Genomic DNA, 91,568 nt, shown 5'->3' on the forward strand with positions numbered 1-91,568 from the left:
TCCTTTTAGAATATTGAAATAAGTATTTGTATACACTATAATGTATGCTATACAGTATTTGTACTGTAAAAAATGCTTAGGTGTATAAATTAATACTATATATCGTAATAATTGGTTTATATATCGAACAACTTTTTTCATGTTTTTTTAATATTTATTAACAGTTTGTAATTATTTAAGTTTGTGTTTTTAGTGAGGTATTTTTATGTTTATAATTTTTATGTTTATGTTTATGTGTCTTTTATCCGTAGTACTTGCTTTTATATTGGAGGTAAAATCCAAAGAAATTAAAAGACTGCACCGTGAAAATCTTCTACTTTCAAAAAAAGTAAAGGATTTAATGCACAAAATTGAAAGTCTGCACCAACCGGTTGAAGAAGAAGGAGAACAGTCTTCAAAACCTATATATTTAGAATCTTCACCCGCTCTTGAAACCGGTTCAAAAGACTTTCAGGCCGAAAGTCCGCTTATTAATACTTTTTCATATACGCCTCAAAACTCCGGACAAAAAACATTACCCGTAAAGAATAAGGGCAGTTTGGTACTCTGGCAGTCCCGGACTTCGCTTGTACTTGGTGTGCTGTTTGTATTTTTTGCAGGTCTTATATTTGCAACCACTACATGGTCCGTGCTTCCTTCCATAATTAAGATATCCATGCTTATAGCCTCTTCTGCGATATTCTTTTTTTCATCTTCATTTGCTGAAAAAAAGCTTCACATCCACGGAACAGGCAGAGCATTTTATGTGCTTGGCAGCATATTTTTATTTGTATCCGTCATATGTATAGGTTTTTTCAAGCTTTTAGGACCTGAACTTACTCCTGACGGTTCCGATAAGTTTTTCCTTTTTTTCGCAGGTGCGTTTCTGACTGAGATTTCATTATTATGCGGATTAAGGAAAATTAAAGGGATTTTCTTTGCTTCTATTGTATTATATGGTATAGATCTATGTACAGTGCTTTTCCTTTTGGCACTTAAAGTTGATAAGGATATATTTTTTATATGCACTACCGCATATGCTCTAGTTATACTGCTTATCGAACGCCTTATAGGCGAAACCATGAAGCATGGCATTTTACATAAAAATGAAAATGCTGCCGATGATATCAGCATAAAAGATCTTAATAAACAGCATAACCGCAAAGGTATATTTTCAGGTCTACATATTTTTATGTGCGGAGACAGTGTTATACCTGCTTTTTATAATTTTGCCTTAAATACCCTTATACTCGCAAGCATATTTCCGATGTTTTTGCTGGGAACAGGCTTTATATCTGGTATAGTTACCACAACTCTCGCATGTGCACACCTTATATACGGAAATAAAAATGACAGGAGTGAATTAAATATATCCGCATTTATACTCCTTCTATTTCTAAGTATATACAGGTTTATGGTTCCTGAAAGCATACAGGAGCTGCTCTTTATGCTTATGTCGGCACTTGCAATATTTTTTATGCTTGATTTTACACAGAGTCTTACATCAAAAAGCAGAAAATATATATCCAATGCAGCCATTATCACAGCTGCAATCGCATTTATATTTTGCTTTAGTTTTATAAATTCAGAGATAAGCATACACCATGTTCTGTCCATGGGACTGCTTTTTATATATACTTCAGTACAGAGCCTGCGTGATAAACGCTTCTATATAGGAAACGCTTTTACTTCAATCGCATTTTATATACTTTTAGTAATATATTTTAATATACCCGATGACATAATACCTTTTACTACTATAACTGCATTTTTGGCAGTACTTATACTAAGGGAGAAAAAGCTGATTCCGTTTAGAGATACCTACTCGGAAATAGTCTACACTATATGCGGACTACTTTATTCATTATTTTATGCAGTTATATACCATCTTTTTAAAGATTATTTTTCACTCAGGCTTATAGATATGTTTACCGAGCTTTATTCTCTGATATTTATAATATATCTTATACTGCGTTACGGAAAAAAGATCCTCCTTATAAAAGCCTTATTTCCTATATTTGGACTTTTATGTGTATATAATCTTGTCGATATTTCATGTCAGATATTAAATATCGACAGTTATATGATAAATTATGATATATTTGTACTTATATACCTGACCGTTCTTATAGTCCTTGATGCTATAAAACCGGATCAATATATATATGCAGCCTTTATGCTGGCTTCAATATATGGTTTTAAGCTATTATTTATTTATAATTCAGATTCTGCAAATATATTAATATGCTCAGCCTTCTTTATGGTACAGGCTGCATATCTATATTACAGCAGATATATTTTTAAAGGATATAAGGACTTTGCAGGCAAATGCTCATGTATTTATTTTTTACTCTGCGCAGTCTCCTTTTTAAGGATATTTGACAGATTAAGTATTGTAGATTATATGATATTAATAACAGCCATTGCATGGTGTATGTATATTGTTTCACTGATTACAGATAAAACTCTCACAGTATTTATAATGCTTATGATAAGCCTGTTCCACCTTATTCTTATCTGGGAATTAATCATATTCTATGAATCGGCATTCAATGATATACTGATATTTGTCTCATTTGCGGTATTATATATGATTTCATACAGGAAAAATATAAAATTGGTATCCGTTTTAAACGCCCTTTTATTTATACCATTTTTTCCCTCTCTATTTTATAATTATACCAACCCTTATAACGCATATTATGGCTGTTCAACCGATTTGGTCATGACAGGTATATCAGTACTTCTTGTTATAACCGTACTGCTTTTAAGAACGAAGTTTAATATTATAGAATTCCCAAATATAACAGCAAAAGCGGATACAGATAAAAACAACACTTCAGATATGCCAAATTATAATTCTCCTGATATAAGATATGATTTTTACAGCATGTTCTCATGTATAATTATATTTATACTGATATTAATGGGGAATGTTACATGGAATTTTATACATATGCTCTTAACATCATTATATTTTATACAATATATAAATATAAAAGGACTGAAACAGACAGCAATTGCTCTTTCAGAAGCCTGCATTGTAGCCGCATGTTGGATACAGCCCTGGTTTATCCCCCCGGAACTGTTTAAACTTGAGCTTTTCCTGCTGCCGGCAGCACTTTGGACATACTCTCTCGGCTTTATATCCCGTCATAATAAAAATACAGGTACAGTACAATTACTGCTTTATACCTTATTTATGTTCGCACTTATGCTTGATGTATTTATAAACGCCAATGTAGCGGATGCCTTAATATTTGAATCACTTTGTATATCCGCTTATGTCTATAATTCAACAATGAAAAAACGCATACATTCCGCATTAAGTGCGGCAGGTGCCTTAATTGTAGTACTTTATATGACAAGAGGATTCTGGAGCAGGATAGCCTGGTGGCTGTATCTGCTTATAGCCGGAATAGGACTTATAATATATGCAGCCTTAAATGAGATGAAAAAGAAATAATAAATAACAAAAGCTACATAACTGTACAAGTTAAATAAAATTCAGTACACAGTCAACTAAAAAACCGCACCGGTTAACCGGTGCGATTTTTTAGTTCCAACCTTTACATACATTTACCCATCTGTCATACGGAGCATATTTTTCAAGTTCCTCAATAGTCAGCTCTATGGCACTGTTTGCACTCCCACATGCAGGAAATACTGTATCAAAACGCCTTAAAGACTCATCAAGATATATTTTTACACCATCATTTACAGCAAACGGGCATACACCTCCAACCTCATGTCCTGTCAGATTTATAACCTCATCGGGTGAAAGCATCTTTGCCTTAGCTGCAAATTCGGCTTTATATTTTGAATTATCAATCTTGGCATCCCCCGCAGTTACTATTAAAATAGCATTTCCACCTACCATAAAAGAAAGAGTTTTTGCTATTCTGCTGCCTTCACAATTAAGTGCCCTGGCAGCAAGTTCAACAGTCGCACTTGATACTTCAAATTCCATAACCTTATTTTCAATGCCCATCTTTTTAAAATACTCTCTTACTTTTTCCACAGACATATATGCTCACAACTCCTTATACTATATTTAAACAAATTTCCTTATAGCTGATTATTTTTAAATGATTTGTTCTGTTTGTATATCAGTACCGTATAAGCTGCGATTATACAAACTGCTATAAAAGTTACCGGCAGCCCCGCTTCAAACCCATATGAACCGCCGTTCAACAATGTTAATTCACTGCTTAATGAGGTTTTTAAAATCGTTGAAGGCAGCATAAATCCGCTGACCGGAATGCCAAGCACAGGACCCAGTATAAAATTCCAGCCTGAATGAAAGCCTGACACAACCCATATATTATCATGGTAGTAATACATCATACTAAATGCAAGTCCGATTAAAAATGTATTTACCGTACTTATAAGCGAAGCACCCGCATTTCCCAAATGCATCAATGCAAAAATAAGCGAATTCAATATTAGCCCTATAACTACACCGGTCTTTAATGCAAGCTGTACAAATAAAAGACCTCTAAGCAAAAATTCCTCCATAAATCCCTGAAATATAAATCCTACCATTAAAAATAGCAGCACATATACATTAAGCTCACTATTAAAAGAAGTTTTTACTGCACCTGAAAGAATATTTAAAAGCCATATTATAAACAGAGCCAGTGCTGAAAATATACAACCAGTAATATAGCTTCCAATCTTATTTATATCCATTCCAAGTGATACAAAAGTTCTTTTTCCGACAATTACTATGTAAACTACACATATAAATGCCCCTATTATATTTGCGAGCAATATAAACGACATATTATCATCAGAACCTAATAGAAGGAAAGACATTAATCCTACTACTAAAGAATAAAGGATATAGCAAATCACTATATTTATAAAACCTAATTTTGTTACTTTTTTTGCCTCATTTAAGGTTTCATTAAATTTTAAAACATACAAAATTATTACCTCCCTGCTGCAGTAGATTCATAACTAAAATAGTATCAGTCATTTTTAAGATTTTTTCAGAACAATAATTTTATAATACCATCATTTAAATATTGATGATTTTAAAACACCGTCATTTAAATTCTGTAATATTTAATTTGACTTCACTTCTTTCCAGAGGTTATTATAAAGCTCGTCAGCTTCCTCTCCCAGATACTGGAATACTTCGCAGTTTTTAAGCATTTCCTGATCCGGAAATACAGCCTTGTTTTCCCTCATATCCTTATCAAGCAATTCAAAAGCGGCAGTATTTGGAGTAGGATAAGTAATATATTCAAAATTTTTCTTTGCTATATCCGCACGGCACATAAAATCAATCCATTTTTCGGCATTTGCCTTATTTGGAGCATCTTTAGGTATTACCCATGAATCAATCCAGAGATTGCTTCCTTCTTTCGGAATGACATACTTAAGCTGGTCTTCTCTTCCTGATGCTTTAATCTCATTTTGTATATACAGCATCTCTCCTGAATAAATAACTGCAAGTGCCGCTTCACCGCCTATCATCTTATCCCTTACCTGGTCTATAACATACGCCTGTACAAGGGGCTTTTGTGCTATAAGCTGGTCTCTGACAGCCTCAAGTTCAGCCCGATCTGTTGAATTTAATGAATAACCCAGCTTTTTTTCGCCTACCATAAAAGCATCTCTAACCGAATCCTGCATAAGTATATTGCCTTTATACCTTTCATCCCAAAGTACATTCCAGCTGTCAGGATCTCCCTCAACCTTTGATGTATTGTATATTATCCCTACTGTACCCCAGTTATAAGGCACTGAAAATTTATTTTCAGGATCAAATGCCTTTGACATATCCATATACTGCTGTCCTATATTTTTAATATTCGGCACATTATTAAAATCAATTTCAGCAAGAAGACCATTATCAACCATCTTCTTTATCATATAATCGGAAGGACATACCACATCATATTTTGCAGCACCTGAGCTTATTATAGGGTACATCTCTTCATTTGTTTCAAACATATCATATATAACCTCTATGCCGGTTTCTTTCTGAAACTGTTCAACGATACTGTCATCTATATATTCTCCCCAGTTATAGACATAGAGTTTTCCGCCGCTTCCTGCTTCCTTTTCCTGCCCATTCTTCTGAAGAAGTGAACATCCTGAAAGTAAAAAAGTCGTGCTGCAAAATGCCAATACACAGGCAACAGCTTTTTTTGCATATGCTACATATCTTTTATTCATATTATCTCATTCCTTTTATCTTAGTATTTTTATGCACTTTATTTATATTCGGTGCAAAATTTGTTATTAAAAGCAGTATAAGCACAACAAGAAATATAATGCTTGAAAGTGCATACATGCTTGGCTTTATACCTTTTCTAACCTCTGAATATATAAGAGTCGAGAGTGTGTTTATACCGGCTCCCTTTGTAAAATGCGTTATTATAAAATCATCAAGCGACATTGTAAATGCCAGCAGAAAACCTGACAGTATACCCGGAAATATATCGGGAAATACCACTGCAAAAAAAGCCTTTAAAGGTCCTGCACCAAGGTCAAGTGCCGCCTCATAGGTATATCTGCTTGTTTTTTTAAGCTTTGGAAGCACTGAAAGTATTACATAGGGTATATTAAAGGTTATATGGCTTACGAGCACTGTCTTAAAACCGAGTGATATACCAAATGATATAAATGCCAGCATAAGCGATATACCTGTAACTATATCCGCATTGAGCATAGGTATACTGGTTGCACCCATAAGCATGCTTTTAGGCAGCTTTTTCATATCATTTAATGCTATGGCTGCCGCTGTTCCTATAATCGAGGCTATAATTGAAGAAAGCAGAGCTATAATTACAGTATTTTTAAATGCATCCATTATCATACTGCTTGAAAAAAGCTGTGTATACCACTGCCATGTAAATCCCCCCCATCTCGTGCGGGATTTGCTTGAATTAAAGCTAAGCACCACCATCACAAGTATAGGGGCATATAAAAAAATCAGTATAAGTGCAAGATAGAAATCTCCAAAGATTTTCTCAAGCCTTTTTAAAATCCCGATTTTCAAAATGTCCTGCCCTCCTGACTGTCATATTTTGCTATAAGAGCCATACTTATAAATATAAATACCATCATCACAAGTGAAAGCCCGGCTCCAAGGTGCCAGCCGCTTCCTCTGGTAAATTCCTGCTCTATCACATTCCCTATAAGCAGTATCTTTGCACCTCCAAGTATATTGCTTATAACAAAGGTTGTAAGTGCCGGCACAAATACCATAGTTATGCCGCTTACTATACCCGGTATGCTCAGCGGCAGAAGTATATGGAAAAAGGTCTGCCTGCGACTTGCTCCAAGATCCCTTGCCGCATTTACTACATTGTCGTCTATCTTTACAAGAACATTATATATCGGCAGAACCATAAATGGAAGAAAATTATAAACCATTCCCAATATTATAGCATAATTTGTATTTATAACAGCTATACCCGGAAGAGTAAATAATGAAAGTATACCGTTTATAATCCCGTTTTTTTCAAGCAGAGTCTGCCATGCAAGTGTTCTAAGCAGAAAGTTCATCCACATAGGCAGTACAAATATAAATACTATAAATCTTCCGGCTCCTGCACCTCGTTTTTTTAAAATAAGTGCAAGCGGATAGGCAAGCAAAAGACATATAAGTGTACTTATTAATGAAAGCAGCAATGAAAGTATAAGTGCCTTCATGTGCTCATATGTTCCCATTGAAGTTATATTTTCAAATGTGAGTACACCGTTTTTGTCGGTAAGTCCATATATAACTATAAGTATAAGAGGCACCACCGTAAATCCGAGTATCCAAAAGACATACGGAAAAACCAATATTTTCCTGCTTTTTATCTTGCTGAGGAAATTATTCATTTACTCCTATCGCCTCCTCGTCCTCAGACACCGGCTTATTCATTATCTGTATATCAAACGGATCCACCGTTATACCCACCTCTTTTCCTACCGGCGAAAGATCCGTGGAGTGTACAAGCCACTCATAACCATCAGGTGTAGTAACCTCCATTTCATAATGTACGCCTTTAAATATGACATGAGTTACTCTACCTACCAAAGTCCCTTTTTCAGGCTCTACCAAATCTATATCTTCAGGTCGTATCACCGCATCAACCGGCTTGTTATTACCGAATCCTCTGTCAACACAGGCAAATCTTGCTCCGAATATTTCTACCAATTCGTCCTTTACCATTACTGCCGGAATTATATTTGATTCCCCTATAAAATCTGCGACAAATGCACAGTTCGGTTCATTATATATCTGCTCAGGTGTTCCCATCTGCTGTATATATCCCTGATTCATAACTACTATTGTATCAGACATTGTAAGTGCTTCTTCCTGATCATGAGTTACATATATAAATGTTATACCAAGTTCATTTTTAAGTCTTATAAGCTCATACTGCATATCCTGCCTGAGCTTTAAATCAAGTGCACCGAGCGGCTCATCAAGCAGAAGAACCTTAGGTTCATTAACTATCGCCCTGGCTATGGCTATACGCTGCTGCTGACCGCCTGAAAGCGAGTCCACATCTCTGTTTTCATAACCGTCAAGATTTACCAGCTTTAATGCATATTTTACCTTATCATCTATATATGCCTTTGATTTATTTTTAATTTTTAATCCGAATGCTATATTTTCAGCTATATTCATATGCGGAAATAATGCATATTTTTGAAATACCGTATTCAGATTTCTTTTATTTGGAGGTACATCGGATATATCCTCCCCGTCAAATACCACCTTGCCTTTGTCGGCTCTTTCAAAACCGCCTATTATACGCAAAGTGGTTGTTTTACCGCATCCTGAAGGACCTAAAAGAGTCAAAAATGCATTTTCAGGTATACTTAAATTCAGATCGTCTATCACCATCTCTCCATCAAAGCTTTTCTCAATGTGTATTAGGTCAATAAGCGTTCTTCCCATTAAAACAATCTCCTCCTATGTATTTTTATATTAAGGCGGTATCTTGCCCTGAGTAAAATTTTATTTTTTGTTGTTTTGTTTAATGCACATAATACCATAAATTTATAATTAATGTAACTGTTTTAAATGCAGCTGTATCACGGACTCTTTCAAAACTTCAAAATCCGCTGAACAGTCAAATATAACATGCCTGTATAAGAATTTAAATCACAGCCTATATAATTATGCAATTTTAGACGTTGCTGTCAATAGCTTTTTTAATTTATTTATGCTATACTTTACAAAATAGCTGCAGTCCTGATGTTTAACGGATTTAACCGGTTTCAGACATTAATTTAAAAAGCATGCCGCAATAATGCACTATTAATCTTCGGCATTATAATTACACAGTTTTATAGACAGAACGGAGTTTAAGATGACAAAAAAATATATGGCATATACAGGTTCTTATTCTTACACAGGTGAAGCAAAGGGTATAACCGTATATGATGTTGATATTGAAAAAGGGGCTTTTAAAAAAAGAGGCGAGATTGATATTAATAATTCATCCTATGTCATAGTATCACATAACAATAAAATCCTGTACTCAATAGCCGATGAAGGTGTTGTGGCATTTACAATACTCGAAAACGGCGATATAACAAGACTCAATTCAGCAAGTATAAAAGGAATGAGAGGATGCCATCTCTCAATAGACCATGATAATAAATTTCTGTTTGTTTCAGGCTATCATGACGGAAAGATAACTGTTATGACATTAAATCCTGACGGTTCCATAGGTCATATAGCAGACGGCATATACCATCACGGTCTTGGTTCTGTCGCAGAAAGAAATTTCAGACCGCATGTGAGCTGTACAAAGGTAACACCTGACGGCAATTTTGTTCTTGCATCAGATCTGGGGCTTGACAATGTAAAAATTTATAAGTTTTCACGACATGACGGCAAACTTATACTTTCAGACATACTTCCATGTGATATAAACTCCGCTCCGAAAACTTTCAGATTTTCAAAAGACGGTCGTTTTCTTTATCTTATGTATGAACAAAAAAATGTCATAGATATCTTTACATACAATTATGAGGAAGGAAAACGTGTACCCGATATAGAAAAAATACAGACGGTACCCTCATCAAACTGCACGCATTTAAAGGAATTAACTGCTGCCACCTGTATCAAATTTACATCAGATAATAATTTCCTTTTCTGTGCAAACGCCGGAGAAAATTCCGTAAGTCTTTACAAAAGAGACTCTCAAACAGGACTTCTTGAACCGAGATGCTGTCTGCCTATAAGCGGTGAATATCCCAAAGATATGGTAGTATTCCCTGATAACAGACATATCGCATGCCTTAACCATGAAAGCGGAACCATAACATTTTTTACAGTAGATTATGAAAAATCTCTTTTAGTAATGAGTTCAAACAGTGTAAAAGTAAACCAGCCAAACAGCTGTGTTATAGTGGAGGTATAATTATGTCATCCACTTTCGGAAAAGTTTTTTGTGTCCATACCTGGGGAGAATCACATGGTAAAAGCATAGGCGCCATAATTGACGGATGTCCTTCAGGGCTTCCTCTGTCGGAAGCAGATATACAACCCTATCTAAACAGGCGTAAACCCGGTCAGAATATCTATACAAGTTCACGCAGCGAAGCCGATATATGTAAAATACATTCAGGTATATTCAACGGTTTTACAACAGGCACCCCTATAATGGTAATTATAGAAAATCTTGATCAAAATCCTGATGAATATGATGAGCTTGCAGATGTTTACCGTCCGGGGCATGCAGACTACACCTATGATATGAAATACGGCTTTAGGGATCATAGAGGAGGCGGGAGAAGTTCAGGCAGGGAAACGGCGGCAAGAGTTATAGGAGGCGCCGTTGCATTAAAGCTTCTAAGAAGTCTGGGTATTGAAATTAACGCATTTACTCAAAGTATAGGTCCTGTGCATGTCAATAATTTTAACCTTGAGGTCTGCCCTTTAAATCCTTTATATATGCCTGATATGCAGGCTGCATATATAGCCGGTAATTTTATAGATGAGCTTATAGCCAATAAAGATTCGGCAGGCGGCATAGTAAGCTGTCTTATACGAGGGCTCCCTCCCGGCATAGGTGAGCCTACCGCCGACAAGCTTGATGCCGAGCTCGCAAAGGCACTTATAAGCATAGGTGCAGTAAAGGGTGTTGAATTCGGGGCAGGTTTTGCATCTGCAAGGATGAGCGGAATTAAAAACAATGATGAATTTTATATAAAGCATGAGTCTTTGGCTGCATCAGCAGCTTCTAAAAATGAGGCATATTCAGGTAAAAAAACTGCAGATAGTACAGATAGTTTTAAAAATGAAGAAAACAAAGCCTCTACTGATGCAGAAAACCAAAATACCGATAATACTCATAAATCTGCAACAGCAGATGTAGAGAAAACTTTGAATATTGCCAAAAAGACTAATAATTCAGGCGGTGTACTTGGAGGTATATCTGACGGATCGGCTGTGATCATAAATGTGGCAATAAAACCCACTCCCTCAATAGCAGCTACACAAAAAACCGTTGATAGAAACGGAAGTGAAGTTCTTATAGAGATAGGCGGCAGACATGACCCCGTTATAGTCCCCCGTGCAGTAGTGGTGATTGAATGCATGTGTGCAATTACAGTGCTTGACCTTATGCTTAGAGGAATGTCATCAAGACTTGATAATATAATAAAAATATATTCAAAAAATAGATATTAAAAAAATCGCCAAATCTTAAATTTTTCGGATTTGGCGATTTCTAAATTAACTGCTTATTTTACAGTTTCCTGAATTATCCTTTTGATGTCTTTATTAAACCCTGTGCAAAATCCGTTTACACAGATATTTACTTACATGCTCTTCTATTATTTTAGAGCCTCAGCCTCCTGTAAATCCGCCATATACTTAATTCTCACAGTTACTTTCGTACCCTTTCCCGGTTCGGATTTTATATCAAGCCCATACTCATCTCCGCATAATAGTTTTATGCGCTGACTGACATTTTTAAGACCTATTCCTCCAAGCTTAGGTTTTATAGTACTGCTGTGCTTAGTTTTATCTTCGTATATATTCTCCTGATTTTTAATGACAAATCCTGCACCATTATCAGATACATTAATCACAAGTATACCATTTTCATTTTTATAATCTATATTTATCATACCTGTTCCGACTTTTCTTATACCGTGATAGATTGCATTTTCAACTATCGGCTGAATTATAAGCTTAGGTACATACAGATCAAGAATTCCGGTCTGTGCAGAATCTTCTATATTATAATTAAGCATATCCTCATATCTTGCCTTTTGTATTTCAAGATAGCTCCTGGTATGTTCAAGTTCAGTACCCAGACGTACAAAGGTCTGTTCCGTATTAAGAGATACCCTTAGCATTTTTCCCAGGTTTGAACTTACCTGTGCCACTCTTTCATTTTCTCCAAGTTCGGCAAGCCAAAGTATAGTATCAAGCGTATTATATAAAAAATGAGGATTTATCTGACTCTGCAGCACCTTAATCTCAAAAATTCTTCTGGCTTCTTCTTTTTGCGATATGTTTTTTGTTAAAATCTTTATCCTGTCTATCAGATTGTTATACTCGTCTGAAAGTGTATTTACCTCATACGAAGCCCCTTTAGGAACTTTTATATGTTCCCATGTTTTATCAGCCCTTGTCATTGCCAGAGTCAACTTTCTTAAAGGTACCGTTAAATAATATGACAAAAATATTCCGATTATAATACTTACAAACAATGTAAATAACGCATATACGGATATTGATCTGAAAAGATTGTGTTTTAAAAGTTTTATATTATCCTGAGAACTGAAACCGTATAGTATCCACTGAGAGTTTGTAATTTCAGTTTTATACAGTTTTTTATTTTTAAATTCTATATATTTTTTTACAGTTTTTTCTGTATGCGGCTGTATACTTTCCTCTTTTACAAAGTTTACAAGCTCACCACTTCTTTCATTATCCTCAAATATACTTATATCGGGATAATAAATTATATCGCCCTGTTTAGAAATTATAGCGGAATATCCGCCGCTGCCAAGATTAAGTTTTGATAAATAATCCTCTATAAATTTATATGAAACATCTATAAGCACAACTCCAAGATGCTCGTTATTATCTCCTTTTATTTCCCTTGCTATACTTATAATCCAGTCCTCTTTATCCATGGTAAATACACCATGCCCCGTAGATGCCAGCACAGGCATCCTATCTGAATATAATGCATTTTTATACCATTCCTCTTCCATCATATTTTCCGAAAGCGGCATAGTCATAGAGGCACCGCCAGTTATGGCAAAGCCCTCCTTGGATACGACAGTGATTGAACGTATTCTGATATCACTGTCTTTTGCAAGTCCTACAAGTGATGAAATTGATTCAAGCGCCTTTTTATCCGATTTTTCAAGTGCTTTTTTTATATCGGGATGCATGGCTATAATATTGCTGAAAGATTTCATTTTTTCAAGGTAGGCGGATATATTCGCCGAGCTTTGTTCAAGCGAATCTTCTATATGATTTATATCTTCATTTTCAATTATAGACAGGCTCGCATTGTAAATACTATATGAAAAAATAATTATACTTATAAATGATAATACAAGAAAAGCAAGTGCCGTTTTTACATTAAAATTTTTTTGAAATACATTCCTAGATTTCATTATCCATAACTCCATGCCTATATTGTCTGGGAGTAATATTATAAGTCTTTTTAAATTTGGTTATAAAATAATTTACATCCTCATAGCCTACCGCCTGTGCTATTTCATAATTTTTCATGGCGGTACTTAAAAGCAGCAGCTTTGCCTGTTCCATTCTTTTTATACCTATATAATCCTGAAACGGAATACCGTACATATTCTTTATAACACTGCTTAAATAATTGCCGTTAAAACCGAGCTGTGAAGCCATTTTATTAAGAGAAAGCTTTGAATCATATATATGTTTCTTTATATATTCTGCAACTTCAGGGAATAAAAGCGTATCATCCTTATGATTTTCCGTGCCCGTTTCAGTATCAATATTAGCTGCTTTAGTATTTCCATTAATTTTATCAATCCGGTCTTTGGTATTTTGCCTTGATGCCTTGTCAATCATCCTTTTAAGAACCATTTCTATATCAGATCTGCTTACAGGCTTTAATAAATAATCATCTACTCCGGTTCTTATAGCAGTCTGTGTATACTCAAAATAATCATAACCCGTAACCATTATAACTATCTTGTATTGCCAGCGTTCCTTTATAATCCCTGCAAGTGTAAGCCCGTCCATATCAGGCATATTTATATCAAGCATTATTATATCTATAGATAATTTTTCAATTTTATCAAGTGCCTCTTTTGCATTTTGCGCTTCATAAATCTCACCTATGCCAAGCCTCGGCAAAAAGGCAAGGGACTTAATCCCCCGCCTTATCACAGGTTCATCATCAACTATTATAAGATTATACATCTTTATATATTCCTAAATATACAGTGCATTTTAGTTTGTTTTAACTATATGTTTTAAATATCCGTATCCTTCGGCTTCCATACTGTCATACGGAATAAATCTGATTGCAGCGGAGTTTATACAATATCTTAAACCTCCGAGATCCTTAGGGCCGTCTTTAAATACATGCCCTAAGTGTACATCTCCAATGCGGCTCCTAACCTCAGTCCTTAGCATATTATAGCTTGTATCCTCATGATATGTTACTACATCCTCCACTATGGGTTTTGAAAAACTTGGCCATCCGCAGCCTGACTGAAATTTGTCATTTGAAGAAAATAAAGGTTCTCCCGTAGTTACATCAACATAAATTCCGGCTTCAAAATTATCCCAGTACTCATTTGAAAATGCATGTTCGGTATCATTTTCAACCGTTACTTTATATTGTATGTCGGTAAGTGTCTTTTTAAGTTCCTCATTACTCGGTCTTTTATATCTTCTTTCTTCTATAATCGGAGCGGCAGCTTTGTTTAAGTCTATATGGCAATATCCCCCCGGATTTTTTTCAAGATAGTCCTGATGATAATCCTCAGCCTCATAAAATTGTTTAAGAGGAAGCACTTCAACCACTATCTTATCTTTATATTTTTCCTGTTCTTTATCAAGTATACCCTGAATTATATCCCTGTCTTGTTCATCAGTATAGTACACCCCGCTTCTATACTGTACGCCTGTATCATTGCCCTGTTTATGAAAACTTGTAGGATCAACTACCCTGAGATAGTATTTCATTATACTTTCAAGACTTATCTGTTCAGGATCGTAAGTTACTTTTACAGTTTCGGCATGTCCGCTGTTTCTATATACAAGATCTTCATATGAAGGATTTTCAGTTTTACCGTTTGCATATCCGCTTACGGCATCGTCAATACCATATATTTTCTGCATATAAGCTTCTAAGCCCCAAAAGCATCCACCTGCCAGATATATAGTTTTTAACTGTTTGTTTGAATCTTTCTTTTGGTCGGCACTGTTCATGTCATTCATGTTATCAACATTCTCCTTATTATCCGTTTTATATTTCTCCATATTATGCATATTATTTCCTGTGCCTGCAGTAGACTTAATTCTACCGTTTATATATATAGACAGCATAACCAGTACAGCCGCAGCCAGCACCGGGATTATATATATTCCTTTTTTCATTTTCTATTTTCCTTTCTTTGATGTATCATACAGCTGTCTGCATACAGTATAATAATATATCATAGACTTTAATATAATAGAAAATGATTTGTAAAAACTTGAATATAATCAGGTTGTATGCAATTATATAATCAAATTATGTGATTGGCAACATATTTCAACTTCAGCACTATTATAATTTTACTGTATAGATGTATAAAATTCCATATTACTGAGGCAATATCCAAGACAGAATGATTAAATCATAGTTTCCCTTATACACGTAGTTAAAATCATAAAAACAACTGCAATTTCAGTTATAGCACAGAAAAACAGTAAACAGTTAGCAATTATCCAAAGAAAGCAGCAGACCGCAGGGGTAAATACCCCTGCGGTCCATAAATTATTATATGCCGTTTTGCAAAATACTCTATTAATTGAAATCTCTGAAATCAGGTTCCTGCGGATGTGTATATTCTCCGCCTACTCCCTCATTTGAACCGTTTATATGTGTAAGTATACCATTTGCATCAGTACGGTATTCCACTTTGTCTCCATCTTTTACCTTACCGTTTTTAGTTATCTTGCCTGATGAATTCACAACATAATTTGTAAATCCGTTTCCTGAATCATGCGGTATGGATACTATAAGGTACTTACTGTCCTTATCGGACTTTTGGAGTTTTCCCATATAATAAAGATGCCCGTCCTTTACACCCGTATATCCTCTTCCTGTTGATTCCTGAAAATAATACATTGAGCTGTTTCCGTCAACACCTTCAAGTTTTATCTTACCTTTTTGCATATTGCTCTGTTTTTCCGTACCGAAATAATATGCAGTGTATTTTCCGCTGGTTCCTGTATATACTTTCTGGAGACCGTAAACAGGGTTTCCTCTGTGATTGAAAAGATATGATTTACCGTTTATTTTCTTTATATCCTTAGCATAAATACTGTTGTCCTTTGAAGCATAAGGCACTCCTGCAGTATCAAAATAAAACCATTCAACCTCATGTTCATAATTTTCAAGTATATCATCAGGCGGCTCAATAGAATACCAACCTGTCCTCACAGTACCGTCCTTATTATAATATTTATAATCAGTAATTGAAGCCGAACCCTTGCCTGTACCCTTTACATTTGCCCAGCCTACATGCAGTGCTCCGCTTTCGGTAAAACAGTACCTTACTCCGTCAACCTTTCTCTCTCCATATGCACCGTCAAGGTCTTTAGGGACAAATTTCTTTCCGTTTGAACCGAAATAATACCAGTTTTTATCATCATCATTAAATGTAGTAGAGGGAGTAGGAGTTCTCTCACTTTTTTCATAGCTGTACTGCTTAGGGGGCAAAAGTCTCTGCCAGCCTGTAAGCATATGCCCGTCTTCAGCGCAAAAATACATATCATCAAGTATCCAGCCTGTGAGCATATGTCCTTCCTCATTAAAATAATACCACTTTTTATCTATATTCTGCCATACTTCCTTGGCAGCCTTGCCATTATCTCCAAAATGGTACCACGCATCCTTTATCTTTTTCCAGGAAGAATAAACATATATGCCGTTTTCATCAACATAGTATGTATTAGAATCCACCCAGGCATTTTTTTGCCATCTCACCTGAACTGTCAAGCCATCTGTACTTGCCGTCAGCTCCTTTTCTCCATGCCTCTTTCAGCCTATTATTTGAAGAATCAAGATATATCCATGAGGAACCTGACTGCTGCCACCCCTCAGCTCTTGCAGTAAATGAAGGAACACAAAAAACAATTCCTGCCGCTAAAGCCGGTATTATCCATCTCGTTTTCATAATCAATCTACACCTTCCTAAAATCTTAAATATAAATACCACTGAAATACTTGCATACTGCATTTGCGGCATACAAAAAATTATATATATTATATAATCCTTGCCTGTAAAGACAACCGATTCTATTTTACCATATAAACCGGAATATTCAATACTATGATTCTTGCAAAATAATTACGTTTTTTATAACATTTTTTTCGGAATGTTTTTTAAGTAACTTTTTATAAACAAATCGGCTGCAACTTTAACTGCCCGGCTGTATATTTATCTATACAGGCAATAAAAATAAAATTTAAAATTACCCGAACTTCCCTTAGAAAGCCGCTGTATTTTTTAATGCAAATATGCTATTATGGTCTTGCAGTGCTCTGCTATACCCAGAATATCAAAAAATCCTTGCTGTAAGTATTGAATTTCGCTTCAAAACACAAGGAGTTTTTTTATGTTATTAAAGACACTCAAAAACCATAAGGACCTTATACACGGTCTTTAAAAGCTGCTACTATAATATTAAGGAGTTTAAGTATGTGGATAGGAAAAAACTGGAAAGATTATAAAATAATATCAACAGGCGGTGGTGAAAAACTTGAAAAATGGGGAAAATATATACTTATAAGACCTGATCCTCAAATTATATGGCAAAAAGAAAGCAGGCATATTCTCTGGAATAAAGCAAATGCACACTATCACCGTGATTCAAAAGGCGGTGGTGAATGGGAATTTTTTTCATTACCGCAGCAGTGGAGCATAAATTATGATTTAAATGACTCAGATGTACATAAGAGGCTTACTTTCAATCTGAAGCCTTTTAGCTTTAAACATACAGGTCTTTTTCCGGAACAGGCTTCAAACTGGGATTTCAGCTTTAAGCACATAAAAAAACGTATAAATTCAGGTGCCGAGGTAAAACTTTTAAACCTATTCGCCTATACAGGAGGTGCAACCCTTGCCGCTGCGGCAGCAGGAGCAAAAGTAACACATGTTGATGCAAGCAAAGGCATGGTAGCCTGGGCAAAGGAAAATGCGGTATCATCCGGTCTTAATGATGCCGGCATAAGATGGCTGGTTGATGACTGTATTAAATTTACACAGCGTGAGATAAGACGAAAAAACCGCTATGATGCCATAATTATGGATCCCCCTTCCTATGGCAGAGGACCTAAGGGGGAAATCTGGAAAATAGAGTCCTCTATTTACAGTCTTATAAAAGCTTCTCTAAGCCTTTTAAGCAATACACCGCTTTTTTTCATTATAAATTCATATACTACCGGACTTCAGGCAGGAGTTTTAAATTATATGTTACTTACCGCTGCAAAAGCACTTAATCTGGAAAAGAACGGCAAAGCTGAAGCTGACGAACTTGGTCTTTTTGTGGAAGAGGACGGATTTATAATGCCTTGCGGTGCCTGTGCAAGAATGTTATGGTAATATATAGCTGCCGGCAGGATTAAGGATTCACAGTATTGTTCCGAAATAATAAGTTATTATAAATACATTTTCCTATATAGGTTCTTAATAATAAGACATACATTAATAATAAAAATAATAAGACATACATTATAATAAAATATGCGTTACGGTAAAATACTCATTACAATTAAGATATGTATTTATTATAGTAAGCTATAAGTTGCGGTAGGATATACCTTACAAAGTAGGAATATACATTACAATAAAACATATTATAGTATAATATGCTTTAAAATATAAAAAGCAAAAAGGCCACAAATATTAATGAGCCTTTTGCTTTTTAAATTTTATAGTCTATACTTATAAATTACGGTAAAACTCAATTTAAAATCAATTTATTTTCCATGCACCTTTGTTTTGTTTACTGCATGTTTATTTTTTCCCGCTCAAATATCTTTTTTACCGCATCAAGTATATTTTCCGCATATATATCGGGCTTAACCTCAAATTTACAGTCAAGTCCTCCTTCTCCGGTTTTTAAAAGGACCGATCTCATACCGAGCCGTCTTGCAAATTCCATGTCAATTGTGGTATCGCCTATCATCCATGACGATTTGAGATCTATATGATATCTTTGTGCGGCTTCATATGCCATACCCGTATCAGGCTTTCGGCATTTACATTCTACTTTATATCTGGGATTTTCCTCAGGATAACCTCTATCAGGATGATGCGGACAGAAAAATATATCATCAAGAAATACCCCTTCTCTGCCAAGCAGAGTTGAAAGCTTTTTATGTATGTTTTCAACATCTTTAATATCACAGAGCCCCCTGGCAACCACAGGCTGATTTGTTGCAACTATTGCAAGCATACCGGATTTGTTTATAAGCCCTATCGCCTCTATGGCACCGGCTTCAAGTTCAAATTCATCCTCATCATATATAAGCCCTTTAAATTTATTTATAGTTCCATCTCTGTCAAGAAATATCGCCTTCTGTTTATATGAAAGATTTTTTGAGTTTATAAAACCGCTTTCAATATCCCTTACAGTACTTGTAATTCTCTCAACAGTGCCTATATCTTTAACAAATTCAGGTGATTTATATGCATAAATTTCCTCACCGTTTTTAGCCATAACCGCCAGTATATCCTTTTCAAAATCTGTTTTAACAGGCAGCGGCACCCTAGTACATATTGACTTGTCAAGTATATAAAGACCTGCATTTACAAGATTATCATACCAGTAATCTCTTACATTATTTTTTGAGTCGAACTCCACTACACGGCTATACTCGTCAACTTTAACAAGATCGGAATCAAACGGATGTGAATTGGGATGTACAAATAAGGTTGCTTTTGATTTTTTTTCAATGTGAAAATTCTCCATCTTCTTTATATCTATATCAAAAAATACATCACCGAAAACAAGCATAAAATAACCGTCAGAAGCCTTTTCATTTATAAATTTTTCTGTTAAAAAACAAAAAGCTCCGGCAGTTCCAAGTGCCTGTTCCTCAATTATATAATCTATCTCACAGCCAAAATCCTCTCCGTTTCCAAAATACTGAATAATCTTTTCACTAAGATATCCCACAACCATTGTAACAGTGGTAATACCGTATTTTTTAAGTTCCTCAAGCTGCCACTCAAGCAAAGGTTTTGACTTTATATCCACCATAGGTTTAGGTATTTCATTTTTTGTAATTGAGGCAAGTCTGCTCCCTTTGCCTCCTGCCATAATAACTGCATGCATGAATATATTCCTCAAATTATTTATAAATATTATAATAAGATACAAGTGTAAAAAGTATAAAAATTCGATGCAAGCTTGCTTGCAATAGAATTTATTATCTTTTGACACCTATGTCATAATAATAAAAACTGCCACAAAACGGCAGGCTGCGACAAAGCTGATTGTCCCAGCATTAAAATGCCGTACTGCGGCAGTTCCCAAAGTAGTTTAAGAACTAGACAACTGATACATTAACAGCCTGTATTCCTCTGCTGCCCTCAGCGGTATCATAGGTTACCTTCTGACCATCCTCAAGAGATTTGTAACCCTCAGAGTTGATTCCTGAAAAATGTACGAAAATCTCGCTCTGGTCATCATCATTTGTGATAAATCCATAGCCCTTCGTAGCATTAAACCACTTAACTGTACCGTTCATTACTGGTACCCCCCATATAATTTTTCGCATTCCGTTGCAACTTAAAAATCACATATTTTTGTAAAGCATGAACTAAGAGTACCCCATGACTTACAAAAATATGTGAATCTATAGCTCAACTGAAAATACATCTTTATGATAACAGTTAATCTAAATTATGTCAATAACATTTGATAAAATCAAGCCGTTTTTTTTCTTAAAGTATATTAATAAATTATAAAGAATATAAATTTTTTATCTGATTTATTTTATATTTTTATATTTTTTACCTTATATAATCGGTATTTACTATTATAATCAACTTTATCTTTAAGATATATTCTTGATATTTTTTAGATTTTAGTGTATTCTGTTACTGTCAAATTTCTGCCATGTATGTATTAATGTTCGCCGCAGAAAACATTTCAAATGATTATATACAAAAAGCCGTACAGACGGCAACTTTTTACTATTAATACAATGGAGGATATTATGAGATTACTTATATGCGAAGATGAAGATGATATACTTAATGCTCTTACCAAAGGGCTGAGAAAACTTAATTACTATGTTGATACAGCACATGACGGTGAGGAAGCACTTGAACTCTATTATGAATCTGATTATGACCTTATAATACTGGACCTTAATATGCCTAAACTTGACGGCATTGAGGTACTTAAAGAGATCCGTCAGGACAATCCAGATAAAAAAGTCCTTATTCTATCAGCAAGAAGCACCCTTGACGATAAGGTTAAAGGACTTGATCTGGGCGCAAACGACTACCTTGTAAAGCCCTTCCACTTTAAGGAGCTTGAAGCACGCATACGTGCACTTTTAAGAACTTCATATACTGACAGTACCGATGATATAAAACTTGAACAGTTTGATATAACTCTGCTTGTAACTAAAAAGCAGGTTTTTAAATCCGGTGAATATATACCCCTTACACCGAAAGAATACAGTATATTTGAATATCTTTGCTGCCGTAAGGATACTGTGGTTTCATCATCAGAGCTTCTTGAACATAATATAGATATGAATGCAAACGATATCTCACAGGTTATAAAAGTGCATATAGCGGCACTGCGAAAAAAGCTTGGAGCAGATGTTATAAAAACAAGCAGAGGGATCGGCTACTATGTCGAATCATAAATTATAAAACAATACAATATAAAGCAATATATTCAGTTTAATTTTATTTTTTATTTAATAAAAGAACTGCATCCTTCCGGTTTATAACCGTAAAGAAGCAGTTCTTTTAATGTAGTTTTTTTATTATGGTCGTAATATCTTTTATTTCATATCCGCAAGGGCTTTTTCAATCATCTCTGTAAAATGTGCTTCATCGCTTCCGCCCTTTAAAGGTTCTCCAACAACATTACCCTCTGAATCAACTAAAAGTGTAAGTGGAAATGCCTGATTATTCATAACCGCATCAAGCAGTTTTCCTTCAGGGAATATATTTGTATATGTAAGTCCGCCCTTTTTAATAATATCCTTTACGGCATCAGGGCTAGACGACGAATCCTGTGCTATTCCGACTACATTAACCCCCTTATCTTTCATTTTCTCATATACCTTCTGAAGCTCCGGAAGCTCCTCAACGCATGGATGACACCAGCTGCCCCAAACATTTACAAGTGTAAGCTTGCTGTCTTTGAATATATCATTACTTACATCCTTGCCATCACTTGTCTTTGCTTTAAACTCAGGGATTTTTTTCATATCACTTAGTCCCTGTCCGGTTCCCATACTTTCCATGCCTTTACCGTCCATACCCTTGTCGTCCATACCTTTGCTGTCCATATTGGTATCAATTGAACCACCTGCCTTTTTCACATCATCGGCATTTGCCACAAGGCTTTCCTGTGAGCCTCCTGCGCTCTGGGCACTTCCGCCTGCATTACATCCCGCAAGCAAAAACATCATACCTGCAATTCCTGTTACTAATAATTTTTTCATTTTCATAATCTCCTTTTTTCATTTAATAATTTTCTAAATATTATTTTATTATGTTCATAATTTCCAAGTTAGATATATCCCGGAAATAAATTAATCTTATGATTTGTTTTCAGATTAATTTAACATACGCCTATTTTACACTCAACACAGTAAAGATATAGTTAAGAAATTGTTTCTTGGCTATATAAATTTTTATATTTTTTACAACGGCTCATATACACCGTTTTTTTGTTCGGAAGCAACACCGAAACTTTGATATGCAGTTTTAAATACAATATATAATGCAGGAATAATCAGTATTACCGAAATCTTCTCCCATATACCCAGATAATTCTGCACCTGAGCAAATGAAGATATTGCAGCCACAGTGTTTATAGTAATATGTATTATTATGGGCCAAAGTATATTTCTTGTCTTTAGATATATTGCACCTGCTATAAGTCCCATTAAAAATGTATATACCACCTGTACAAATGCTATATGTGCTATACCGAAAAGCAGTGCGGAAAAAATTACTGCAAACCAACCCTTTTTAACTTTTTCAAGCAGCCCTAAAATTATGCCTCTAAAAAGCAGCTCTTCCATAATCGGTCCCATTATTCCTCCTGTTAATATCAACAATACGGTGGAACCCTGACTATAATTTTCACTTACATGTTCAAGTGTATCAAGGCTCTGCTTTATAAAGCCTACTCCTGAAAGTGCATTTTCTACAAGTTTTATCCATAAAAATGATATGCCTCCAAATCCTAAACCTATGAGAATACTGAACATAATGCCTTTTTTAATATCCCATACAACTTTAGACTCTGCATCCGGCAAATTACCGCTTACGATTTTCCTGTATAAAAACCAGAATAAAACTATCATCAGCGGATATTTAAGCATATCAAATCTGTTTATATCATCCGGCGAAAGCAGCCATGCTAAAAAAGGTGAATTTGTAGCGGTAAATATCATTACCAGAATATTGGCAAGAATCACATGTACTATCATTACACTGGCTGCAAAAACCAATGCTAAAAATATATATCCCAACGGTTTTATTTTTTTTATCATATTCATATTTTTTATTCCTTTCTTTCAGGTTTATTATTTTTATTGTTCTTTATTTCCTAATATTAATTTCCTAATATTGAATACTTAGTCCGGAAATTTATCCGGCTGCCAATATCAGACTTTAATTTGTTATATTTAATTTATTATATTTTTTAGTAGTATTAACCAATACCTATACATTCCAGTCATATCCTTGTAGCCTTCTGCAATACATCAATATTCTCATGTCTCAATATGCCTAAAACTATAAAAAGTATTGACAGTATAAAAAATACAAAAGGAATTATACGATTATTTTCTATCTTCTTAATAAGCATAACTTCTCCTTTCCGGGCTATATAATCAAATTTAAAAGTCTTTTTATATAGCCTGATAATTTTAAAAATACTTTATAATAATGTTTTATAATTCGGTTTTAAACTTATATTTTTTTAATTTTAAGAGGATTGTTTAAAGTATATTTCAAATTCAGTGAAATGTCCTTCCTCACTTTTAACTTTTATATTAAAACCGTGTTCTGCAAGTATCTCTTTTGTAATTGCAAGCCCCAGTCCGCTTCCTCCCAGCTTCTTTGACCTAGAGCTGTCAACACAGTAAAACGGCTCAAATATCTTTTCAAGGTTCTCTTTTGATATTCCGCTGCCATAATCCTTTACAATAACAGAATCTGTATTTATAGATATATCTATATCTCCGTTTTCGTCAGAATATCTGATCGCATTATGGATTATATTAAATATCGCCTGCTTCATAAGTACATTATCCGCATTTATATGTAAATTTTTGTCAGCACATTTTATATGTATCTTTATATTTTTATTTTTAATCTCATTATCAAGATTAAGTATTATCATTTGTATATTTTCATATAAGTTAAATTTTGTAATATTAAGGTTTTCACCGCTGCTTAACAGCCTGAGCCCCTGTACTATTGAAGCCATAGCCTCAGTCTGCCTGCCTACTATATCAGTAAAACTTCTATAATCTTCATATGAAGGATTTTCATCCATATTTAAAACCTCAAGATTCGCTCTTATAGCAGCTACCGGTGTCTTTAATTCATGTGCCGCATTTCTTGAAAATCTCCGCTGTTTTTCATAGGATTCTTTTATGTTTACAAGCATGTAATTAAATGCCGTCTGGAGATCCCCGACTTCATCAAGGCTCTCAACCACCTGTATCTGCTGATCAAGCTGATTTATATCAAGGTGTTTTATTATCCTGCTTAATTTTTGAAGCGGCTTAAGTGCCTTTCCGCTTACCCACCATATAAGCAGAGTACCTGCAATTACCAGAAATGCCATCATAAGCGTGCTTGTGAGCCTGAACATATCCTGCCCTTTCTTAAGAGCTCTCTGCAAATCAAGGTCTACAGGTATATGCTCAGAATCACCTTCGCCTTGTGTGATTTCAGAATATGCCGATTCATCAATTATAAATATAGTCTCTACATTCTGTATCGTAAATACAAGTGATATAACAGATATAAAAATAAATACCGAAGCGGTAAGGAAGGTTATTTTAGTCCTTATAGAGAATCTGTTCCACAATTTATCTAAAATTCCGGAGCATAATTTTCTCCTGCCGTTATTTTTATTTAATTTGTCAGTATCCATAAAATCAGCCTTTTTAATTTCTTATTTTAAATTTTTATTACCGCCGCATCCGGGACAGCCCGCACATGCCGCCGGACTGCAACCGCCTTTTGCAGCCGCCTTTTTATCCTGTAAGTCCTTATTTTTTTCTTCATTTATTTCAAAACCTGCAAATGAAACCGTGATCGCACCGTGTCCACAGGCGGCTTTACATGCACCACATCTTATGCACTCAAGCGAATTTATATCCTTTCTGACTTTTATATCCATCTTGCATGCCTTTTCACATAAACCGCAACCTACACATTTATCCTGATTAAGGTGCATTCTGTAAAAACCTACTTTATTAAAAAATGAATATAATGCTCCTAGAGGACATATATACTTGCAAAAAGGTCTGTAAGTAAATATAGATAAAAGTATTACTGTAATAAGTATTCCCATCTTCCAGAAAAATAAAAATCCTATTGTATTCCTTAATCCCGGATTTGTTGATACAAGCGGTATCGCACCTTCAAGTGCACCTGCCGGGCATATATACTTACAAAAATAAGGAGGTGCCATACCGAACTGATTTGTTAAAACCAGAGGAAATATAATTACAAATAGTGCAAGTATAACATACTTTAAATACCTGAGTATCTTATCCAAAAATTGAGGTATTTTAAATTTCTTTACGGGAATTTTATAAAGCAGATCCTGAAAAAATCCAAAGGGGCACATAAAGCCGCATATAAGTCTTCCAAATACTGCTCCGAAAAATATTATAATTCCCGCAACATAGTATGACATGCTGAATTTTCTTCCTCCTATAACCGCCTGAAGAGAACCTATAGGACATGAACCGACTGCCCCGGGACATGAATAACAGTTTAATCCCGGTACACATGCCGCCTTTGTAGGTCCTGTATATATCTTTCCCTTAAAAAAACCCGGCAGATTTGCATTGGTGGCAAGTGAGCATAATGCCTGTATAATATTTCTTTTCCTTTCCTGTTTAAAACCTCTTGAGTTTTTTATGTTTTTCATATTACAAATATTGTTTCCGTATAATATAAATATTTTTAAACATATATCATACGGCATTTTCCCCTTTCTATAATATCTATTATATAAATTTATATATACACATTTTGCAGCATATATTTTGTATTGTTCCGTGTTTATATTATATCTTAAGCCTAAGTAAACGATGATTTAATCATCATTTTGCTAAATATTAACACATTTATGGTAAAGACAGTGTTAAGAAAAAATCTCCCCGGTTAAAGGGAGATTTTCTTAACATGTCTGATATTTATAGGTATATATCTGAATTTATAATTTTTATAATACCTATATTAAATTTAAATTCTTTATTTTTTTCTGAAACCTTTTAAGTACTCTTTATGTTCAGAACTTATTCTATAACTTTCAACAGCCTTCTGTATAGTTTTTTTCTTAACATCTTCATCAATCATATCCTGCTCAATCAGTTTTACGGTTTCATCATACTGCTTATAAAGTGCTGTGGCAAAATACCATGCCTGCATCATCTTTATATAATATTCATCGGACTTTATATCTGCAACCGTTACAAGCTGTTCTTTTTTAAAATCCGTATCCAGAAAAAACGACATAAGCATACCTATGGCAAAGCGTACTGTGTAAGTATGCTTTGAAGCCAGCCACACGGATATATGCTTCATAAGCTCCTTTTTATCCTTTGACAGAATCTTAGGAGAGATAATATCACATACCGCCCAGTTATCAACATAAGGCAGAAATTTATAAAGCTCATTTATACATTCGTCAAAATCCGCAGAAGCCGAGATTATAATGGCGTCCAGGCTGTTTTCTTCAAAATATTCATGAGGCAGAACATTTAAAAAATCCCTGCAGCAGGCAGATTTCATGATCTTTACAGAAAGCTTCCTAAGTTCAGGTGTCCTGACACCTATCATTTTCATGCCTTTAATGCCGGGTATAAGCTTTAAGTTAAAGTCTCTGTACTTTATATTCTGTAACTCTTTAAGCCGTATTTTAATATCAAATATATCCATATTTTCCTTATAATATATAAATTTTAAATTCTGACTTATAATAAATTATTTACGAGATTTATTCATCCCATAAGACTATCTGTTTAGCACTCCGGCTTTTAGGCACATCTATAAGCCTCTGGTTTGAGCTTCCACGAAATCTTAAGCTTACATCATAAAGCTCCATCTCAAATTTGCCGTCAACCATAACATCTATAAGACTAAGTATCTCATCACTTATATCCGTATATGCCTTTCCGCCTTCTAAAAAATCAATATCATATGTAAAACCGCTGTAACACCATATATCCTTTTTAGGAAATCTTTTTTTAAATTTTCTCAAAAGTTCAAGCACCGCAGGCTGGTTTGCAGGCTCCATAGGCTCACCTCCTAAAAGTGAAAGCCCTTTTATATAATCAGGTGTTATTGATTCAAGTATAGCTTCAATTACACTGTCGGTAAATTCCGAGCCAAAATTAAAATCCCATGCAGCTTCATTAAAACAGCCCTTGCATCTATGAGTACAGCCTGAAACAAAAAGGCTTGTTCTTATGCCTGCACCGTTTGCTATATCATAGTATTTTATATTTGCATATTTCATCGCTTTAAATACTTCACGGTTTATAAATGCATAACCCTGTCTTTTATCTCCTGTGTTCTGCCCTGATTCCAAAATTGTGTGCCTATATATCCGCATGTACGCCTTGCAACATTAAGCTTCGTCTGATCCTTGTTTTTGCACCTCGGGCATATCCAGATCAGCTTTCCGTCAAGGTCATCTATATGCATCTCTCCGTCATATCCACATTCCTGACAATAATCGGACTTGGTGTTAAGCTCGGCATACATTATATTATCATATATGAATTCAAGCATACTCATAACCGCATCTATATTACCCTGCATATTCGGTACTTCAACATAGCTTATAGCTCCGCCCGGTGAAAGTTTCTGAAACTCACTTTCAAATTTTAATTTTGTAAATGCATCTATCTTCTCAGTTACATGAACATGATAACTGTTTGTTATATAGCTCTTATCAGTGATGCCCTCTATCACTCCGAATCTTTTTTGCAGACATTTGGCAAACTTATATGTAGTTGACTCAAGCGGAGTGCCATAGGGCGAATAATCTATATTTTCAGCTTTTTTCCATTCATTGCATTTATCATTCATCTTCTGCATCACACTGAGTGCAAAGGGCTTTGCCATATCATCGGTATGGCTCCTGCCTGTCATATACTTTACACATTCATATAGCCCGGCATATCCCAGACTTATAGTGGAATATCCTCCGAACAAAAGCTTATCTATATTTTCACCCTTTTTAAGTCTTGCAAGTGCACCATACTGCCAAAGTATAGGAGCTACATCGGAAGGAGTGCCTAAAAGTCTCTCATGTCTGGCTCTAAGTGCTTTATGACACAATTCAAGTCTTTCTTCAAATATCTGCCAAAATCTTTTTATATCGCCATCACTTGAGAGAGCGACATCTACAAGATTTATAGTTACAACCCCCTGGTTAAAACGACCGTAATATTTAGGCTTTCCGTTTTCATCAACATATGGTGTAAGGAATGAACGGCAGCCCATACAGGTATAACAGTTTCCGTTACCGTTTTTATCAATTTTATACTCAAGCATCTTTTTTTCGGATATATAATCAGGAACCAGACGCTTTGCAGTACACTGTGCTGCAAGCCTTGTAAGGTGATAGTATTTTGTACCTGGCTTTACATTATCTTCTTCAAGGACATATATAAGCTTCGGAAATGCGGGAGTTATCCATATACCCTGCTCATTCTTTACTCCTTTATGTCTTTGACGTATCATTTCCTCAATTATCAATGCAAGATCCTCTTTTTCCCGTTCATTTTTAGCCTCATTTAAATACATAAATACAGTTATAAACGGTGCCTGACCGTTTGTGGTCATAAGTGTAACCACCTGGTATTGTATAGTCTGTACACCTTTGTTTATCTCACTTCTAAGCCTTCTCTCGACTATGTTTTCCTTCTGTTCATCTGAAACATTAAGTCCATACAGCTCCGCTTCAAGCTCCGACTCTATTTTTTTGCGGCTTACATCAACAAACGGGGCAAGATGTGAAAGAGATATGCTCTGACCTCCATACTGGCTTGAAGCTACCTGTGCTATTATCTGTGTTGCTATATTGCAGGCAGTTGAAAAACTGTGAGGTTTTTCAATAAATGTACCTGAAATCACAGTTCCGTTTTGAAGCATATCCTCAAGATCTACAAGATCACAATTGTGCATATGCTGAGCAAAATAGTCGGCATCATGAAAATGCAGTATGCCGTTTTTATGTGCTTCAACTATATCCGGAGACAGCAAAATCCTTTCTGTAAGGTCTTTTGAGACCTCTCCTGCCATATAATCCCTCTGAACACTGCTTACAGTGGGATTTTTATTGGAATTTTCCTGTTTTACCTCCTCGTTATCACACTCTATAAGTGAAAGTATTTTTTCATCAGTTGTATTTGTTCTTCTTTTAAGATTCTGTACATATCTGTAGGTTATGTATTTTCTTGCAACTTCAAATGCTTTCTGCTCCATGATCTGATTTTCAACCATATCCTGGATTTCTTCAACTCCTACTGCCCGTCTCATGCTCATGCAGTTTTTTTCAACATTTGATGCTATAAGTTCAATCTGGTCTGATGTAAGCCTTTGATCAACTTCAACAACGGCATTTGCCTTTCCTACCGCAGCAGTGATCTTGACTATATCAAACTCAACCTCAGAACCGTTTCTCTTAATGATTTTCATTATAAACAACCCTCCTGTTAAACAGCATACTGTAAACAGAGCTGTTATATATTCTATAAAAATAATATATTAAACATCATATAATAGCATATCAAACAGCATATTATTTATGATGATAACAAAACAGGATTATTATAACCTCTATATAATGTATGGTCAAGGGTGTTAATAATACAACATATAGGGATTTTTATTGTTTTTCTAATTATATTCATTATTATATTCATTACAAACAGCTTAAAAAAGCCTTCAGTAAAACCTATGTACAAACTCCTATTACACCAAATACGATTAACCTCTTGTATAATCATACTTAAAAGGAATATATTCAAAATACGGCAGATATAATACTTAGATATACACATAATAAAAGACACATTAATTACTTTTATCCATGTACTCTTGAGCATATACTGCATCCGGTAGGCGTTACTGCAAGACCGCCCTCCGCAGTCTCTTTAAGTGTGGTACTCATATTATCACCTACCCTTTTAAGTGCCTGTACAGTTTCATCTGTCGGTATTATCGACTTTATGCCTGCAAGTGCAAGCTGTGCTGCCATATAGGCAGTTGCAACTCCTGAGGCATTTCTTTTTATACATGGAGCTTCAACAAGTCCTGCAACCGGATCACATACAAGTCCAAGTACATTTTTAATTACAAAAGCCACTGCATTAACACACATTTCAGGTGTTCCGCCAAGCAGTTCACATACAGCCGCAGCTGCCATTGCGCTTGCAGTACCGCATTCCGCCTGACAACCGCCCTCAGCTCCTGATACACTTGCCTTTTTGGCAACAACCATACCTACAAATGATGCCGTAAACATACTTTTAACCACTTCATCTTCATCTATATCATGACTAAGACTCAAACCTATAAGTGCTCCCGGAAGTATACCACAGCTTCCGGCAGTAGGACATGCCACTATCTTACCCATTGAGGCATTATGCTCGTTTACAGCCATGGCTATGGCAATCGCTCTGGTAAATGAATCGCCGCAAACCGAAGCTCCTCCTATCGAGTTATAAAGCTTTCTGGCATCACCTCCGCTTATACCGCTTACCGATTTTACTCCCTCCTTAAGTCCCTCATTCATAGAATCAAGCATTATATGATATCTTTCACGCATCTTTTCAATTATTTCGCTTCTTGAAAGTTTCATCTCTATACATTGATCCTCTATAACAATCTCACAGATCATCTTATTTTCCTTTTTCGCAATTTCTAAAAGCTCACTAAAGGATTCGTATGTTAAACTCATGGTAATATCTCCTCTTAAAACTAAATCGGCAATCTCTTCCGGTTTAGTTTAAAGCCGGTCAAGTACCTCTACACCTGTTACATGGTCCAGCTTTTTAATATGTTCTATATTCTCTTTTTCAGGCATTGAGTCCATACCTATGGTCATAAGTGCATCACCGCCCTTTTTTTTCCTTGAAAGCATAAAATTACATATATTTACACTGCTTTTATACAGTTCATCAGTAACCCTGGCTATTACTCCGGGATAATCTATATGCCTTACCACTATGGTAGGTATTTCAAATGAAAGCTCAACATCATAATCATCAAGTTTTGTAACTTTTATACTGCCTCCCCCTATTGAAGCACCCTCAAGTGTAAAACTGTTGCCCTCATCATCGCTTAAGCTTATCCTTGCGGTATTCGGATGACCTCCGGGTACATCTATATCTTCAAAAAAAAATTTAAGCCCTGCCGCCTTTGCATATTCAAAGCTTTCTCTAATTCTTACATCATCAGGCGGCATGCCGAGTATACCTGCTATAAGAGCTTTATCGGTACCATGCCCCCTGCCTGTTTTTGCAAAACTGCCGTAAAGTCCTATTTTTGCAGTTTTAGGTTCTTTTGCAAAAACCGTCCTTGCAACATTTCCAAGCCTTGCCGCTCCGGCAGTATGGCTGCTTGAAGGTCCTATCATTACAGGTCCGATTACATCAAAAACATTCATACAATTACACCATATTTAAATACAGTCAGCAAAGGTTTATAACCTCTTTTGCTCTGCTTTTAAATCACTTCTCCGTTATAATAAATATATGCTGCAAATAAGCAGCAGTTTTTAATTACACAATTTATATTTTAACACCTTTAAGAACAACTATACTTCTGGCTTTCACCCGATAGCCCCTCTGATTGCCAATATCTTTTTCACTGCCTTCCTGATAAAATCCGTTTATATCATGCCTGTCGGTATCTATACACAGATGCCACCTATAACCTTTTTCAGGCTTAGGCAGAGCAAAATCATGTGCTTCCCAGTGCATATTGTACATCACATAAAAAGTATCGTCAAAACTTCCGTCCGCATTTTTTGCATACTGCCCGAAATACAGTATTCCCAGCTGACGACTGTAATTATCAAAATCAGGCTGCCATGCTTTTACTCCATGATATGATACATCAGGCATTCCAAGTGCCGCATTGTCCAGATTTGCAGGTTCCTTGCAGGCATGAAATACCCTGTGTTTTTTTCTGAAATTTATAATAAATTGAAACCATTCAAGTATATGTGAGTTTGAATTTATAAGTTTCCAGTTAAGCCATGATATCCTGTTATCCTGACAGTAGGTATTGTTATTACCGCCTTTGCTCTGACCAAGCTCATCACCTTGAGCAATCACAGGAGTCCCCTGACTTAAAAATACAAGCAGAGAAGCATTTCTAAGCTGCTTAGCCCTTAGCCTGTTTACCGTTTTTTTTGAGGTACTGCCTTCACAACCGCAATTCCATGAATAATTATAGTCTGTTCCGTCTTTATTATTCTCAAGATTGGCTTCATTATGTTTTATATCATAGCTTAACATATCAACTAATGAAAAGCCCTTTATATCCGCTATATAATTAAGCTGTGCAGCATACTGCGGATTATTTTTAGTATGATACACAAGGCTGTTTATCATTCCCTCATCACCTTTAAGAAAACGTCTCATATCATTTTGAAATGAATCATTAAAAGAAGCAAGCCTCTTAAGCCTGCCGTCATCTGAACCGTCTTTAAAGTTATAATAACCCCTGTATGTATTATCCCAATTTTCATATATTAATTTTATACCCGAAAGTGCAGCTTCTTTTGCAAGCTCTGCGGCATATACATTTCCAAGTATATGGAAGCCGTCAAGTCTGTATTCATAAGCCCAGTATATAAGTACATCCCTCACATATGAATAACCGGTTCCCTCTTTAAAATAAAATTCTGCAATGACCTCAATACCTGCATTATGCAGGCTCTTTACCATATGCTTAAATTCATTCGGCGGATTTCTGCGTTTTTTCATACTGAAGCTTGCCTTAGGTGCAAAATGCAGTGTATCGGCATAACCCCAATAGTTTATCATATGATTTTTTACAGTTTTTTCATCATTTACCACTTTTTTGGTTGTGTTTAATATATCGGCATTATATCCCATACCTGAAAATATATCATGTCTTATATTTAACGGCATAAGTTCTTCAAATTCCTGACAGGGCATTATATCAAGTGTAGTAATCCCAAGCGATTTGATATAAGGAATTTTTTCAACTACACCACTGAAAGTACCTGAATATATGGTTTTTGATGAAGCTGATTTTGTAAATCCTCTTATATGCAGCCTGTATACTATACTTTCACTCCACGGGATATAAAGACGACCCCCGCCCTCGCCCCAGTCAAAGCATGTGGTTATAAAAGGACTTCGCCTTATATTTTTATAATGTGCGGCTTTTCCCCATGTATCCCTTCCTGAAAAACTTTTCCCGTACGGGTCTGCAAACCTGCCGTTCTCATCCTCAAATGCGTACTCCATATTTTCAAGTTCTTTTACATCATCTATATAAAGACTTAAAAACCATATATCTCCAAGACATTTATTTTTATCAAAGTTAAATGTATATACTTCTTTTTCCACATTTCTTTCAAATACAAGCAATTTCAGCATATTACATTTATGTGCCACACTTATCTCAATATATTCACTCCCTACATTTAATCCCATGTTGTAAGGCAAATATACAACATTTCTGATCTTAAAATTCATTTAAATTACCTGACAGTTTTATTTATTATGAATGCACTTTATAGTTGTACTGCAATAAATCACAAAGAGCAGGACACCTCATTATGCCACAGCCTATAATCCGGCTTTTAAATATTTCTAAAAAATATAAGCTTAAATATCAATTTCAAGCTCCACCGGACAGTGGTCCGAGCCCATTATATCTGTATGTATCCGTGCCTGTTTTATACAGTTTTTCAGTGAATCAGATACCATGAAATAATCAATACGCCAACCTATATTCTTTGACCTGGCACCTCCCATATATGACCACCATGAATAAACCCCCTCAAGGTCAGGATAAAGATATCTGAATGAATCCGTAAAGCCCGATGCCTGTACTACAGCCATCTTCTGTCTTTCTTCATCAGTAAAACCTGCATTCTTACGGTTTGTCTTAGGATTTTTAAGATCTATATCTGCAAAAGCTACATTGAGATCCCCACAGTATATAAGAGGCTTTTTTTGTGAAAGATTTTTTATATAGTCTAAAAATGCATCCTCCCAATCCATTCTGTATTCAAGTCTTGTAAGCTGCCTCTGTGAATTTGGAGTATAGCATGTAAGCATATAATAGTTTTCAAATTCGGCAGTTATTATCCTGCCCTCATTATCATGTTCTTCAATACCCATACCGTAAGTTACTTTGACAGGTTTATCCTTTGTAAACATGGCAACTCCGGAATATCCCTTCTTTTGTGCATAATTCCAATAATCATAGTAACCCGGCAGATCAAGTTCAAGCTGACCTTCTGAAACCTTTGACTCCTGTATACAGAATATATCTGCATCCATATTCTTAAAAACGTCAAGGAAACCTTTTTCAATACATGCCCTTATCCCGTTTACATTCCATGATATCATTTTTTTCATAAATACAAGTTCCTTTCACGAATTTAAACCCAATAAAGATTTTAACTTCAGATTCAAATTTAAAAATCCGAATTCAGCACTATATTATCTATAAAGCTTCATATTGTATTTTTTAAAACTTCAGACTATATTTTTTCAAAAATCAGTATGAATCATACGGATTATATTTAATCAAAAACTAAACCTCTATATAAAAATATCAATCATCATCAGCTTCACTTTCAGATACCGTGAAAGTAAATCTCTTTCTTGCCATCTCATCAGAATCAAGATATTCATCATAGGTACTAATCTTGTCAACCAGCTTTCCGCCTATTATCTCCATAATACGATTTGCGGTGGTTTGTACCACCTGATGATCCCTTGATGAAAATATAAGTACACCCGGAAATTTAATAAGCCCGTTATTAAGTGCAGTTATAGCTTCCATATCAAGATGGTCGGTAGGCTCATCAAGCATAAGAACATTGGAACCGCTTATCATCATTCTTGAAAGCAGACATCTTACCTTTTCACCTCCTGAAAGCACCTTTACTTTCTTTAATCCGTCATCTCCTGCAAAAAGCATTCTGCCTAAAAATCCCCTTACATAGGTTACATCCTTATTTTCAGAAAACTGTGTAAGCCATTCAACTATAGTCTCATCTCCTGAAAAAATCTTTGAATTATCCTTGGGGAAATAAGCCTGTGTTGTTGTCAGACCCCATTTATATGAGCCCTCATCAGGTTCAATCTCACCTGAGAGTATTTTAAATAAAAGCGTTTTTGCCTTTTCATTCGGACCTACAAGTGCAACTTTATCTTCTCTGTTAAGCACGAAACTTATATTATCAAGTACCTTTTCACCGTCAACGGTTTTTGAAATTCCTTCAACGGTAAGCACCTCATTTCCTATCTCCCTTGACGGACGAAAATCTATATACGGATATTTTCTTGATGAGGGTTTTATATCATCAAGCTCTATTTTTTCAAGCGCTCTTTTTCTTGAAGTCGCCTGCTTTGATTTTGAAGCATTGGCAGAAAATCTTTGTATAAATTCCTGAAGTTCTTTGATCTTCTCTTCCTTTTTGCGGTTAGCCTCTTTCATCTGCTTAACCATAAGCTGGCTTGATTCATACCAAAAATCATAGTTTCCGGTATAAAGTTGTATCTTCCCGTAATCTATGTCTGCAATCATAGTACATACTTTATTTAAGAAATATCTGTCATGTGATACTACAATAACTGTATTTTCAAAATTTATCAAAAATTCCTCAAGCCATGCTATAGCATCAAGATCAAGATGGTTTGTAGGCTCATCCAGAAGCAGTATGTCGGGATTTCCGAAAAGTGCTCTTGCAAGAAGTACCTTGACCTTTAATGCTCCGTTTAAATCTTTCATAAGACCGGAATGATACTCTGTATCAACCCCAAGGCCGTTTAAAAGATTTGCCGCATCGGATTCCGCTTCCCAGCCGTTCATAGCCGCAAATTCCCCTTCAAGCTCAGCCGCCTTTATACCGTCCTCATCACTAAAATCAGGCTTTGCATAGATCGCATCCTTTTCCTTCATTATCTCATAGAGGCGTTTATTACCCATCATTACTGTATCAAGTACAGGATATTCATCATATTTGAAATGATCCTGTTCCAAAAATGACAATCTCTGTCCCGGAGTTATAGCTATATCACCGTTTGTTGACTCAAGCCTGCCTGCAAGTATCTTTAAAAATGTGGACTTGCCCGCACCGTTGGCTCCTATAAGACCGTAGCAGTTACCTTCGGTAAATTTTATATTTACATCTTCAAATAAAGCTTTTTTCCCAAGCCTTAATGTAATGCCGTTTGCACTTATCATGTGTTTCTCCTGTTATTTTGTATTTGTTTTAGCTTTTCATTTTGCTTTTTTCCCGGTTTTTTATTTTATTTCAACTTTATTTTATTATTAAAGCTCAATATTATGATACAAGTGTCAAAAGTATAAAATTCGATGCAAGCTTGCTTGCAGGAGAATTTATTATATTCCGGCACTTACATCATATTATATTATTGTACAGTAAAAAGGGGACATTTCTGCCCCCGTTGTACATGGTCTATGCTATTGTATCCTAAAATTTGTAATTTGCAAAGTACTTTTTAAATTTGTATTTTTTATTTTTATCCGGTTTATATTTATCAGTCTCTATCTTTTTTAAGACCTTTATTAAGCTTTTGAACTCTTGACTTCCATACAAAGTACTGTACTATCCAGATTATTAAAAATGCAACAACAAACGGACCTGTATACATTAAAAATCCCTTTAAGCTACGCTGCATCCAACCCATAATATATGCTGCAGGCAGCATTATTACTGCCGCTCCGACAAAGTAAACAAAGCTTTGCTTTGCTATACTCCATGAATCCGTCTCCCATGCAAGAGAAAGTGCCGCAAACGCCGCCCCCATAAATCCGCATACAATTGTTTGTACAATTACAGCTGACAACTCACTGCCCATAGCTTCCGCCAGCCTCTGAGTAACACTGTAATAAGACCCTTTTCCTATAATCACTGAAATAATAATTGTAATCACATATCCTATACTTATGCCTATAGGAAAACCTATTAATGCTCTTTGTATAATATTTTTTTTCATTTTCCTCACCTCATATTCCTAAAACTTGCTTGATTTTGGCTACATATCGCCTTGAAACATAGGTAGTTGCACCATTTGTCAGCATAACGCATATTATGCCTGAAAAGCTGAGATCAAAGCCCTTAACTTTTTTTAAATTGATAATTTCTGAATTTGAAATCCGTACAAAGCTGCTTTTATCAAGTCTTTCTTCAAGCTCATACAGACGCAGGCGAATTACATATTTTCCTTGCTTTGTTGCGGCAATTACTTTTCCCGAATCTGTAAATATATGAACTATGTCATCTTCATCCAGTATTTCCACAAAATCATCTTTAAATCCCACAAGCATCCGCGGCGTTTCCTGTGAAATTTTTCTAATCAGAGCCTTTATATCCTGTGTTATCTTACTGCATATCAAAATAACCTCAGGCTCTTTGCATGAACTGTCAAGTTTAAGTTCAATCTTCATCTTTTACCTCCTCCCTATGGTTTATAGTATATGGATTTTAAATTTGTTTTCAACCGTTTTCCTCTACATGGTCGTATTTCACTCTTAACCGGTATTTAATTTTTTATAATAAAAAATAAGGGAGCAAAATCCCAGCCCCCATTTGTATTTATAACAATTCAATAAGTTTACTTTATAGCACTAACTCCCGCTGCAGTAACATAATCTCCGTAAGCTTATTCATTATTTTATACTTTATACTCCTGCGAATCAGTCAAAAGTCTTTCGATAGTCATCAAATAAACAATAAAACTTTTCAAGTGCTTCTTCCTTATTTTCAGATTTAAACTCTAAAATTTTAAGCCAGCTGACATTTTCTTTAATATTATAAACCTGCCTTACAAAATTTGTAAAATTATGAGTCAAACCCTCAAACGGATGTTCTTTAGCTATGCCATGTATTATTAACTCCGCTTTTATAAAACCTTTTATAAAAAAATACATACGTTCGACATCCTTGGTTCCAAGCCACATTCCGGGCCTTTCCCGCATATTTTCTATATGTGAACAAAGCAGATCGGGCTTTATCCCTTTTTCCTGCTTAGCATAGGATACGGCACCATTATCCTCCATAGAAAATATCTCTTTATTATTCTCGTTTATAAAAGAATCAAGTTCATAGTAAAATCTTTTAAAAGCTGATTTATCATCTGCCGTTATCCATCTTAAGGCGGTTATCCATTGTATAGTTTCTAAAGCAATATTATGTCTTTTTTTAACAAAATCGCTGAACTCTTTACCGACAATATCGTCATTTATCTTATATACCGCTTCAGCCGCTGAAAATCCGATAATATAAGAAACCAATCTTTCAAGATCCGCTTCACCCTCCATATATTCTAAAGGATTTGCTTTTATTTCGTATAATTCTTTTACTAACATACTGTTCATAACTGTATTCTCCTAAAATTATATTTCACTTTATAACACTTTCTGGTCTATTATCATCTGCTACTTTTTCCGAAATGTCATATCTCAAACTTTTATTTGATATGCTAAGTTTATTCTTTATTGATAGCATAGTATCAATATTGTCGCTTTTTATCAATGCTAATCTTTTAAAAATTTATACAATTTCATTTATATTCACTAAATTTATGCTGACTTATTGCAAATTAATCCTTAAAATATACTCAAAATAAAGAAAGATTTTACTACTTTAATATCAAAATTTAAATATTAAAAAATCACTATATAAAAAGAACTCCTGTTTTTAACTGCAATAAATTTAAACAAGAGTTCTTTTATATAATACAAAATTATTAAAATTTATTTTAATACAATTTTAAATCTGAAATTATTTCCTAAATGCGCCATAGCTTTTACCTGTATGCAGACCGCCTCTATAGCTGGCAAGCTCAGTTACCGTAACAAGCTGATATCCTCTTTTTACAAGCTCCGGAATTATAGTTTCAGAAGCATCCGCTGTAGGACCGTATATATCATGCATAAGAATTACATCTCCGTCCTTTACATGATTAAGCACCGCATTTATTGTGCTGCTTGCATTCTTAGTCTTCCAATCAAGAGTATCTATAGACCAAAGTATCGCCGGTTTACCTATTGTATTAAGCACGGAAGCATTTTTTGCCCCGTAAGGAGGTCTTACAAGTGAAGGCGAGGTGCCTGTAACCTCTATGACCTTTTGGTCGGTACTTGATATTGTACTTTTTATAGCCTCAGCTGAAAGCTTTGTAAGATTTTCATGCTTATATGTATGGTTTCCTATCTCACAGCCCATATCAAATGCCCGCTTCATAATTGTAGCATTTCTTCCATGTACATTGCTGCCTACAACAAAAAATGTCGCTCTGCCTCCGACTGCTTCAAGAGCATTTAATATTCTGTTGGTTACAGGAGCATTTGGACCGTCATCATATGTAAGTGCCACCATAGGTCTGTTTGGATCTATATTTCTTCCCGACTGATTTTGAGGAGCGGCATTATTTTGAATCTCTTCAGGAACTCCGCCGTCTTTCGGCATAATCGCCACCCTTACGGCATCTATATGTGTTCCCACTCCGTCAGTGCCTGCAGTCTCACCGTTTTTTACCCAATCCGTCCAGGTTCCTGATTGATAAACCCTTGTATATATATCATATTTTGCTTCAAGTTCACCGTTCAGCCTTACCTTTAATGCCTCAATAGGGGCTCCGCTTCCGGGAAAGCCTGTTTCCGCACCTGCCTCAGCCCATTCAAGCCATCCGCTTCCGCTTGAATTTATCTGATACTGCACAGTTCCCGACATTCCTTCAGGCTGCTTTTCAAGACTTATCTTTATTGCAGTAGGAAATACATTTTTATATGAAAGCACATGATTATCACTAATCCAGTTGCTCCAACCTATTGTATTATCAAAATGCCCGCTGTAAACGGCACCGAAGCCGTCCACCTGTGCCTGTACGTCTGTACCGTAAGTACAGGAACATGTAGCAAGTCCCAGTAAAAATATAATTGAAAGTCCAACTATCCTCAATAAGTTTTCCTTTAAAACTCCTAACAAATTTCTTTTTATGATATAGTACATATCATTTCACCTTTCTAAAATATAATAACTTTTATGTCGGATATTACCGAAACATATATCGTGAGTATATAATAGCATAAACAAATAATAAAGAATAGACTCTATATCATTACTATATCTTACATTACTCTTACAAAACCGAGGCCCGTTAATTTAGACAAATATTTTATATAAGCACTCTCACATAGTTTGAAGCTTCAAAAGAAAAGCATATAATAACTCTTTCATCACACATTCTTATCCAAATAAATTTATCAATCCTATTGACAATATCATAATATTGATATATCATAATTATATACTATATTTATTTTATAATATACTACTTTTATAGATTATAAATATAGAACCTTAATCCAAAAATAAGAAAGGCGGTTATACAATGTCATTATCACACGGTATTTTAGGCTTTTTATCCTATGGAAATATGACCGGCTATGATCTTGCAAAAGTATTCAATTCATCAGTCAATTTTTTCTGGTGTGCACAAAACAGCCATATATATCTTGAATTAAATAAACTTGAAAAGCAAGGTTATGTAAGTTGTGAACATATAATACAAAGCGATAAGCCGAATAAAAAACTTTATCATATAACTGAAAGCGGAAAAGAAGAATTTTTAAATTGGCTTTCAAAGGATTCATCAGAGACTGTTGAAAAAAATAAAAATGCATTTTTACTTAAGTTGTTTTTCTCAGGGGAAATGAAGCCTGAGGAAAGTATAAAAATCCTTAAAAAGTTTATAGATGACTGTCAAAAGTATTCTGACAGAATGTCATCAATACCTGAAAATATATCTAAAAACAGAGATGGTATTGAAGATTATAAGATATTATATTGGGAAATGACGGCAGACTTCGGATACAGCTATATAAACTTATGTATAGAATGGGCAAAAAGATGTATACAGAAATTAGAGGTATATAAATGAAAGATGTTTTAACTGCAAATAATTTACATGCTAATACAAAAGCTGCTGATAATACCGGATTAAATCCTGCTTTAAAAGTCCTTTTACTAAACGGAAGCCCCAAGGTTGAAAAAAGCAATTCACTGCATCTTGCAAAGGCATTTTGTAATGGCATAAAAGAAACCTGTAAAGCCGACATCACTCAGCTTGATGTATACAGGTTGAATATAAAAGACTGTCTGGGCTGTTTCCACTGCTGGAGCAAAACTCCCGGTATATGCTGCATACATGACGATATGGAATATGTACTGGCAAAAATACTTGAGTCCGATATTATAATATGGAGCTTTCCGCTTTATTATTTCGGTATACCTTCAAAACTCAAGGCACTTATGGACAGACAACTGCCGCTCAATCTTCCGTTTATGGAAAAGGATTCTCCAAGCGGAGCCCATCCTCACCGCTATGATATGTCGTCAAAAAAATATGTTTTTACATCAACCTGCGGTTTCTTCACTGCACAGGGCAATTACCTTGCTGTAGATGAACAGATAAATCATATGTGCGGGCAAAATACCTTTACCTCAATATACTGCGGTCAGGGCGAACTTTTTAATGTGCCTCAGCTAAAAAAAAGAACTGATGAATACCTGTCCTATGTACAAAAAGCAGGTATGGAATTTATTACATATACAGCCATAAGTACATCTACAAGAAAAAAGCTTGATGAGCTTCTTCTTCCCAGACAAATGTATGAAAGCATGGCTGATGCCAGCTGGGGGATAGATAAAGGCAATATTAATGCAAAATCATTTACCGGTGCCTCGCCGATTTCAGCTCTAAAAGGCACAAGCCCGGAGCATGTAACTTCGACATCAGGCTCAGACACAAATACAGATAAAAAAAGCTTAAATCAAAATATTAAACCTGCTAAAAGCCGGTCCGAACACTCCGGTAAAGGACTTATATTTACTAAACAAATGTCAGCATTATACAATCCCTCATCATGGACTAAGGATATGGTACTTGAATTTAACTATACGGATATAAATGAAAAATATCAGATACTTTTAAAAAATAACGGATATAAGGTGATTGACAGTGATTTTGTAAAAGCAGATACTATAATCGAAACTCCGCTTGATGTATGGCAAAAAATAGGACTCGGCGAACTTGACGGACAAGAGGCGCTTATGCAGCATCTTTTTAGCGTAAAAGGTGATTTTTCAGTTATGATGAACTGGGATAAATATTTCGGCATAGGAACTGATGAAGGTAAAAAACCTGATAAATACAGCGAATCAAAAGCTTCAAATATGAATCTGCTGCTCATTCCATGGATTTTTATATGGATATTCTTATCAATAAATCCTTATGCAGGCGGTATTTCAGGTATCCTTTTATGTTCCGTTATCCCCTTTGCATATATAAAATACAGGGGAACTCTATTTGAATATATAAGTATATTCTCAGTTTCCGCACTCTGTATTATGGCAATTACAGGAAAACCTCTGATTTATATAATCCCCCTTTCTTATATGATTTTTGGAATTATATGGACTGCCAGCACATTTAATAAAATCCCGCTCACCGCATATTATTCAAATAATGATTTTGGAGGTATAAAAGCCTTTAAAAATCCCCTCTTTATAAAAACAAACAGGATACTTACAGCCGCATGGGGAATTTTATATCTTATAACACCCATATGGACCTATTTCCTTATTTTATCGGGTATAGGAGCATGGATAGGAGCGTTAAATTCAATACTCCCGGTATTTATGGGATTTTTTACAAACTGGTTCAAAAACTGGTATCCGGCTTACTACGCTTCAAAGGGATAGACATGGCTGTTTTATAATATTATACTGTATAGCTGCTATTTCTTAAATAAGATGTGTATGGACGGCACTGCAATTTTTACATAGGATTTCACAAAACTGCTTTTTCAAAATAGACTGAAATTTCTAAAAATTCTAATTGGCTTAATAGATTAAAGCCTAAGACTAAATCCTATAAAAAAACTCCTAAATTCGGATATTTCCGGTTTAGGAGTTTTTTAAATTCAAAAATTGTTAAAGTTGCTGAATATAAATATAAAATCAGTATAAAGCTTAATCATTTTCCCTAAGTAAAAGCGCCGGTTCTGCAGAAGACATCTTAATAAGTGAAAATAAAGAAGCAATAGGACCTAAAAGCGTACCGGCAAGTATTGCAGCAGCGGCAAGTATGAGCATCGGAGCAATACCGGGTTGTAAAAAAGGCATTTTAAGACTGTCGCCTACCGCCGGTGAAAACAGCAGTGCACATACAAGTCCGAATACAGTTCCAATCAAAGCCCCTGTAATATTAATAATAAATACCTCAGACAAAACTATATTTCTAAGCTTTAATTTTGTAGAACCAAGTATTCTAAGCATAGCAAACTCCCTCTTTCTCTCCTTAAGAGACACAGAATATACCAGAATAAGCACACAAAAAGCCAGCAGCCATAAAAGTGCCATAAGCACATATACATATACCAGCATGCCTTCCATATTTTTTGAAACCTCCGACATCATCTGTTTTGAAAGTATAGGGTATATACCGTCATTTTTAAACTCGGCTCTCAGGTTTTTAAGTACCTTTTCAGGATCTTCTCCTCTTTTTACCCTTACCATAACGGAAGATATCATATTCTCATCGCCTGCATCGGGGGTCTGAATCAGCTTCTCAAATTCAACGGCAAGTTCCTTTGCCTGTTCTATACTCATAAACACGGTATTGTCAAATCCCATACCTGTCTTTGCAAGCCTGCCTTTTATCTTAAAAGGTCTGCTGAAAAATTTAACCTCTTCATGTATAGTTCCCTCTACATTGCTGCCGACTATTACCTCTCCGTCCTTCAAAGGCAGCTGAGCCTGTTTTTCAAGCCATGGAACTACCGTAAAATCTCTGTCGAAGTCAATTCCTATTATCTGTATCGGAAAAGAACAGCAGCTTGCACTTAAAGTTGCAAGAAACAGCTGCGGAGCCGCTTTTTCAACTCCCTCCGTCTTTTCTACTCTTTCCTCAACACTTTTATCAAAAAAGAATGAATTCGGCTCACCTCTCAATATAGCTCCTGTAACCTTGCTGTCATAGCCTTCAGGAACCACTATTATATCTGCACCCATCCGATCCGAAAGCGAGCTTATGCCCCTTTTAAGAGAATAAATCATAAAGCTCCCGAAAAACAGTATAAAGCACAATATACCTGTAAGTGCCATAAGTCCATAAGAGCGTGCCGGTTTATTTTTTATGTTTCTTTTTGCAAGCCCGAATGTTCCAAGATTATCCACTTATAATAAAACCTTCCTTCAAATAAAACTTTTCTTATTTAGCATCCTTAAGTGCGGCATTTACAGCTTCCTTAAATGAAGCATAGGATTTTGTGGCACCGCTTATTGAGTCTACTCCGTCTATATTTTGAGCTTCTTTAAGTTTCTGAGGATATAACTTCGTATTTTTAACGGATTCCTGTGCCTTATTATAAAGCCCTTCCTGTCCGGCATCTTTTCCGTAGTTTTCATCCTTTTCCTTACCTTCTTTATCAAGATTTTGAACGGTTACTTCATCTATCTTTCCGTCTTTTACAGTGATTTTTACAGTGATTTTTCCGCCATAGTCGTCAACCGAACTTTCACCGCTGTACTCTCCGTCCTTATAAGTAAGCGCCTTTGCACCGTCTCCGCCGCTTTGTGCAGTTGTTTCTGCCGAATTACCTCCGCATGCGGTAGTTGATACGGCAAATACTGCCGCTATAATAAACAAACTTATCTTTTTCATAGATAATAATCCTCCTTTAAATATTTTTAAAATTATTTTCACAACAGATTATAACACACATTTACCTTAAGTAAATATTTTATTAACATTTACTATATGTCTTACCTAATTTTAAACTGAAAACACTTAATCAGTTTTTATTTAAATTATATATGCCATATCCTTCTATCAGGCTGTCATTATCCATTATAAAAGGATGTGCCGTCTTCTGATCCCATTCAACATCATACTTATACATAAGATATTCAGCCACCTGACTTTTATCATCAAATTTTAATACCTGATAAGGTTCCTGAAAAGCAAGTTTTTCTATAAATAACAGTTTATTGTCTTTACCCGGCACTAAAACCCCTACATGCCCTATAAAAAGAGTTTGCTTATCATCAAGATCCGAATTAAACACTACTGAAATCATTCTCGCTTTTGAACTTTCATCAAAGCTTACCCCTCTTTTCCGCCACTCCTTTTTAAATGCCTCAACATGAACATCTGTATCCATACTTTTAGTTGTAGGCATTTCATCAAAAACCGACTTAAAAAACTTCATCTGTTCATCATCAAATAAACTTTCAGGTGCATTTTTAACTGCCGATATATCAAATGTTAAAAAATCACTTTCAGTGTCTGAATTTCCATCTGACGAAGAATTCTTTATTTTAATTAAATCCTTAAGCAGAGTAAATGTCGTTATACGACAGTTACAACCTATAAAATCAGGATTTTTTTCAGCCCATTTCTGCTGTATCGCAATCTGGTCATACTCCGGCGAAAGTTTTTCTGAGGAAATAAATCCCTTCTGTACAAGACTCTCCGTATCAACGTTTGAATTAAAGTAATTTACACTGTCAAAAAACTTTTTTATCGCATTTTCATCTATACCTGAATCTACCAGAGCAGCTTTTACCTCTTCCTGACTTTCCGTGTCAAGAAGATTTGAATAGGTAAGGCTTTTTAAGGTTCCCTTGTCCTTATTATAGGCTCCTGTTTCAGACTTACTTTCAGGCAAACCGGAAGAACCTTCTGATACTGATACTGATTGATCACTCTGTGTGCTTTGATTTGACCGGCTATATGCACTTTTACCACTTTCATCATGCGGTGCAGTATTTTTATCTGCTGCTGTACACCCCGATATAAGTACGGAAGCGGATATTACAGACAACATATACATAACATTCAGTTTTAACACTTTCAATTTCTCCTTGTAATTTTAATATATCATTTACAGGTATTTATAATATTACAACCCTATAAGCTGTGTCAATAGTTGCAGCTTTTTATAAATACAACTTTATAGCATTAGTTATAGAATTAAGAAAAACATTTAATCACTATTTAGTGAAAGATGTTTTTCTACATTCTTTTTTTGTTTTGAAATGAGTGATTGAAAAAATCAGTCAAAAAGAAGCCTTAAACACTTGCCACCGTTTTATAGCGGATTTTAATAAAACACAAAATATAAAATATGATTGCAAAAACAAATATTTAACTTGATTAAATGACCAAATGCGGAAAAAGTTATATAATAGGGCAAAGAAGAAATTAGAATTTATGGAGGTCAATTAGTTGAGATATGTACTTTTATTGCGTGGCATAAATGTGGGTGGCAAAAATAAGGTATCTATGAGTGATTTAAAAGAATTATTGTTAAATGCGGGATTTGAAGATGTTGATTCTTATATTAACAGTGGAAATTTATTTTTCAGCAGTGTTCAAAACTGTGAAATTTGTAGCTCACAGATAAGATATTTATTAGAAGCTAACTACGACTTTTCTATCCCTTTTGCTTTAATCACCAAAGAAGATTATTTGAAAGAAAGAGCCAAATTGCCTGACTGGTGGAAGCGAGAGCTGGCAAGAAGAGATGTTTTATTTTTTTCGTTTAACCTGGATAAATCAAATATTCTTGACTTTATAGATAAAACTACATTTCACAATGAAATAGTGTATGTCGGCAAGCACGCAGTATTTTGGGGGAAGTATGATGAGTCAGAATACCTGAAAACGACCTACCATAAAAAATTAATGAAGCAGGATTTTTATAAGAAAATTACAATTAGAAACGGGAATACATTTGAAAAGATAGCAGAGATTCTTGAAAATGAAAAATAAAACAGAATCTGATGCTTTATCGCAGAAAATTTAGACACAAGGTTTGGTACTAAATCAAGGAGCATATATTACTTACCCATATATGATATTTACGAAAATTGGAGCATATTAACCGGCAAGGCAGTCTTAAATCCCCTAAATACAAAAATTAAGACTGCCTTTTATTTATAAGTTATTGATAATAATGAACCTGAATTATTCACCACAGTAGATTTGGCTTAAAAAGCCTAAAAAATAATTGTTTTATAAAGCTATCTCGTTCGTAAGTTGGAAAATTACCAGAAAAAAGGGTGCACTATCCCTATGCATCAAAAATAGTCATTTAATATTGAATTATCAAGGCTCATAAGTTACTACTATTCCAACTGTGGCGGTAGTTTCCTAATATTTGAAATCGTTTCATAGAATTCTTTCTTATAGGGGCAACTGCTACACAATTTGAGTACTATATATCTTGCCTTATTTACTACTTTTGCAGCTACTTTTAGCAACTTTAAGCGAATGGTATTGACTTGCTGCTTTCTCATATTTGCAGAGAGTACCAATCGCCTAAACCAATTAAACAGGTTGTATGCAAGAACATGTACCTGTAAACGATTTGCGTTGACTACCTTGGTACGACTGCTTACTGAAGAAAAATCAAACCCTGATTTTCCTTCTTTTATGAAGTTCTCCATCTTGCCACGCCCACAATAAAATTGAATTACTTTGTGTGGTTCTGATTCCATTGTAGTGACAATAAAAGTATATAGGTGAATAAACTGATTATAGGGTTTTTCTACTTTAAAAACAACTCTCCTTGGATGCGACCAACTTTCTGCCTGATAATAGAACTCACCGTATTCCACCATATAATCCGTTTGATTTTCACGGGCTGCTCTAAATAACACTGCATCAGCATCTGCAACGTATTTTATCAATGTTCGGTTTTGCTTCAAGCGGATTGCATACTTACAGTCGTTATCTTCGCAAGCTTTGTATAAATCAGGAGAAGCAAAACCACTATCACCACGAAGATAAAGAGGGAGCGATGGATATTTTGCACGGTATTCCTGTAACAGTGGAATCATGAGTTTGTCAGCATCATTACTACAATACTGTGTACCGTTACGAAGTTCAGCCTTTAAAAGGTCACCTGTAATTCCGTCATAGCAAAGTAGCGGATGATAACCTTGAGCCTGATAATGAAAGTTAAAACCTTCGCCTTCCTGCTTGCCGTAAGTATTAAGCAGTGTAGAATCAAGGTCAAACAACATGTGCTCCGGCGCCTTAATAGAATAGACAATATCTCGCATTTTTGCATTTATAGAATCAAGCTGTGTAAGAGTGTCGTTGTCCATTCTATTCCAAAAACGAGATAGTGTAGGTTGAGAAGCCAAGGCCTCTTTTTCCAAAATAGATGTTAATACCGGATCATTAGTCAGTTCATCTGCACAATCATCCTCAAAATAGGCTGCTATAATTTGGTAAAGCATCTGCATAAGGTTATCAGGATCTGTATGAATACGGCTTTTTGTATGGTCATTGGTTTTGAAGAGCTTTTTCACAAGCTTTATAAGACCTACCTTTGCAGCGAATTCTTTGATGAGGAGTAGCCCTCCATCAGAAGAGAGATTTCCACCGTTAAAATTTATTTTAATTTTCTTGTTGCTTTCAAGTGAAATAGTGTTTAAAATTGACATAAGAGGACTTCCTTTCCTTGGCATTGTTTTGATTTGACACCTTAATTTTACCAAGAAAGAGGTCCTTTTTCTATTCACTTTTTAGGTGAAAGTAAGAAAGTTTTGTAAATTCAGTAATTATGCGGATTTCAGCCGCAGATATGGCTCTGCTATGAATAATTTAGGATAAATATCATCGTTTTCTCTATTCAGAGCTAAAGAAATTTGAAGGAAAGCTACAGGAGAAAACAGCATAAGAAAAAATGCAAAAGCAAAATTTCAGCCAAGGGGGTTTTATGCCCAAAAATAGACAGTATTATAGAAAAACAAAATATCCTGACAAAGTCACAAAGCCAAAACGCCTTGTATTTGTCAGGATATTTCTATTTTGTTCTGTAGGGATTAAAATTCAGTATTTCCCGACAGCCCCTACTTACTATGAACTGCTTTCACAATCTTTTCACACTAAACTTATTGATATTATCAATTTTGTTTATATATGAAATACTAACCCAATAAGGTAACAACAATCGGAACGACAATTATAAAGAGTATAGTGCTCAATGTCACAACATTTGTAGAAAATTCCACATCTCCATCTCCCTGGTTAGCTAAAATTGGGAGGACGGCTAAGGCCGGAGCTGCCGATTGTACTACAAATGTATTAAATTCTTTTGTCTCCATACCGGAGGCTGCAAATTTTAATATAAAGTACATTGTAGCAGGTGCCAAAATAAAGCGTCCTACCAATGTGACAATGGTATCGGTGTCAAAACGAATGGTCTTCAATCCCGCCTTGGCTAAGACAATTCCAATATATAGCAGAGACAAAGGCGTCACTATATTCCCGATGTAAGTCAAGGTGTTTGTTGCAAAACTTGGTACTGAAATTCGCAAGATTAAGAAGACCAAGGCAACAAGGAAACCAACAAGGGGAGCAGGGAAGAGTTTCTTCCAATTAAATTTAGCTACTTGCTTACTTTTCCCTGACTTACTGTCTGTTGTCATCAGGTAAACACCTAAAGTCCATGTAGAGGCCGTATTGGTGATATAGTAGATGAGGAAATAAGGCAGTGCCTCATCACCGAAAAGAGCAATATTTAAAGGCAGACCAATGAAAATGGTATTAGCATTGACAAAGGTATTAATCATCGTACCACGGCGCCCGGGGCGAACATTGAATATTTTTACAGCCGCAAATGCAAAGATATAGCCTAAAATACAAACACCAAAGGTATAAATCATACCACCGGACAGACTAATCAACTTATCCAAAGTCAGGTATTTCAAAACAGACACAAAGATGGAAACAGGCATTGCGACATTCATAATCAGCTTAGATAAATTACCGCCAAAACTATCATCAAACCATCCTCGTACCTGCAAGAAATAGCCCAGAATTATAAGGACTATAATGGGAATAATACTTTCAATTGAAGTTAAAAAAACCATATTATATACCGCTTCCTAGTACTTTGGATACCACTTAAGTTCACTAACAGCTTTCTTCATATCAGTTTCTTGACTTTGTGCCAATCCCTGCTCTTGAGCTTTTTTAGCAACAGCTTCCGCTACTTTACTTGAAACTTCTGCCACATAAGCAAATGGCGGTAAGACAGGTGCACCCGGTTTACCGGAATCAACTATACCACTCAATGAATGCGCAGCTGCACCAATCATTTCATCTGTCAAGAGCTTAGCTTCTGAAGCAAGCATTCCAAGTCCCAGACCCGGATAGATAAGAGCATTATTAGCCTGACCAATCTGATAAGATACCCCTTTATAATCCACATTGTCTGAAGGTATTCCTGTCGCTACAAAAGCCTTACCATCAGACCACTCAATCAAGTCTTTAGCACTTGCTTCTGCCAGCTCAGTTGGATTACTCAGTGGGAAAATAATTGGACGTTCAGTGTTTTGACACATAGCCTCAACAACCTCTTTTGTAAAGGTATTAGGTTGTGTTGATGTTCCTACCAAGATTGTCGGTTTAACCATCTTTACAACTTCAAGCAAGCCTGTTAACTTGTCAGCATTAGCAAAGTCAGAACGCTTCTTTGCAAATGGACGTTGCTCAGGTGTCAAATCATCCATATCATCAAAAAGAAGACCTTGTTTATCTACCATAAAGAAACGTTTGTAAGCTTCTTCTTCTGAGAGTCCTTCTGTAATCATTTCACTGAGAACACGTGATGCAATTCCTGCACCTGCTGTTCCACCGCCAAAGCAAAGATAGATTTGGTCTGTTAATTTTTCACCACTAATATCTAATGATCCGTAAATACCACCCAGTGTGACAATACCTGTTCCTTGGATATCATCATTGAAAGTAGGAATTTTATCCTTGTACTTGTTGAGAATATTGGCAGCATTTAGACGACCGAAATCTTCCCAGTGTAAGTAGAGCTTAGGGAAAAGACGTTCAGCTGTTTGTACAAACTGATCAATGAAATCGTAATAACGGTCTCCACGTACACGTTCATGGCGGTTCCCAAGATAGTTAGGATTTTCCAGCAATTCTTTACGGTTAGTTCCGGCATCAATGACCAAAGGTAAAACAGTTGCAGGGTCAATACCGGCCGCTCCTGTGTAAACCATAAGCTTTCCAACTGAAATATCCACACCATTGGTTCCCCAGTCACCAATACCTAAAATTGCTTCTGCATCTGTTACAACAATAAGTCTAATATTACGGTCTCCAGCCGCATTCTTAAGGGTGGCTTCTATATTTTCAGGGTGGTTAATGTCTAGATAGCCTGCATATTGCGTATCAACAAACAAATCGCTGTAATTTTCAATCGTAGTTGCAACCGTCGGATCATAAACAATCGGATTGAATTCGGCAATGTGTTGGCTAAAAAGATAGTAAAACAAGGTGCGATTAGTATTGAAGATTTCCATCAAGAACAAACGTTTTTCCAGATTTGTTGCTTTTTTAGAAAAATGAGCGTAGGTTTGTACCGCTTGCTCCTCCAAAGTTTGCACATAAGGCGGCAAAACTCCTATTAAACCAAGTTCTTTACGCTCTTCAAGTGTAAAGGCAGTTCCCTTATTTAAAAAAGGGTTATTCAAAATATCATGTGCATTCATAATGCAACCTCCTTTAATTTTGTGTGTTCATTATAACACAATTGTATATAGAATATAATATCTTGTATAAGATAAAATTTTATGCCTTTTTTAATAAAAGTTACTGTACACGGGTAAGCTTGTCTTCTACATCTTAATCCGTTAAACTTATGGAGTCTAACACACCGGTTAGGCTCCATATTATCTATTAAAGATTTCCTTGACAGCGGTGTAAAGGTTTGGATTATTTTTTCGTACTCCAAGCAGCACACCCTTGCTCTGACATAATTCTTCGATGCTTTCAAAGCTTCGAAATGTCATTGCAAAAGTCTGCTTTCTCTTATAATCTCTTAAACAGCGTTCTGCTGTATTGTTTGTAGTTGGCACCCTCATATCATGCAGGAAGAGTAGATGTTGCGTTTTATATTTCTGCATCCGGAGATACAGGTTGTATCCATCACGATAATAAGGACTTGGCTCATGAAGTATGTACTCTTCCTTGGCTTTTTCAAGGATTTCTTGGTACTTTCCTTCAAAGTCGGATACGATCTTAGGATCTAAATGTGCATCATCTGCATGCTCATTTCTGTAATGTACCATTTCCCGGATTAGTTCTCTCATCTTGCGGTGCCAAGTCAGAGATGGCTCATTTTCCATGCTGTCTTTCAGATACCATTGTACATGTGCGAGGCATTCCTGATGGGCATTGCCATACTTATAAAAGGTGATTTCGTGGTCGTGTACCAAAATACCTTGGAAATCCTCTGTTACAGTTCCCTTTACACTTTCATGTCCCTTTTTCTCACGGGCGAAGTAAAGAACCTTCTGTTCATCCGGTGTTGCACAGACATATACATATGCACTTTCTCCGTTTACCCTAGCATTTGTACAGTCTGTATGCATAACCGCAGAAGACAGCAGGTCTGCAAAGATCTTTTTTTGCTCTGTTTTTGTTTTATTTGAGAACTCACGGCAGAGTTTATTTATCATGCCTTTGGATATTTTCAGTTTTCCACCGGTAAGATCTGACAGAAAACGCCTGCTTTTGTCAATTGAAACAGCACAGTCTGTGTTTAACAAAAATAAAAGCGCCTTGATGCTGCCATCATAGTTCACGTCGTCAACAACACCACTTGGAAAAGCCGCATGGATTCGCTCTCCGGTCGTGGAATTGTAGTATACATACGCTTGATATTCTTTTACATTCATAATCAACTCAATAGAAATGAGCTGCTTGGTAATAGTCTTATTTGTCTTCTTAAAACCCGGATCTTTTGCCACCTCTTTTGGTGCCGGAAGGCAAATGACCTGAGTTGGTATCTGTTTCTTTCTTCCATGGTGGGCATGACCTAGCTGTGCCCCGGGTTTTCTTCCGGTACACTCACGATTGTTTGGAATTTTATTGCGGTTTCTTGATTGTGATGACGGAATGGAGGAATTCTCATAGTCACGGTTTAGCTGTGCCAAAAGTTTTTTATTTCTACCTTGTTCATCATACAGCTGAGTTTTTAATTCGCTGTTTTCACGGCAAAGGTCAGTAATCTTAGACAATGCCTGTTCCCTGTCACGTTCTGATAACAACCACTTCTTTTCTTTCTCTTTTAATGCACGTTTCATCTCCTTCATTGATGCATGTAGTTCTTTAAGTGCGTCTTCATATGCTTCTTCACACTATTTCCATGCATTTTTTACATCCTTACGAAGACCTTCAATCACAAGATTCAGTTGCTTTATCTGCCTACGATACTCATCAACCAACTTCTGATGTTCCCTTTGAATCTGCTTAAAACGCTCACCTGATTTAAAATCGGCAACTTCTTTTTTGAGTATTTTGTTTTCCTGTTGTAAAGCACCAATATATTCAAAGGGAATTCCCATTATGATTTCTCCAGTTCCTTGATTATTTTATTCTGATTATTAACAATCCGCTCCAGAAGATATATTTGCTCTTTCTGAGCTTTGATTGTTTCCAAAAGTACCTTGTTTTCCTTTTCGTATTCCTTACATAATGTTTCTTGTAAGGCTAAAAGCTGTTCGAGCTTGCCGGAAATATGGTTCATATACTCACCTCATTTCATGGTAAGATTATATCAGAAATGTTGTATTTATGCGAATTTGACAACAAAGTCCCTTCGTTATTTTGCCATGTTCATAACTCTTTAAAAAAATCGTGTTCAAGCACGATTGGGTAGAACTATCCACAAACGGTAGTGAAATCATTTTGTATAGGAAGAATATAGATAAAATCTGTTGATAACTTAAATACAAAAAATTCGGTTTGCAGAGTTACCCACAGAAACTCTACTGACCGAATCAATCATAATAAAATAAAAAAATAATTTTCGGCATTTTTTACAATAGAAATATACTACCCGTGTACAGTAACGATAAATCGCCTCCATCGAAATTAATTTTAATTTTTCTATTGCTTTCAAGTGATAAGGTGTTTACAATACTCATAAAGGGCTCCTTTGTGTAATTTTTTTGAGTTTTAGCACCTTAATTTTACCACAAATGAACCCCCTTTTTTCTTCACTTAATAGGTGAAAGCAATATTTTGTTAAAATATAGTAATTATGTGGCTTTAAGCCACTTTTACGGCTTTGTCGTGAATAATCTAGGATAAATATTAAATTCCTATATTTAAATTTCTATAATTTAAAGCACTGCATCAAGCAGTCTTTTTGTATATTGTGATTGGGGATTTGATACCACATCACAGGTATTGCCTGATTCAACTATCTTTCCCGAATCCATTATAATCAGCCTGTCGGTTATACTGCTTACAAGTGCAAGATCATGCGATATAAATATAAGGCTCATATTTTTTTCACGCCTAAGCTTTAAAAGCAGGTCTATTATAACCGCCTGTACCGACACATCAAGTGCAGAAGTTGATTCATCGCATATAAGCACCCTCGGACTTACTGCCATAGCCCTTGCTATGGCTGCCCTCTGGCACTGTCCGCCGCTTATCTCATGCGGATACCTGTTTAGATATTCCTTATCAAGACCTACCTCCATAATCAGCTTTTCAGCCTTCTGCCTTACGCTTCCCTGTGCATTTGCACACAGCCGGCATATTATCTCCTCTATTGATTTGCCTATCTTTCTTCTCGGATTAAATGAGGCAGGAGCATTTTGAAAAACCATCTGTACATGCCTGTAAAGCCTGTGTTTCTGCTCTTTCTTAAGCCTTGTAATATCCTCACCCATATAAAATATACTTCCTGAACTGGGCTTATTTAAACCGGTTATAACCTTTGCTATACTTGATTTTCCGCTGCCGCTTTCACCTATTATGCCAAGTACTTCAGACGACTTTAAATAAAAACTTACATCATCAAGTGCAGCAAATTTTTTCCCATATTCATTAAATATAAGCGAAACATTTTTAAGTTCAAGTATTTTCTCATCAGCTGTTTTAATATAATCTGCTGAAACGGCGGTATTATTCATAGGATTTAATAAAACTTTAATTTTCCTCTCTTTTAATATCTGTTTATAAAAGCTTATTTACATATTTTCAGCGGTCATTTGCCGCTTTATAACAGTTTTTATATACCGGAACCGCAGCAAGCAGTTTTTTTGTGTACTCATGTCTTGGAGAATTTATAACCCTTTCTTTAGTACCGTACTCAACTATTCTGCCCTCATACATCACTGCCACATTATCAGCCATCTTTTTTACAACCCCTATATTATGAGTAATTATAATAATCGCTGTATTAAATCTTTCCCTTAAAAGCATCAGTTCTTCAACGACCTGCTTCTGTATGGTAGCATCAAGTGCAGAGGTCGGTTCATCAGCCAATATAAGCTTAGGACCGAGTATTACCGCAAGTGCTATGGCAGTTCTCTGTGCCATACCTCCTGAAAGTTCAAACGGATATGAAGTAAGTATTCTGTCTGTATCATTTAAACCCAGGCTTACAAGAACCTGTTCAGAGAGCTCTTTTGCAGATTTTTTATCCATTGCTTTATGTGCATTTATAGTTTCATAAAACTGTACACCCAGTTTCCTTATAGGATTTAATGATGACTCGGCATTTTGAAATACCATTGACAGTCTGCTTCCGTGAATCTTTCTCTTTTCCTGCCATGACATATTTAAAAAGTCTCTGTCTTCAAATGTTATATTACCAGAGCTGATATTAACATTCATTCCCTGAATTTGTGCCAATGCTTTTATAAGTGTGGACTTGCCGCTGCCGCTTTCACCCACTATGCCGAGTATCTCATTCTCATCTAATGAAAAGCTTATATCCTTTATAATATCTGTACCGTCATAACCTGCGTATAAATGCTCTACTCTTAACAATTCGGGCAAATTTTACCCCCTTTATTATTTTTTGTAAGTATCTTTTGTTACCTGATAATAATCATTTGAGGTTGTAAGATAACCTTCCACATCCTTACTTACTGCCGTATACATTTTATTAAATCCCATATAGTCAAAGGCGGCATCGTCTGAGGCTGCCTGCTGTATCCTGTCAACGATTGCACTTCTTTCTTCCTTGTTAAACTCCTTTGAAAGCTTTTCAAGATCTTCCTGAACCTCTTTATTATAATATTTACCGAAATTTGCAACTCCGTCAGTTTGCATACAATCCCTTAAAAACGGATATGCATCACCTGTCGGCATGGTAACTATTGAATAAAGTCCTATATCAAAATCTCCTGATTTATAAAAAGTTGATTTTTCATATACTGTAACATCAGCATCTATACCTGCTTTTTTCAAATCCGACTGCATTTCAACAGCCATATTTTCCATTGCAAGTCTTTTATATATACAAAACTTTATTTTAAGAGGTTTTCCATCCTTTTCAACTATTCCGTCATTATCGGTATCCGTATATCCTGCATCTTTAAGCAGCTCTTTCGCTTTTGAAAGATCATATTTTCTTAATTTAAGGTTCTTTCCGCCATAGCTGCTGTTTTCAAGAAATGCCCCGTTTGCAGGAAGTACACAGCCGTTAAGCTGTACATTGTCTATAGTTTCCTTATCAAGAGCATACATCACCGCTTCCCTGACAGCTTTATCTTTCATCGTTTCAAGATTAAAATACAGCTGATAGGTCCTTGACTGTGTTGTCATATTTAAATTTATATCGGTATTGTTTTTTAAGGTTTGTGCAGACTCGGGGCTGAGATCCTGTGCAACATCAAGCTCACCTGAATTTATTGAAAGAGCAAGTGTATCAAAATCGGCTACATTTATATATTCTATGCTGTCCGCCTTTACCTCACCGTCCCAGTATTTATCATTTTTTTTCATAACAGCCTTTGTATTTTCATTAAATTCACTTATCACAAACGGTCCCGTACCGATCGGAGATTTTTCAAAATCCTTACCTGCAGCTGTATCTATCACTGCCGAATAAGGATCACAAAGATCATTTATAAGTGCTACATACGGCTCCTTAGTTTTTATAGTTATGGTTTTTCCGTCTGAGCCGGCAGTATATTCACAGTCCTTAAGTGAAGCCGCTCGTGAATTCATATCTCCTGCCCTTTTTAATGAATCTATAACCTTCTGTGCAGTCATCTTTTCCCCGTTTGAAAATACTACATTGTCTTTAATTTTTATTTCCCATGTGTTCTCATCTATGTTTTTATATGATGAGGCAAGCCATGGAACCGGATTAAGGCTGTCATCAAGCCTAAATAATGTTTCGGCTATGCCGTATCTTACAGTATACCATCCGTTCCAATCAACCGCAGGATCAAGTCCTGAAACTACCGCAGAGGTGGAGCCTACCTTTATAGTCTTAGTCTTATCCTCTGCATTATTTTTAGTCTGAGAAGCTGCATTTTGACTGCTGCTTCCTGTACATGATGAGAGCAGTAAAACTGCCGCCATACATGCGGCTGCGTAAAAGACCGACTTTTTAAAATTTTTTTAACGGTATAATTAAATCCTTTATTAATCATAACTATAACCCTTTCATACTTTTATTTTAATAATTTTAATATTTTTATGCAGCTAAAATATCTCTCAGTTTTTCACCGAAGAGATTAAATATTATCATGACAAAAACCATAACACCTGCAGGGGCAAGTGCCATCCACGGTGCCGTCTGAAGATATTTCTTTCCTTCGCTTATCATTGAACCCCACTCCGCATGCGGTATTTTCACTCCGAATCCTAAAAATGAAAGTCCTGCTATACCCATCATTGCAACACTTACATTCATTGCAGCAGTAACTATAAGAGTGCTTATAATATTTGGCAGTATATGAACAAACATTATATTTATATCAGAACAGCCCGATAACTTTGCCGCATGTACAAAAGCTTCCTCCTTTTGTACCATAGTCTGGCTTCTGGCAAGCCTTGCATACTGTGTCCATGAGGTTACAAATATTGCAATAAGTGCATTAAAAAGTCCTCCTCCTAAAAGTCCCGCTATCGCCACTGCAAGTATCATACCCGGAAATGCAAGAAATATATCATTGATTCGCATTAAAATTATGTCAATGAGCCCCCCGAAGTAACCGCATATCACTCCTAATGCAGTGCCAAAAGTACATGAAAGCAAAACCAGTATTATAGATGAAAGTATTGAAGTCCTGCTGCCTGCAAGAACCCTTGACAGCACGTCTCTTCCATGATCATCAGTTCCAAAAATATGTTTTATACCGGGAGGTTCAAGAAGCCCTCCTGTTTTAAGAGCATGAGGATCGTATGGAGTAAAACTGCCGCATATAAAACTTAAAACTATTATTAATATTACTGCCGCAAACAACAGCCAAAAATCCTTTGCGAACTTCCTGTTAAAATTATTGTACAAAAATACCTCCACAGTTTAAATATATGTTTTCTATACTTAAATATTCCTTATTTTAGGATTGAACCATGTATAGGATATATCGGTTATAAGATTTACAAGCATAAATACCAATGTAATCCACAGCACAAGCCCCTGTATAAGCGGATAATCCCTTGCACCTATGGCACTTAGCATCTTCGTTCCTATCCCCGGTCTGTTAAATATACTTTCAACAACTACAGTCCCTCCTAAAAGTGAACCTATTGAAATACCGGTAATTGTTATAAGCATAACCATTATATTTTTAAGCACATTCTTAAACAATATATCAAACTCACTTATCCCCCTTGATCTAAGTCCTGATATATACGGCTTTGAAAGCTCATCAACAGCTGCAGCCCTTATCTGCCTTATATATTTTGACGACATAGTAATTGCAAGCGTGCATGCCGGAAGAATCATTCCCTTTATGCCTCCTGAATTAAGTATAGGAATTAATTTAAGTCTGTAAGAAAATATATAGAGTAATGCTATACCAACTATAAAATTCGGAAGTGCTATACCTGTAAAGCTTATACAGCCTATCACGGCATCAACGTTTTTCCCTCTGTGCAGGGCAGTATATATGCCAAGCGGTATCGAAATACATATAGTTATAATCATGGCAGATGCCGCCATAACAAGTGTTGAAGGCAATGCCCCCAATATGATATCCATTACCTTCATATCATTCGCATATGATCTTCCCATATCACCTCTTAATACTGACGAAAGCCAGTTAAAATACTGCATAAAAAAAGGTCTGTCAAGACCCATTTTAACCCGCATATCTGCAAGAGCCGATGCACTCGGATTTACTCCCGCAGCGGTAAGTCTCACTTCTGCCGGATCCCCTGGCGCCAAATATATAAGACAAAATGAAATAAAGCTTATGCCTATAAGCACAGGTATAAAATATAGGAGTCTCCGACATATCTTTCTATACATTATTTAGATATCCCTTTCCACGTATAAAGATATAAGTACGAACCACCCATCGTCTAAAACCGGCGGTATTACAATCGCATTATTTTTACTAAAATTTGCAAATCACTTGTATTTTATAGTAACAAATATTACTTGTCAAGGTTTTTATTTCCATACTGGTATCTCTTTCCGTTGATACCCATATCCTGCAACCAATACTTTATAATCTGTCCATGCTTGCAAGTGAGCACTCCCTCTCATATTGCAGTGCAAGATTATCATAATTAAAAAACTTTACATATTTTACAATTCTGCTATACATAGATCGTTCCATGAGCGAATCAAATTGTCTGCGTCTGCTTTCATCGGCAATAATATAAAAATCGGCACGAAAATCCTGTAGTTCATAGAATTTATCCAACGAATTAGAAATATTCGTAGAATGCTCAACCTCATAGAATCTACATGGCATTTTTCTCTCATTAAACCAGATTACATCCACTGTTTTGGCTCTGCTTGCAATACTTTCATAAGTAAATAGCGGCAACTCCGTTTCTGTTGTTATCTCGGATAATCGCTTTTCAAGGAACAACCTATTCTTATCCTGGTTCGGAACATATGTCCTGAAGTTGTGCATATTTCCAAGCTCAACTATCATTCCCTGATAATACGAATGTGTGAAAGCTTCCACGCTATCCCTATTATTCTCTTGAATATCAAACTTTCTCAGCACTTCCTCCTTAAAATCCGTAAGCGCCCAAAGTCCCGGTTTGATTCTAAAAAATTCATCATTTACCTGAACAATCTGTCTTATGCTCGCCTGAGGTGTCTTTGTTTTCCATGTACTGAAATCCATCAGACGGTTCAATTGTTGAAATGTCGCATATCCACCATTGTTTCTCATGGTTTCTATTACCTGCTGTTTCTGAGTCATAGGCATGCTCCTAGTTCGAATGAATAATGTCTGTGTTTACTACAATGCCTTCTAAACGGCAATTTTTAATTTATCTCTTTGAATTATTGTATACTATTCTATCTTTAATTTTATTTATATTTTAAAACTACTTATTTTTAATCAATATCTGTAATAACTGCTGCTCCTTTTTCTTGTTTGAACAATGAACAAAGCTCACTGATAAAGATATCTAAATCATATAGATATGAACTTTTTAAAACAGTCCTATTTCCATCTTCACCATTTAACACATATCCAAAGTATTTACCCTTTGTAAAAAGTGAATTGATTAATATAGATTCAATCTCAATTAATTCATAAAAAAATATAACTCTTTCTTTATTATATCTTTTTAAGACAATATTATATCTTTTTAAGACAATTGCATTTTCAAACAAATCAATTTGTAGCCATAGATCAAACTCCCAAGGCAGAATAAATTTATTATTTTTTATTTCTTTTATCTGTTTTATCTGTTTTTTTATTAGGATTTGACGGAAACCACCCTTTCTCAACCCTCTTTTCCTGCTCAAAAAGTTCCAGTACGCTCCAGAAGCTTGAGAATCCGGCTATGCCAAGAAGTGAAGAAACTATTTTATTTTCAGTAAAAAATGCCATGATCAGGAAGATAATTCCGGCAATTATAAAAAACGGGAAGATTTTCTTTGAAAAATAATATTCTGCCTTTATAACTATTGGATGGAAAAGACCTATTAATATAAATGCCCCTATCCCGACTATTATTCCATGCAACTTTAGTACCTCCGAAATACTTTTAATAACTTAAGTTTTAATACAGCAGCACAGTGCTATATTTACTACATTTTAACATTATTTACAATATCTTTAAACAGAAAAATATTCCGGTTATGTACTATTTAAAGCACATTAAGGTGCTGCAATGAGTATAACCCGAAACAGCACCTCCATATAATTTAATTTATCTCCTTGGCATTATGACATGCGACAAAATGCCCCGCTTCCAACTCTCTCAAAATCGGAACCTCACATAAACACAATTCAGTTTTATACTCACATCTGGGTGCAAAATTACACCCTCTCATCACATCAGTTAAAGCTGCTTCCTGCACAGACTTAAACTTTCTTTTTTTAACTGCATTTTTAGGATCCGGCAGAGGTATTGAGGAGAGCAGCAGCTTAGTATACGGATGCAGCGGATTTTTAAACAACTCCCTGCTTTTTGCCTTCTCAACTATACGTCCCAGATACATTACACCTATCCTTGTACTTATATATCTGACCATAGAAAGATCATGTGCCGTAAAAAGATATGTAAGACCCAGCTCTTCCTGAAGATCCTGCAATAAATTCACAACCTGTGCCTGTATTGAGACATCAAGTGCGGCTATAGGCTCATCACACATGATAAACTCCGGATTTACGGCAAGTGCTCTTGCAATACCTATCCTTTGACGCTGTCCTCCTGAAAATTCATAGGGAAATTTATGTACATCATCACTACCAAGTCCGACTTTTTCAAGTATATCCTTTATTTTATTGCTCCACTGCCCGCTGTCCATACCTATTCGACGCAGCGGCTCCTCAAGTATCTCCCCTACATTCCAAAACGGATCAAGTGCCATATAAGGATCCTGAAATATAATCTGGAACCGGTTCTCAAGCATCTTAAGCTGTGAAGCCTTTATATGCGTTATGTCCTCACCTTTATAAAATATACTGCCTCCGGTAGGCTCATACATTCTTATAAGAGTTCTGCCGAGGGTAGATTTTCCGCAGCCCGACTCACCTACAAGTCCGAAAGTTTCACCTTTATATATTTCAAGACTTATATCATCAACAGCCTTTATAAAGTTATTTTTTAATCCGAAAAATCCACGGGGCTGAAAATATTTTTTTAATCCCTGTGCTAAAATCAGAATCTCATTTTCCATACTTTTCTCCTGCAAAGGCTGCTTTTAAATCCTCCCCTTTTAAAAAACACATTGACGTATGAGTACTGCTGTATTTTTTTATATCAGGTATTTGCTTAAAGCAAATATCCATCGTATAGCTGCATCTGTCAGCAAACGGACAACCTGCCGGAGGATTTGTAAGTGAAGGCGGAAAGCCCTCTATTGATTTAAGTCTGCTGCCGTCAGCCATCTCAATTGACGGTATTGCCTTTAAAAGTGCCATAGTATACGGATGCATCGGAGTATAAAATATCTCATCTACAGTCCCCTCCTCCATTACAAGTCCGCCATACATTACTACAACCCTCATGCATGTCTGTGCAACAACACCCAGATCATGTGTTATAAGTATAACTGAAGTCCCGTATTCGCCGACTATATCGCCGATTAAATCAAGTATCTGTGCCTGTATTGTAACATCAAGTGCAGTAGTAGGCTCATCCGCTATAAGCAGTTTAGGACTGCACGCCAGAGCCATACCAATCAAAACTCTCTGTCTCATACCTCCTGAAAGCTCATGAGGATACTGTTTTATACATCTTTGAGGATAGGGGATACCGACCTTTTCAAGCATCTTTAAAGCCTTCGCCTGTGCCTGCTTTCTTCCTGTACCCTGATTTCTTACTATAACCTCTTCAAGCTGTCTTCCTATAGTAATTACAGGATCAAGTGAGGTCATGGGATCCTGAAATATCATTGCAATATCCCTGCCCCTTATCTTCCTATACTCTCTTTCACTGAGATTTAAAAGATTTTTGCCACCACTCATAATCAGGTCGGCATCTATATATGCGTTTTCAGGCAGCAGTTTTGTAAACGCCTTTACTGCCACCGATTTTCCGCTTCCTGACTCACCTACAATCCCGACTATCTCTCCCCTGCCTACTTCAATGTTTATACCCCGGACTGCCTGCACCAGCTTTCCCCTACTTTTAAAAAAGACCTTAAGACTCTTAACCTCAAGAATTTTATCAGACATCCTCTTCTCCTGAAATTACCCTAGGTTCGGCAAATACTCTCACAACCTCACCAAGTTTATTAAATGAAAATACCGTAAGTATTATAAATACTCCGGGGATTATTGCCATATATGGTGCTTTTTGTAAAAATTTCTGTGAACTTTGCAAAAGACTGCCCCAGCTTGACATAGGTGCAGACACACCTTTGCCTAAAAAACTTAAGGCACTTTCAACCATTATAGCAGAAGCTATAGAAGCTGTTGAGGCTGTTATAACGGTAGGAAAAACGGCAGGAAGTATATGTGTAAACATAATCCTCCACGGATTTACACCTATAAATACGGCATATTTTATATAATCCCTCTCCTTAACCGAAAGCACCTCGGAACGTATAAGCCTTGCAATTTCCATCCAGCCTAAAACCCCTATAACAAGTATAAGTGAAATCAATCCCTTTTTAAAAACCATGCTTATAACCATAACCATTATTATCCAGGGAATTGATGACAGCACATCCACAAAACGCATTAAAACAGTATCAATTATACCTCCGAAATACCCTGATGCCATCCCTGCACCGACACCTATAAATATTGATGTAAACATTGCCAATATACCTACAAGAAGTGATACTCTCCCGCCATATAAAACTCTCATAAAATAATCCCTCCCCATATCATCCGTTCCAAACCAGTGCAAAGATGAGGGAGGTTTCAGCTTCCCCGTTACATCTATCGCATTAGGATCATTGGGAGAAAACACTACAAATATACTTATAAGAAGTATTACCGATATGTATACAAGTGAAAATATCGCCTGTTTATTATTTTTAAATTCCCATATAAGATTTTCAATCCTTCTGCCCGGCTTTGCCTTGGCTTTGGTATTTGAGCTGTTCATTTTTAAAATCCTCTTTAATTAAAGATGAATCGGGATCTTATTTCTAAAACCCCGATTTTATTTTTATCCTGGTTCCTTTATTCTCGGATCAACTATGCAATATAATATATCTGATAAAAGATTCCCGATTATAACAAGACTTCCTGAAAGCACCAGTATATCCATAACTATGGGATAGTCAAGTGCATCAACCGATTTTAAAAAATACTGTCCTATACCCGGCCATGAAAATATACTTTCAGTTATAACGGCTCCGGTTACAAGCATAGGCAGTGCCATGCCCAGCTTTGTAACAAGCGGCAGCAGAACATTTCTTGCAACATGTTTAAATAAAATCTCATACTTTGATGCACCAAATGCCCTCTGTACAAGCACATAATCCTCCTTAAGCTGACTTATCGCCAGGGCTCTGACATATCTTGTAAGATCAGGTAGAAATGATATCACAAGAACCGTATAGGGCATTATAAAATGTCGTATATAATCCGTAAATGAATTTTCCTTCCCTATGGTATGCATACCTATAAACGGCAGGAGTTTTAATTTATAGCCAAGTATGTACATCATTATCATCGCAAACCAGAAAGTCGGGACTGCAAGCCCTACCGAACACATACCGTCTATAAGCTTATCCTGCCATCTGTTTCTGCAGCTTCCGGCAATAAGACCAAGTATTATTGCAAGTGTATAGGCTGTTAAATAGGACGGGAGTATAAGCTTTATTGTAGCCGGGATACGCACCATTAAATCATATTTTATCTTTGTATGAGACAGGAGGGAGTAACCGAACTCCCCCCTGCATATATTTTTAAGCCACCTTATATACTGAACCGGCACAGGATCATTTAAACCGTACTCCTGTCTTATAGCATCTATTTCTACCTGTGTCATGTCAGGAGTAGTAAGTGCATCTATCGCATCATAAGGTGCCAGATTTATTAATGCAAAACATATAATAGTAATTAAAAGCATTAGAGGCACTGCCTGGAGTATGCGTTTTACTATATATCTTAACATTACCTACCTCATTTTATTTTAAGTTATACATATTCTAAATGTTTATACTTATGTTTATTTAAACTTAAGCTTTGACAAATCTCCAAAAGTATAGATAGGCACAAGCTTTGCCTCATCCACTCCGTCAAGCCTCTTTGAAGTTACAAGAGTCCTTAGGTTGGTTCCAAGCGGATAGTATATAGCTTCTTCAGATACAAGTTTCTGTACCTTGTCATAGATCTCTTTGCGCTTACTTTCATCAAGTGTTGCATTGCCCTCTTCAAACAGCCTGTCTATTTCTTCATTATGGAAATTAAGTCTGTTATCTTTTTTTGATGAAAATAACATAGCAAATGTATCAGGATCGCTTCCCATAACATAACCGCCTATAAACATATCATAATCAGTAACCGTATTGTCATTAGTCAGCTTCATATAAGCCGGAGTATTTACACCGCTAAGCTCAACCTGTATACCCGCCTCCTTAAGCTCCGACTGTATTGTAAGTGCCATCCTTTCATGCATGCTGTCTTCGGATATATAGCAAAGTTTTAAGTTTTTAGCTCCGTCTTTAGTCAGCTCCTTTGCCTTTTCAACATCATGCTCCCATTTCTGTACTTTATCGGTATAGTATTTGTTATCAAAAGGCAGAAATGAATATCCAAGCTCGTAAAATTTCCTGTCGGTATACGCCGCAAGCAGAATTTCATCTCTGTCAAGAGCATAAAGCACACCCTCACGGTATTTTTTATCCTTCATTTTTTCACTTGCCGAATTAAGCCTTATATACGGTACTCTGCCCTCACTGTAATTATGAATTTCAAAGGCTTCATTATCAATATACGGTTCAAGAAGGTCAGGCGGCACTATCATGGCATCCGCCTCACCTGCCTGCATCGTAAGATTTGCAGTATCCGACTGCTCTATATTTCTGTATATAATAGTATCAATTGCAGCCTCTCCCTTTACATAATAAGGATTCTTTTTAAATTTAATATATTCACCTGTTTTATACTCTTCAAATACATAAGGTCCTGCACCCACAGGCTTTTCTTCAATCAAATTTACATCAAATGATGCTCTGCCTTCAAATATATGCTTAGGAAGTATACTTACCTCATCAGAAAGCATCTCCGCCGCACTGGCACTTACAGCCGGCAGCTTAAATATAACAGTTGTATCATCTTGTTTTTCCACCTTGATAGGTTTATCCCCTACATAAAGATTTTGTGTACTTTCATTGATTTTCTCATATGTAAACACTATATCATCAGCTGTAAGAGGCTGCCCGTCGCTCCATTTAAGACCGTCTTTAAGCTTCATAGTATAGCTTAATCCGTCCTCAGAAGCTTCCATACTCTGTGCAAGTATATAATCATAAGTTCCGTCAGAATATATATGATATGCCGGTGCGTAAACTGCATGTGCAAGCATAAGACCCCACCTGTCGTCTGCGGTCATAGGGTTAAAACTGTTCCCCGTATCACCCTGTACTATATAGGTAAATACGGACTCTCCGCCTGATGCCGCCCCGTTTTTGCCGCTGTCGGATGCCTCTTCGCCTTTTGCACTGCCGTTTTGCAGACTTTCCTTAGATGTGCCTGAGCCGGTATTTCCCCCACCCGAACATGCAGCTGTAAGAGCTGCGGCGACTGCAAAAATTGACAGGACTTTTATAAGTCTTTTTTTCATAATCTTCTCCTTAAAATTAAATAATCGTCTTTAAAGTTTTAATATTTGTTAATAACATACTAAAAACTTCGTATTTTAACATTATAAGTTAAAAAGCGGAATATTGCAAGACGGCAGTACCGTCCGTCTCAATTATTATGCTGCTTGTATAAAAACATCTCAGTGCATCCATCATATATTTAAGATCCTTTGCACCTGCACTTTCATAGGGGGAATGCATTGCAAGCTGGGCAAGCCCTATATCAACTGACGGCAGCGACACATGAGAACCTGATATATTTCCGAGTGTAGAGCCCCCGGGAAGTCTTGAATTATTAAAATAGTTCTGTGATAATGCTCCCGCTTTTTTACATATTTTTTCAAATACCGCTGAAGTAAATGCATCCGTTGTATAGCGTGTACTGTGTTTAATAACTACACCGCCATTTAATATACATATATTTGTAGGATCCGATCTGTCAGGGTAATTAGGATGATAGGCATGTGCATTATCTGCAGAAATCATAAAACTTCCCTGTATTGCCATAATCCTTTCTTCATCATTTTTTCCTGAAGCAAAACATATACGGCTTATGCAGTCATATAAAAATGTCGAATCGGCACCCTGCCTTGTAAGACTGCCTATCTCCTCATTATCAAACACTGTTAATACTGTGCAATTATCTTTATTTTCAGATTCCAGAAATGCGCAAAGACAGGTATATACACACTCAAGGTCATCAAGTTTAGGTGCCGCTATAAATTCACTCTCTGCACCGAATATACAGCCTCTCATACGGTTATACATATATAAATTATATGAGATTATATCTTCTTTTTTTACACCTGCGCTTTCTGCCGCAAGTTTCAATAAATCGGCTTCATTTCCTCCGAATAAAGGCAATGTATCCTTTTGAGGATTTAATTCAATCCCTTTATTTACATCACGGTTCATATGTATGGCAAGGCTCGGTATTACAAGCAGATCTTTTTTTATGTCTGCAAGCACTGTTTTAACACCCTTTTTTGTATCTATAACAAGCTTTCCGGCAACAGAAAGGGGTCTGTCAAACCAGAGCCCAAGCTGCATACCTCCATATACTTCAGTATTCAGACTTGTATAGCCTTCTTTTAATCTTATCTCAGGCGAAGTTTTTATCTTAAAATTCGGCGAATCTCCATGAGGTGAAGATATTGAAAATGATTTAAATTTTCTTCCCGGAAATTTAAAGGCAAATATAGATGTCATATTTCTTGTAGTAAAATATTTTCCTCCGGCTTCAAGTTCCCACTTTTTTGTTTCGTCAATCTCCTTAAACCCCTGTTTAAGCAGCCTTTCCTTTACTGTATAAACGGTATGTGCTGCACTTGGACAATTTTCTATAAAATCAAAAAAATCATTAATCACGGCAATTTTTCTCCTTATTATTTTATTTTTATTTTTTGTTTTTTATATTAATAATCATTTTTATTACGCTGACTTAAAATACTTTTCAACTATCCTGCTTAAGCTGTTCTGCCGCTTTAAAAAACTTTTTTTCAATAAAGAGCTTTATATTATCTGCAAATACATCATGCTCTGCATTTTCAGCTTCATCAAGATAAATTCTTGCACAATACAATATAAAATTTGACATAAGCAAAGTAAAAATTTTTAAATCAAGCTGCAGAAAAAGACCGCTCATTTCAGCATCTAAAACCTGTTTTTCAAGTACACGCATAAAACCTTTCTGAAGATGCAAAAAAAGTATGCCGTCTTTATTTATCTCAAATATCTTTTTATATTGAGCTTTATTCAAATCTATCTTTTCAATCAGTATATTAATGAAATCTGCCGTTGTCTGCGGACTGTAAAAAAATACAGTATCGGATTTAACACGGTTTTCCTCAATAAATATATCTATTGAATGATTAAGCAGGTCAAACTTATCTTCAAAATATCTGTAAAATGTGGAACGTGGTATCATAGCTTCCTTACAGAGCCTTGTAAGAGTGATTTTTTCAAAAGGTATATTTCCAAGCAGTCTAAAAAGTGCCGTTCTTAAAAGAGCTGATGTCCTTAGAGCCGCTATACCTGTTTTACGATTAATATAAACACCTTTATCACTGTCCGTTTTAACGGTTTCGGCATCCATTTTACCATCAGATGCTTTAATACAGCCTTTCTTATATAATTTATCTTGCATATTTTTCAATTAATCAATTCCTTTTAAAAACTTATTTTATTACTTTTATTTTAGTACACTTTTAAAAATATGTCTCATATGGCACATTTTAAAAATTCTAATTCTTGAATATTTTTGCATAATAATAAATAATAGTCAAGACCTGAGGCAACCGCTTTAGAGAAACACTGATTATATGTTATATGAGGATTGATTTTATGAATAATACAAAAAATAACGCTGCAGATACATTTATGATGAAGCTTGCCTCATTTATAGTTAATAAAAGGGCTGCTTTTTTAGTTTTTTTTACAATTGCATGTATATACTGCATTACCTGTATTTCAAAAGTAGAGATTATAAACGAACTTACAGAATATCTGCCTGAGAGTGCACAGACAAAACAGGGCATTGATATTATGGACAGTGAATTTACTACACTTGGCAGTGCAAAAATACTTGTAGCCAATATCACATATGAAAAAGCTTTATTGCTCTCTAAAGAAATCAAAAATATAGACGGCATCTCATCCGTTAAATTTTATGACAGAGACGATAAGGACTATGATAAAAAGGAAATAAGTGATTATTACAAAGATGCATCAGCACTTTTTACACTGACATTTGATGAAGCTGAAGATACTCCGCTTTCCCAAAAAGCGATAGCCTCTGTCAGAAAACTTCTATCAGACTATGATGCATATGTCTACACAACAGTTGACAAAGATGATGCTGCAAGTTTAAAAAATGACATGAAGCTTATATTGGTACTTGTAGCATTTATTATACTGATGGTACTTTTATTTACTTCAAATACCTATATGGAGATACTTATATTTCTTATAGTATTTGTAGTATCTGCAATACTTAATATAGGTACAAATTTTATATTTAAAAATGTATCATTTGTAACCAATGCAGTTGCAACCGTACTTCAGCTTGCCATGTCAATAGATTATGCAATTATCTATTTCCACAGATTTACCGAAGAAAGGCAGCACCTTGACAGCACACATGCAGCCAAGCTGGCACTTAGCAAAGCTATAATTGAAATATCGTCAAGCAGCCTTACAACTATATCAGGTATGCTTGCACTTATGCTTATGCAGTTTCGCATAGGCATGGACATGGGGCGTGTACTTACAAAAGCAATAGTTCTCAGTATGCTTACCGTCTTTTTACTTATGCCTGCACTTATAATACTGTTTTCAAAAGCAATAGATAAAACACGACATAAAAGCTTTGTACCGTCAATCAAACTATGGGGAAAGCTTGTAGTAAATACAAGATTTATAGTGCTTCCGATATTTGCGGCAGCACTTATAGGAGGATATATATTTTCATCAAGAGTTTCATATATATATGATGTTAATTCAATTAAATCCGAGAAAAAAACTGAATATATAAAATCAAAGGAACGCATAGACAAAACCTTTAAAAATTCCAATGTAATGGCAGTAATAGTACCTAAAGAAGACTATTCAAAGGAAGCACAGCTTATAAAATCCCTTGAGGAAAATATACCTGAGATAGAATCCGTTACAGGTATGTCAAATATAAAGGTTGGAGCCAATGAGGAATATACTCTTGTTGACAGCCTTAATCCTCGTGAATTTGCTGAAATCGCAGATATGGATTTAGATCAAATGAAACTTTTATTTAAGTTTTATGTTGCTGAAAACGGTCAATACGGAGCACTGCTTAAAAATATAGATGACTACCGAATACCTATAATCTCCCTTATAGATTTTATACATGAACAGAAAGAAAAACGTGCATTTGAACTTAGTGATGATATCTCAAAAGATATAGATAAAATATATAATGATGTAAGTGATGCAAGAAAACAGCTTGAGGGAGAAAAATATTCAAGGATTATATTCCTGCTTAATACGCCTGTTGAGGGTACTGAAAGCTTCGCCTCTGCCGACCGTGTTAAAGAGACAGTTTCAAAATATTATAATGAAAGCTATGTTGTAGGCGATGTTACAAGTAATGAGGAATTAAGCACTTCATTTAAAACTGACAATGTTAAAATAAGTATACTTACAGCACTTTTTGTCGGTATGGTACTTTTATTTACATTCCAGTCAGCAGGACTTCCGTTCATGCTTATACTTACAATACAGGGAAGTATATGGATAAATTTCTCTATCCCCTACCTTTCAGGCTCAAACCTGTTTTTCTTAAGCTATCTTATAGTAAGTGCCATACAGATGGGTGCCACCATAGATTATGCCATAGTTATAACAGGGCGTTACCTTGAACTTAGGAAAACCATGCCCGATAAAAAAGAGGCTGCCATAGAAGCGCTTAATCAGGGATTTCCTACTATAATAACATCAGGAACCATTATGGTGTGTTCCGGATTTTTAATAGGGAAGATAACCTCAAATGCCACAATAGCTTCTCTTGGAAAGACCCTCGGCATGGGAGCTATGATTTCAATAATACTTGTAATGAGTGTACTTCCTCAAATACTTATAGTATTTGATAAACTTATAGATCTCTCCCATTTTGTGAAAGGAGGAAAAACAGATGAAGATTTTGAAACTCAGGAATAAATATACAGATTTTATTTTTAAAAAATCCTCTAAGACTCAATATGATATTTTAGACGGCTCTAAGAATTTCATGATAAAAAAACGTATAGCAATCAGAAAAATCGCTTCAATACTTACAGCAGCGGCAATTATATTTAAAACAGCCTTTTTACCGGTTTTATCATATGCAGCCGCTGACTTTAAGACGGATACTTCTGTAAACCTAAAGCCTTTTAGTATCATACATGGTGTATATGCCGGTACCTTTCGCAATAACTTATCAGTATATAATACTTATGCGGATATAAATTTAATGACTGATGAGGCAGGTACAATACATATAAAAAATGAAGATGAATTTTTACTGTTTGCATCATTATGCAGCAGTGATGAATTTTCCGAAGGGCGACAATTTGCGCTTGAAGCGGATCTTGATTTTACACAAATCAGCTTTAAATCAGTACCTGTATTTGCAGGAAATTTTGAGGGAAACAGCCATACCATAAAAGGTATATTCATGCAGATATCAGGTGAATCAAACGGAGTATTCAGGTATAATGAAGTTTCGGGGATTATAAAAAACCTGAATATAGGAGGCGATTTATCACTTGATTCAGCACCTGATACTAAAAAAAGCGGCGGAATATGTGGTATAAATAAAGGACGCATAGAGAACTGTACTTTTAGCGGAAGTATATCATCACTTGAGGATGTAGGCGGAATATGTGGTATAAACGAAACAGGGGCGGTTATAGAAGCCTGCATAAATTACTCAGCCGTAAACGGCAATAAACGTATAGGCGGCATATGCGGATATAATAACGGCAATATAATCTCCTCACTAAATAAAGGAAATATAAATACTTCAGACCGGGATATGGCTGAAGATGATAAAAATTTTAATCCGGAGAATATAAAAGAAGCCGCAGATATAGAAAAAATCCAGGACGGCGGCGGCATAGCAGGCTATTCAGGCGGAAATATAATTTTATGTATAAATGAAGGAAATGTAGGATACAGACATAAAGGCTATAATGTAGGCGGTATAGCAGGCAGACATTCAGGTATAATCACAGAATGTATAAACAGGGGTACTATCACAGGCCGCAAGGATACCGGAGGCATAACAGGTCAGTTTGAACCCTATCTTAATATAGTTTATAACCGTGATACATTTGACAATGTTGAAGATGAACTTGATGAGATCTCAAGGCTTGAGCGTTCATTGTCGGAAAATATAGAAAGCACTGCCGATAACTCGGCACAGCATATGGACAATGCAAGAGATATAATTAATAATATTAAAACATCAGGGCGTTCAAATAAAACCGAATTAAAAAACGATAGAGATTCATTCAGACAAGACCTGAATCAAAAGCTGGATTTAGTAGATTCACTTGCCGATACCATTGATTCAGATATCGAAAATTCGCCTATGAGAGATAGCTTTTATCCTATAAGAGATGATATAAATGATTTAAAATCAAATATAGATAAATTAAAATCAGGGGAATGGGATAATGAAAATAATAATATAATAAGCAGAATTATAAATCTTAAAAAGCTCATAGAAAATATAAACCAGACAGCCGATAACCTTTCAGATGATACCAACAGGCTTTTAAATGAAGGTGTTGATAATACATTAAATAATGTTGATACGCTTAAGGAAAATATAAGAAAACTCTATGAAGAGTTTAAGGGTATAAGTGATCTGTCCTCTGCTTATATAAATAAGCTTAATGATACCCTTGATAATGCCGACAAAGATATATCAGCCGATGTTGACAGACTTTCATCCGAGCTTGACTCTTTATCAAAAGATGTAAAATCAAAAAAAGAAAATATAAGATCTGATAAAAGAAATATTGAAAACAGTATTGACAATATACAAGACAGTATAAAGAATGAAAAAGAAAATACACGCTCAGAGCCTGATAGTAAAAAAGACAACAATCTTTTGCTCTTTAGTGATGCATCTGATGATTTGTCCTCCTATGAGGGAAATGGCATGATTAAATGCTGTGAAAATACGGGAAATATAATTTCAGACTACCAGGGAGGGGGCATAGCAGGAAATATAGGAATAGATATAGCAGCAGACCCTGAATATGATATAGACACACAGGGCAGCAAAAGCTTTAATATAACAAGAAATGCATATGCAGTACTGAGTCTGTGTAAAAATCTCGGTAATATAAAAGTGAAAAATGACTATGCAGGCGGCATAGTAGGAAAAGCAGGTATAGGTTTAATTAAAGACTCACAAAACTACGGCGATGTGGCATCTGCTGACGGAAGCTATGCAGGCGGTATAGCCGGAAGCAGCCAAGGCTCTATAAGCGCAAGCTGGAGCATGGGAGAAGTCGATGCAAAAAGCTATATAGGAGGTATAGCAGGTTTGGGAAATACTTTAAAGGATAATTATGCCATGGCGTTTATAAAAAATACCGACTCTGAATTTACAGGCAGTATAGCCGGCTATATAAAAGAAGATGCAGACATGTCAGGCAATATATATGTTAATTCAGGCATAGGTGCCGTTGATAGAATTACAAGAAAAAAACAGGCAAGAGGGATTGACTATTATAGCTTTATATCCGGGGAAAATGTACCTGAAAATTTCAAGCACCTTAAAGTTGTATTTGAAACCGATGATATACTGCTTAAAACACTGGAATTAGATTACGGAAATTCAGTAGATATATCAGCCTATCCTGAGGTACCTGAAAAAGACGGTTACTATTATATGTGGGAATATGCAGACCTTTCAAATATAACACAGAATAAAAGAGTAAAAGCATACTATCTGCCATGGAAAACAACCATAGCGTCCTCAGATGACGAAAGACCGCTGCTTCTTGCAGAAGGTAATTTTCTGCCTGAAGCAAGACTTGTAATAAATAACGGTATTAATAATGACAGTATTTCCGAAAAAAATAAAACAAAGATAGCAACACCTGAAGGTTTTAAGCTGAAAGCTGCCTATTCACTTAATATAGAAAACGCTCCTACAAACGCCAATTATATATATCACCTTTATGTTAAAGGAGCTGATGCCGGGTATAGAATAGGAATCATAAATACTGACAGCAAAAAATATACGGTTTCACTGCTTGAAAGCAGCACTGACGGCAATTATATATTATTTAATGCAGGTGCAAATGCACAAATTGCGGTTTTAAAAAAGGATTATGTAAAACCGGCAGCACTTATTTTTGCTTTCGTTTTAATAGCAGCCGGTACAGCCGCATATATTATAATTAAAAAAAAGGCTTAATTAAAAGGAAAGTTAATTAAATTTTATGCTCCCCGACATGTTCAAACACCGGGGAGCATAATTTAGTCTGTCTTAAATTAAATTATAAAATTAAATTATAAAATCAAGTTATATAATTGATTTATATAAATTAATTTATCTAATTAAGTTCTTCCATTATCTCCTCTGCCTTAAAGTCTTCATTTATTACTCCGCTTTCCTTCATCCACTTAATGGCACTTTCCCATTCATCTTTATTCTGTGAAAGAAATTTTGCCTTATCCGTTTCCATCATAGGAAGAAGTACATTTAGACTTTTATCCTCAACAGATTTTGAAAGCGGGAAATTTTCATCATTTTGGTTATCTATTATAAGGTTAACAGCTTCATCAGGATTATTTTTTACATCTTCAAAACCTTTTTTACAGGCTCTTATAAAACGTGTATATTTATCTTTATTTTTTTGAAGATTATTTTCGCTTGTTACCATTATAAGACCGTAAAATTCAGGCACTCCGAATTCTGAAGGCTTTATGTAACCTACATCAAAACCGTTGTCTTCAAGCTGCGGGATTTCATGGTTGAGCACACATCCATAGGTTGCATCGACCTGTTTTGTAGTCATGGAACTCATAAGATCAAAACCGACATCAACCATTTCCACATCATTCATTGTAAGGTTGGCAGATTTTAATATTTGTTTCATAATGGCATCAGTTGAACCTGTGCTTGAATATCCTATGGTTTTTCCTTTAAAATCCGCAGGCGATTTTATACCCGTTTCATTTAAATATGTTATAACAGCATTCGGTTTTTGAAGTACCGCACCTATAACCTTTACAGGTATATTTTCATTAGCCTTTGCTATTATAGCATCTTCCTGATAATAAAGCCCTATATCCGCCTTTCCTGCAGCAGTCATTGTAATTGGATCCGAGGCATTTGACGGGAATATAATATTAATCTTAAGCCCCTCATCGGCAAAATATCCCTTACTCTGAGCTTCATACAAAAATGCATGTACTGCATTCGGATACCAGTCAAGTACTATATCGATATTCTCCTCTTTATCCTTAGATTTATCCTGTGAACTTACGCCGCTTTTTTCCGGGTCTGCATTTGAATTTGAACCCTTTTCCGAGTCCGAGATACTTCCCTGCGAAGATGCGGCACCTGAATTTTCACCACAACCCGAAAGCAAAAATACCAAGAGCGACATGGCACTTACGGTAAGTATAAAACCCGTATATGCCTTTATAGTTTTTGCAAAATTTTTAATCATATTACTTTACTCCTTTAATAGTTAGTCTTTATATACGCATTATTATGCGAATTTTTATTTTTTAATTTTCTCCTCTCCAGCGCACCGCTTTTTTTTCTATTAAAGCCGCTATGCCTGCCATAATCATAGCCATTGCTGACAGAATAACTATGGGAGCAAATACACCGGCACCGTCAAGCTGAGTCATCATACGTCTTGAAAAATATCCCAGACCGCTTTTTGCACCAAGCCACTCCCCTATGGCGGCACCTATTACACTCATAGGTATTGCCATCTTTATAGCAGAAAAAAAGTATGGAAGTGCACATGGTATTTTAATTTTTAAAAAAATATCCATCTTTCCGGCACCATAAGTTTTAAGAAGCTCCGACATGCCTGTATTTGCCGAACGAAATCCGTCATATACAGTTATTGCAATAGGGAAGAATGTTATAAGCACAGTTACAAGTACCTTGCTCCATATACCGTATCCGAACCACAATACAAAAAGAGGTGCTATCGCAGTTGTAGGTATGGTCTGTGATATAACTACTATCGGATAAAACATATTTTTGATTATACTGCTTAAATCCATTGAAATTGCAAGTGCAAGCCCTAAAACAAGGGATATGGCAAGACCTATAAGCGTAACCTTAAGTGTCGCCGGAAAATGCACTTTAAAGAGCGGCGTCCTAAGCTCCCAGATTTTTTTTAAAATCTGGACAGGGGAAGGTATTATATAAGCGGCATTAAGGTTCATAGCCGCCGCCTGCCACAGCATAAGCAGCACCAGTATAAATACTGCCGGCAGCAGTGAGGCACTTATATTATTTTTTATTTTAACTCTCATATACTATACCTTCTGCTGCCTCCTTAAAATATTTATAAGTTCATTTTTAAGTTCTATTATTTCAGGCTTGTCAAGTATTTGCCTGCTTCTTGGACGTCCTGCCGGCACAATTATCTCTTTAAGACTTTTTATAGGAGTTTCTTCAACTACAAATATACCAGAGGACAGAAAAAGTGCTTCATCTACATCATGTGTTATAAACAGTATTGTTTTATGATGTTTTTCCCACTGTTCTAAAAGCCACTCCTGCATTGAAATTCTTGTAAGAAAATCAAGTGCCGAAAAAGGCTCATCAAGCAGCAAAAGTTCATTGCCTGTAAGCATGGTCCTTGCAAATGCCGCCCTCTGTCTCATACCGCCTGAAAGCTCATCAGGCATTTTGTTATAACAATCCTCCAATCCCACATCCTTTAGAGCTTTACATGCAAGCTCCCGCCTTTTTGTTTTAGAGCAGTTTTTTAACGCTTTATTCACTTCAAGAGGAAGCATAACATTGTCTCCTACACTCCTCCACGGAAAAAGCATATCCTTTTGAGGCATATAACCGCATCTCATCTTTAATGTCGAGGCATCTTTACCGTCTATAAATATCGCCCCCTTCTGCGGCCTTAAAAGTCCGTTTATAAGCCTAAACACAGTGCTTTTTCCACATCCGCTAACTCCAAGTATGCAGTTGAAAGAGCCTCGTTTTACTGAAAATGAAAGTCCGTCTGCAGTATCATATTCATCACCCGGGTATCTGTAAGATATATCCCTAAGTTCAAGCATTGTCAGGCTCTCCCTCCCATGCCATATTCCAAAATTCAAGTTCATATTTACTGCAGTTTACAAATATAGTTTCAAGTCTTTTATACTCAGCTTCACTTATATTTTCAGTCAGCCTGTTCATCAGATTCATTAGCATAATATTATTTGACTGAAACACTTCGCCTGCATAGCCGTCTATCCATTGTCCGAAAAATTCATGTTCAGTATTTTTTTTGTCTTCGGCAAGATACTTTCCTATCTTTGCATAGCTCCATGAGCATGCAAGTATAGCTGCCGTTATATCGGCAATACCGCCTCTTTCACTCTCTGCAAGCATATAGCTTGTATATGATATATTGTTAAGTGCCGGTTTAACATTTAATATATCCCTTTCGCTTATTCCTATTCGTGCCATATAGGATTTATGTATTTCCATTTCTTCATTCAGTATATCATCTATACTTTTTGAAAATATCCTAAGAATTTCATGATCATGTGCCTTTGTAACACCAAATGCAAAAACTTTTGCATATTCAAAAAGGTAGAGATAGTCCTGAAGCATGAAATACCTGAATTTAGATATCTCAAGACTTCCATCTCCCATTCCCTTTATAAAAGGGTGTGAATAATACTGCTCCCATATATGGCATGCCGCATTATAAAATCTGTCAGTTGTATTCATAAAAATCCCCTCCTTCCACTTCTTTAAATTTAATTAGATATAAAAAAACCGGACATACCTAGGGGTTACTCGGCATATCCGGAATTAGCTTACAAATCCCTACGTTGGCATTACCCAAATCAGGTTATAAAGGTCGAAGTTTGATTACTCCCTCTCAGCCTGCTTTACAAGCTCCCTTATAGAATGATTTAATGTTCTTTTATTTGTTCTTTTTATTTATGCAATTATTTTAACATATCTGTTTTGACATGTCAATTTTTTATACATCTTGTTGTGCATTTGGCAGAATAAAATTTATTTTTATAAATTCTGCACAGCCAGCTCAAACTGATGCTTTATCTCACCTGCCGAATATAAAGAGCCTGTGGCACATATTATATCATCACTTACTGCTGTGGAAATCATATATCTCACGGCATCCGATATCGCATAAAAAGCGGCAGTCTTTATATCACATATATTTTTTATAATTCCAATCATCTCATCCGCATTACATGCTCTTTCTGACGGAGGAGTTATTACCGCAATTTCACAGGCATAATTCTTTATATCGTTTATAATTTCATTTATATTTTTATCGGATAAAATCCCAAGTATAAACCTTATCTTTTTTCCCGGAAAATACACTTTAAAGCTTTTTAGTGTTTCTCTAACTCCGGCAGGATTATGTGAGCCGTCTATTATAAAGTATGGATCTTTTGATAAAAATTCAAATCTTGCATGCCATCTGACATTTAAAAGACCTTTTTTTATAATATCGTCCGTAATTTTAAATCCTTTTTGTGCCAGTACATTAAGTGCATCTATAGCCAGTGCGGCATTTCCCGGCTGATAAAGACCTAAAAGCTGCAGCTTTATACCCTTTATACCTTTATAATCAAATTCAGTAAAGTTAATACCGGTTTTTAAATTTTCTATCTCATCAGGTCTGCTTATATGCAGCATGCAGCCCCTTTGAGTGCATATATCTTTAAAAAGCTGCATTACCCGACTATTTCTGCCGTCTATAACAACATCCGTTTTTTCTTTTATAATTCCTGCCTTTTCAGCCGCTATCTCCTCTATTGTATCTCCCAATTCATTGACATGGTCCATATCAATAGTAGTTATAACCTCGGCTTCAGGCATACTTATAACATTTGTCGAGTCAAGCCTGCCGCCAAGCCCGGTCTCAAGAACCACTATATCGCAGCCACTATTATAAAAATACTCAAATGCCGCTGCTGTAAGTATTTCAAACTGGCTTGCCTCCTCACCCATTTTTAAAGCAGCCTCTCTGACTCCTGTTATAAGCTCTGCAAATACATCATCCTCTATATCTGCACCGTCCACATTAAATCTCTCATTTATCTTAACAAGATGCGGAGAAGTATAAAGACCGGTTTTATAACCTGCCTCATAAAGCACCCTTGCTATACAGGCAGCTACGGAGCCTTTGCCGTTAGTACCTGCTATATGTACAAACTTAAGCCTGTTTTGAGGGTTTTTCATAATATTAAGCAACTCAAAGGTTCTTGACAGCCCAAGTTTAGAACCTACCTTAGCTACTTCATCAAGCCAGGCCAGTGTCTTGGCATATGTCATCTGATCTCGCCCTTCAATACGATTTTTCTAAATGCGGAATTTGACAGAAGTGCAAATAATACAGAAGCTTCTACAAACGGTACTATACTATATACAATTATCCTTGCAGGCAGTATTGCCATAAGTGTCTTGCCATATAACACTGAAAGCCAGTATGTAGTCCATATCATCTTTGCTATTATATTTACACAAAATGTAAGTGCCGCTATACTTATAAATCCCGGTTTTTTTAATATCCGGCTTCTTGCCAATCCTGCCACAAATCCCATAAACATAGGGGAGAGCATAAGCACAAGATCAAATCCCTGTCCTCGCAGCAAAGCTCCTGCAAAATCGGCAACACCGCCCACTATAAGCCCTGATATAGGACCGAACATAAGCCCTGCCAGCATTATAGGTATATTTCCGAACTCTATCCTTACTGTGGGCATAGGATAAATCACAAAAAATCTTGTAAGAATTATGCTTATAGCCGCAAGCATTGATAAAACGGTAATCTTTTTTACCGTCAAGCCTTCTTCATAAAACATCGTTCTGTCTACAACAGATTTTTTATCTATTGTAATTGCTTCGGCTTTTTTAATTTCATGTGAATTATCCGGATTATTTGATTCTTTAAATTTACCTTCCTCAAACATAAAAAAAGACCTCCTCATATTTCACGTGCTACATATGGATATGTCGGCTGTCTTTTTAATCCCTTATGCAGCAGCGGGATAGAAAACCAAATCGCACACCATAGTAAAAAGTCGCTACCCGGTGCTTTCGTCCTTTCGACAACTCCCCGTCAAAAGGCACTTTTCGCTTAGCTTTCTGCTCTGCTAATAAATAACTATAAAGTTTTAAATTGCTGCTTATACTGTATATATAGACATACAGCACAGGCATACACTCTTCATTATTTAATTGCCGACTAGAATCATATCATACTAATCTTTTCAATGCAAGATATAAATAAAATGATATCAGATTTGATATCACTTTTGATATCCGATTTAAATCAAAACTATAGAATACTAAATTTATAAAATCATACTATTATTGTATGAATTACATTATAGTTATTTTTTTTAGCAGTATTTTATTGAATTTTTAAAAATTTTGCTTCCCGTCTATATATTTTTTCTCTAAAATTTTGTATAATTTATTATATGATACAAGTGTCAAAAGTATAAAAATTCAATGCAAGCTTGCTTGCAATAGAATTTATTATCTTTTGACACACAAAAAATATGAGTAAGTAGCCATTTTTTGTGAAAAAATGAGCGAATTACGAATATTTTCTGTAGGGATTGCGAGAAGCGAAGCTGTAGCAATCCTGTATCAATAGGTGTCAAATACTTTTGACACCTACGTCATTATATAGGAACGGTGATATCCTGATTAACCGGTATGGCAAAAATAATAGGTATAAATCACGCTCAGTTTATACAGGCTTATATACTAACTGATAAATGTATGCTGTATTTAGAAATATTAATCAGATAGCAGTCCTATATAAAATGACCATCTATATGGTTGGTAAAACAAAATATTAAGATGGAGGGAAATTTATGTGCAATAACAAAGTAAAAGATGATTTTACTGAACTTAAGCATATCATTGATGAAACCGGACATGAGGAATCGGCACTTATAAGTATTCTTCATAAAACGCAGGAATATTACGGCTATATACCACGACAGGCACAGGGCTTTATAGCCCATGAGCTTAAAATTCCGGCTTCAAAGGTTTATGGAGTAGTATCGTTTTATTCCTATTTTGTAGAAAAGCCAAAGGGCAAATACCAGATAAGTGTATGTCTCGGAACAGCCTGTTATGTTAAAGGAGCGGCGGATGTCCTTAAAAGGCTTGAAAGTGAACTTGGCATAAAATTCGGTGAAACCACGCCAGATCTTAAATTTTCAATAGCACAGACAAGATGCCTCGGAGACTGCAGCAACGCCCCCGTGCTTATGATAAATGATAAGCTTTACAGTAAAGTATCACCTGATGAAATACCTCTTATACTTGAAAGCTACAAAGAGGAGGTATCATCATGACAAGCAGCTCACTTAAATACAGTAAAGATAATACTGATAAAAGGCTTGATTATAATTCATTAAGGCAGTTAAAGGAAGAAGCCTATAAAAACTTAAAAAAACGTGTACTTAAAGATGATGCCATAGGTATAAATGAGAACGGAACATTTTATCTTAAAGGAGATTATTATGAAAAACAGCTGCGTATCGCCCTTCGAAACTGCGGTATAATAGACCCCGGCAATATAGAAGATTCGATAGCAACAGACGGCTATAAAGCACTTGCGGATCTTCTTGAAAATAATGTAAGCGGTCAGCAGATAGTGGATGACATGACTCGTGCCAACTTAAGAGGCAGGGGCGGTGCAGGCTTTAATGCAGGGCGTAAATGGGCTGAGGCATTATCACATGAAGCTCCGCATAAATATATAGTATGTAATGCCGATGAGGGAGACCCCGGAGCTTTTATGGACAGAAGTATACTTGAACTTGATCCTCACAGCGTACTTGAAGGAATGGCTATTGCCGGATATGCAATAGGTGCAGATAAAGGCTTTATATATGTACGTGCGGAGTATCCTCTTGCCGTAAGAAACTTAAAAATTGCTATAAACCAGGCAATGGAGAAGGGACTTTTAGGTGATAACATACTTGGAAGTAATTTTTCATTTTCAATTGAATTAAGACTCGGTGCCGGTGCCTTTGTATGCGGTGAAGCGACTGCACTTATAGAATCCATAGAGGGGCATAGGGGTATGCCCAGAAATAAAATCTTCAGAACGGCACATAAAGGACTTTTCCAGATGCCCACAGTGCTTAATAATGTTGAAACTCTTGCTAATGTACATATGATAATGCTTAACGGAGTTGATTGGTTCCGCTCCATAGGTACAAAAGACTCTCCCGGCACTAAGGTATTTTCAGTAGTCGGAAAGGTTTTAAATGCAGGTCTTGTTGAGGTTCCTATGGGAACACCGCTAACCTCTATTATATATGATATATCAGGCGGAATTAAAAATAATAAAAAACTTAAAGCGGTACAAACAGGAGGTCCTTCAGGAGGCTGTATACCGGCTTCACTTGTAGAAAGTACAACCGTTGACTTTGAATGCCTTGAAAGCTTAGGCTCTATCATGGGTTCAGGCGGTATGGTTGTAATGGATGAAGACGACTGTATGGTGGATATAGCACGTTTCTTTATGGAATTTACAGTTGAAGAGTCATGTGGCAAATGTACACCATGCCGTGTAGGAAATAAACGTATACTTGAAACCTTAGACAGGATAACACAAGGTCAGGGAAGTGAAAAGGATCTTCCGTATCTAAAGGAACTTTCCGAAGTCATACGAGACACTTCATTATGCGGACTCGGACAGGCAGCCACAAATCCCGTACTTTCAACACTGCGTTATTTTGAAAATGAGTATATATCACATGTTAAAAATAAACGCTGTATGGCGAAAGTATGCCGCAACCTCCTTATATACTTTGTAGGTGAAGGCTGTATAGGATGCGGTCTGTGTAAAATCAACTGCCCTGTTAAGTGTATAGAGGGAGAACGTAAAATACGTCATATAATTGATCCCGAAAAATGTATAAAATGCGGAACCTGCATGGAAAAATGCCCCGTACATGCAATCACATTGAGTTAAAGGAGGTTTATGATGATTGATTTTACAATTAACGGAATAGAGGCATCTGTTGAAGAAGGTACTACAATACTTGATGCCGCAAAAAAATATAATATACACATACCTACGCTCTGCCATCTTAAACTCCATGATCTTAATGTGGAAAATGCATCCGCTTCATGCCGTGTATGTATGGTTGAAGAAGAAGGAAAAAACAAAATGATTGCAGCCTGCTCAACAAGAGTAAAAAAGGGTATGAGGATACGCACTGACAGTATAAGAGCTATAAGAACACGAAGGATGATGATAGAGCTGCTTCTTTCAGATCACCCGAAAGACTGCCTTATATGCCCTAAAAACGGTAAATGCGAACTCCAGAATCTTGCAGCCGATGCAGGTATACGTTCACTCCGATGTGAGGGTGAAAGGAGAGTATGTACAATAGATGATGATTCATTTTCAATCATAAGGGATATGAATAAATGTATATTATGCAAACGCTGTGAAACTATGTGCAATGAAGTTCAGACTGTAGGTGTACTTACAGATGTCGGCAGAGGTTTTCATACAGTGGTAGGAACCGTATTTGACAGACCTATGCACAGTACAACCTGTACTTTTTGCGGACAGTGCATAGCAGTATGCCCGACAGGTGCTCTTACTGAGGTTGATAATACCGCTGATGTCTGGGATGCCATATCCTCGGATAAAACTGTCATAGTACAGACTGCACCGGCAGTAAGAGTAGCACTTGGAGAGGAATTCGGCATGGAACCGGGAACCGTGGTTACAGGAAAAATGGTTACAGCACTTAAGAACATGGGCTTTGATTATGTCTATGATACAAATTTCGCTGCTGATGTTACTATAGTTGAAGAAGCTTCGGAATTTGCCGACAGGTTTAAAAACGGAGGCAGACTGCCTATACTTACAAGTTGCTGTCCGTCATGGATTAAATTTGTAGAACATAATTTTAAAGAGCTTATAGATATACCGTCATCATGCAAATCTCCTCATGAAATGTTCGGCTCTCTTGCTAAAAGCTATCTTGCCGAAAAACTTGGCAAAAAGCCTGAGGATATAGTCGTAGTTTCAGTAATGCCCTGTGTGGCTAAAAAATACGAAGCACAAAGACCTGAGCTTGGAAACTCCGGAAATTCCGATGTTGATATAGTTATATCAACAAGGGAGCTCGCAAGAATGATTGTTGATTCAACACAGGATTTTGTAAATCTTCCTGACAGCAGTTTTGACCGTTTTATGGGGCAATCAACCGGTGCCGGAACTATATTCGGCTCAACCGGCGGCGTGGCTGAAGCAACCTTGCGCACAGCCTATGAATTTCTAACCGGCGAAGAACTTAAAGAGGTTAATTTTACCGCTCTGCGTGGATTTGAAAAAATTAAAGAAACAACCGTCAACATAGGGGGAACTCAAATTAATGTAGCAGTAGCAAGCGGTCTTGGGAATGCAAGAAAGCTTTTAAATGATGTACGGGACGGCATAAAACAGTACCACATAATTGAGATTATGGCATGCCCCGGAGGCTGTATAGACGGAGGAGGACAGCCATATATGCATGGCAACACGGAAATTCTAACAAAACGCATGAATTCAATTTATAATATTGACAATAAAAAGCATATACGTCAGTCTCATAAGAATCCTGAAGTTTTGCAGCTTTATAATGAATATCTCGGTGAATTTTACGGAGAGAAAGCTCATAAACTCTTACATACTCATTTTTATGCCGATCGCAGCGAAATTTAGTATGCTGACAGCATTTACAACATTCAGCAAATAAATTAAAAAGCCCGCAGACATATATAACTATATGCCTGCGGGTTATTTTAACTAACATAAAATACAAAAATTACTTAAGTGTAACCTTTGCTCCTACTTCTTCAAGCTGCTTCTTAAGTCCTTCAGCCTCTTCCTTTGAAACTCCGCTCTTAACCGCCTTAGGTGCACCGTCAACAAGATCCTTCGCTTCCTTAAGTCCAAGACCTGTAGCCTCACGAACAACCTTTATAACCTTAACTTTCTGCTCACCTACTTCAGTAAGTTCAACATCAAATTCGGTCTGCTCCTCAGCTGCGGCAGCCCCTGCTCCTGCACCTGCTGCAGCTACTACAACTCCTGCTGCTGCAGATACTCCGAATTCTTCTTCACAGGCTTTTACAAGCTCATTTAACTCTAAAACAGATAATTCCTTAATTGCCTCGATAAACTCGGCAGTTGTTAATTTTGCCATCTTTCTTCCTCCATATTTATTAGCAATTTAATATTATAATTTAAAATAAATTAATCGGATACTCTTTCTATCTATAAACTCTTTATCCGATTTTACTGTGCTTCCTGCTTCTTTGCAATCTGGTCAAGAACTCTTGCAAAGTTTGAAACAGGAGACTGCATACTTCCTAAAAGTCTTCCAAGAAGTTCTTCTCTTGAAGGTATTTCAGCTATTGCCTTTATACCCTGTGCATCATAAAGCGTTCCCTCTACAATGCCTGATTTTAATTCAAGCTTAGGGGCAGTCTTTGCAAAGTTCTGAAGCACTCTTGCGGGTGCAGTTGCATCGGTTTTTGATACAGCAAGTGCGGTAGGCCCTTCAAGATAAGGATCAAGCACCTCAAACTCAGTACCTTTTGCAGCAAGATGAATCATAGTGTTTTTATATACCTTATAGGTAACACCGGCTTCTCTCAGCTGCTTGCGAAGTCTGGTATCTTCCTCAACTGTAAGCCCACGGTAGTCAACTACAACAGCAGACTGTGAATCCTTGAGAAGCTGCTCAATTTCCTGAACCACCGGCTGCTTTAACTCAACTTTTGCCATATTGTCCTCCTTTACATATATAGTTTTCAGTATCAACCAACATATATGGAAGCTTATACAAAAAGCTCCTCTGCCTTTAAAGCATAAGGAGCATAATATCATTGCAGCGATTATACTTCCTCGGCAGGCGGTCTTTACACTTATGCCCCGTGAGGCACCTGCTGTCTTAGGCAGTCAATACCTTTATTTATAACTGTTTTATTTTACAGTTATTTTTAATTTAATTTACATGGCTTTTTATGCCATAAGTTTTGCAGTGTTTAATTTAATACCGGGACCCATAGTTGAAGTGATTGTTACACTCTTAAGATAAGCTCCCTTTACTGCACTCGGCTTAGCCTTTATTATAGCATCAATTACAGCTCTGAAATTTTCCTTAAGCTGTTCCTGCTCAAAAGATGCCTTTCCAAGCGGTACATGTACTATATTTGTCTTATCAAGGCGGTACTCAACCTTACCTGCTTTAATATCTTCAATAGCCTTTGCAACATCCATAGTTACAGTTCCTGCTTTAGGGTTCGGCATAAGTCCCTTAGGTCCAAGTATTTTTCCAAGACGACCTACAACACCCATCATATCGGGAGTTGCAACTACAACATCAAAATCAAGCCAACCCTCATTCTGTATCTTAGGCACAAGCTCATCACCGCCTACAAAATCAGCACCTGCCGCATTAGCTTCATCAAGCTTTGCACCTTTTGCAAATACAAGTATACGAACTTTTTTTCCTGTACCGTGAGGAAGCACTACTGCACCTCTTATCTGCTGCTCCGCATGCCTGCCGTCGCAGCCGGTTCTTATATGAAGTTCTATAGTCTCATCAAATTTTGCAGTAGCTGTCTTTTTTACCAGTCCGATAGCCTCTTCAGTATCATAAAGTGTTGCACGGTCCACTAATTTAGCAGCTTCATTATATTTTTTACCATGTTTCATCTTCTTAAACCTCCTAAATTAGTCCTCAACCGTTATACCCATGGAACGGGCTGTACCTGCCACCATACTCATAGCGGCTTCAATACTTGCCGCATTCAGATCAGGCATTTTGGTCTCAGCTATCTTTTGTAAATCAGCTTTGCTGATTTTTGCAACCTTTGTTTTATTCGGAGTACCCGAACCTGAACTTAGTTTGCATGCTTTCTTAAGCAGCACTGCTGCCGGCGGTGTTTTTGTTATAAATGTAAAGCTTCTATCAGCATATACTGTTATAACTACCGGGATTATAAGATCTCCCTGATCTGCTGTCCTAGCATTAAACTGCTTTGTAAACTCAACTATGTTTACACCGTGCTGTCCGAGAGCCGGTCCTACCGGCGGAGCAGGTGTAGCCTTGCCTGCAGGAATCTGCAGTTTTATAAAACCTGTTACTTTTTTTGCCATAATGGCACCTCCTTGTGGTATCCTGCGGGAATTTCCCTCCCACGCCCTTTACGGGATTTTGTTTATATAAAATCATGCGGCTTATAATAGATATTTATATCCGCATATATTTTTTGCTAATAATCAATATCTGTCTTTTTGCTATTATATAATATCTATATCCGTCTTATCTCAGAAAATCCAAGTTCAACCTTTGTGGAACGTCCAAACATGTCAACATTGATTGCAACTGTCTTTTTGGCATCATTTATTTCAGTTATGATACCTGCTGTTCCTTTCCATGCCCCGCCTATAACGGTAACACTGTCTCCCGGCGAAAAATCAATCAAAAGTCTTTCCTGTTTGCTGTCTGAGGAAACCGATCCGAATCCAAGATTTTCTATCTCGCCCGGTGTAAGCGGAACCGCCTTGCTTCCCGGACCTACAAATCCGGTAACACCTCTGGTATTTCTTACTACATACCAAGTCTCATCATTCATTACCATATGAACAAGAACATATCCCGGAAAAAGCTTTTTATCAGCAAGTTTTTCGACCCCATTTTTCAGCTCGATCACTGACTGCATAGGAACACGAACCTCAAGTATCTGATCCTGAAGCCCACGATTTTCTATATTCTTTTCAATATTTAACTTTACTTTATTTTCATAGCCCGAATATGTATGGGCTACATACCATTGCGCCTTTGACATTCATTCACCCAGTCTACTTAAATATAAGTCCAAATCCAAACTTAAAGCCGAAGTCAAGCAGAGCAATAATACAACCGAGTATCAGGGATACCACGGTTACTGCAACCGCCTGCTTTGCCAGTGTATCTTTATCAGGCCATATTATACGTTTATACTCCGCTTTAAGACCCTTTGTAAAGCTTACCTTGGATTCCTGATCCTTATTTTTATCAGCCATTACATACCTCTCTTATTTTGTTTCTTTATGAGCAGTATGAGTCCTGCAGAATCTGCAGTACTTCTTTATCTCCATACGGTCAGGATGTGTTTTTTTATCCTTTGTCGTATTGTAATTACGCTGTTTGCATTCAGTGCATGCCAAAGTGATCCTTGTACGCATGTCTTCCACCTCCATCCATATTTCTCGTAATCAGCAGCGCTTAACACTGTTCTGTCATATCAATGAGGTACAAAAAAAAAGACCTCACCGCCTTCTGCCACTGAGTAACTATAACACATAGTAAAGATTGAGTCAATCATTTTATAAATTTTATGAAAAATACAAAACTGTTAAAATATTAAAATTTTTATATTTTTTACATTTATTTTCTTGTAACATTATTCCGAATATATTATAATATCTATTACTACAGGATATACCTGTGTTTTATATATCTGTATGATAAGCTGACTTAAAATGAATAAAGCTTTATAACACTTACATTCTTATATACTGCTTATAAAGCTGGTTGTAAGTCAATTTAATACAAGTAAAGTATCTACATGATACCAGTTATATCAAAGCATATGTCGGTATAGATTTTGTATGGATTTTGGGGGTAGGATTTTATGAGACAAATTGGAAATTATGACTATGATTACAATACTGATTATTCCCAGGAAGGGCTGATCGGAAAGATTAAATCAATATTTTTCAGCCGTATTTTGCTTGGTTTTATTATAAGTATAGCAAGCCTTTTAAGTATGTACTACAAGGAAAATGCCGGTGATGTTTTTAAGATGTATATCTGTATCTTGACAGGCTTTCTGATTTACTTTATATTTGCAGTTAAGGATGTCAGAGCAAGACTTACTGACAGTGGACTTTCAGATGTAAGGCTGGCACTCGGTATACTTGGACTTTTATCAGGGGCTTTATGGTTTGCTTTTGAACATCCTTTTTTTATATTTATATGTAAAACTGTGGCAATTGTAGTCCTTCCTGTTGATTATGTATATGGCTTTTTTATCAAACGATTTTCATGGCGCAAAGTCAGTACCTTAAAAGCTGCATTTATAGTTATACAAGCTTTGCTTGTCATTGCTATTGTATTATTCGGAGCACTTCAGTTGTTCAGAGAACTTTCAATAATAAAGTTATAATTTTATTATTAAAGCTTACAGCTGTAATTAAATATTACAGTTGAAAGTTATAGTTTATAGTCAGTCAGTAAAAAGACGGTATCACCACTACGACATTATACTTACTATATGTCTTAGAGTACCGTCTTTTTATATTTGTGTTTGCTTATGAAACTTAAAAACCTGTACAACTTATTAAATTTATTAAATAATCTTCTATTATATCTCTATTCTTATGGTACAACTGGTTTTAGAACTCTTTTATTATTGTAAAATACCGTAAAAAAAGCATAAAAAATGCCGTAAAAAAGACAGAGTCTGATATGGTATAAAAGAGAAAAAATAAAGAAAAAAATAAACCCAAGAAAAATCAAGGGTTTTTAAGAGGCGACAACCAGATTTGAACTGGTGATCAGGGTGTTGCAGACCCATGCCTTTCCACTTGGCTATGTCGCCATATTATTATACATATATTAGTCTTAAAGCTCCCTGAGTAGGACTCGAACCTACGACACTGCGGTTAACAGCCGCATGCTCTACCGACTGAGCTATCAAGGAATAGTTTTATCCCCGTACCCTCAAAACCGCATATCAGACAAAATCCACATGCTCCAGCCTCTGGTTAAACCCTCGACCTATTAGTAACGCCTGGCTTAGTACATTGCTGCACTTACACCTGCGTCCTATCAACCTCGTAGTCTTCAAGGGGTCTTAACGCTTACGCGCGGGAGGTCTCATCTTAGGGGGGGCTTCACGCTTAGATGCTTTCAGCGTTTATCCCTTCCCGACTTGGCTTCCCTGCCATGGGGTTGCTCCCCAACAGGCATACCAGCGGTCGGTCCGTCCCGGTCCTCTCGTACTAGGAACGGCTCCCCTCAAACTTCCTGCGCCCACGCCGGATAGGGACCGAACTGTCTCACGACGTTCTGAACCCAGCTCGCGTACCGCTTTAATGGGC

General features: G+C 36.1%; 81 protein-coding genes, 2 tRNA genes, 1 rRNA gene, 2 riboswitches and 1 other annotated feature. Of the genes, 14 read left to right on the forward strand and 70 right to left on the reverse strand.

Going from position 1 to position 91,568, the window contains the following annotated elements:
• The first annotated feature begins 205 nt into the window (after positions 1-205).
• Positions 206-3,445 carry a hypothetical protein gene (locus tag HMPREF9333_RS07725; RefSeq protein WP_005541179.1) on the forward strand — a complete coding sequence of 1,080 codons (3,240 nt, stop codon included), beginning with the start codon at positions 206-208 and terminating at the stop codon, positions 3,443-3,445.
• 90 nt (positions 3,446-3,535) lie between these two features.
• On the opposite strand, the gene HMPREF9333_RS07730 is transcribed toward HMPREF9333_RS07725, so the two are convergent.
• The 6 genes from HMPREF9333_RS07730 to HMPREF9333_RS07755 form a co-directional block, all read right to left on the reverse strand.
• Positions 3,536-4,006, reverse strand: coding sequence for a YbaK/EbsC family protein (locus HMPREF9333_RS07730; RefSeq protein WP_005541180.1), 471 nt, complete (start codon positions 4,004-4,006; stop codon positions 3,536-3,538).
• A 41-nt stretch (positions 4,007-4,047) separates the two neighbouring features.
• A complete protein-coding gene (locus HMPREF9333_RS07735; protein ID WP_005541181.1) occupies positions 4,048-4,908 on the reverse strand; it encodes a CPBP family intramembrane glutamic endopeptidase in 861 nt (286 codons plus the stop codon).
• 141 nt (positions 4,909-5,049) lie between these two features.
• A complete protein-coding gene (locus HMPREF9333_RS07740; RefSeq protein WP_005541182.1) occupies positions 5,050-6,168 on the reverse strand; it encodes an ABC transporter substrate-binding protein in 1,119 nt (372 codons plus the stop codon).
• Between the two features lies 1 nt (position 6,169).
• Positions 6,170-6,994 carry an ABC transporter permease gene (locus tag HMPREF9333_RS07745; RefSeq protein ID WP_005541183.1) on the reverse strand — a complete coding sequence of 275 codons (825 nt, stop codon included), beginning with the start codon at positions 6,992-6,994 and terminating at the stop codon, positions 6,170-6,172.
• Complete coding sequence (locus HMPREF9333_RS07750; protein ID WP_005541184.1) at positions 6,991-7,824, reverse strand: ABC transporter permease; 834 nt, start codon at positions 7,822-7,824, stop codon at positions 6,991-6,993. The genes HMPREF9333_RS07745 and HMPREF9333_RS07750 overlap by 4 nt, the downstream gene beginning before the upstream one ends.
• Positions 7,817-8,893: an ABC transporter ATP-binding protein gene (locus tag HMPREF9333_RS07755; protein WP_005541185.1), complete on the reverse strand. Its 1,077-nt coding sequence runs from the start codon at positions 8,891-8,893 to the stop codon at positions 7,817-7,819. Before HMPREF9333_RS07755 ends, HMPREF9333_RS07750 begins: the two co-directional genes overlap by 8 nt.
• 415 nt (positions 8,894-9,308) lie before the next feature.
• Here HMPREF9333_RS07755 and HMPREF9333_RS07760 point away from each other — a divergent pair, with 415 nt between their 5' ends.
• Positions 9,309-10,367, forward strand: a complete 1,059-nt coding sequence (locus HMPREF9333_RS07760) for a lactonase family protein (protein WP_005541186.1) — start codon at positions 9,309-9,311, stop codon at positions 10,365-10,367.
• A 2-nt stretch (positions 10,368-10,369) separates the two neighbouring features.
• On the forward strand, positions 10,370-11,638 hold the full coding sequence (gene aroC / locus HMPREF9333_RS07765) for a chorismate synthase (RefSeq protein WP_005541188.1): 1,269 nt from the start codon (positions 10,370-10,372) through the stop codon (positions 11,636-11,638).
• Positions 11,639-11,784: 146 nt separating this feature from the next.
• On the opposite strand, the gene HMPREF9333_RS07770 is transcribed toward aroC, so the two are convergent.
• The 5 genes from HMPREF9333_RS07770 to HMPREF9333_RS13320 form a co-directional block, all read right to left on the reverse strand.
• Positions 11,785-13,590, reverse strand: coding sequence for a cache domain-containing sensor histidine kinase (locus HMPREF9333_RS07770; RefSeq protein ID WP_005541190.1), 1,806 nt, complete (start codon positions 13,588-13,590; stop codon positions 11,785-11,787).
• Positions 13,580-14,380 (reverse strand): response regulator transcription factor, encoded by an 801-nt coding sequence (locus HMPREF9333_RS07775; RefSeq protein WP_005541191.1) that lies wholly within the window; start codon positions 14,378-14,380, stop codon positions 13,580-13,582. Before HMPREF9333_RS07775 ends, HMPREF9333_RS07770 begins: the two co-directional genes overlap by 11 nt.
• 30 nt (positions 14,381-14,410) lie before the next feature.
• On the reverse strand, positions 14,411-15,565 hold the full coding sequence (gene msrAB, locus HMPREF9333_RS07780) for a bifunctional peptide-methionine (S)-S-oxide reductase MsrA/peptide-methionine (R)-S-oxide reductase MsrB (protein ID WP_005541192.1): 1,155 nt from the start codon (positions 15,563-15,565) through the stop codon (positions 14,411-14,413).
• Between the two features lie 412 nt (positions 15,566-15,977).
• Positions 15,978-17,138, reverse strand: a complete 1,161-nt coding sequence (locus tag HMPREF9333_RS07785; RefSeq protein ID WP_242822326.1) for a cell wall-binding protein — start codon at positions 17,136-17,138, stop codon at positions 15,978-15,980.
• Positions 17,128-17,352: a hypothetical protein gene (locus HMPREF9333_RS13320; protein WP_050798127.1), complete on the reverse strand. Its 225-nt coding sequence runs from the start codon at positions 17,350-17,352 to the stop codon at positions 17,128-17,130. The genes HMPREF9333_RS07785 and HMPREF9333_RS13320 overlap by 11 nt, the downstream gene beginning before the upstream one ends.
• A 525-nt stretch (positions 17,353-17,877) precedes the next feature.
• Here HMPREF9333_RS13320 and HMPREF9333_RS07790 point away from each other — a divergent pair.
• Positions 17,878-18,780, forward strand: coding sequence for a class I SAM-dependent methyltransferase (locus HMPREF9333_RS07790; RefSeq protein ID WP_005541195.1), 903 nt, complete (start codon positions 17,878-17,880; stop codon positions 18,778-18,780).
• Positions 18,781-19,183: 403 nt separating this feature from the next.
• On the opposite strand, the gene HMPREF9333_RS07795 is transcribed toward HMPREF9333_RS07790, so the two are convergent.
• Positions 19,184-20,518: an HAD-IIIA family hydrolase gene (locus HMPREF9333_RS07795; RefSeq protein WP_005541196.1), complete on the reverse strand. Its 1,335-nt coding sequence runs from the start codon at positions 20,516-20,518 to the stop codon at positions 19,184-19,186.
• 214 nt (positions 20,519-20,732) lie between these two features.
• Complete coding sequence (locus tag HMPREF9333_RS07800; RefSeq protein WP_005541198.1) at positions 20,733-20,933, reverse strand: cold-shock protein; 201 nt, start codon at positions 20,931-20,933, stop codon at positions 20,733-20,735.
• Positions 20,934-21,404: 471 nt separating this feature from the next.
• Here HMPREF9333_RS07800 and HMPREF9333_RS07805 point away from each other — a divergent pair, with 471 nt between their 5' ends.
• On the forward strand, positions 21,405-22,067 hold the full coding sequence (locus HMPREF9333_RS07805; RefSeq protein WP_040882600.1) for a response regulator transcription factor: 663 nt from the start codon (positions 21,405-21,407) through the stop codon (positions 22,065-22,067).
• Between the two features lie 141 nt (positions 22,068-22,208).
• Here the strand turns inward: HMPREF9333_RS07805 and HMPREF9333_RS07810 are convergent, their stop codons facing one another.
• From HMPREF9333_RS07810 to HMPREF9333_RS07885, 17 genes are all read right to left on the reverse strand, one after another.
• Complete coding sequence (locus tag HMPREF9333_RS07810) at positions 22,209-22,877, reverse strand: TlpA family protein disulfide reductase (protein WP_040882601.1); 669 nt, start codon at positions 22,875-22,877, stop codon at positions 22,209-22,211.
• A 201-nt stretch (positions 22,878-23,078) separates the two neighbouring features.
• Positions 23,079-23,942: a CPBP family intramembrane glutamic endopeptidase gene (locus HMPREF9333_RS07815; RefSeq protein WP_005541202.1), complete on the reverse strand. Its 864-nt coding sequence runs from the start codon at positions 23,940-23,942 to the stop codon at positions 23,079-23,081.
• Positions 23,943-24,121: 179 nt separating this feature from the next.
• The gene (locus HMPREF9333_RS13505; protein WP_276979693.1) at positions 24,122-24,253 is read right to left on the reverse strand and encodes a hypothetical protein; all 132 of its coding nucleotides are present in this window, start codon (positions 24,251-24,253) and stop codon (positions 24,122-24,124) included.
• Between the two features lie 120 nt (positions 24,254-24,373).
• Complete coding sequence (locus HMPREF9333_RS07820; protein ID WP_005541203.1) at positions 24,374-25,552, reverse strand: sensor histidine kinase; 1,179 nt, start codon at positions 25,550-25,552, stop codon at positions 24,374-24,376.
• Positions 25,553-25,573: 21 nt separating this feature from the next.
• Entirely contained in the window at positions 25,574-26,560 is a 987-nt protein-coding gene (locus HMPREF9333_RS07825) for a 4Fe-4S binding protein (RefSeq protein WP_083816612.1), read from the reverse strand.
• Positions 26,561-26,886: 326 nt separating this feature from the next.
• Positions 26,887-27,573 (reverse strand): DNA alkylation repair protein, encoded by a 687-nt coding sequence (locus tag HMPREF9333_RS07830; RefSeq protein WP_005541205.1) that lies wholly within the window; start codon positions 27,571-27,573, stop codon positions 26,887-26,889.
• 58 nt (positions 27,574-27,631) lie between these two features.
• Positions 27,632-28,153 carry an anaerobic ribonucleoside-triphosphate reductase activating protein gene (gene nrdG, locus HMPREF9333_RS07835; RefSeq protein WP_005541207.1) on the reverse strand — a complete coding sequence of 174 codons (522 nt, stop codon included), beginning with the start codon at positions 28,151-28,153 and terminating at the stop codon, positions 27,632-27,634.
• A gap of 20 nt (positions 28,154-28,173) precedes the next feature.
• Positions 28,174-30,342 (reverse strand): anaerobic ribonucleoside-triphosphate reductase, encoded by a 2,169-nt coding sequence (gene nrdD / locus HMPREF9333_RS07840; protein ID WP_005541209.1) that lies wholly within the window; start codon positions 30,340-30,342, stop codon positions 28,174-28,176.
• A 388-nt stretch (positions 30,343-30,730) separates the two neighbouring features.
• Positions 30,731-31,612 (reverse strand): L-serine ammonia-lyase, iron-sulfur-dependent, subunit alpha, encoded by an 882-nt coding sequence (sdaAA, locus tag HMPREF9333_RS07845; protein WP_408611224.1) that lies wholly within the window; start codon positions 31,610-31,612, stop codon positions 30,731-30,733.
• A 42-nt stretch (positions 31,613-31,654) separates the two neighbouring features.
• Positions 31,655-32,314 (reverse strand): L-serine ammonia-lyase, iron-sulfur-dependent subunit beta, encoded by a 660-nt coding sequence (gene sdaAB, locus HMPREF9333_RS07850; RefSeq protein WP_005541213.1) that lies wholly within the window; start codon positions 32,312-32,314, stop codon positions 31,655-31,657.
• A gap of 124 nt (positions 32,315-32,438) precedes the next feature.
• Complete coding sequence (locus tag HMPREF9333_RS07855) at positions 32,439-34,382, reverse strand: hypothetical protein (protein WP_005541215.1); 1,944 nt, start codon at positions 34,380-34,382, stop codon at positions 32,439-32,441.
• A gap of 132 nt (positions 34,383-34,514) precedes the next feature.
• The gene (locus tag HMPREF9333_RS07860; RefSeq protein ID WP_005541217.1) at positions 34,515-35,273 is read right to left on the reverse strand and encodes an exodeoxyribonuclease III; all 759 of its coding nucleotides are present in this window, start codon (positions 35,271-35,273) and stop codon (positions 34,515-34,517) included.
• A 199-nt stretch (positions 35,274-35,472) separates the two neighbouring features.
• Complete coding sequence (locus tag HMPREF9333_RS07865; protein ID WP_005541219.1) at positions 35,473-37,110, reverse strand: ABC-F family ATP-binding cassette domain-containing protein; 1,638 nt, start codon at positions 37,108-37,110, stop codon at positions 35,473-35,475.
• A gap of 317 nt (positions 37,111-37,427) precedes the next feature.
• The gene (locus HMPREF9333_RS07870) at positions 37,428-37,886 is read right to left on the reverse strand and encodes a DUF3021 domain-containing protein (protein ID WP_005541221.1); all 459 of its coding nucleotides are present in this window, start codon (positions 37,884-37,886) and stop codon (positions 37,428-37,430) included.
• 10 nt (positions 37,887-37,896) lie between these two features.
• The gene (locus HMPREF9333_RS07875; protein ID WP_005541223.1) at positions 37,897-38,337 is read right to left on the reverse strand and encodes a LytTR family DNA-binding domain-containing protein; all 441 of its coding nucleotides are present in this window, start codon (positions 38,335-38,337) and stop codon (positions 37,897-37,899) included.
• 249 nt (positions 38,338-38,586) lie between these two features.
• Positions 38,587-39,267 (reverse strand): hypothetical protein, encoded by a 681-nt coding sequence (locus HMPREF9333_RS07880; protein WP_005541225.1) that lies wholly within the window; start codon positions 39,265-39,267, stop codon positions 38,587-38,589.
• Positions 39,268-39,673: 406 nt separating this feature from the next.
• Positions 39,674-40,903 (reverse strand): polysaccharide deacetylase family protein, encoded by a 1,230-nt coding sequence (locus HMPREF9333_RS07885; RefSeq protein ID WP_005541227.1) that lies wholly within the window; start codon positions 40,901-40,903, stop codon positions 39,674-39,676.
• A gap of 382 nt (positions 40,904-41,285) precedes the next feature.
• Here HMPREF9333_RS07885 and HMPREF9333_RS07890 point away from each other — a divergent pair, with 382 nt between their 5' ends.
• On the forward strand, positions 41,286-41,834 hold the full coding sequence (locus tag HMPREF9333_RS07890; protein WP_005541229.1) for a PadR family transcriptional regulator: 549 nt from the start codon (positions 41,286-41,288) through the stop codon (positions 41,832-41,834).
• On the forward strand, positions 41,831-43,657 hold the full coding sequence (locus tag HMPREF9333_RS07895) for an NAD(P)H-dependent oxidoreductase (protein WP_005541231.1): 1,827 nt from the start codon (positions 41,831-41,833) through the stop codon (positions 43,655-43,657). The genes HMPREF9333_RS07890 and HMPREF9333_RS07895 overlap by 4 nt, the downstream gene beginning before the upstream one ends.
• 270 nt (positions 43,658-43,927) lie before the next feature.
• Here HMPREF9333_RS07895 and HMPREF9333_RS07900 read toward each other — a convergent pair whose 3' ends face one another.
• The 3 genes from HMPREF9333_RS07900 to HMPREF9333_RS07910 all read right to left on the reverse strand — a co-directional run bounded on the left by HMPREF9333_RS07900 (position 43,928) and on the right by HMPREF9333_RS07910 (position 46,809).
• A complete protein-coding gene (locus tag HMPREF9333_RS07900; protein ID WP_005541232.1) occupies positions 43,928-45,133 on the reverse strand; it encodes an ABC transporter permease in 1,206 nt (401 codons plus the stop codon).
• 34 nt (positions 45,134-45,167) lie between these two features.
• Positions 45,168-45,620 (reverse strand): FMN-binding protein, encoded by a 453-nt coding sequence (locus HMPREF9333_RS07905; protein WP_005541233.1) that lies wholly within the window; start codon positions 45,618-45,620, stop codon positions 45,168-45,170.
• Positions 45,621-45,750: 130 nt separating this feature from the next.
• A complete protein-coding gene (locus HMPREF9333_RS07910; RefSeq protein WP_156797310.1) occupies positions 45,751-46,809 on the reverse strand; it encodes a DUF4300 family protein in 1,059 nt (352 codons plus the stop codon).
• Positions 46,810-47,186: 377 nt separating this feature from the next.
• Between HMPREF9333_RS07910 and HMPREF9333_RS07915 the strand changes: the two genes are divergently transcribed.
• Complete coding sequence (locus HMPREF9333_RS07915; RefSeq protein WP_005541235.1) at positions 47,187-47,732, forward strand: DUF1697 domain-containing protein; 546 nt, start codon at positions 47,187-47,189, stop codon at positions 47,730-47,732.
• Between the two features lie 356 nt (positions 47,733-48,088).
• Here the strand turns inward: HMPREF9333_RS07915 and HMPREF9333_RS07920 are convergent, their stop codons facing one another.
• The 21 genes from HMPREF9333_RS07920 to HMPREF9333_RS08030 all read right to left on the reverse strand — a co-directional run bounded on the left by HMPREF9333_RS07920 (position 48,089) and on the right by HMPREF9333_RS08030 (position 69,814).
• Positions 48,089-49,414, reverse strand: a complete 1,326-nt coding sequence (locus tag HMPREF9333_RS07920) for an IS1380 family transposase (RefSeq protein WP_040882603.1) — start codon at positions 49,412-49,414, stop codon at positions 48,089-48,091.
• Positions 49,415-49,900: 486 nt separating this feature from the next.
• The gene (locus HMPREF9333_RS07930) at positions 49,901-50,845 is read right to left on the reverse strand and encodes an AEC family transporter (protein WP_005541237.1); all 945 of its coding nucleotides are present in this window, start codon (positions 50,843-50,845) and stop codon (positions 49,901-49,903) included.
• Between the two features lie 15 nt (positions 50,846-50,860).
• Positions 50,861-52,483 (reverse strand): malolactic enzyme, encoded by a 1,623-nt coding sequence (locus tag HMPREF9333_RS07935; RefSeq protein ID WP_005541238.1) that lies wholly within the window; start codon positions 52,481-52,483, stop codon positions 50,861-50,863.
• Positions 52,484-52,663: 180 nt separating this feature from the next.
• Positions 52,664-54,088 carry an IS66 family transposase gene (locus HMPREF9333_RS12310; RefSeq protein ID WP_005541240.1) on the reverse strand — a complete coding sequence of 475 codons (1,425 nt, stop codon included), beginning with the start codon at positions 54,086-54,088 and terminating at the stop codon, positions 52,664-52,666.
• A gap of 45 nt (positions 54,089-54,133) precedes the next feature.
• A complete protein-coding gene (locus HMPREF9333_RS13325) occupies positions 54,134-54,340 on the reverse strand; it encodes a hypothetical protein (RefSeq protein WP_005541242.1) in 207 nt (68 codons plus the stop codon).
• Positions 54,340-54,522 (reverse strand): hypothetical protein, encoded by a 183-nt coding sequence (locus HMPREF9333_RS07955; protein ID WP_040882607.1) that lies wholly within the window; start codon positions 54,520-54,522, stop codon positions 54,340-54,342. The genes HMPREF9333_RS13325 and HMPREF9333_RS07955 overlap by 1 nt, the downstream gene beginning before the upstream one ends.
• Positions 54,523-55,120: 598 nt before the next feature.
• A complete protein-coding gene (locus HMPREF9333_RS07960) occupies positions 55,121-55,921 on the reverse strand; it encodes an ABC transporter ATP-binding protein (protein WP_005541244.1) in 801 nt (266 codons plus the stop codon).
• A 67-nt stretch (positions 55,922-55,988) separates the two neighbouring features.
• On the reverse strand, positions 55,989-56,792 hold the full coding sequence (locus HMPREF9333_RS07965) for an ABC transporter ATP-binding protein (protein ID WP_005541247.1): 804 nt from the start codon (positions 56,790-56,792) through the stop codon (positions 55,989-55,991).
• 15 nt (positions 56,793-56,807) lie between these two features.
• Positions 56,808-58,328 (reverse strand): ABC transporter substrate-binding protein, encoded by a 1,521-nt coding sequence (locus HMPREF9333_RS07970; RefSeq protein ID WP_005541249.1) that lies wholly within the window; start codon positions 58,326-58,328, stop codon positions 56,808-56,810.
• A 115-nt stretch (positions 58,329-58,443) separates the two neighbouring features.
• Positions 58,444-59,259 (reverse strand): ABC transporter permease, encoded by an 816-nt coding sequence (locus HMPREF9333_RS07975; RefSeq protein ID WP_040882609.1) that lies wholly within the window; start codon positions 59,257-59,259, stop codon positions 58,444-58,446.
• A 36-nt stretch (positions 59,260-59,295) separates the two neighbouring features.
• Positions 59,296-60,225, reverse strand: a complete 930-nt coding sequence (locus HMPREF9333_RS07980; protein ID WP_005541252.1) for an ABC transporter permease — start codon at positions 60,223-60,225, stop codon at positions 59,296-59,298.
• Between the two features lie 199 nt (positions 60,226-60,424).
• A complete protein-coding gene (locus HMPREF9333_RS07985) occupies positions 60,425-61,138 on the reverse strand; it encodes a hypothetical protein (RefSeq protein WP_005541256.1) in 714 nt (237 codons plus the stop codon).
• A gap of 137 nt (positions 61,139-61,275) precedes the next feature.
• Entirely contained in the window at positions 61,276-61,674 is a 399-nt protein-coding gene (locus HMPREF9333_RS07990; protein WP_005541258.1) for a hypothetical protein, read from the reverse strand.
• Entirely contained in the window at positions 61,604-61,912 is a 309-nt protein-coding gene (locus HMPREF9333_RS07995; RefSeq protein ID WP_005541260.1) for a DUF4491 family protein, read from the reverse strand. Before HMPREF9333_RS07995 ends, HMPREF9333_RS07990 begins: the two co-directional genes overlap by 71 nt.
• A gap of 182 nt (positions 61,913-62,094) precedes the next feature.
• Positions 62,095-63,072: an ABC transporter ATP-binding protein gene (locus tag HMPREF9333_RS08000; protein WP_005541262.1), complete on the reverse strand. Its 978-nt coding sequence runs from the start codon at positions 63,070-63,072 to the stop codon at positions 62,095-62,097.
• Positions 63,062-64,072, reverse strand: a complete 1,011-nt coding sequence (locus tag HMPREF9333_RS08005) for an ABC transporter ATP-binding protein (protein ID WP_005541264.1) — start codon at positions 64,070-64,072, stop codon at positions 63,062-63,064. The genes HMPREF9333_RS08000 and HMPREF9333_RS08005 overlap by 11 nt, the downstream gene beginning before the upstream one ends.
• A complete protein-coding gene (locus HMPREF9333_RS08010; RefSeq protein ID WP_005541266.1) occupies positions 64,065-64,952 on the reverse strand; it encodes an ABC transporter permease in 888 nt (295 codons plus the stop codon). Before HMPREF9333_RS08010 ends, HMPREF9333_RS08005 begins: the two co-directional genes overlap by 8 nt.
• Positions 64,953-65,015: 63 nt before the next feature.
• Positions 65,016-65,969 carry an ABC transporter permease gene (locus HMPREF9333_RS08015; RefSeq protein WP_005541267.1) on the reverse strand — a complete coding sequence of 318 codons (954 nt, stop codon included), beginning with the start codon at positions 65,967-65,969 and terminating at the stop codon, positions 65,016-65,018.
• Positions 65,970-66,023: 54 nt separating this feature from the next.
• Positions 66,024-67,640, reverse strand: coding sequence for an ABC transporter substrate-binding protein (locus HMPREF9333_RS08020; RefSeq protein ID WP_005541269.1), 1,617 nt, complete (start codon positions 67,638-67,640; stop codon positions 66,024-66,026).
• A gap of 88 nt (positions 67,641-67,728) precedes the next feature.
• Positions 67,729-69,027 (reverse strand): M18 family aminopeptidase, encoded by a 1,299-nt coding sequence (locus HMPREF9333_RS08025; protein ID WP_005541272.1) that lies wholly within the window; start codon positions 69,025-69,027, stop codon positions 67,729-67,731.
• A gap of 85 nt (positions 69,028-69,112) precedes the next feature.
• Positions 69,113-69,814 carry a TetR/AcrR family transcriptional regulator gene (locus HMPREF9333_RS08030; protein ID WP_040882611.1) on the reverse strand — a complete coding sequence of 234 codons (702 nt, stop codon included), beginning with the start codon at positions 69,812-69,814 and terminating at the stop codon, positions 69,113-69,115.
• A 188-nt stretch (positions 69,815-70,002) separates the two neighbouring features.
• Here HMPREF9333_RS08030 and HMPREF9333_RS08035 point away from each other — a divergent pair, with 188 nt between their 5' ends.
• Together HMPREF9333_RS08035 and HMPREF9333_RS08040 are read left to right on the forward strand one after the other, a co-directional pair.
• Positions 70,003-72,348 (forward strand): efflux RND transporter permease subunit, encoded by a 2,346-nt coding sequence (locus HMPREF9333_RS08035; protein ID WP_169311765.1) that lies wholly within the window; start codon positions 70,003-70,005, stop codon positions 72,346-72,348.
• Positions 72,323-75,607 carry a coiled-coil domain-containing protein gene (locus HMPREF9333_RS08040; protein WP_040882613.1) on the forward strand — a complete coding sequence of 1,095 codons (3,285 nt, stop codon included), beginning with the start codon at positions 72,323-72,325 and terminating at the stop codon, positions 75,605-75,607. Before HMPREF9333_RS08035 ends, HMPREF9333_RS08040 begins: the two co-directional genes overlap by 26 nt.
• A gap of 139 nt (positions 75,608-75,746) precedes the next feature.
• Here the strand turns inward: HMPREF9333_RS08040 and HMPREF9333_RS08045 are convergent, their stop codons facing one another.
• From HMPREF9333_RS08045 to HMPREF9333_RS08070, 6 genes are all read right to left on the reverse strand, one after another.
• On the reverse strand, positions 75,747-76,868 hold the full coding sequence (locus HMPREF9333_RS08045) for an ABC transporter substrate-binding protein (RefSeq protein ID WP_005541281.1): 1,122 nt from the start codon (positions 76,866-76,868) through the stop codon (positions 75,747-75,749).
• Between the two features lie 61 nt (positions 76,869-76,929).
• Positions 76,930-77,697, reverse strand: a complete 768-nt coding sequence (locus tag HMPREF9333_RS08050) for an ABC transporter permease (RefSeq protein WP_005541283.1) — start codon at positions 77,695-77,697, stop codon at positions 76,930-76,932.
• Positions 77,698-77,700: 3 nt separating this feature from the next.
• Positions 77,701-78,465: an ABC transporter ATP-binding protein gene (locus HMPREF9333_RS08055; protein ID WP_005541286.1), complete on the reverse strand. Its 765-nt coding sequence runs from the start codon at positions 78,463-78,465 to the stop codon at positions 77,701-77,703.
• The gene (gene tenA / locus HMPREF9333_RS08060) at positions 78,458-79,126 is read right to left on the reverse strand and encodes a thiaminase II (protein ID WP_005541287.1); all 669 of its coding nucleotides are present in this window, start codon (positions 79,124-79,126) and stop codon (positions 78,458-78,460) included. The genes HMPREF9333_RS08055 and tenA overlap by 8 nt, the downstream gene beginning before the upstream one ends.
• 79 nt (positions 79,127-79,205) lie before the next feature.
• Positions 79,206-79,314, reverse strand: a riboswitch (TPP riboswitch).
• Between the two features lie 112 nt (positions 79,315-79,426).
• Positions 79,427-80,710, reverse strand: coding sequence for a bifunctional folylpolyglutamate synthase/dihydrofolate synthase (locus tag HMPREF9333_RS08065; protein ID WP_005541289.1), 1,284 nt, complete (start codon positions 80,708-80,710; stop codon positions 79,427-79,429).
• On the reverse strand, positions 80,707-81,348 hold the full coding sequence (locus tag HMPREF9333_RS08070; RefSeq protein ID WP_005541290.1) for a folate family ECF transporter S component: 642 nt from the start codon (positions 81,346-81,348) through the stop codon (positions 80,707-80,709). Before HMPREF9333_RS08070 ends, HMPREF9333_RS08065 begins: the two co-directional genes overlap by 4 nt.
• 69 nt (positions 81,349-81,417) lie before the next feature.
• Positions 81,418-81,533, reverse strand: a riboswitch (THF riboswitch).
• A gap of 730 nt (positions 81,534-82,263) precedes the next feature.
• Here HMPREF9333_RS08070 and nuoE point away from each other — a divergent pair.
• The 3 genes from nuoE to HMPREF9333_RS08085 are packed head-to-tail and all read left to right on the forward strand — an operon-like array spanning position 82,264 to position 86,132.
• On the forward strand, positions 82,264-82,752 hold the full coding sequence (gene nuoE, locus HMPREF9333_RS08075; RefSeq protein ID WP_005541291.1) for an NADH-quinone oxidoreductase subunit NuoE: 489 nt from the start codon (positions 82,264-82,266) through the stop codon (positions 82,750-82,752).
• The gene (locus HMPREF9333_RS08080; RefSeq protein ID WP_005541292.1) at positions 82,749-84,383 is read left to right on the forward strand and encodes an NADH-ubiquinone oxidoreductase-F iron-sulfur binding region domain-containing protein; all 1,635 of its coding nucleotides are present in this window, start codon (positions 82,749-82,751) and stop codon (positions 84,381-84,383) included. The genes nuoE and HMPREF9333_RS08080 overlap by 4 nt, the downstream gene beginning before the upstream one ends.
• 12 nt (positions 84,384-84,395) lie before the next feature.
• On the forward strand, positions 84,396-86,132 hold the full coding sequence (locus HMPREF9333_RS08085) for an NADH-dependent [FeFe] hydrogenase, group A6 (protein ID WP_005541293.1): 1,737 nt from the start codon (positions 84,396-84,398) through the stop codon (positions 86,130-86,132).
• Positions 86,133-86,235: 103 nt separating this feature from the next.
• Here HMPREF9333_RS08085 and rplL read toward each other — a convergent pair whose 3' ends face one another.
• From rplL to rpmG, 7 genes are all read right to left on the reverse strand, one after another.
• Complete coding sequence (gene rplL / locus HMPREF9333_RS08090) at positions 86,236-86,616, reverse strand: 50S ribosomal protein L7/L12 (protein ID WP_005541295.1); 381 nt, start codon at positions 86,614-86,616, stop codon at positions 86,236-86,238.
• 92 nt (positions 86,617-86,708) lie between these two features.
• Positions 86,709-87,200: a 50S ribosomal protein L10 gene (gene rplJ / locus HMPREF9333_RS08095; RefSeq protein WP_005541296.1), complete on the reverse strand. Its 492-nt coding sequence runs from the start codon at positions 87,198-87,200 to the stop codon at positions 86,709-86,711.
• Between the two features lie 49 nt (positions 87,201-87,249).
• Positions 87,250-87,389, reverse strand: a sequence feature (ribosomal protein L10 leader region).
• 48 nt (positions 87,390-87,437) lie between these two features.
• Entirely contained in the window at positions 87,438-88,133 is a 696-nt protein-coding gene (rplA, locus tag HMPREF9333_RS08100) for a 50S ribosomal protein L1 (RefSeq protein ID WP_005541297.1), read from the reverse strand.
• 18 nt (positions 88,134-88,151) lie between these two features.
• Positions 88,152-88,577, reverse strand: coding sequence for a 50S ribosomal protein L11 (gene rplK, locus HMPREF9333_RS08105; protein WP_005541298.1), 426 nt, complete (start codon positions 88,575-88,577; stop codon positions 88,152-88,154).
• Positions 88,578-88,732: 155 nt separating this feature from the next.
• The gene (gene nusG / locus HMPREF9333_RS08110) at positions 88,733-89,269 is read right to left on the reverse strand and encodes a transcription termination/antitermination protein NusG (RefSeq protein ID WP_005541299.1); all 537 of its coding nucleotides are present in this window, start codon (positions 89,267-89,269) and stop codon (positions 88,733-88,735) included.
• A gap of 13 nt (positions 89,270-89,282) precedes the next feature.
• Entirely contained in the window at positions 89,283-89,486 is a 204-nt protein-coding gene (gene secE / locus HMPREF9333_RS08115) for a preprotein translocase subunit SecE (protein ID WP_005541300.1), read from the reverse strand.
• A gap of 12 nt (positions 89,487-89,498) precedes the next feature.
• Entirely contained in the window at positions 89,499-89,663 is a 165-nt protein-coding gene (gene rpmG / locus HMPREF9333_RS08120) for a 50S ribosomal protein L33 (RefSeq protein ID WP_276981283.1), read from the reverse strand.
• 434 nt (positions 89,664-90,097) lie between these two features.
• On the opposite strand from rpmG, the gene HMPREF9333_RS08125 reads away from it, so the two are divergent.
• Positions 90,098-90,631, forward strand: a complete 534-nt coding sequence (locus HMPREF9333_RS08125; RefSeq protein WP_005541302.1) for a hypothetical protein — start codon at positions 90,098-90,100, stop codon at positions 90,629-90,631.
• A 364-nt stretch (positions 90,632-90,995) separates the two neighbouring features.
• On the opposite strand, the gene HMPREF9333_RS08130 is transcribed toward HMPREF9333_RS08125, so the two are convergent.
• The 3 genes from HMPREF9333_RS08130 to HMPREF9333_RS08140 form a co-directional block, all read right to left on the reverse strand.
• Positions 90,996-91,066 (reverse strand) — tRNA-Cys (locus HMPREF9333_RS08130).
• Positions 91,067-91,095: 29 nt separating this feature from the next.
• A tRNA-Asn gene (locus HMPREF9333_RS08135) sits at positions 91,096-91,168 on the reverse strand.
• Between the two features lie 60 nt (positions 91,169-91,228).
• Positions 91,229-91,568: ribosomal RNA gene (locus tag HMPREF9333_RS08140) — 23S ribosomal RNA — on the reverse strand; the annotation flags it as partial.

Origin of the sequence: Johnsonella ignava ATCC 51276, from assembly GCF_000235445.1 — a bacterium.
Taxonomy (GTDB): Bacteria; Bacillota; Clostridia; order Lachnospirales; family Lachnospiraceae; genus Johnsonella; species Johnsonella ignava.

Excerpts from the sequence above, each read along its gene's own strand:
- HMPREF9333_RS08000 (WP_005541262.1), bottom strand. The coding sequence starts at position 63,072 with ATGGAAAATGAGATTCTGATTTTAGCACAGGGATTAAAAAAATATTTT.
- HMPREF9333_RS07760 (WP_005541186.1), top strand. The coding sequence starts at position 9,309 with ATGACAAAAAAATATATGGCATATACAGGTTCTTATTCTTACACAGGT.
- HMPREF9333_RS07750 (WP_005541184.1), bottom strand. The coding sequence starts at position 7,824 with ATGAATAATTTCCTCAGCAAGATAAAAAGCAGGAAAATATTGGTTTTT.
- msrAB (WP_005541192.1), bottom strand. The coding sequence starts at position 15,565 with ATGAAAAAAGGAATATATATAATCCCGGTGCTGGCTGCGGCTGTACTG.
- sdaAB (WP_005541213.1), bottom strand. The coding sequence starts at position 32,314 with ATGAATGTTTTTGATGTAATCGGACCTGTAATGATAGGACCTTCAAGC.
- HMPREF9333_RS07795 (WP_005541196.1), bottom strand. The coding sequence starts at position 20,518 with ATGCATGCAGTTATTATGGCAGGAGGCAAAGGGAGCAGACTTGCCTCA.
- aroC (WP_005541188.1), top strand. The coding sequence starts at position 10,370 with ATGTCATCCACTTTCGGAAAAGTTTTTTGTGTCCATACCTGGGGAGAA.
- HMPREF9333_RS07730 (WP_005541180.1), bottom strand. The coding sequence starts at position 4,006 with ATGTCTGTGGAAAAAGTAAGAGAGTATTTTAAAAAGATGGGCATTGAA.
- rplA (WP_005541297.1), bottom strand. The coding sequence starts at position 88,133 with ATGAAACATGGTAAAAAATATAATGAAGCTGCTAAATTAGTGGACCGT.
- HMPREF9333_RS08015 (WP_005541267.1), bottom strand. The coding sequence starts at position 65,969 with ATGTTAAGATATATAGTAAAACGCATACTCCAGGCAGTGCCTCTAATG.
- HMPREF9333_RS07865 (WP_005541219.1), bottom strand. The coding sequence starts at position 37,110 with ATGATAAGTGCAAACGGCATTACATTAAGGCTTGGGAAAAAAGCTTTA.
- HMPREF9333_RS07895 (WP_005541231.1), top strand. The coding sequence starts at position 41,831 with ATGAAAGATGTTTTAACTGCAAATAATTTACATGCTAATACAAAAGCT.
- HMPREF9333_RS07980 (WP_005541252.1), bottom strand. The coding sequence starts at position 60,225 with ATGTATAGAAAGATATGTCGGAGACTCCTATATTTTATACCTGTGCTT.
- HMPREF9333_RS07870 (WP_005541221.1), bottom strand. The coding sequence starts at position 37,886 with ATGAAAAAAAATATTATACAAAGAGCATTAATAGGTTTTCCTATAGGC.
- HMPREF9333_RS08045 (WP_005541281.1), bottom strand. The coding sequence starts at position 76,868 with ATGATTAAAAATTTTGCAAAAACTATAAAGGCATATACGGGTTTTATA.
- nusG (WP_005541299.1), bottom strand. The coding sequence starts at position 89,269 with ATGTCAAAGGCGCAATGGTATGTAGCCCATACATATTCGGGCTATGAA.
- rplJ (WP_005541296.1), bottom strand. The coding sequence starts at position 87,200 with ATGGCAAAAGTTGAGTTAAAGCAGCCGGTGGTTCAGGAAATTGAGCAG.
- HMPREF9333_RS07810 (WP_040882601.1), bottom strand. The coding sequence starts at position 22,877 with ATGAAAAAATTATTAGTAACAGGAATTGCAGGTATGATGTTTTTGCTT.
- HMPREF9333_RS07830 (WP_005541205.1), bottom strand. The coding sequence starts at position 27,573 with ATGGATATATTTGATATTAAAATACGGCTTAAAGAGTTACAGAATATA.
- HMPREF9333_RS13325 (WP_005541242.1), bottom strand. The coding sequence starts at position 54,340 with ATGGGAATTCCCTTTGAATATATTGGTGCTTTACAACAGGAAAACAAA.
- nuoE (WP_005541291.1), top strand. The coding sequence starts at position 82,264 with ATGTGCAATAACAAAGTAAAAGATGATTTTACTGAACTTAAGCATATC.
- HMPREF9333_RS07790 (WP_005541195.1), top strand. The coding sequence starts at position 17,878 with ATGTGGATAGGAAAAAACTGGAAAGATTATAAAATAATATCAACAGGC.
- HMPREF9333_RS08080 (WP_005541292.1), top strand. The coding sequence starts at position 82,749 with ATGACAAGCAGCTCACTTAAATACAGTAAAGATAATACTGATAAAAGG.
- HMPREF9333_RS08125 (WP_005541302.1), top strand. The coding sequence starts at position 90,098 with ATGAGACAAATTGGAAATTATGACTATGATTACAATACTGATTATTCC.
- HMPREF9333_RS07880 (WP_005541225.1), bottom strand. The coding sequence starts at position 39,267 with ATGAACAGTATGTTAGTAAAAGAATTATACGAAATAAAAGCAAATCCT.
- tenA (WP_005541287.1), bottom strand. The coding sequence starts at position 79,126 with ATGAATACAACTGACAGATTTTATAATGCGGCATGCCATATATGGGAG.
- HMPREF9333_RS08040 (WP_040882613.1), top strand. The coding sequence starts at position 72,323 with ATGAAGATTTTGAAACTCAGGAATAAATATACAGATTTTATTTTTAAA.
- HMPREF9333_RS07860 (WP_005541217.1), bottom strand. The coding sequence starts at position 35,273 with ATGAAAAAAATGATATCATGGAATGTAAACGGGATAAGGGCATGTATT.
- HMPREF9333_RS07740 (WP_005541182.1), bottom strand. The coding sequence starts at position 6,168 with ATGAATAAAAGATATGTAGCATATGCAAAAAAAGCTGTTGCCTGTGTA.
- HMPREF9333_RS07825 (WP_083816612.1), bottom strand. The coding sequence starts at position 26,560 with ATGAAAAACATAAAAAACTCAAGAGGTTTTAAACAGGAAAGGAAAAGA.
- HMPREF9333_RS08085 (WP_005541293.1), top strand. The coding sequence starts at position 84,396 with ATGATTGATTTTACAATTAACGGAATAGAGGCATCTGTTGAAGAAGGT.
- HMPREF9333_RS08035 (WP_169311765.1), top strand. The coding sequence starts at position 70,003 with ATGAATAATACAAAAAATAACGCTGCAGATACATTTATGATGAAGCTT.
- HMPREF9333_RS08010 (WP_005541266.1), bottom strand. The coding sequence starts at position 64,952 with ATGAACAGCTCAAATACCAAAGCCAAGGCAAAGCCGGGCAGAAGGATT.
- HMPREF9333_RS07905 (WP_005541233.1), bottom strand. The coding sequence starts at position 45,620 with ATGAAAAAGATAAGTTTGTTTATTATAGCGGCAGTATTTGCCGTATCA.
- HMPREF9333_RS07960 (WP_005541244.1), bottom strand. The coding sequence starts at position 55,921 with ATGAATAATACCGCCGTTTCAGCAGATTATATTAAAACAGCTGATGAG.
- HMPREF9333_RS07725 (WP_005541179.1), top strand. The coding sequence starts at position 206 with ATGTTTATAATTTTTATGTTTATGTTTATGTGTCTTTTATCCGTAGTA.
- HMPREF9333_RS08055 (WP_005541286.1), bottom strand. The coding sequence starts at position 78,465 with ATGCTTGAACTTAGGGATATATCTTACAGATACCCGGGTGATGAATAT.
- secE (WP_005541300.1), bottom strand. The coding sequence starts at position 89,486 with ATGGCTGATAAAAATAAGGATCAGGAATCCAAGGTAAGCTTTACAAAG.
- HMPREF9333_RS07920 (WP_040882603.1), bottom strand. The coding sequence starts at position 49,414 with ATGTCAATTTTAAACACTATTTCACTTGAAAGCAACAAGAAAATTAAA.
- HMPREF9333_RS07775 (WP_005541191.1), bottom strand. The coding sequence starts at position 14,380 with ATGTATAATCTTATAATAGTTGATGATGAACCTGTGATAAGGCGGGGG.
- HMPREF9333_RS08065 (WP_005541289.1), bottom strand. The coding sequence starts at position 80,710 with ATGACATATGCCAAGACACTGGCCTGGCTTGATGAAGTAGCTAAGGTA.
- HMPREF9333_RS08070 (WP_005541290.1), bottom strand. The coding sequence starts at position 81,348 with ATGTTTGAGGAAGGTAAATTTAAAGAATCAAATAATCCGGATAATTCA.
- HMPREF9333_RS07930 (WP_005541237.1), bottom strand. The coding sequence starts at position 50,845 with ATGGTTTTTTTAACTTCAATTGAAAGTATTATTCCCATTATAGTCCTT.
- HMPREF9333_RS12310 (WP_005541240.1), bottom strand. The coding sequence starts at position 54,088 with ATGAAGGAGATGAAACGTGCATTAAAAGAGAAAGAAAAGAAGTGGTTG.
- HMPREF9333_RS08050 (WP_005541283.1), bottom strand. The coding sequence starts at position 77,697 with ATGAGAGTTAAAATAAAAAATAATATAAGTGCCTCACTGCTGCCGGCA.
- nrdD (WP_005541209.1), bottom strand. The coding sequence starts at position 30,342 with ATGAAAATCATTAAGAGAAACGGTTCTGAGGTTGAGTTTGATATAGTC.
- nrdG (WP_005541207.1), bottom strand. The coding sequence starts at position 28,153 with ATGAAATATGCAAATATAAAATACTATGATATAGCAAACGGTGCAGGC.
- HMPREF9333_RS07770 (WP_005541190.1), bottom strand. The coding sequence starts at position 13,590 with ATGAAATCTAGGAATGTATTTCAAAAAAATTTTAATGTAAAAACGGCA.
- HMPREF9333_RS07885 (WP_005541227.1), bottom strand. The coding sequence starts at position 40,903 with ATGTACTATATCATAAAAAGAAATTTGTTAGGAGTTTTAAAGGAAAAC.
- HMPREF9333_RS07935 (WP_005541238.1), bottom strand. The coding sequence starts at position 52,483 with ATGAATGCACATGATATTTTGAATAACCCTTTTTTAAATAAGGGAACT.
- rplK (WP_005541298.1), bottom strand. The coding sequence starts at position 88,577 with ATGGCAAAAAAAGTAACAGGTTTTATAAAACTGCAGATTCCTGCAGGC.
- HMPREF9333_RS08005 (WP_005541264.1), bottom strand. The coding sequence starts at position 64,072 with ATGTCTGATAAAATTCTTGAGGTTAAGAGTCTTAAGGTCTTTTTTAAA.
- HMPREF9333_RS07875 (WP_005541223.1), bottom strand. The coding sequence starts at position 38,337 with ATGAAGATTGAACTTAAACTTGACAGTTCATGCAAAGAGCCTGAGGTT.
- HMPREF9333_RS07800 (WP_005541198.1), bottom strand. The coding sequence starts at position 20,933 with ATGAACGGTACAGTTAAGTGGTTTAATGCTACGAAGGGCTATGGATTT.
- HMPREF9333_RS07955 (WP_040882607.1), bottom strand. The coding sequence starts at position 54,522 with ATGAACCATATTTCCGGCAAGCTCGAACAGCTTTTAGCCTTACAAGAA.
- HMPREF9333_RS13505 (WP_276979693.1), bottom strand. The coding sequence starts at position 24,253 with ATGCTTATTAAGAAGATAGAAAATAATCGTATAATTCCTTTTGTATTT.
- rpmG (WP_276981283.1), bottom strand. The coding sequence starts at position 89,663 with ATGGAGGTGGAAGACATGCGTACAAGGATCACTTTGGCATGCACTGAA.
- HMPREF9333_RS07820 (WP_005541203.1), bottom strand. The coding sequence starts at position 25,552 with ATGGATACTGACAAATTAAATAAAAATAACGGCAGGAGAAAATTATGC.
- HMPREF9333_RS07985 (WP_005541256.1), bottom strand. The coding sequence starts at position 61,138 with ATGACTCAGAAACAGCAGGTAATAGAAACCATGAGAAACAATGGTGGA.
- HMPREF9333_RS07755 (WP_005541185.1), bottom strand. The coding sequence starts at position 8,893 with ATGGGAAGAACGCTTATTGACCTAATACACATTGAGAAAAGCTTTGAT.
- HMPREF9333_RS07855 (WP_005541215.1), bottom strand. The coding sequence starts at position 34,382 with ATGAATTTTAAGATCAGAAATGTTGTATATTTGCCTTACAACATGGGA.
- HMPREF9333_RS07970 (WP_005541249.1), bottom strand. The coding sequence starts at position 58,328 with ATGGCGGCAGTTTTACTGCTCTCATCATGTACAGGAAGCAGCAGTCAA.
- HMPREF9333_RS07815 (WP_005541202.1), bottom strand. The coding sequence starts at position 23,942 with ATGAATATGATAAAAAAAATAAAACCGTTGGGATATATATTTTTAGCA.
- HMPREF9333_RS13320 (WP_050798127.1), bottom strand. The coding sequence starts at position 17,352 with ATGAAAACGAGATGGATAATACCGGCTTTAGCGGCAGGAATTGTTTTT.
- HMPREF9333_RS07890 (WP_005541229.1), top strand. The coding sequence starts at position 41,286 with ATGTCATTATCACACGGTATTTTAGGCTTTTTATCCTATGGAAATATG.
- HMPREF9333_RS07805 (WP_040882600.1), top strand. The coding sequence starts at position 21,405 with ATGAGATTACTTATATGCGAAGATGAAGATGATATACTTAATGCTCTT.
- HMPREF9333_RS08020 (WP_005541269.1), bottom strand. The coding sequence starts at position 67,640 with ATGAAAAAAAGACTTATAAAAGTCCTGTCAATTTTTGCAGTCGCCGCA.
- rplL (WP_005541295.1), bottom strand. The coding sequence starts at position 86,616 with ATGGCAAAATTAACAACTGCCGAGTTTATCGAGGCAATTAAGGAATTA.